Origin of the sequence: Paraburkholderia sp. SUR17 (assembly GCF_029536165.1) — a bacterium.
Taxonomy (GTDB): Bacteria; Pseudomonadota; Gammaproteobacteria; order Burkholderiales; family Burkholderiaceae; genus Paraburkholderia; species Paraburkholderia kururiensis.
In genome coordinates this window covers 1,954,458-2,069,800 of sequence record NZ_CP120509.1, presented here as the reverse complement: position 1 = coordinate 2,069,800, position 115,343 = coordinate 1,954,458, and the positions used below count along the sequence as shown (strand labels likewise).

At 65.6% G+C, this 115,343-nt stretch carries 97 protein-coding genes and 3 pseudogenes (2 of these 100 cut by a window edge); 56 read left to right on the top strand and 44 right to left on the bottom strand.

Going from position 1 to position 115,343, the window contains the following annotated elements:
- Both P2869_RS26540 and P2869_RS26535 read right to left on the bottom strand, forming a co-directional pair.
- Positions 1-1,139: the 5' portion of an MFS transporter gene (locus tag P2869_RS26540; protein ID WP_126878750.1), read on the bottom strand. The gene continues 229 nt to the left of window position 1, outside the view; the window shows 1,139 of its 1,368 coding nt (coding positions 1-1,139); it begins with the start codon at positions 1,137-1,139; its stop codon lies beyond the left edge, outside the window.
- A gap of 391 nt (positions 1,140-1,530) precedes the next feature.
- Positions 1,531-1,758 carry a hypothetical protein gene (locus P2869_RS26535; protein WP_277598448.1) on the bottom strand — a complete coding sequence of 76 codons (228 nt, stop codon included), beginning with the start codon at positions 1,756-1,758 and terminating at the stop codon, positions 1,531-1,533.
- Positions 1,759-2,177: 419 nt separating this feature from the next.
- On the opposite strand from P2869_RS26535, the gene P2869_RS26530 reads away from it, so the two are divergent.
- Positions 2,178-4,631 carry a glycogen/starch/alpha-glucan phosphorylase gene (locus P2869_RS26530; protein ID WP_277598447.1) on the top strand — a complete coding sequence of 818 codons (2,454 nt, stop codon included), beginning with the start codon at positions 2,178-2,180 and terminating at the stop codon, positions 4,629-4,631.
- A gap of 71 nt (positions 4,632-4,702) precedes the next feature.
- Here P2869_RS26530 and P2869_RS26525 read toward each other — a convergent pair whose 3' ends face one another.
- From P2869_RS26525 to phnG, 11 genes are all read right to left on the bottom strand, one after another.
- On the bottom strand, positions 4,703-5,107 hold the full coding sequence (locus P2869_RS26525; protein WP_199542311.1) for a DUF6232 family protein: 405 nt from the start codon (positions 5,105-5,107) through the stop codon (positions 4,703-4,705).
- 219 nt (positions 5,108-5,326) lie between these two features.
- Positions 5,327-6,490 (bottom strand): porin, encoded by a 1,164-nt coding sequence (locus P2869_RS26520; RefSeq protein ID WP_126878662.1) that lies wholly within the window; start codon positions 6,488-6,490, stop codon positions 5,327-5,329.
- A gap of 454 nt (positions 6,491-6,944) precedes the next feature.
- Positions 6,945-8,060 (bottom strand): succinylglutamate desuccinylase/aspartoacylase family protein, encoded by a 1,116-nt coding sequence (locus P2869_RS26515; RefSeq protein WP_277598446.1) that lies wholly within the window; start codon positions 8,058-8,060, stop codon positions 6,945-6,947.
- Positions 8,061-8,349: 289 nt separating this feature from the next.
- Complete coding sequence (locus P2869_RS26510; RefSeq protein WP_017775355.1) at positions 8,350-9,129, bottom strand: ABC transporter substrate-binding protein; 780 nt, start codon at positions 9,127-9,129, stop codon at positions 8,350-8,352.
- A gap of 377 nt (positions 9,130-9,506) precedes the next feature.
- Complete coding sequence (locus P2869_RS26505) at positions 9,507-10,640, bottom strand: alpha-D-ribose 1-methylphosphonate 5-triphosphate diphosphatase (protein WP_017775356.1); 1,134 nt, start codon at positions 10,638-10,640, stop codon at positions 9,507-9,509.
- A gap of 65 nt (positions 10,641-10,705) precedes the next feature.
- The gene (locus tag P2869_RS26500) at positions 10,706-11,527 is read right to left on the bottom strand and encodes an ATP-binding cassette domain-containing protein (protein WP_277599857.1); all 822 of its coding nucleotides are present in this window, start codon (positions 11,525-11,527) and stop codon (positions 10,706-10,708) included.
- An 85-nt stretch (positions 11,528-11,612) separates the two neighbouring features.
- Positions 11,613-12,383: a phosphonate C-P lyase system protein PhnK gene (gene phnK, locus P2869_RS26495; RefSeq protein ID WP_126878660.1), complete on the bottom strand. Its 771-nt coding sequence runs from the start codon at positions 12,381-12,383 to the stop codon at positions 11,613-11,615.
- Entirely contained in the window at positions 12,380-13,288 is a 909-nt protein-coding gene (locus P2869_RS26490; protein ID WP_126878659.1) for an alpha-D-ribose 1-methylphosphonate 5-phosphate C-P-lyase PhnJ, read from the bottom strand. Before P2869_RS26490 ends, phnK begins: the two co-directional genes overlap by 4 nt.
- On the bottom strand, positions 13,275-14,513 hold the full coding sequence (locus tag P2869_RS26485; protein ID WP_277598445.1) for a carbon-phosphorus lyase complex subunit PhnI: 1,239 nt from the start codon (positions 14,511-14,513) through the stop codon (positions 13,275-13,277). Before P2869_RS26485 ends, P2869_RS26490 begins: the two co-directional genes overlap by 14 nt.
- Entirely contained in the window at positions 14,513-15,154 is a 642-nt protein-coding gene (gene phnH, locus P2869_RS26480; protein ID WP_277598444.1) for a phosphonate C-P lyase system protein PhnH, read from the bottom strand. The genes P2869_RS26485 and phnH overlap by 1 nt, the downstream gene beginning before the upstream one ends.
- Positions 15,155-15,177: 23 nt before the next feature.
- Positions 15,178-15,693 carry a phosphonate C-P lyase system protein PhnG gene (gene phnG / locus P2869_RS26475; RefSeq protein WP_277598443.1) on the bottom strand — a complete coding sequence of 172 codons (516 nt, stop codon included), beginning with the start codon at positions 15,691-15,693 and terminating at the stop codon, positions 15,178-15,180.
- A gap of 207 nt (positions 15,694-15,900) precedes the next feature.
- On the opposite strand from phnG, the gene phnF reads away from it, so the two are divergent.
- The 5 genes from phnF (at position 15,901) to P2869_RS26450 (ending at position 19,963) form a co-directional block, all read left to right on the top strand.
- Complete coding sequence (gene phnF, locus P2869_RS26470) at positions 15,901-16,659, top strand: phosphonate metabolism transcriptional regulator PhnF (protein ID WP_277598442.1); 759 nt, start codon at positions 15,901-15,903, stop codon at positions 16,657-16,659.
- Positions 16,656-17,450 carry a DUF1045 domain-containing protein gene (locus tag P2869_RS26465; RefSeq protein ID WP_277598441.1) on the top strand — a complete coding sequence of 265 codons (795 nt, stop codon included), beginning with the start codon at positions 16,656-16,658 and terminating at the stop codon, positions 17,448-17,450. The genes phnF and P2869_RS26465 overlap by 4 nt, the downstream gene beginning before the upstream one ends.
- Entirely contained in the window at positions 17,447-18,007 is a 561-nt protein-coding gene (gene phnN / locus P2869_RS26460; protein WP_277598440.1) for a phosphonate metabolism protein/1,5-bisphosphokinase (PRPP-forming) PhnN, read from the top strand. The genes P2869_RS26465 and phnN overlap by 4 nt, the downstream gene beginning before the upstream one ends.
- A gap of 91 nt (positions 18,008-18,098) precedes the next feature.
- Positions 18,099-18,914 carry an alpha/beta hydrolase gene (locus tag P2869_RS26455; protein ID WP_277598439.1) on the top strand — a complete coding sequence of 272 codons (816 nt, stop codon included), beginning with the start codon at positions 18,099-18,101 and terminating at the stop codon, positions 18,912-18,914.
- 164 nt (positions 18,915-19,078) lie between these two features.
- Positions 19,079-19,963, top strand: a complete 885-nt coding sequence (locus P2869_RS26450) for an AraC family transcriptional regulator (RefSeq protein ID WP_277598438.1) — start codon at positions 19,079-19,081, stop codon at positions 19,961-19,963.
- A gap of 210 nt (positions 19,964-20,173) precedes the next feature.
- Here the strand turns inward: P2869_RS26450 and P2869_RS26445 are convergent, their stop codons facing one another.
- A complete protein-coding gene (locus P2869_RS26445) occupies positions 20,174-20,761 on the bottom strand; it encodes a LysE family translocator (RefSeq protein ID WP_277598437.1) in 588 nt (195 codons plus the stop codon).
- A 130-nt stretch (positions 20,762-20,891) separates the two neighbouring features.
- Positions 20,892-21,632, bottom strand: a pseudogene (locus P2869_RS26440) (GNAT family protein); the annotation flags it as partial.
- 493 nt (positions 21,633-22,125) lie between these two features.
- Between P2869_RS26440 and P2869_RS26435 the strand changes: the two are divergent.
- Both P2869_RS26435 and P2869_RS26430 read left to right on the top strand, forming a co-directional pair.
- On the top strand, positions 22,126-22,461 hold the full coding sequence (locus P2869_RS26435) for a hypothetical protein (RefSeq protein ID WP_277598435.1): 336 nt from the start codon (positions 22,126-22,128) through the stop codon (positions 22,459-22,461).
- A gap of 93 nt (positions 22,462-22,554) precedes the next feature.
- On the top strand, positions 22,555-24,672 hold the full coding sequence (locus P2869_RS26430; RefSeq protein ID WP_277598434.1) for a phospholipase C, phosphocholine-specific: 2,118 nt from the start codon (positions 22,555-22,557) through the stop codon (positions 24,670-24,672).
- Between the two features lie 227 nt (positions 24,673-24,899).
- On the opposite strand, the gene P2869_RS26425 is transcribed toward P2869_RS26430, so the two are convergent.
- From P2869_RS26425 to P2869_RS26415, 3 genes are all read right to left on the bottom strand, one after another.
- Positions 24,900-25,478 carry a DUF4142 domain-containing protein gene (locus P2869_RS26425; protein WP_199542343.1) on the bottom strand — a complete coding sequence of 193 codons (579 nt, stop codon included), beginning with the start codon at positions 25,476-25,478 and terminating at the stop codon, positions 24,900-24,902.
- A 308-nt stretch (positions 25,479-25,786) separates the two neighbouring features.
- A complete protein-coding gene (locus P2869_RS26420; protein WP_026121570.1) occupies positions 25,787-27,268 on the bottom strand; it encodes a diguanylate cyclase in 1,482 nt (493 codons plus the stop codon).
- 142 nt (positions 27,269-27,410) lie between these two features.
- Positions 27,411-28,337 carry a LysR substrate-binding domain-containing protein gene (locus P2869_RS26415; protein WP_277598433.1) on the bottom strand — a complete coding sequence of 309 codons (927 nt, stop codon included), beginning with the start codon at positions 28,335-28,337 and terminating at the stop codon, positions 27,411-27,413.
- A gap of 146 nt (positions 28,338-28,483) precedes the next feature.
- Between P2869_RS26415 and P2869_RS26410 the strand changes: the two genes are divergently transcribed.
- From P2869_RS26410 to P2869_RS26375, 8 genes and pseudogenes are all read left to right on the top strand, one after another.
- Positions 28,484-29,689, top strand: coding sequence for a M20 aminoacylase family protein (locus P2869_RS26410; RefSeq protein WP_126878827.1), 1,206 nt, complete (start codon positions 28,484-28,486; stop codon positions 29,687-29,689).
- A gap of 29 nt (positions 29,690-29,718) precedes the next feature.
- Positions 29,719-29,903 (top strand): annotated as a pseudogene (locus P2869_RS26405) (MFS transporter); the annotation flags it as partial.
- A gap of 397 nt (positions 29,904-30,300) precedes the next feature.
- Positions 30,301-32,010: a type VI secretion system tip protein VgrG gene (vgrG, locus tag P2869_RS26400; RefSeq protein WP_277598432.1), complete on the top strand. Its 1,710-nt coding sequence runs from the start codon at positions 30,301-30,303 to the stop codon at positions 32,008-32,010.
- 205 nt (positions 32,011-32,215) lie between these two features.
- Entirely contained in the window at positions 32,216-32,362 is a 147-nt protein-coding gene (locus tag P2869_RS26395; protein ID WP_277598431.1) for a hypothetical protein, read from the top strand.
- Between the two features lie 2 nt (positions 32,363-32,364).
- Entirely contained in the window at positions 32,365-33,882 is a 1,518-nt protein-coding gene (locus P2869_RS26390; protein WP_277598430.1) for a DUF2235 domain-containing protein, read from the top strand.
- On the top strand, positions 33,882-34,514 hold the full coding sequence (locus tag P2869_RS26385; protein WP_277598429.1) for a hypothetical protein: 633 nt from the start codon (positions 33,882-33,884) through the stop codon (positions 34,512-34,514). The genes P2869_RS26390 and P2869_RS26385 overlap by 1 nt, the downstream gene beginning before the upstream one ends.
- A gap of 35 nt (positions 34,515-34,549) precedes the next feature.
- Positions 34,550-34,840 (top strand): PAAR domain-containing protein, encoded by a 291-nt coding sequence (locus tag P2869_RS26380; RefSeq protein ID WP_277598428.1) that lies wholly within the window; start codon positions 34,550-34,552, stop codon positions 34,838-34,840.
- A 268-nt stretch (positions 34,841-35,108) separates the two neighbouring features.
- Positions 35,109-35,225 (top strand): annotated as a pseudogene (locus P2869_RS26375) (MFS transporter); the annotation flags it as partial.
- A gap of 22 nt (positions 35,226-35,247) precedes the next feature.
- On the opposite strand, the gene P2869_RS26370 reads toward P2869_RS26375, so the two are convergent.
- Entirely contained in the window at positions 35,248-36,072 is an 825-nt protein-coding gene (locus P2869_RS26370) for an IclR family transcriptional regulator (RefSeq protein ID WP_017775384.1), read from the bottom strand.
- A 371-nt stretch (positions 36,073-36,443) separates the two neighbouring features.
- On the opposite strand from P2869_RS26370, the gene pcaF reads away from it, so the two are divergent.
- Positions 36,444-37,646, top strand: a complete 1,203-nt coding sequence (gene pcaF, locus P2869_RS26365) for a 3-oxoadipyl-CoA thiolase (protein WP_277598427.1) — start codon at positions 36,444-36,446, stop codon at positions 37,644-37,646.
- Positions 37,647-37,689: 43 nt separating this feature from the next.
- Here the strand turns inward: pcaF and P2869_RS26360 are convergent, their stop codons facing one another.
- Entirely contained in the window at positions 37,690-39,054 is a 1,365-nt protein-coding gene (locus P2869_RS26360) for an amino acid permease (RefSeq protein ID WP_277598426.1), read from the bottom strand.
- Positions 39,055-39,171: 117 nt separating this feature from the next.
- Between P2869_RS26360 and P2869_RS26355 the strand changes: the two genes are divergently transcribed.
- Positions 39,172-40,143 (top strand): YafY family protein, encoded by a 972-nt coding sequence (locus tag P2869_RS26355; protein WP_277598425.1) that lies wholly within the window; start codon positions 39,172-39,174, stop codon positions 40,141-40,143.
- An 82-nt stretch (positions 40,144-40,225) separates the two neighbouring features.
- Here P2869_RS26355 and gabD read toward each other — a convergent pair whose 3' ends face one another.
- Both gabD and P2869_RS26345 read right to left on the bottom strand, forming a co-directional pair.
- A complete protein-coding gene (gabD, locus tag P2869_RS26350; protein WP_277598424.1) occupies positions 40,226-41,674 on the bottom strand; it encodes an NADP-dependent succinate-semialdehyde dehydrogenase in 1,449 nt (482 codons plus the stop codon).
- Between the two features lie 57 nt (positions 41,675-41,731).
- A complete protein-coding gene (locus P2869_RS26345) occupies positions 41,732-43,033 on the bottom strand; it encodes a 4-aminobutyrate--2-oxoglutarate transaminase (RefSeq protein WP_277599856.1) in 1,302 nt (433 codons plus the stop codon).
- A 152-nt stretch (positions 43,034-43,185) separates the two neighbouring features.
- Between P2869_RS26345 and P2869_RS26340 the strand changes: the two genes are divergently transcribed.
- On the top strand, positions 43,186-44,838 hold the full coding sequence (locus P2869_RS26340; RefSeq protein ID WP_277598423.1) for a PLP-dependent aminotransferase family protein: 1,653 nt from the start codon (positions 43,186-43,188) through the stop codon (positions 44,836-44,838).
- A 203-nt stretch (positions 44,839-45,041) separates the two neighbouring features.
- On the opposite strand, the gene P2869_RS26335 is transcribed toward P2869_RS26340, so the two are convergent.
- The 4 genes from P2869_RS26335 to phnC form a co-directional block, all read right to left on the bottom strand.
- The gene (locus P2869_RS26335) at positions 45,042-45,887 is read right to left on the bottom strand and encodes a DMT family transporter (RefSeq protein WP_277598422.1); all 846 of its coding nucleotides are present in this window, start codon (positions 45,885-45,887) and stop codon (positions 45,042-45,044) included.
- Between the two features lie 186 nt (positions 45,888-46,073).
- Positions 46,074-46,997: a phosphonate ABC transporter, permease protein PhnE gene (gene phnE / locus P2869_RS26330; protein WP_277598421.1), complete on the bottom strand. Its 924-nt coding sequence runs from the start codon at positions 46,995-46,997 to the stop codon at positions 46,074-46,076.
- The gene (gene phnD / locus P2869_RS26325; protein WP_277598420.1) at positions 46,994-47,980 is read right to left on the bottom strand and encodes a phosphonate ABC transporter substrate-binding protein; all 987 of its coding nucleotides are present in this window, start codon (positions 47,978-47,980) and stop codon (positions 46,994-46,996) included. Before phnD ends, phnE begins: the two co-directional genes overlap by 4 nt.
- Before the next feature lie 140 nt (positions 47,981-48,120).
- A complete protein-coding gene (gene phnC, locus P2869_RS26320) occupies positions 48,121-49,023 on the bottom strand; it encodes a phosphonate ABC transporter ATP-binding protein (RefSeq protein ID WP_277598419.1) in 903 nt (300 codons plus the stop codon).
- A 323-nt stretch (positions 49,024-49,346) separates the two neighbouring features.
- Here phnC and P2869_RS26315 point away from each other — a divergent pair, with 323 nt between their 5' ends.
- From P2869_RS26315 to P2869_RS26290, 6 genes are all read left to right on the top strand, one after another.
- On the top strand, positions 49,347-50,381 hold the full coding sequence (locus P2869_RS26315) for a M14 family zinc carboxypeptidase (RefSeq protein ID WP_199542365.1): 1,035 nt from the start codon (positions 49,347-49,349) through the stop codon (positions 50,379-50,381).
- Entirely contained in the window at positions 50,378-51,154 is a 777-nt protein-coding gene (locus tag P2869_RS26310) for an alpha/beta hydrolase (protein ID WP_277598418.1), read from the top strand. The genes P2869_RS26315 and P2869_RS26310 overlap by 4 nt, the downstream gene beginning before the upstream one ends.
- A 689-nt stretch (positions 51,155-51,843) precedes the next feature.
- On the top strand, positions 51,844-53,088 hold the full coding sequence (locus P2869_RS26305) for a hypothetical protein (RefSeq protein ID WP_126878818.1): 1,245 nt from the start codon (positions 51,844-51,846) through the stop codon (positions 53,086-53,088).
- Positions 53,089-53,304: 216 nt separating this feature from the next.
- On the top strand, positions 53,305-53,865 hold the full coding sequence (locus P2869_RS26300; RefSeq protein WP_277598417.1) for a hypothetical protein: 561 nt from the start codon (positions 53,305-53,307) through the stop codon (positions 53,863-53,865).
- 23 nt (positions 53,866-53,888) lie between these two features.
- Positions 53,889-54,593, top strand: coding sequence for a C39 family peptidase (locus P2869_RS26295; RefSeq protein ID WP_277598416.1), 705 nt, complete (start codon positions 53,889-53,891; stop codon positions 54,591-54,593).
- Between the two features lie 8 nt (positions 54,594-54,601).
- Positions 54,602-55,384, top strand: a complete 783-nt coding sequence (locus tag P2869_RS26290; protein ID WP_277598415.1) for a hypothetical protein — start codon at positions 54,602-54,604, stop codon at positions 55,382-55,384.
- Positions 55,385-55,454: 70 nt separating this feature from the next.
- Here the strand turns inward: P2869_RS26290 and P2869_RS26285 are convergent, their stop codons facing one another.
- Positions 55,455-56,912, bottom strand: a complete 1,458-nt coding sequence (locus tag P2869_RS26285; RefSeq protein WP_277598414.1) for an acetate kinase — start codon at positions 56,910-56,912, stop codon at positions 55,455-55,457.
- A 523-nt stretch (positions 56,913-57,435) separates the two neighbouring features.
- Here P2869_RS26285 and P2869_RS26280 point away from each other — a divergent pair.
- The 6 genes from P2869_RS26280 (at position 57,436) to P2869_RS26255 (ending at position 68,643) form a co-directional block, all read left to right on the top strand.
- The gene (locus P2869_RS26280; protein WP_277598413.1) at positions 57,436-62,310 is read left to right on the top strand and encodes an NAD-glutamate dehydrogenase; all 4,875 of its coding nucleotides are present in this window, start codon (positions 57,436-57,438) and stop codon (positions 62,308-62,310) included.
- Positions 62,311-62,456: 146 nt separating this feature from the next.
- The gene (selD, locus tag P2869_RS26275; RefSeq protein WP_277598412.1) at positions 62,457-63,548 is read left to right on the top strand and encodes a selenide, water dikinase SelD; all 1,092 of its coding nucleotides are present in this window, start codon (positions 62,457-62,459) and stop codon (positions 63,546-63,548) included.
- A 540-nt stretch (positions 63,549-64,088) separates the two neighbouring features.
- Positions 64,089-65,828 (top strand): PQQ-binding-like beta-propeller repeat protein, encoded by a 1,740-nt coding sequence (locus P2869_RS26270; RefSeq protein WP_277598411.1) that lies wholly within the window; start codon positions 64,089-64,091, stop codon positions 65,826-65,828.
- Between the two features lie 177 nt (positions 65,829-66,005).
- Entirely contained in the window at positions 66,006-66,566 is a 561-nt protein-coding gene (locus P2869_RS26265; protein WP_277599855.1) for a c-type cytochrome, read from the top strand.
- Between the two features lie 67 nt (positions 66,567-66,633).
- The gene (locus tag P2869_RS26260) at positions 66,634-67,299 is read left to right on the top strand and encodes an ankyrin repeat domain-containing protein (RefSeq protein ID WP_233411697.1); all 666 of its coding nucleotides are present in this window, start codon (positions 66,634-66,636) and stop codon (positions 67,297-67,299) included.
- A 270-nt stretch (positions 67,300-67,569) separates the two neighbouring features.
- Complete coding sequence (locus tag P2869_RS26255) at positions 67,570-68,643, top strand: purine nucleoside permease (RefSeq protein WP_199542379.1); 1,074 nt, start codon at positions 67,570-67,572, stop codon at positions 68,641-68,643.
- A gap of 62 nt (positions 68,644-68,705) precedes the next feature.
- Here the strand turns inward: P2869_RS26255 and P2869_RS26250 are convergent, their stop codons facing one another.
- Positions 68,706-69,710: a LysR family transcriptional regulator gene (locus P2869_RS26250; RefSeq protein WP_017775408.1), complete on the bottom strand. Its 1,005-nt coding sequence runs from the start codon at positions 69,708-69,710 to the stop codon at positions 68,706-68,708.
- A gap of 173 nt (positions 69,711-69,883) precedes the next feature.
- On the opposite strand from P2869_RS26250, the gene P2869_RS26245 reads away from it, so the two are divergent.
- The 4 genes from P2869_RS26245 to P2869_RS26230 all read left to right on the top strand — a co-directional run bounded on the left by P2869_RS26245 (position 69,884) and on the right by P2869_RS26230 (position 77,040).
- Positions 69,884-70,780 (top strand): alpha/beta hydrolase, encoded by an 897-nt coding sequence (locus tag P2869_RS26245; protein WP_017775409.1) that lies wholly within the window; start codon positions 69,884-69,886, stop codon positions 70,778-70,780.
- Positions 70,781-70,879: 99 nt separating this feature from the next.
- Entirely contained in the window at positions 70,880-72,190 is a 1,311-nt protein-coding gene (locus tag P2869_RS26240; RefSeq protein ID WP_199542380.1) for an efflux RND transporter periplasmic adaptor subunit, read from the top strand.
- Between the two features lie 91 nt (positions 72,191-72,281).
- Complete coding sequence (locus P2869_RS26235; RefSeq protein ID WP_277598410.1) at positions 72,282-75,467, top strand: efflux RND transporter permease subunit; 3,186 nt, start codon at positions 72,282-72,284, stop codon at positions 75,465-75,467.
- A 49-nt stretch (positions 75,468-75,516) separates the two neighbouring features.
- Positions 75,517-77,040, top strand: a complete 1,524-nt coding sequence (locus tag P2869_RS26230) for an efflux transporter outer membrane subunit (RefSeq protein ID WP_277599854.1) — start codon at positions 75,517-75,519, stop codon at positions 77,038-77,040.
- A 116-nt stretch (positions 77,041-77,156) separates the two neighbouring features.
- Here P2869_RS26230 and P2869_RS26225 read toward each other — a convergent pair whose 3' ends face one another.
- From P2869_RS26225 to P2869_RS26205, 5 genes are all read right to left on the bottom strand, one after another.
- Positions 77,157-77,837: a response regulator transcription factor gene (locus P2869_RS26225; protein WP_277598409.1), complete on the bottom strand. Its 681-nt coding sequence runs from the start codon at positions 77,835-77,837 to the stop codon at positions 77,157-77,159.
- A gap of 325 nt (positions 77,838-78,162) precedes the next feature.
- Entirely contained in the window at positions 78,163-78,828 is a 666-nt protein-coding gene (gene flhC, locus P2869_RS26220) for a flagellar transcriptional regulator FlhC (RefSeq protein ID WP_017775414.1), read from the bottom strand.
- 11 nt (positions 78,829-78,839) lie between these two features.
- Positions 78,840-79,160 (bottom strand): flagellar transcriptional regulator FlhD, encoded by a 321-nt coding sequence (gene flhD, locus P2869_RS26215; protein ID WP_017775415.1) that lies wholly within the window; start codon positions 79,158-79,160, stop codon positions 78,840-78,842.
- A 539-nt stretch (positions 79,161-79,699) separates the two neighbouring features.
- On the bottom strand, positions 79,700-80,518 hold the full coding sequence (locus tag P2869_RS26210) for a 2OG-Fe(II) oxygenase (protein WP_277598408.1): 819 nt from the start codon (positions 80,516-80,518) through the stop codon (positions 79,700-79,702).
- A gap of 72 nt (positions 80,519-80,590) precedes the next feature.
- Positions 80,591-80,716 carry a hypothetical protein gene (locus P2869_RS26205; protein WP_277599934.1) on the bottom strand — a complete coding sequence of 42 codons (126 nt, stop codon included), beginning with the start codon at positions 80,714-80,716 and terminating at the stop codon, positions 80,591-80,593.
- Between the two features lie 322 nt (positions 80,717-81,038).
- On the opposite strand from P2869_RS26205, the gene P2869_RS26200 reads away from it, so the two are divergent.
- Positions 81,039-81,785: a glucose 1-dehydrogenase gene (locus P2869_RS26200; protein ID WP_017775418.1), complete on the top strand. Its 747-nt coding sequence runs from the start codon at positions 81,039-81,041 to the stop codon at positions 81,783-81,785.
- 183 nt (positions 81,786-81,968) lie between these two features.
- Here the strand turns inward: P2869_RS26200 and P2869_RS26195 are convergent, their stop codons facing one another.
- Complete coding sequence (locus P2869_RS26195) at positions 81,969-83,132, bottom strand: porin (protein WP_176049070.1); 1,164 nt, start codon at positions 83,130-83,132, stop codon at positions 81,969-81,971.
- A 220-nt stretch (positions 83,133-83,352) separates the two neighbouring features.
- On the opposite strand from P2869_RS26195, the gene deoC reads away from it, so the two are divergent.
- The 8 genes from deoC to P2869_RS26155 all read left to right on the top strand — a co-directional run bounded on the left by deoC (position 83,353) and on the right by P2869_RS26155 (position 93,192).
- Positions 83,353-84,363: a deoxyribose-phosphate aldolase gene (deoC, locus tag P2869_RS26190; RefSeq protein ID WP_277598407.1), complete on the top strand. Its 1,011-nt coding sequence runs from the start codon at positions 83,353-83,355 to the stop codon at positions 84,361-84,363.
- A gap of 50 nt (positions 84,364-84,413) precedes the next feature.
- Positions 84,414-86,837, top strand: a complete 2,424-nt coding sequence (locus tag P2869_RS26185) for an aldehyde dehydrogenase family protein (RefSeq protein ID WP_277599853.1) — start codon at positions 84,414-84,416, stop codon at positions 86,835-86,837.
- Between the two features lie 113 nt (positions 86,838-86,950).
- A complete protein-coding gene (locus P2869_RS26180; protein WP_277598406.1) occupies positions 86,951-87,436 on the top strand; it encodes an RbsD/FucU family protein in 486 nt (161 codons plus the stop codon).
- Positions 87,433-88,431 carry a ribokinase gene (gene rbsK, locus P2869_RS26175; RefSeq protein WP_277598405.1) on the top strand — a complete coding sequence of 333 codons (999 nt, stop codon included), beginning with the start codon at positions 87,433-87,435 and terminating at the stop codon, positions 88,429-88,431. Before P2869_RS26180 ends, rbsK begins: the two co-directional genes overlap by 4 nt.
- A gap of 51 nt (positions 88,432-88,482) precedes the next feature.
- Entirely contained in the window at positions 88,483-89,541 is a 1,059-nt protein-coding gene (locus P2869_RS26170) for an ABC transporter permease (protein ID WP_017775424.1), read from the top strand.
- Positions 89,542-89,599: 58 nt separating this feature from the next.
- Positions 89,600-90,601, top strand: a complete 1,002-nt coding sequence (locus tag P2869_RS26165; RefSeq protein WP_017775425.1) for an autoinducer 2 ABC transporter substrate-binding protein — start codon at positions 89,600-89,602, stop codon at positions 90,599-90,601.
- Position 90,602: 1 nt separating this feature from the next.
- Positions 90,603-92,135, top strand: coding sequence for a sugar ABC transporter ATP-binding protein (locus P2869_RS26160; protein WP_277598404.1), 1,533 nt, complete (start codon positions 90,603-90,605; stop codon positions 92,133-92,135).
- A gap of 1 nt (position 92,136) precedes the next feature.
- Positions 92,137-93,192 carry an ABC transporter permease gene (locus P2869_RS26155; RefSeq protein ID WP_277598403.1) on the top strand — a complete coding sequence of 352 codons (1,056 nt, stop codon included), beginning with the start codon at positions 92,137-92,139 and terminating at the stop codon, positions 93,190-93,192.
- Between the two features lie 107 nt (positions 93,193-93,299).
- Here P2869_RS26155 and P2869_RS26150 read toward each other — a convergent pair whose 3' ends face one another.
- Positions 93,300-94,022, bottom strand: coding sequence for a DeoR/GlpR family DNA-binding transcription regulator (locus P2869_RS26150; RefSeq protein ID WP_277598402.1), 723 nt, complete (start codon positions 94,020-94,022; stop codon positions 93,300-93,302).
- 306 nt (positions 94,023-94,328) lie between these two features.
- Here P2869_RS26150 and P2869_RS26145 point away from each other — a divergent pair, with 306 nt between their 5' ends.
- Together P2869_RS26145 and P2869_RS26140 are read left to right on the top strand one after the other, a co-directional pair.
- Complete coding sequence (locus P2869_RS26145) at positions 94,329-94,760, top strand: DoxX family protein (protein ID WP_017775429.1); 432 nt, start codon at positions 94,329-94,331, stop codon at positions 94,758-94,760.
- Positions 94,761-94,788: 28 nt separating this feature from the next.
- Positions 94,789-95,058, top strand: coding sequence for a hypothetical protein (locus P2869_RS26140; RefSeq protein WP_017775430.1), 270 nt, complete (start codon positions 94,789-94,791; stop codon positions 95,056-95,058).
- 30 nt (positions 95,059-95,088) lie between these two features.
- Here the strand turns inward: P2869_RS26140 and P2869_RS26135 are convergent, their stop codons facing one another.
- From P2869_RS26135 to P2869_RS26125, 3 genes are all read right to left on the bottom strand, one after another.
- Positions 95,089-96,594, bottom strand: coding sequence for an MFS transporter (locus P2869_RS26135; protein WP_277598401.1), 1,506 nt, complete (start codon positions 96,592-96,594; stop codon positions 95,089-95,091).
- A gap of 115 nt (positions 96,595-96,709) precedes the next feature.
- Positions 96,710-98,011: an MFS transporter gene (locus tag P2869_RS26130; protein ID WP_277598400.1), complete on the bottom strand. Its 1,302-nt coding sequence runs from the start codon at positions 98,009-98,011 to the stop codon at positions 96,710-96,712.
- A gap of 351 nt (positions 98,012-98,362) precedes the next feature.
- A complete protein-coding gene (locus tag P2869_RS26125) occupies positions 98,363-99,268 on the bottom strand; it encodes a dihydrodipicolinate synthase family protein (protein WP_277598399.1) in 906 nt (301 codons plus the stop codon).
- A gap of 211 nt (positions 99,269-99,479) precedes the next feature.
- On the opposite strand from P2869_RS26125, the gene P2869_RS26120 reads away from it, so the two are divergent.
- From P2869_RS26120 to P2869_RS26095, 6 genes are all read left to right on the top strand, one after another.
- Positions 99,480-100,448 carry a 4-hydroxyproline epimerase gene (locus P2869_RS26120; protein WP_277598398.1) on the top strand — a complete coding sequence of 323 codons (969 nt, stop codon included), beginning with the start codon at positions 99,480-99,482 and terminating at the stop codon, positions 100,446-100,448.
- Positions 100,445-101,584 carry an FAD-binding oxidoreductase gene (locus P2869_RS26115; protein WP_277598397.1) on the top strand — a complete coding sequence of 380 codons (1,140 nt, stop codon included), beginning with the start codon at positions 100,445-100,447 and terminating at the stop codon, positions 101,582-101,584. Before P2869_RS26120 ends, P2869_RS26115 begins: the two co-directional genes overlap by 4 nt.
- Positions 101,577-101,894 carry a 2Fe-2S iron-sulfur cluster-binding protein gene (locus P2869_RS26110; protein WP_277598396.1) on the top strand — a complete coding sequence of 106 codons (318 nt, stop codon included), beginning with the start codon at positions 101,577-101,579 and terminating at the stop codon, positions 101,892-101,894. Before P2869_RS26115 ends, P2869_RS26110 begins: the two co-directional genes overlap by 8 nt.
- Positions 101,891-103,186: an FAD-dependent oxidoreductase gene (locus P2869_RS26105; RefSeq protein WP_277598395.1), complete on the top strand. Its 1,296-nt coding sequence runs from the start codon at positions 101,891-101,893 to the stop codon at positions 103,184-103,186. The genes P2869_RS26110 and P2869_RS26105 overlap by 4 nt, the downstream gene beginning before the upstream one ends.
- A 141-nt stretch (positions 103,187-103,327) precedes the next feature.
- Complete coding sequence (locus tag P2869_RS26100; protein ID WP_240659131.1) at positions 103,328-104,140, top strand: AraC family transcriptional regulator; 813 nt, start codon at positions 103,328-103,330, stop codon at positions 104,138-104,140.
- A gap of 71 nt (positions 104,141-104,211) precedes the next feature.
- Positions 104,212-104,571 carry a hypothetical protein gene (locus P2869_RS26095; protein WP_277598394.1) on the top strand — a complete coding sequence of 120 codons (360 nt, stop codon included), beginning with the start codon at positions 104,212-104,214 and terminating at the stop codon, positions 104,569-104,571.
- A 26-nt stretch (positions 104,572-104,597) separates the two neighbouring features.
- On the opposite strand, the gene P2869_RS26090 is transcribed toward P2869_RS26095, so the two are convergent.
- From P2869_RS26090 to P2869_RS26075, 4 genes are all read right to left on the bottom strand, one after another.
- Positions 104,598-104,876: a hypothetical protein gene (locus P2869_RS26090; protein ID WP_017775440.1), complete on the bottom strand. Its 279-nt coding sequence runs from the start codon at positions 104,874-104,876 to the stop codon at positions 104,598-104,600.
- Positions 104,877-105,020: 144 nt separating this feature from the next.
- Positions 105,021-105,353, bottom strand: coding sequence for a hypothetical protein (locus P2869_RS26085; RefSeq protein ID WP_017775441.1), 333 nt, complete (start codon positions 105,351-105,353; stop codon positions 105,021-105,023).
- A gap of 165 nt (positions 105,354-105,518) precedes the next feature.
- Positions 105,519-106,715, bottom strand: a complete 1,197-nt coding sequence (locus P2869_RS26080) for a porin (protein ID WP_277598393.1) — start codon at positions 106,713-106,715, stop codon at positions 105,519-105,521.
- Positions 106,716-106,911: 196 nt separating this feature from the next.
- Entirely contained in the window at positions 106,912-108,846 is a 1,935-nt protein-coding gene (locus P2869_RS26075) for a sugar phosphate isomerase/epimerase and 4-hydroxyphenylpyruvate domain-containing protein (protein WP_277598392.1), read from the bottom strand.
- 309 nt (positions 108,847-109,155) lie between these two features.
- Between P2869_RS26075 and aroQ the strand changes: the two genes are divergently transcribed.
- The 3 genes from aroQ (at position 109,156) to P2869_RS26060 (ending at position 111,931) form a co-directional block, all read left to right on the top strand.
- Positions 109,156-109,611 (top strand): type II 3-dehydroquinate dehydratase, encoded by a 456-nt coding sequence (aroQ, locus tag P2869_RS26070; RefSeq protein WP_126878792.1) that lies wholly within the window; start codon positions 109,156-109,158, stop codon positions 109,609-109,611.
- Complete coding sequence (locus tag P2869_RS26065; protein WP_277598391.1) at positions 109,608-110,462, top strand: shikimate dehydrogenase; 855 nt, start codon at positions 109,608-109,610, stop codon at positions 110,460-110,462. The genes aroQ and P2869_RS26065 overlap by 4 nt, the downstream gene beginning before the upstream one ends.
- A 92-nt stretch (positions 110,463-110,554) precedes the next feature.
- Entirely contained in the window at positions 110,555-111,931 is a 1,377-nt protein-coding gene (locus P2869_RS26060) for an MFS transporter (protein WP_277598390.1), read from the top strand.
- A gap of 59 nt (positions 111,932-111,990) precedes the next feature.
- On the opposite strand, the gene P2869_RS26055 is transcribed toward P2869_RS26060, so the two are convergent.
- Together P2869_RS26055 and P2869_RS26050 are read right to left on the bottom strand one after the other, a co-directional pair.
- A complete protein-coding gene (locus tag P2869_RS26055) occupies positions 111,991-112,671 on the bottom strand; it encodes a TetR/AcrR family transcriptional regulator (RefSeq protein WP_026121590.1) in 681 nt (226 codons plus the stop codon).
- Positions 112,672-112,878: 207 nt separating this feature from the next.
- Positions 112,879-114,147, bottom strand: a complete 1,269-nt coding sequence (locus tag P2869_RS26050; RefSeq protein WP_277598389.1) for an FAD-binding oxidoreductase — start codon at positions 114,145-114,147, stop codon at positions 112,879-112,881.
- 371 nt (positions 114,148-114,518) lie between these two features.
- Here P2869_RS26050 and P2869_RS26045 point away from each other — a divergent pair, with 371 nt between their 5' ends.
- A protein-coding gene (locus P2869_RS26045) for a transglycosylase domain-containing protein (RefSeq protein WP_277598388.1) crosses the window boundary here: on the top strand, positions 114,519-115,343 show its beginning. Its footprint extends 2,328 nt past the window's final position; 825 of the gene's 3,153 nt are visible here — the first part of the coding sequence; the start codon lies at positions 114,519-114,521; its stop codon lies beyond the right edge, outside the window.

The window sequence follows — 115,343 nt, the reverse complement described above, 5'->3', positions numbered from 1 at the left end:
GGCGGCGCGCTCGACATGATGGCCTTCAGATTGGGCGACTGAAAAAAGCCGAAGCCCGCGCCGCAGATCGCCATGCGAATGCCGATCTCGTGCACCGTCGGATAGGCGGGCAGCAGCGCGAGCGAGGCCATGCCGGCACTCAGCACCGCAAGCCCGATGGCGCCGAGCAGACCGGGCGGGTAACGGTCGGAAAGACGCCCCGCGAACGGCGCGGCAAGCGCGACCACCACGGGCCACGGCGTCATGAGAAAGCCTGTTTCCACCTGACTGCGATGAAGCACGTCCTCGAAATAGAACGGCAGAGAAACGAACGCGAGCCCCTGCGCTGCGAACGAGCAGACCGCCGTGAGCGCCGAGAGCGCGAATACGGGCCGCCGGAACAGATCGACGGGCAGCATCGGCGCGGGGTGCCCTGCTTCACGGCGCATCAACAGCCAGCCGAAGACGATCGCGATGGCGCCCGCAATCAGCACGCGCGGCGCGGGCGCACGCTGCGCCGCTTCGCCCAGCGCGAAGATCAGCGCGGCAAAGGTGATCACGTTGAGCAACGCGGCGAGCGGATCGAAAGCATGGCTGCCGCGCGGCGTGGCGGGCAGCGCGGGAAGCGCGAACGCCAGCGCCACGACGCCGAGCGGCACGTTGACGGCGAAGAGCCAGGGCCACGCGCCGAACGAGAGAATCAGCGACGCCACGGTCGGTCCCACGGCAAACGACACGCCCACCACGAGCGCATTCATGCCCACGCCGCGGCCCAACCGATGCGCGGGGTAGAGCGAGCGGATCAGCGCGATGTTGACGCTCATGATCGCGCTTGCGCCAAGGCCCTGGAGAATGCGGGCGGCGGCGAGCATCGGCAGCGTGGAGACGAGCGAGCAGGCGAGCGACGCGACCGTGAAGGTGGCGAGCCCCGAGATGTACACGCGCCGGTGTCCGACGATGTCGCCCAGCGCCGCGAGCGGCAGCAGCGTCGCGACCATGGCGAGCTGGTAGGCGTTGATGATCCACACGGATGCCGCGGGCGCGGCGTGCAGGTCGGCCGCGATGGCCGGCAGCGCGGTGTTGGCGATGGCCGTGTCCAGCGTGGCGAGCGCGACCGCCAGCATGATGGCGGCCATTGCGCGGCGCTTTTTGCCGGACATCGGTTCGTCGATATCGTCGGTGCGGGCTGGGGTAGCGGAGGTATCGGACAAGATGGGCTCGTCGGTGGCTGGGGCCGGCGGCCCGCCGGCAGCCCGTCACGCGATTGTTACAGAGGTGCCGTGATCGTGCAGTGAACGCTTCAAAGGCTGCCCGCGGAGCCCGGACGCCCCGCCAGACAAGGGGCAAGGCTTACGGCGCCATAACACAACTAACGGTCTGTTCCGGCTAGCGCCTTCGAACTGGCACCGCAGCGGACGTACTACGGGCCATTCGCTCGTTTCAGTCTTCAGGAAAGACGGGAAACGCCGGGCGGATGCCGCGGGTTGACGTCTCGCGGAGCCGCTCTGGCGGCGTCGTGACGTGGGTTCGCGCGGTACCCGCAGCGTTGCCTCAGGAAAGCGATGCCAGCAGGATCGACAGTTTGCGGACGTGGGCCTTGAATGCGTCGTCGGTCTCGCGGTCGCGGGAGGAACTGGGGTGCGGCGTCTCGGCGAGTTCGGCCTGTGCCTGGAACTCGTCCGCGATGCGGCGTCGCGTTTCGGGCGGCAGTGCGCGGATCACCGACACCAGCAACAGTTCCTGTGCGTGAAGCATCCCCACGGTCAAGGCTGCATTCATGGTGGCCTCCATTTTTTCCGGCTTCGTCCATCGGGCGTTCGCAAGCTGCGCGCCAACGCGCTGTGCACTCTGTTGCACTGTACTGCACGCGGGCGCGGTACAGCATGCATCGTGCATGGGCCAGTGCAGTCAGGGCCATTCAGTGTCACTCAGTGCCACTCAGTGCATCGTGCGATGACACTCGTCAGCACCGGCATTGCATGGCAATGCGTTTCATGTTGGCGCACGGCGCCTGCACTTCGCGTTACGTCCCCTGTGCGTTGCGCTGCGGCTTACCGTGGCATGCATCGCCCTCGCTGCACTCCACTGCGCAAAATGTCCTACTCTGCATATTTACCCGTCGGACCGGTTTCCCCCGCCCGCCTTGCTGGCACGGCATTCGCGTGCAGGAAGCCGCATCGTTTTTCCGGGAGGTTTCGATGACGACCGTGGATCTGGAGTTCGACCAGCTCAACAGTACCGTCGAGGCGCTGCGGCGCTCCATTTCAAACCGTCTCATGTACGGTGTCGGCAAGGACGCCGTGGCAGCGCGTCCGCAAGATTGGCTCCACGCGGCGGCGCTCGCCGTGCGCGACCGGCTCGTCGCGCGCTGGATGAAGACCACGCGCATGCAGTACGAACAGGATGCGAAACGGGTCTATTACCTGTCGATGGAATTCCTGATCGGCCGCACGTTCACGAATGCGTTGCTCGCGCTCGGCATCTACGACCCCATGAAAGAAGCGCTCGCCAGTCTCGGCGTGGACATGGAAGCGCTCACCGATCTCGAACCCGACGCCGCGCTCGGCAATGGCGGCCTTGGCCGGCTCGCCGCGTGCTTTCTCGATTCGATGGCGACGCTCGGCATTCCCGGCTTCGGCTACGGCATTCGCTACGAGTACGGCATGTTTCGCCAGGAGATCGTGGACGGCGAACAGGTGGAGGCGCCCGACTACTGGCTGCGCGCGGGCAACCCGTGGGAATTTCCGCGGCCCGAGGTTCAGTATGTGGTGCACTTCGGCGGGCGCACGGTGCAGCGCGAAGGCCGCATCGAGTGGATCGACACGCAGCACGTGAATGCGATGGCCTACGACACCGTGATTCCGGGCTTCGCGACAAGCGCGACGAACACGCTGCGCCTGTGGTCCGCGCGCGCCACGGAGGAGTTCGATCTCTTCGCGTTCAACCAGGGCGACTATCAGCGCGCGGTGGAAGCGCGCAACGCGTCGGAGAACGTCTCGCGGCTGCTGTATCCCGACGATTCCACGCCGGCCGGGCGCGAGTTGCGTCTGCGCCAGGAGTACTTCTTCGTCTCCGCGACGATGCAGGATCTGATTCGCCGCTATCTGCGCACGCACAGCACTTTTGGCCGGTTTTCCGAGAAGGTCGCGGTGCACCTGAACGACACGCACCCCGTGCTCGCCATTCCCGAGCTGCTGCGGTTGCTGGTCGACGTGCATCACGTACCGTGGGACAAGGCGCTTGCCCACGTGCAGGAGATGTTCTCGTACACCAATCACACGCTCATGCCCGAGGCGCTCGAAACGTGGGACGTGGAACTGCTCGCGCGTCTGCTGCCGCGTCACCTCGAAATCATCTTCGACATCAACGCCGAATTCCTCAAGCAGGTGAGCGAGCATTCGGACCACGACGTCGATCTGATCCGGCGCATTTCGCTCGTGGACGAATACGGGCAGCGGCGCGTGCGCATGGCGCATCTCGCGATCGTGGCGAGCCAGAAGGTGAACGGCGTATCGAAGCTGCATTCGCAACTGATGACGCGCGACATCTTCGCGGACTTCGCGCGCATGTACCCCGAGCGCTTCACCAACGTCACCAACGGCATCACGCCGCGGCGCTGGCTTGCGCAGGCAAGCCCCTCGCTTTCGTCGTTGATCGACGCGCAGATCGGCACGCACTGGCGCACCGATCTGTTCGAACTCGCGAAGCTACGCGAGCTGCGCAACGACCCTGGCTTCATTGAGGCGTTCCGCGAAGCGAAGCGGCAAAACAAGATACGCCTCGGGCATCGGCTCATGCACCAGACGGGCGTGTCCTTCGACCCCGACGCGCTCTTCGACCTGCAGGTGAAGCGCATTCACGAATACAAACGCCAGTTGCTGAACGTGCTGCACGTGATCGTGCGCTACAACCGCATTCGCGAGAACCCGCAGCGCGACTGGGTGCCGCGCGTGGTGATGTTTGCCGGCAAGGCGGCGTCCGCGTATCGCATGGCGAAGACCATCATCAAGCTCATCAACGACGTCGCGGCAAAGATCAACAACGACCCCGCGGTGGGCGACCGGCTGAAGGTGGTGTTCGTGCCGAACTACGGCGTGAGCGTGGCCGAGCTGATCATTCCGGCGGCCGATCTTTCGGAGCAGATTTCGATGGCGGGCACCGAGGCCTCGGGCACGGGCAACATGAAGCTAGCGTTGAACGGCGCGCTCACCATCGGCACGCTCGACGGCGCGAACATCGAAATTCGCGACGCGGTGGGCAAGGACAACATCTTCATCTTCGGTCACTCCTCCGACGAAGTGGACGACCTGCGCGCCGGCGGCTACCGGCCGCGGCAGATCTACGAAGAAAACGCGGAACTGCACACGGCGCTCGACCAGATCCGCACCGGCTTCTTCTCGCCTGGCGATCCGCTGCGCTTTTCGGACATCTTCCACACGCTCGTGGATTGGGGCGACCACTACATGGTGCTGGCCGATTTCGCGTCGTTCGCGAAGACCCAGGAAGAGGTGGACCGCCGTTTTCGCGATTCGCGCGCCTGGGACCAAAGTGCTATCGAAAACGTGGCCGGCATGGGCTTCTTCTCGTCGGACCGCACGATTGCCGAGTACGCGCACGACATCTGGCGCGTGAAGCCGCTGGAGAGGGGCTGAGATCTGCTGAGGCGATTGTGGCGCCGCGGGGGCGAGGCGCCACGGCCGGGGCGTCGCCGCTGCGGCTCTCGTTACTGCTGTTGTTGCTGTTGCTGCTGCGTTTTCGCCGCAGCCAGCGCGTCTTTCACCGCGCGCTCCACGCGTGCGACGAAATCGGCATCCGTACTCGACACCGCTTCGCGATCGCCCGCCGCGGTCGCGACAATGAGCCGATGCGTCACGTCTTGGGTCGTCCATGCGAGCCCGCCCACCACCACGAGCATGGCGCCGCACACGAGCGCGGCCGCCGTGCCGAACCAGCCGCCCGCGATGGCAACGGCCACGCCGCACAGGCTGATGACCGTCGGCACGACGCGGTTCTTGCCCACCGTGATGACCCGCACGTCGTGCACGTCACGCAACGTGAAGACCTGCCCGGCCGCGGAGATTGCGTTGCGCGTGACGGAGACGCCGCGTTCGTTGAAAGGAGTATCCATTGCCATTGCTTCGTTACCCAATGCCTGAAAGCGCTGCATGCGAGTGCTGCATGAGCCGGAAGGGCGAAGGGTACCAGAAGCGCGATGGAGACCGTAAGAAGCGCACCGCCGCCCGAAAAGGACGCGAGCCGCGCGCAAAAAGAAGCGCCCCGAAGGGCGCTCTGCTGATGCGTGGGCGACGCACCGCGTAGCGCGTGCGCCACCGGCAAGATGTGCCGCTTAGAACTTGTGGCGAATGCCCACGCGCACGGCGACCTGGTTGTCCGACGTGCCGGACGTATTGAAGTAGCTCGTGCTCGAACCAATCTGCGCCGGCACCTGCGTGCCGTTCGCGAGGTGGCCCGATGCCTGCTCGTAGACGCCGAGCAGGTACACGTCCGTGCGCTTGCTGAGGGCGTAATCCACCACGGCGTTGACCTGGTTCCAGTGCGCCGAGAAGAGACCCGACGAGCGCGAGTACGTGTAGCCCGCCGCTGCAGACAGTGCCGGCGTGAACGCGTACTTGCCGCCGAATTCGTAGGCGTTGTACATCGTCGACGAACCCGTGATGGGCGAGAGCAGCGTGTTGGTCCACAGGGCCCACAGCGTGGCCGGGCCGAACGCGTAGCGTGCGCCGATACCGAACGAACGCAGGTCTTTGATGGTGCCCGTGTTGATGCCAAAGATCGCCGTCGTGAACGCAGGCGACGCCTGGCTCGGGAAGCGGATGTCCGTATAGGCCGCGCCGATGCCGAGCGGACCCGCGGCGTAGTTCGCGCCGAAGCTGTATGCGCGCGACGAACCGGCGACCGGGTTGGCCGTCGTGCCCGTCTGCGGCGCGCCCGCGAATGCGCCGGCCTGGTTCGAGAAGCCGTACAACGCGCCGAACGTGAAGCCTGCGAAGTTCGCGCTGCTGAACTTGACCGCGTTGTTGATGCGGCTCGACGTGAGCTGGTCGATGTCGTTGACGTGGTAGGCGTAGTTGCCCGCTGCCGTCAGACCGCCCGTGGAGTAGCTGCCGCCCAGGTAGTCGGTCGTGAACGAATACTGGCGACCGAAGGTCAGCGAGCCGACGTCGGTTTTCGACAGACCCACGAACGCCTGGCGCCCGAACATCGCGCCGCCCTGGCCCAGCGTGCCGTTACCGCTGTTGAAGCCGTTTTCGAGCACGAAGATCGCCTTCAGGCCACCGCCCAGGTCTTCCGTGCCGCGCAGGCCCCAGCGGCTGCCTTGCGCGACGCCGTCGTCGTACTTGAACAGCTTGTCGCTGCCCGTGGAGGTCTTGCTGTTGTTCACGTAGCTGATACCGGCGTCGATCAGGCCGTACAGCGTCACGCTGCTTTGAGCGTGGGCGGTGCCGCCAAGCGTGGCGAGAATAGCGGCGGTCAAGACTTTCTTGTTCAAGGCGTGTTCTCCAGGAGAAAAGAATGCAATAGCCGCACCTGATCTTCGGCAGGTCATGCGACGGGCTGCAATGTAAGGGCCGGCAACGAAAGGAATGTGACAGCAAGAATTTCGGAGGGAGTTGTGGTGCGGACGCTACATAGCGATGGCGTCGCATAGGCAGCGAGGCGCGGGACAAGAGCGCGACTGAATCGTGCAGAACGAGACTGCGCAGCGGCGCGCAAGCGTTTGCGCGTGCAACCACCGCGAGTCAGCGAAGGGAAAGGGGCGACGAGGGAAGACAGGACGGATGAAGCGCGATGGCCGGCGGGATACCGAAGCCGGCCATCGGGTCATGCGTTGCGAGAAGACGTTGCGAGAAGGGGGTTGCGAGAAGGGGTTGGGTTGAGGCGTGGCGTTGAGCCGCAGAGTCACCCCAATAACGGGCACCGCCTATGAATGGCGCCCGCGACGTTCACTGCGAGAGCAGCGACCCCGTGCGGATGGGCGTTGCGCCGGCCACGCGCGCCACTTCCATGCCCGCCGTCGCAAGGCGTGCACGGTGCCGCGCGTAGAGCACGCCGCTCACGGTGCATTTGAGTGTGGTGATTTCGTCCGTGAGCGGGTCGACGATATCCGCGATAGCCGTGCCCGCTTCCACCCACTCGCCGTACAGGGCGCGAAACACTAGCACGCCGCTCGCCGGCGCGACGATGGGCTCCGTGCCGGCGAGCGGCGTGGCGTCGAACGCGAGCGGCGGCAGCGGCGCGGCCGTACCGTCGATCACGCCGCGCAGCGTGAGGTACTCGATGATTCCTTGCGCGTCTTTGTCCGCGAGTTCGTACGAGACGTCGGCCTGGCCGCGCAGTTCCACCGTGACCGAGATCGAGCCGTTCGGAATCGGGAAGCGGTCGCCGAAGCGTTCGCGCAGATCGGACCAACAGAAGCTGTGAATCTCGTCGAACGGATTGCCGATGGAGTTGAGCGCAAGCAGCGACGTCTTCGCGTCGAGATAGCGCGCGAGCGGCTCCACGTCGTCCCAGAGGTCGGGGTTCGTGTACAGATGCAGCGCCGCTTCCCAGTCGCAATGCAGGTCGAGCACGACGTCGGCGTCGTACGAGAGGCGTTGCAGCGCGAGGCGTTGCGAATCCAGTTCCGTTTTCGGGTGCTGCGCATCGAGCACTTCGCGCATCGTCGCGCGAATGGCGTTGCGGTTTGCCTCCACGTCGCCGGTGAGGCGCTCTTCGATATACGGCAGCACGAGCGCGGCCAGATCGTAGAAGTTGCGATTGAAGTTTTGCGCCGTGTTCGATTCGAAGCGGCCCGCAAGGTGGCCCAGCACGTGCTGGTTCAGGCCGATCGGGTTCGGTACGGGCACCACGACCACTTCGCCGCGCATCTTGCCTGCGGCCTCGAGCGCGGCGAGCTTGCGGCGCAGCGCCCACGAAACCAGCATGCCCGGCAGTTCGTCGGCGTGCAGGGACGACTGGATGTAGATCTTCTGGCCGCCGGCAGGGCCGTAGTGGAAGCTCGTGATCTGGCGGGCGGTGCCGAGCGTCGGCGAAATCAGCGGATGGTTCCTGGTCTGCATGATCGATGGGGTCCGTGCAGCGCGTGCCGCACGAAAGACAGTTGAGGTGGCGTTGAGGGAATCCGCCGATCTTAGCCGATATGGGCACGCTGTGCGGAGCGTGCCGCGATGAGTCGCGCCTGGGGCCTGGTTCAGGCGCGCTTGCGGCGATACGGCGCGCCAAAACAAAACGGGCCGCGCGTATCGCGCAGCCCGTTTGCGTACTCCTGGTTCATGCGGCCGGTCCGTGCAGCCGGTACGGCGTGTGCCGCAACCGGCTGTAGGGGAAACAGCGCGGAGAACCGCGGAATCAGCCGCCGTACACGTCGAAGTCGAAGTACTTCTTCTCGAGCTTCTTGTAGGTGCCGTCCTTGAGGATGTCGGCGATCGCCTTGTCGATCTTCGCCTTCAGGTCGGTATCTTCCTTGCGCAGGCCGATGCCGGCACCGTTGCCGAGAATCTTCGGATCGACGAGGTCCTTGCCCACGAACTCGTAACCGGCGCCGCGCGGCGTCTTCAGGAAGCCGATGTCGGCCTGCACGGCATCTTGCAGCGCTGCGTCGAGGCGGCCCGACAGCAGGTCGGCGTAGACCTGATCCTGGTTCTGGTACGGCACGACCTTGGCGCCCTTCGGCTCCCAGTAGGTCTTCGCGTACGTTTCCTGGATCGTGCCCTGCTCGACGCCCACGGTCTTGCCCGCGAGCGATTCAGGCGTCGGCTTGATGCCCGAGCCCTTCTTGGCGACGAGGCGCGTCGGCGTGTTGAAGAGCTTCGACGAGAACGCGATCTGTTCGGCGCGTTGCGGCGTCATGGACATCGACGACAGCACGCCGTCGAACTTCTTCGCCTTCAGTGCGGGGATCATGCCGTCGAAGTCGTTTTCCACCCAGACGCACTTGGCTTTCAGGCGCGCGCAGATTTCATTGCCGAGGTCGATATCGAAGCCGACCAGCTTGCCGTCGGAGGCCTTCGATTCAAACGGCGGGTAGCTGGCGTCGACGCCGAAACGAATCGTCGTCCAGTCTTTGGCATGGGCGCCCGCCGAAAGGGCAAGCAGGGCAACCGTCACGGCCGCAAGCAGTTTTTTCACTGTTTTTACTCCTCGGAGTGGTTCGAATAGCCATGCGCGCGGTTGTGCCGCCCGCAGGGCGGAGGGTGGCGCCTGTCGCGCCCGGCCCCTGTTATGGCCGCCGGCCGGCGGCCAGCAGAGCGCGCCAAGCTTACCAAGTCAAAATTAAAGCGGAGCTAGTGTAATACCGGATGGCGCGGCCAAGGCAGATCGCGACACGGCGCAGCACGGCTTCTTTTGCGCGGGCGCGACAGCCGTGCGTGGCGGGCTTTACAAGCCTGTTGCGATGCGGCAGGGCGGCACGCGATGAAGGCGTCCCGAAAGGTCGCTCTAGAGGCGCGGCTGCGACTTTATGCCAGACGTATGTCGCGCGCGCCTCTGCTCATGCCCCGCGGTGCTCAAACGATGCGCTGGCCGGCGCGATACGTGGCGCGCGGAACGGGCAGCGCATCGAGCATGGTCACGCGCACCATGTCCGCCCGCAGGCCCGGCTCGATCGCGCCGCGATCCGTCAGACCGGCGTGGCGCGCGGGCTCCGACGAGACCGTGGCCAGTGCGCGCGGCAGGCTCCAGTCGGCCTTGTGGACCAGTTCGAAGGCGGCGGTGAGCAGGCTGGAGGGCACGTAGTCCGAGGAGAGGATGTCGAGCAGGCCCGCCTGCGCGAGTTCGAGCGCCGACACGTTGCCCGAATGCGAGCCGCCGCGCACCACGTTCGGCGCGCCCATCACGGTGGCGATGCCGCGTTCGCGCGCGGCCTGCGCCGCGGCGCGCGTGGTCGGAAATTCGGAGATCGCGACGCCCTCGGCGGCGGCCTGCTCGACGTGTTCCACGAGCGTGTCGTCGTGGCTTGCCACCGGAATGTTGCGCGCCTTGCAGCGCGTAACGATCTGATGGCGATGCGTGTCGGCGAAACGCTGCTGTTCGTCGGCCAGTTCGGCGAGCATGGTGGCCGCCTGCTCGTCGGTCCATTTGCCGTGCCGTTCCTGATAGCGGCGCCATTGCGCGGGGTCGTGCCACTGGCGCTGGCCAGGCGTGTGATCCATCACGGACGCGAGCCGCATCAGCGGATGCGTGCACAGTTCGTCGAACAGCTCGACGACGTCTTCGGTCGCGATCTCGCAGCGCAGGTGCAGGAAGTGCTCGGCACGCAGCAGTTGCCGCGTGGCGAAGCGTTCCAGCGAGGCCGCGCAGCGCATCTGCACGTCGCGCCCGCGTACGCCCACCGAAAGGCGCGTGCCGATGGCGAGCGCGTCGAACACGGTCGTGATGCCTGCGGCGGCCACCTGGGCGTCGTGAATCACGAAGGCGGCGTCGGTGTTCCATTGCACGCCGGGGCGCGGCGCGAGATGTTTTTCGAGATTGTCCGTATGAAGCTCGATCAGGCCGGGCAGCAGGTAGTCACCGGCCCAGTCTTCGGCTTCGGGCGCCGAGGTGGTGCCGCGCTGGACCTCGCGGATCGTGCCGTCCTCGATGCGCACCACGCCTTCGAATACCTCGTCTCGCGTCACGATGCGAGCGTTCTTGATCAACATCGGTTGGCTCCTTGTTCTGCGGGCCGCGTATGCAGGACCGCTTTCGTTCGGCATAGTCGCGTCGCTCAATGCAGCGCGGCCGGTGTGAGTGCGTTCGCGCCGCAAGACAAAGGCGGCTGTAATTCGAGGCGTCGCGTGGCTACTTTCAGGCGCGTGTCTTCGTCATGGAAGATACCGACAATTGCCGCACCGCGCTCGCGCGCTTCCACGATCAAATCCGCCACGACGTCGCGATTTTCCGCATCGAGCGAGGCCGTGGGTTCGTCGAGCAGCAACAGCGGATGGCCCGCGATCAGACCGCGCGCAATGTTCACGCGCTGTTGCTCGCCGCCCGAAAACGTGGCGGGCGCGAGCGGCCACAGTCGCTTCGGAATGTTGAGCCGCTCGAGTAGCGCCGCGGCGCGATGCTCGGCTTCGTCTTCGGGCACGCCGCGCGCCACGAGCGGCGCCGCGACGAGCGCGAGCGTGGGCACGCGCGGGATCACACGCAAGAACTGGCTCACGTAGCCCATCATGTGACGGCGCAGATGCAGCACGTCGCGCGGCTCGGCGTTCGTGATGGCGATGCAGTGTGCGGCGGGGTTCGTGCGCGTTGAGTCTTCAGCCGCGCATTCGGCACCATCGACTGCCGCCCCGCAGCGCACGGCAATCGTCCCCGCACTCGCAAGGTAATTGCCATACAGGCAGCGCAATAGCGTGCTTTTGCCGGCACCCGAAGGGCCGACCAGCACGACACACTCGCCGCGTGCGACGTCGAGCGACACGCCCGCGAGCGCTTCGATTTCGATGCCGCCCTGGCCGTGCAGCGTGAAGGTCTTGTGCACGCCGACGGCGCGCAGCATGAGCGCGGGCTGATCGGCGAACGCACGGGTCATGTCGTGCGTCATGGCATGCGCGTGCGGTTCTGCGAGAGAAGGAGTCATGGGCACATTCCGGTTTCCGGTATTTCCAGTAGACAGTGCAGGGCGTGCGTCATACGGGCAGCACGGACGAAACGAGCGTCTGCGTGTACGGATGCTGCGGATCGTCGAGCACCTGGTCGGTCAGGCCGGACTCCACCACCTCGCCGCCTTGCATGACCATCAACCGATGCGCGAGCAGTCGCGCCACGCCGATGTCGTGCGTGACGATCAGCACCGAAAGATGCAGCGTGCCCGTGAGCGTGCGCAGCAGATCGAGCAGGCGTGCCTGCACGGAGACGTCGAGGCCCGCCGTGGGTTCGTCCATGAACACGAGGCGGGGGCCCGTCACGAGGTTGCGTGCAATCTGCAGCCGTTGCTGCATGCCGCCTGAAAACGCGGTGGGCAACTCGTCGATGCGCGAAGGGTCGAGTTCGACGCGCGTCATCCATTGCGTGGCGTTGTCGCGAATCTGCCCGTAGTGGCGCGCGCCCACCGCCATCAACGGCTCGCCGATGTTCGCGCCGGCCGAGACGCCGATCCGCAGTCCATCGCGCGGATTCTGCTGCACGAAACCCCATTCGGTGCGCATGAGCAGACGGCGGCGCGGTTCGGAAAGCGCGAACAGGTCCAGCGTGTCGCCGTGTGCGGTGGTGTAGTGCAGCGTGCCCGCGTCGGACGGCGTGCGCAGCGCGAGTGCATTGAGCAGCGTCGTTTTTCCCGAACCCGATTCGCCCACGATGCAGAGCACCTCGCCGGGATACAGATCGAAGCTCACGTCGCGGCAGCCGTTGCGGCCGCCATACTGCTTCGTGAGATGACGTGCGCTGAGGAGCGGTTTCATGCGGCGTCTCCTGTCGCGGTGTTCGCGCAATTTTCAGCGGACTCGCGGCGCGTGTGGCAATAGTCGCTGTCCGAGCAGACAAACATGCGCGTGCCTTCGTCGTCCACGATCATTTCATCGAGAAAGCTCTCGCGCGATCCGCACAGCGCGCACGCATGCTCCCAGCGCTGAATCTCGAACGGGTGATCGTCGAAGTCGAGACTGCGCACGTTCGTGTACGGCGGAATCGCGTAGATGCGGCGTTCGCGCCCCGCACCGAAGAGCTGCAACGCAGGGTTGCGATGCATCTTCGGGTTGTCGAACTTGGGGATGGGCGAGGGCGAAGTCAGATAGCGGCCGTTCACGATCACGGGGTAGTCGTAGGTGGTCGCAATGCTGCCGTGGCGCACGATGTCCTCGTAGAGCTTCACGCTGATGAGGCCGTAGTCCGCAAGCGCATGCATCTTTCGCGTTTCGGCCACGCGAGGCTCGAGCCGGAACAGCGGCTCGGGCATGGGTACCTGGTAGACGAGAATCTGCTTCTCGGTGAGCGGTGTTTCGGGAATGCGATGGCGTGTCTGGATGATGGTGGCGTCCGCGGTCTTGCGCGTGGTGGCCACCGCCGCCGTGCGTGCGAAGAAGCGGCGAATATTGACCGCGTTCGTCGTTTCGTCGGAGCCCTGATCGATCACCTTCAGCGTGTCGTGGCGACCGATGATCGACGCCGTCACCTGGATGCCGCCTGTGCCCCAGCCGAAAGGCAGCGGCATTTCGCGCGATGCGAACGGCACCTGGTAGCCCGGCACCGCAACGGCCTTGAGCACGGCGCGGCGAATCATGCGCTTGGTCTGCTCGTCGAGGTAGGCGAAGTTGTAGCCTTCTGCGTCGTGCGACGCTGGGCCCGACAGTGTTTCAGGCGCGTTCATGCGCTTGCTCCTTGTCTTCGTCGTGTTCGCTTTCGCTGCGCGCGACGTGTGCCACGGCGTGTTCCCTTTCTCGTGGCGCAATGTGTGAGGCATCGTGTTGAGCCCGCTGCTCGGCACGCAGCCGCCGCACGAGTTCGAGTTCCGACTGGAAGTCGACGTAGTGCGGCAGCTTCAAATGCTGAACGAAGCCCGACGCTTCCACGTTGTCGCTGTGCGAGAGCAGGAATTCCACGTCCTGGGTGGGCGATTCGACCGGCTCGCCGAGTTCATCGGCGCGCAGCGCGCGGTCCACGAGTGCCATGGCCATCGCCTTGCGCTCCGCGTGTCCGAACGCGAGGCCATAACCTTGCGTGAAGGTGGGCGGTACGTCTTTGCTGCCCGCGAACTGATTCACCATCTGGCACTCGGTCACGTCGATTTCGCCAATCACCACCGCCTCGCCCAGTTCGTCGAGCACCATCTCGACGTCTACCGACCCAAAGCGGATCTCGCCCGCGAACGGATGCGAATTCGCGTAGCCGCGCTGCGTGGCGTAGCCCATCGCGAGCAGGAAGCCTTCGTCGCCGCGCGCGAGGTTTTGCAGACGCGTGGCGCGATCTGCGGGGAATGCGAGCGGCTCGCGCGTGAGGTCGCCGGGCTCGCGGCCTGCAGGCGAGGGCACTTCCTGTTCGATCAGGCCTTCGCGATCCAGCAGCGCGACGACGCGAGGCATGGAACTGGCGGCGGGCGCGTGGCGGGTGTTCATGCTTTCCAGAGGGGGGCGTGCATCTTGCGGCGCGTCCGTTGCATGAACCGTATTGCCTTCTTCATCCGAACCTTCAGCCAGCAACGCGAAATCGAGCAAACGCTGCGTGTAATCGTAGGTCGCGCCCAGCAACTGACCGCCGGGCACGTCCTTGAACGTAGCCGAAATGCGGCGTTCTATCTGCATCGCTTCGGTTTCGATGGGCAACGTGTAGCTGAAACGCGGCACCGTGGTGCGCCACGCGCGCAGCAGAAAGATCGCTTCCACGAGGTCGCCCGCGGCCTGCTTGATGGCGAGCGCAGCCAGTTCTTCGTCGTAGACCGAGCCTTCGGTCATCACACGCGCCACGGCAAGACGCAACTGCTCGCGAATCTGCCGCACGCTGAGTTCGGCGACGCGCGTGTCGCCGCGACGTGCCTCGTCGAGCAGACGCCATGAAGCCTCGATGGCGCGCTCGCCTCCTTTGACGGCGACGTACATCAGTTCACCTCCGCGAGCGTGGTGCGCGGCAAGCCGATGAGCGTTGCGCCGCAGACGAGGTAGCAGTCGATTCCGCACGGAAAGAGCGGGCCCAGCGCAGCGCGTTCGTGCCAGAAGCGCGCGGGCAGGCCAATGGGTGCGATGGTGTGCGTATGCTCGATGCCGGGGCCGCGCAGCACGACCCGCGTGCCGCCCGTGAGCGCGGTGACGCGGATCAGCAGCGTCGCCGCGTGTTCGGGCGATTCCGGTTCCCCCAGCGAAAAGCGCTCGAGCGACGGCAACGTGTCCGCGTCGTGCACGTAGGCGAATGCGGCGTCGTGCGCCTCTTCGGTGAGCGGCGCGCCAGTGTGAAAGCGCAGCGCAGAACCGAGCACCGCGTCGGGCTGCGCGAGCCACACGGGCGTGGAGTAATCGCAAAGCGCGAGCAGCGCGGCGAATGCCGCAAGATCGGCGCGCGAACGCAGGCTGCCCGAGGTATCCGCGGAGGGCAGCGGCGTTTCGATCGTGCCGACTCTGCCGGGGCGCGAGAGAGCGTCGAGCAGCGTGCGGAAGACCACTTGCGTGTCGTGAACGGGATCGGCGAAGCCGGGCGTCAAGGCGGAAAGCGCAATCTGCGCCGCATTCGCTGTGGGGTGGGCCATATTCGTTGCAGTCGGTTCGTTCATCAGTCGCCCCGCACCATGGTGAAGAATTCGACACGCGTGGAGGCCACCGCCTGTTCACACGCCGAGCGCGCTGCGGCAATGCGTGCCGCAAGCGGTTCAATCAACTGCGCGTGAAGTTGCGCGTGCCGATCGGGCAATTGAAGCAGCGCGTCGGCAAGCGCCGCGAGTTCCGCGCGCCGCTTGTCGCGGCCCAGATGGCATGCCACGCCGATCGCAGCGTCGGCTGGCGTGTCGCTCGATGTGTCGCTATTCGCGCTGCGCAGTCGTAGCGTGGCGCGTGTGACCGTGGCTTCGCCCAGGTTGAATGCGTCGCCACTGCCGCCGACGCGACCGCGCACCATCGCGAGCCCGGTCTCGGGCCGGCGCAGCCAGTCGTAGGCGGGACGCGGCTGCCCTTCGAGCGCACGGACAAGGGCCGCTTCGAGTTCGGAGCGAGACGTGCGGGCAAGCACGGCCATCCATTGGCGCCGCGCTGAAGGCGTGGGTTGGGTAGGTTCAGCAGACGTTGCGTTCATCGACGATCCTCTCTGGCGCAATGCCGTGTGTCGAAACGGGCGGGGGGTGATGCAGTGCCGCCATTTGACCATCTATTCATCTAAACGTCTAGACGTTTAGAGGTAGAATTGTGCCTGTTCTGCGAGGCGTGGCTTTTCATACTTCCATCACGCGCTGCGCACTACAATGCGAGGTCGATTATTTGAACCTGGGGGAATGACAGCACCATGACATCCACCGACGAAGCAACGCGGGGCACGCAGCTCGAACGCGGCGCGGGCGTGGCGGTATGGCGGCAGATCGAGCAGATTCTGGCCGCTGAAATCGCGGCGCGCGGCTTCGGTGAAGACGGGCGCCTGCCCAGCGAAGGCGAACTCGCGCGGCGCTTCGACGTCAATCGCCATACCGTGCGGCGCGCCATGCTCGGACTCGCGGCACAAGGGCTCGTCAGCGTGGAGCAGGGGCGCGGCACATTCGTGCAGCCTGGCGCCATCGACTACACGATCGGCCGCCGCACGCGCTTCACCGAGAACCTGCGCCAGCAGCATCATGCGGCGGCGGGCAAGGTGCTGTCGTCGTCGCGCGTGAAGGCCGACCCTGCGGTGGCGAAGGCGCTGGGGCTGCGTGTGGGCGCGCTGGTCTATCGCATGGAAACGCTGCACGAGTCGGACGGTGTGCCGCTCACCTACGCACGCAGCTGGTATCCGGCCGCGCGTTTTCCCGACCTGCCCGCCGTCATGGATCGCGCGGGCGGCAGCACGAAGGCCTTTGCCGAATACGGCCTCACGGACTACCTGCGCAAGTGGAGCCGCATCGGCAGCGTGCTGCCCGACGCCGAAGTCGCACGGCGACTCAACATCAACCGGCAGCAGCCGGTGCTGTGGGTCGAGAACGTGGACGTGGATCCGGATGGCACGCCGATCAAGTACGGTGTTACGCACTTCGCGGCGGATCGCGTGCAACTGCTCGTGGAAAACGAGCTATGAGCGCGGGGGCCGCAGCAGGGTTTGCAGGCAACGCGCACGCGCAGTGGTCCTCTGAAGCGCGCTTCGCACTGTATTACGCGCCGCCGCGCGAGTCGCCGTGGTGGACTGAAGGGTGCGCGTGGCTAGGCCGCGATCCTGAAGTCGATGTGACGTTCGCCGCGCCCCAGCCGCCGGCTTTGCAGCACCCGCTGCGAGCGCTCACCGAGGCACCGCGCCGCTACGGCTGGCACGGCACGCTGGTGCCGCCTTTCCGTCTCGCGCCTGGTGTTGCGTCTCATCAGGCATTCGAGGCCGCGTGCAGATGGGCACAGCATCAGACCGGCTTCGACTTGCAGGCCGAGGCCGCCACGCTCGGCAATTTCGTCGCGCTTCGTCCGGCCACGTCGGAAGGTGACGCGCAGATGCGCGCGCTCGCTGCCGATGCACTGCGAACGCTTGCGCCGCTGCGTGCACCGCTCGCCGCGGCCGATCTCGCCCGCCGTCACGAAGCGCCGCTTACGCCGCGTCAGCGCGAGCTGCTCGATGCGTGGGGCTATCCGTACGTGTTCGAGGAGTTTCGCTTTCACATGACACTGTCCAGTTCGCTCGACGACGCCCACGAACGCGACACGCTGTGCGCCTGGTGGGCGCAGCGCGTGCCGCAACTCGGCGCGTTGCCGGTGCACGGCGCCGCGCTTTTCGTCGAACCCGCGCCGGGCGCACCGTTCGTGTTGTGGCAGCGCCTGCCGTTCGCGGGCGCCGGCATCACGGCACACATCGACGCCACGGCCAACGGAGCGCGAAGCCGATGACGAAGGGCAACTACGGCAACCTGATCTACGTGATGGGCCCTTCCGGTGCGGGCAAAGACGCGCTGCTCGGCTTCGCGCGCGAACATCTGAACGAGCCGCGCGTGCTGTTTGCGCACCGCTACATCACGCGGCCCAGCGGCAACGGCGAGAACCATGTGCCGCTCACGTCCGCGGAATTCGAGGCACGTTCGTCGCTTGGGCTCTTTGCGCTCGAATGGGCCAGTCACGGTTTGCGCTACGGGATTGGTATCGAACTCGACGCGTGGCTCACGCGCGGCTGCACGGTGGTCGTGAACGGTTCCCGTGCATATCTGGACCGCGCGCTGGAGCGGTACGCGCAACTGCACGTGGTTCATGTAGAAGCCGCGCCCGACGTGCTGGCTACGCGGCTCGCCTCGCGAGGCCGCGAGACCGCGGCCGAGGTTGCGGCGCGCCTCGCACGAGAGGCGCCGTTCCGTATGCCGGCAGGCGTCGCGCTGACCCGCATCGACAACTCCGGCTCGCTGCATGAAGCAGGGCGCGCGTTTGTCGAGGTCGTGCGCCGTATCGCCGGCTGAACGCAAAAAAATCTTCCCGTCGCGGTCGAAGCGGAAGGGGCTCGTTCGTCGTCGTAGAGGTACAGCCCATCACGCAAGGAGGAACCTCGACATGGAAACCTTCGACGACGACCTGCTCCGCTTCGAAGCACACGGTGCGCCATCGCTGCCCGCCGCCGCGGACGAGGGCTACGTGGATCACGACGGCGCCCGCATCCGCTACGCGCTGCACGGCAGCGGCGCGCCGGTCGTGCTGCTGCACGGCGGCCTGGGCCATGGCGGTAACTGGGGATACCAAGTGCCGGATCTCGTCGCGGCCGGGCGTTCCGTGCTGCTGATCGACAGCCGCGGTCACGGACGCAGCACGCGCGACGCGCGTCCGTTCACCTACGAACGCATGGCGTCGGACGTGCTCGCGGTCATGAGCGCGTTGCATATCCAACGCGCGCCCGTGGTGGGCTGGAGCGACGGTGCCTGCATCGCCCTGATCCTCGCGATGAAGGCACCTGAGCGCGTTGCAGGCGTGTTCTTCTTCGGCTGCAACATGGACCCGAGCGGTGCAAAGCCTTTCGTGCCGACCGACGTGATCGACCGCTGCTTTCGGCGGCATGCGCTCGACTATGCCGCGCTCTCCGCCACACCTGACGACTTCGACGCGTTCGTTGCCGCCGTGACCCAGATGATGCGCACCGAGCCGAACTACACGGCCGCGGACCTCGCCAAAATCCGCGTACCGGTGGCGATCGTCCACAGCGAGCACGACGAGTTCATCAAGCGCGAGCACGCCGAATATCTCGCACGCAGCATTCCGGAGGCGCAATGGATCGTGCTGCCCGACGTCAGCCATTTCGCGCCATTGCAGCGACCTCGCGCGTTTAATCGCGTACTGCAGAGGTTTCTCGAACGGCTCGCTCAACTGGGCGACTAACCCTGAGCGCATGCGAGCCATTCGCGCGTGCCGCGGGTCGCGGATAAAATGGGTCGGCCCGCTCCCGGCTGCTTCCAGCTGATTCACCTGATTTCCACCTGACTTCCAGGCTTGCCTGCATCCGTGTAGCAGCGTTTTATCTATCCGCACTCGATCCGCCATCCATGACGACGCATACGAACAGCATTCACGCCGTGCCGCAGGACGATGCCACCACGCCCAGGTTCTGGCGTGATGCCGCGTTGTCCTTTGTCGAGGCGCGCTCGGTGCGGGATGGCCGCAAGGTCTGCTACACGCGCCACACGCACGACACGTTTTCCATTGGCGCCGTCACAGGCGGGCACAGCACGTACCTGAACGGCTCGAAGGGCACGTCGCTCCAACCGATTGGCGCGGGCGCGGTGGTGGTCGTGAATCCGGAAGAGCTTCACGCATGCAACCCCGTGGCCGACGAGGCATGGTCCTATTGCATGATCTATGTGGACGTGCAGTGGCTCACGAATCTGCAGCGCGAACTCGGCTTCAGCCAAAACCTCGGTTATCGCGGCTTTGCCACCACGTGGACCACCGCGCCGCATCTGTATGCCGGACTCAACGGCCTGTATGCAACGCTTACCGATCCGCACGGCGATCTGTTGCACAAGCACGGCGTGGTGATCGACTTCTTCACGGACCTGCATCGCGCGCTCAACCCGGCCCCTTCGCGTGCCGACGAGGGAAACCTCAAGCTGGCGCGCGCGGCCGACTACATCCGCGAGCACTGCACGCGTGCACTGCGGCTCGACGAAATTTGCGCGGCGGCCGACCTGTCGCCGTCTTATCTGATCCGCGCGTTCAAGCAGCATTACGGCATGACGCCGCACGCGTGGCTCGTCAACCGGCGCGTGGATTACAGCCGCGCGCAGCTCAAGCGCGGCCGCGCCATTGCGGACGTCGCGATCGACGCCGGCTTCGCGGACCAGGCGCATCTGCAACGCGCGTTCCGGCAGTATGTTGCGGCTACGCCGGGGCAATATCGGGCGGCGATGCGCGTGGGCCAGGAAGCCTGAGCGTCGTGCTATTCGACGCTATCGTGGGCGAATAGCGAATAGCGAATAGCGAATAGCGAATAGCGAATAGCGAATAGCGAATAGCGAATAGCGAATAGCGAATAGCGAATAGCGAATAGCGAATAGCGAAGCGCGATGGCAAGTCGCGTGAACAGCGCTTCCGTCACGCGATGGCTTGAGCGAGCGGACGCTGCATCAGCGGCTGAAGAACTAGGCCATCAACAGATAAACCGCACTCGCGGCGAGCAAAACCGCCATCAAACGATTAAACAGCCTCACACGCCGCACGTCGCGCAGATAGCGGCTCAAAAACGAACCGACATACGCCCAGCTCGCGATCGACCCGTAGCAGATCAGAAAGTAGATCGCCGCGAATTCCCACACCCGGCTGTTTCCACCATAGGCCGCGTAGGCGCCCATGCCCGAGAGGCACGCAAGCCATGCCTTCGGATTGAGCCACTGCATCGTGGCGCCGGAGAGCAGCGAGGGCGCCTGGGTGGCGTCCGCCGTGTCGAGCCGGCCGTCGTCCGTGGCGAGCTTGAAGGCCATGTAGAGCAGGAACGCGACGCCTGCCCACTGGATCGCATGCGTGGCGCCTGGCCATCGCACCAGCAGTTCATGCAGTCCGAGACCCGTGAGTACGAGTAGCGCGGTGAAGCCCACCGTGGCGCCCGTGACGTGTCTGAGGCTCGCGGACAAGCCGTAGCGTGCACCGCTCGTGAGCGCCACGATGTTGACGGGACCGGGCGTGACGGACGTGGCGAGCGCGAAGGCCGCCATGGAAAGATAGATGCTCATGAGGCGCCGATACCTTGCGTGCTGGAAGAACGAGATCGCAAGGTACCGGCGGGCAGGCCGCGCGTATTGAAGAAAATTGCCCTGAGTACTCAGCGGCAGGCGTCGCGCGTGGACGGACAGATCACGCGCCCTGCGAATGCTGCGCGCGCACCTCGGTTAGCGATTGGCGTTGTCGTCCCGCGTCGTCGAAATTCGCGGGCGCGAGCCACGCTTCGAAGGCCTGTTTCAGCAGCGGCCATTCCTTGTCGATGATCGAGTGCCAGGCCGTGTCGCGGTTGCGTCCCTTGTAGACGATGGCCTGCCGGAAGATGCCCTCGAACTGGAAGCCGAGCCGCGCCGCCGTCTTGCGCGAGGGCGCATTGAGGCTGTCGCATTTCCATTCGTAGCGACGGTAGCCGAGCGTATCGAAGACATAGCGCATGAGGAGGAACTGCGCTTCTGTCGAGAGCGGCGTCTGTTTGAGAAGCGGCGAGAACGTGACGTGGCCCACCTCGATGACGCCATGCGCGGGTTCGATCCGCATGAGTGCCAGTGAGCCCACGGCCTTGCCCGTCTTGCGGTCGATCACGGCGTAGTGGCGTGGGTCGGTGCTCTGCGCCGCGGCTTCGGCGTGACGCCGATAGTCTTCCGGGCGCTCGAACGGACCCACCGCCAGGTAAGTCCAGTCGCGCACGTCGGCTGCGGCGTGATAGGCCGCGTAGAGGTCTGCGGCGTGACGGCCGGCGTCGAGCGGCTCAAGGCGGCAGTACGTGCCTTCGAGCGTGACCGCTTCGGGCACGGGGCGGGCCGACCAGCCTGGCACCGGCTCGCCGATGGGTTGTCCGTATTCGTTCATAAGCGCATTCAAAGGCGCGTTGGTAGGTGCAGACATGGCAGCCCCGTTCGGTTCGATGCGGCAAGTAGAAAACGGAAAACTCTAGCGTCGTCGCGGGCCGCGTTGAAGATCCACGGGCCGCGCATTCGATGGTGCCACGAACGCGGCTTTCATCCGTTCGGCGCGTACCCTGGCCATGCACTCGAAGCACTGACCTGGCGGCAGCGAAAGAGTAACAAAAGGTAACGCCTTGCAAGCTGAACCCCGCTGAGACCCTTGCCACACGGTTCGCGCGCCGATTCACCCCTTACCGGATTCACGAAGGTGACACGGTCGCGCCGGTATGCTGCCCGCCATTCGGCAGTGGCTGGAGCAGCAATCACGACGTGACGCTCTGGGCGAGCGTCACGCCCATCCAATCGACCGGACCCGCCGCAAGAAAGCACACCAGGCAGGACCCACTCGGGCCAACCCGGCCGACCCGGACCGACGAACACCCACCAGAAGCCAAGGCAACAAGATGAACGGAAGCTCAAGACCGCTTACGCGAATGCCGAAGGTGTCGAACGAGTCGTATGCATCGCGTGCGTCGCATACGTTGCATGTACCACTCCTGCGGCCCCTGCCGCGCGTGAATTCGCGCCGCGCGATCGCCTTACGCCGTTCCCCGCTTGCATGGTTCGCGGCCACGCTGCTCTCTGTTTCGCTCGCCGCCTGCGGACCAAGCGACGCGAACAACGAAAGCGCGAGCAACGGCACGGCCGCGAACGGCAACACGGGCAGTCCGCCTGCCCAGGCCGTGCAGTCCGCGGCCAACGCCCAGCTTCAGGCCGCGGCGCCTTCCGCCGACGGCCTCGCCTCACCCGTCATGCACTACGCGCAGTAACCGTTGCGCAGAGCCGCTCGGCGCGTGCCGTACTGAAGCGAGCGGACCTCTGTTTTTCCGTTGAAGCTTGCCCCTACCTCTGGACGAAACAAGATGACCTCGAAGAATCGTCGTGACTTTCTGCGTCTTGCCGCCGGCTCGGCCGGTGCTGCCGCGATGCTCGGCGCGCTGCCGCAAACCATTCGCGATGCGCTCGCCATTCCCGCTCACAACGCCACGGGAACGATCGAAGACGTCGGCCACATCGTGATCCTGATGCAGGAGAACCGCTCGTTCGATCATTACTTCGGCACGATGCGCGGCGTGCGCGGCTTCGGCGATCCGCGGCCCGTCACCCTGCAAAACGGCAAGCCGGTCTGGTACCAGCCGAACGGCGTGGGCGGCTATCTGCTGCCGTTTCATCCGGATGCGCCGAACCTCGGCATGCAGTTCGTGCAGGACCTGCCGCACGGCTGGACCGACACGCACGGCGCGTTCAACAACGGCCGCTACGACGGCTGGGTTCCCCACAAGGGCACCACGACAATGGCGTACCTCACGCGCAACGACATTCCGTTCCACTACCAGCTCGCCGACGCCTTCACGATCTGCGACGCGTACCACTGCTCGCTGATGGGCCCGACCGACCCGAACCGCTACTACATGTGGACGGGCTGGGTGGGCAACGACGGCTCGGGCGGCGGCCCCGTGATCTCGAATGCCGAAGCCGGCTACGGCTGGAGCACGTATCCCGAGGTGCTGGAGCAGGCCGGCGTGTCGTGGAAGATCTATCAGGACATCGGCACGGGGCTCACGGCAGCGGGTTCGTGGGGTTGGACGCAGAACCCCTACATCGGCAACTACGGCGACAACTCGCTCCTGTACTTCCACCAGTACCAGAACGCGCAGCCCGGCTCGCCGCTCTACGAGAAGGCGCGCACGGGCACGAACGTGAGCGCGGGCGGCACGCTGTTCGACGTGCTGCAACAGGACGTGTCGAACGGCACGCTGCCTCAGGTCACGTGGATCGTGGCGCCCGAGGCCTACACCGAGCACCCCAACTGGCCCGCGAACTACGGCGCGTGGTACGTGGAACAGGTGCTCAAGGTGCTGACGTCGAACCCGGAAGTGTGGAGCCGCACGGCGCTCTTCATCACCTACGACGAGAACGATGGCTTCTTCGATCACATGGTGCCGCCGTATGCGCCGTCGTCGAACGGGAACGGTGCCTCCACGGTGAGCACGGCCAACGAGATCTATGCCGGCGATTCGAACAACCAGGCCGGCCCCTACGGCCTCGGCGTGCGCGTGCCGATGACGGTGGTCTCGCCGTGGAGCCGCGGCGGCTGGCTCTGCTCGCAGGTGTTCGACCACACGTCGCTGATCCGCTTTATCGAACGCCGCTTCGGCCGCCAGTACAACATTCCCGAATCGAACATCACGCCGTGGCGTCGCGCGGTGTGCGGCGACCTCACCACGGCGTTCAACTTCGCGAATCCGAACGGCTCGTGGCCGCAGTTGCCCGACACCACGGGCTATGCGCCGCCCGACCGTCTGCGCCATCCCGACTACGTGCCGCTGCCGCCGCTCGTGCAGTCGCTGCCGCGTCAGGAGCGCGGGCTGCGTCCGGCGCGCGCGCTGCCTTACGAGCTGTTCGTGCACGGTCACGCGGAAGGCGAGAGCGGACGCTTCCGTCTGGAGTTCTTCAACCGTGGCGAGGTGGGCGCGGCGTTCTACGTGACCTCGCAAAGCCGCACCGACGGACCGTGGACCTACACCGTTGAAGCCGGCAAGAAACTTTCGACCGCATGGACGCCGCTTTCCTCCACGGACGACGTCTACGACTTCGCCGTGCATGGTCCGAACGGTTTCCTGCGCGAGTTCAAGGGCAACTATTCGGTGTCGACTGCAGCGGGCAAGGGCCGTCATGCACGCCTCGAAGTGCAAACGGGCTACGACGTGGCGAACGGCAACGTCTCGCTGCGCCTCGTGAATCGCGGCAGCACCGCGCGCCACATCACGGTGACGAACGCGTACGGCACGGGTTATCCGCGTGTGTTCACGGTGAAGCCCGGCGATCACGTGGAAGACTATTGGGACCTGCGCGGCAGCCACGGATGGTATGACCTCTCCGTGGTGGACAACGGCGACAGCGCGTTCCTGCAGCGCTTTGCCGGTCACGTGGAGACGGGGCGCCCGAGCGTCAGCGATCCGGGGATCGCCACGGTTTGAGGGCGCGGGTTTGATGTGATGGCCGGTTAGTGCCCGCTGGGCCTGGCCCGGCGTTTGAGTGCAGGTTGTGAAGCCGTTACGGTGCACTGCCGGTGCATGTGCCGTAACGGCTTCAGTTCATGGTGGCATCGGTTGCCATGAACTTTGTTGCAGCAGTTGTTCGATTCATGCACACGGGGGTGCAGGTTCATTCAAGCCTGCGTCAGACACGCCGTGTGCCATTCACCTCACTGCGCGCCTTCGGGCAGATGCTTGCGCTTCGCCAGTTCCTGCGCCATCGCGTAGTGCTGCTGGATCGTGGGCAGCGCCTTGCGTGCGGCGTCCTTCAACGGCTCGTTGCGCCCCGAAGCGATTTCCGCCTGGAACGCCGAGAGCGTTTTTTGTCCGCCGCCCAGCGCGACCTGTTCGATGTAGGCCTTGTCGAAGTCGGCGCCGCGCAGGTTCTTCACGCTGTCGAGTGCAGCCACGTCGGGGTCGTTCTTCGGCACGTCCACGCCACGCGGGCTGGCGGCGCGCAATGCGGCGGACACCTTCGCGTCGTCACTCGCCACGCGTTCGGCAAAGGCCTTGACGTCGCGGTCGGTGGAGCGCGCGGTGGCGATGCGCGCGGCGTCGATCTGCGTGGACACGCCCTTGGTGGCATCGGCAACGAACGCTTCGTCTGATGCGTGGAGTTTCGGGGCGTCGGCCGGTGATTGCGGCTGCTGCGCGTGGGCTGTGCCGGCGAAGGCGGCGAGAAGCGTGGTGACACAGACGGCAGAACGAGCGGCAGATCGAGCGGCGAGGGCGAGAGGCAAGCGGGTCATGAATTCTCCGTGTGAGGATGAAGGGCAGGGCACGAGGGCAGTGCTGACGGCCGTTCAAGACTTGCCGATGCAGCACCGCTTCGCGCCACGCGAATTGCCGGAGGGATTCTAGAAGCGCCCGCAGGGCCGAGGTGAAACGCTCATGTGGCTTGTGTAACCACGAGTAACGCTGCGGTAACGCTGCGGGCGATGCGGTCGAACGAATGCATGCGCGGCTACGCATCGATGTTCACGCCTTCGCGTTCAGGCACACGTCGTACCGTAGGCGGCCGCTTGAATCACATAACGCGCCACGCCGTCATGTGCCGTTATCGCCCCAGGTTGTTCACCGCTTCGTAGTGGTTGCGCTTGTTCTCGTACATCGCCTTGTCGGCGGCACGCAGCATGTCTTCGAGTCGCGTGCCCTTCTCGCAGGTCGCGCTGCCCATCGAGAAGCTGAGCCGCGGTCCCGTGTAGAACTGGTTGTTGAGCTCGACGAGCTTGACGATGCTTTCCATTGCCATCTCGGCGTCGCGCGCGTCGGCGCCGGGCATCAGCACCGCGAACTCGTCGCCGCCGATGCGCGCCGTCTGGAACGGCTTTTGCACCGCCTTGCCGAGCACTTCGCCGGCGCGGCGCAGCAGGGCGTCGCCCGCTGCGTGCCCGAGCTGATCGTTCACGGCCTTCAGGTTGTTGAGGTCCACGATGATCGCGCTCACCGGGAACGGCCCCTTGCGTTCCAGCCGGTTCAACTCGTCCACGTAGAACGAGCGGTTCTTGAGCTTGGTCAGCACGTCGTGCTTGCCGAGATATTCGAGGTACATCTCCGCCTTCTTGCGCGCCGTGATGTCCGTGAGCGCGAGCAGCACGAGGTCCCAATGTCCCTCGTGCCCCGGAAACACCGAGAACTGCAGGTGCACGTTGACCTCGTTGCCGTCCAGCGCGTAGTTGACCACTTCGCGCTGCTGGAAGAGCCGCCCCTCCCACAGGTCGATCAACTGCTCGCGAAAGTGCGGACGCATGTCGTCGCGGAACACGTCGGGCAGGCGCGAGAGCAGCGTCGCCTTGTCCGGCGACTTGAACATGCCGAGCGTGTGCTGGTTGACGTCGAGCACCTGGATTTCGGCCATGCAGCGCTCCACGAACTCGGGGTGTACGTCGGTGAACGTGCGAAAGTCCGTGATGCCTTGCATGCGCACTTCTTCGAGCAGCATCTTGATGGTCGAGAAGTTCTCGATCCAGAGCGAAACCGGCGAGTACTCGAACACGCCGCGCGCGTACTGCTCGCTTGCCGTGGCGCGGCGGCGCGCGTCTTCGAGTTCGGTGATGTCGTCGATGGCCACGAGCACGCGGTCCCATTGCGCCTCGTGCCCCGGCAGGATCACGCCCTTGAGCAGAATGTCGAGGCGCCGGCCGTCGAGCGTGTAGTTGACGCTCTTGCTTTCGAATGCCGTTTTGCCCGACCACATCTGCACGAGTTCGTCGACGTGCGCTTCCAGCATGTCGTCGCGCAGCACGTGATCGAGCCGCGACACCAACTCTTCGAAAGACTGCGCGCGGTAGAGCGCGAGCGTATGCCGGTTCACCTTCAGCACGCGGATGCACGCCGAGCACGCGGCCACCCGCTTCGTGTCTTCTTCCAGAAAGCGGCGCAGGTCCGTTACGCCCTCGGCGCGCCAGGCGTCGAAGAGCGCGCGCAGCTGACTGTAATCTTCGAGCCACAGCGAGGTGGGCGTGAGGTCGAAGAAATCGAACAGGGCGACGCCCATCGTTTCGAAGCTGGCCGGAGGGGTGGGGGAGCCTGGTTGCATGGCGGTCGGTAGGGACGGGTAGGTTCGGATGCTGATGCTACCGGTTCGAGGGGCATCGCGCTCGCATCGTTATCGTTTGGTTAACGGCAGCGCGGCGCGCAAGTTGAGTTGCCGCGCGTAGAGGGTTTTACCCAGCGGGGTTTTACCCATCGGCGCCTCGTTCGCCGGGTGTGGCGAAGCATTCGCGCGCGGCGCGCTGCAGGCACGAGACGAATTGCGCGGCGGCGGGCGTGGGCCGCAGATCGCGGCGCGAGATGACGCTCAGATCGTAACTGGGCAGCGTTTCTTCGATGCCGGCCGCGCGGATGCCGAGCGGCGCGACCATCGCGGCGAGCGGCCGGGTGAAGCAGCCGATCACGTCGGTCTGCGAGACGAGCCCGAGCGTCACGGCAAACGACGACGGCGCGCGCAGCAGCCGTTTCGGCACGGGCAGCCCGTGGGCGCTGAACATCGCCATCATCACGCTGTGCGGGAAGTGGTCGGCGCCCACGGTCACGATCCATTCGGTGTCCACGAGGTCGGCGAGGCGCCGCGCCTTCGCGAGCGGATGCCCGGCGCGCATGGCGACGACGAACTGCGTCGAGTAGAGCGGTTCCTGCACGAGGTCGCTATCGAGCGCCTGTACGTGGTGGATCGCCGCGATATCGAGGCTGCCGTTGCGCAGCCGCGCGACGGCGTCCGGCACCGTGACTTCCTCCAGATGCAGTTGCACGAGCGGCATGGCCGCGCGAAAGGCGGAGACGGCGTGCGGCAGCGCTGTAAGCGCGATGGAAGGCATGGTGCCCACGCTCACCTTGCCCGCCAGCTCGCCTTTCACCTGTTCCACGGCTTCGACGGTGCGTTGCATGTCGCCCAGCAGTTGCTCGGCGCGCGGCAGCAGCGCGAGCCCGCACGCCGTGAGTTCGATGCCGCGCACGCTTCTCACCATCAACTCGGCATTGAGCGCGTTTTCGAGCTCGCGGATGGTGTGCGTCACGGCCGGCTGCGTAATGCCCAGTTCGCGCGCGGCGGCGCGCAGGCTCTTGTGGTGGGCGGCCGCGACAAAGGCCTGGAGCTGCTGGAGCTTCATGGGCGACGGGGGTGAGGGTTAACCCTGTGATAAGCAAGCTTAATCGGGGTGAAAAAAACAGCATCTTATTCGAAGGAAATTGCGCCGATATAGTGCTCGCCCATCAACCAGGGTTCCCTGAAGGAGCCGCCGATGAGGAGTAACCGATGACCCAGGCCACACGTCTCACCGAAGTCGCCGACCTGCAGCCCGCGGCGGAAGCGCTGCGCGAAATTCGTCACCAGATTCACCGCCATCCCGAACTGGCCTACGAGGAAGTCGAAACGGCCGATCTCGTCGCGCAACGGCTCGAAGCGTGGGGCTGGCAGGTGACGCGCGGGGTCGGCAAGACCGGCGTGGTGGGCACGCTCAAGGTGGGTGATGGGGTAGGCAACAGCGCGCGCAGCATCGGCATTCGAGCGGACATGGACGCGCTGCCCATCGTCGAAGAGACCGGCTTGCCGTATGCGAGCGCCACGCACGGCAAGATGCACGCGTGCGGTCACGACGGCCACACCACCATGCTGCTGGGCGCCGCGCAGCATCTGGCGGCCACGCGCCGGTTCTCGGGCACGGTGCATCTGTATTTCCAGCCCGCCGAGGAAAGCGGCGTGGATAGCGGCGCGAAAAAAATGATCGAAGACGGTCTCTTCGAGCGTTTTCCGTGCGACGCCGTGTTCGGCGTGCACAACCATCCGGGCGCGGAGCCGGGCGTGTTCCTGTTTCGCAAGGGCCCGTTCATGTCGGCGGGCGACAAGGCCGTGATCGTGATCGAGGGCGTGGGCGGCCACGCCGCACGCCCGCATCTGACGGTGGACCCCGTGGTGGTGGCGTCGAGCATCGTGATGGCGCTGCAAACCATCGTCGCGCGCAACGTGGACCCGGCGCAGCCCGCGGTGGTCACGGTGGGCTCAATGCATGCGGGCACCGCGAACAACGTGATCGCGAGCACGGCGCGGCTCGAATTGAGCGTGCGCTCGTTCAGCCCCGACGTGCGCGCGCTGCTGAAAAAGCGCATCGCCGAACTCGCGCACGCGCAGGCCGAGAGCTACGGCGCGAAGGCGACGGTGGAGTACATCGAAGGCTATCCGGTGGTGATCAATTCGGAGGCCGAGACCGATTTCGCCGTCGAAGTGGCGCGCGAACTCGTGGGCCACGACAAGGTGGTGGCCCAGGCCGACCTGCTGATGGGCAGCGAAGACTTCGCCTTCATGCTTCAGAAGCGGCCCGGCACGTTCCTGCGCATCGGCAACGGCGTGGGCGAAGACGGCTGCATGGTGCACAACCCGCACTACGACTTCAACGACACCAACCTGCCGGTGGGCGCGGCGTTCTGGGCGCGGCTCGTCGAACGTTACCTGGGGCAGCGATGAGCACCGCCACGCAAACCGTTGCTCACGCCACCGTGTACGGCTTTTCGCGGTGATCATCGGCAAGCTGTATTTCCCGTCGGCGGATTCCACCAACTCGCTGCTGCTTTCCGTCGGCACCTTTGCGGCGGGCTTTTTCACGCGGCCGCTCGGCACGGGGCTCATCGCCATTGCGCCCACTTACGCGCAGATCGGCGTCGCGGCGCCGGTCGTCGTCAGTGTTCCGAGGTCAATCGCGCCAAGCGCCCCGCATCGCGCGCGCCGCGCTTCGTCCACCTACCGTTCCGACCAACATACCGACGCGCCCTTATTCAGTAGCTGATTTCCCCGTGTTCGGGCGAGTAACGGTCGCGCACGAACGAGTGGTGAGGGGCGAGGCATAAGACGAAAGAAATACGTTGTGCGGACTCAAAATGACGAGCCCGTTAATCGGGATTCGTGATTTAAGCCAACATTAGCCCGGCTTTAAAACTTGTCAAATCGAGGCTAAATATCTTTTGTGCAACGTCGCGTGATTTTTCTTGACAATTCCCCGGTTGCGATATTGGGAGAAATGGTGAAGCATCCATAGCCTGGCGACGGATATCCCGCTGCCGTCTCGCAGGAGTGCTCACTTGAATTCACGCGATCCGCTGGCACGTCCCGGCATAAACGTGCACCAGTATTACTCGCTCGACATACCGTCGTCGGGCGGTGCCGCGCTCGCCAATGTCTATGCGTTCGACGGCACGCGGGGCATGGGCGAGCCGACGAAGTACACAATCCAGTTCACGCATCCGCAACGCGACCTGCCGCGCACCGATTTCATCTTGAAACCGGCGTCATTCGTCATCCAGCCGCCGCCCGCGACCCGCTGGCATACGCCGGAAGACGCGCGCCGCGTTCAGGGCGTGATTACCGGATTTTCTCTCGTCGCCAGTAATCACGAACAGACGATGTACGAGGTGACGCTCGAATCACGCCTCGCACTGCTTCGCAATTCACCGCGTACCCGTTTTTTCCTGAACGAGAGCGAGCCCGAAGTTATCGAAAGGGTGCTCAGGGAGAACGGCTTTGACAAGGTGCTGGCGGACTACGTATTCAGCCTTTACTGCAGCTATCGCAAGCGGCTCATCATCACGCAGTGGCAGGAAGACGACCTCGCGTTCATTACGCGTCTTTGCAGGCGCATCGGCATCTGGTTCGTCTGCGAGACCGGCAAGCACTGTGAAACGGTCCGCTTCGGGGACGACTTCACGCATTACGTCCACGACCGCGAACGCCTCACCGTGCCGTATCAGGAGCCCAATGGCCTGCATACGGTTGGCCGGGAGTCCGTGCAGTCGCTCACGATGAAAACGAAGACGGTCCCCACGAAATTCACGGTGCGCAGCTACAGTCCCGAGCAGCCGAACAACCTGCGCATGGACGGCACGAAGGCGATCCGCGACGACCGGACGACCTACGGCGAGGCCTACACGTGGGGCCGCGACCTGGACGACGAGCAGGATGCGGCGCGCGAAGCCCTGCTGCGGCAGGAGGCGGCACTCGCTGAACAGGTGGTCTACACCGGAGAGTGTGACCTGCTGGACATGGCGCCCTCGTGCGTGCTCCGGTTATCGAACCGTGCCCTGCCGGAAGTGAAGCACGGCCTGCTGGTGGTGAGCATGAAGTGCAGTGCCTCGCTCAAGCAGGGCTACAAGGTCGCGTTCACCGCCATCCCGAGCGACCGCATTTACCGCATGCCCCTGAAGGAAGAGACGTGGCCGCGCATTCAGGGTGTTGTGACCGGCAAGGTTGCATCGACCCAAGGCTACGTTGGTCCCTATCTCGATGGACAGGGGCGCTACATCGTCAGCATTCACGCGGACGCAGACGGCAGGACGCCCGGACTGGAGAGTTGTCCGATGCGCCTCGCGAAGCCGTTCGCGGGCCAGGGACAGACGGGTTTCCACTTTGCCCTTGAGCCGGACACCATCGTGCTCGTGGGTTTTCTGTGGGGCGATCCCGACAGGCCCTATATATCCCAGGTGCTGCATACGGCACATCACACGGACCCGGTAGTGATGGGGTATCCGTGGGCGACGCGGCACACCATCCATACGCGCTCCAACAACACCTTGCAGATGGAGGACCGCCAGGGCAAGGAACACATCAAGCTCGCCACCGAGCACGGCAAGACGCAACTGAATCTCGGCTACGCGGTGGACCGGAACAACGCGGACCGGGGCGAGGGATACGAGCTTCGCACGGACCTGAAGGGGCACCTGCGCGCAGGCGGGGGGATGCTGGTCTCGACGGATGCCCAACCGGTTGCACGGGGACATCCGCGCGCGCAACTCTAAGGATACTGGAGTGGGTGGAGTCCTGGTGTCGGAGTTCTCGCGAGGTGGAACGAGCGGACATATTTGTTGTTCCTTGATGCCCGGAGTCGGCAAGACGATCAAGGTAGTGTGGCGCGTCGGTGGACGTCAGGACGACAAGTCCGTGTGGAAAACCTATAGCAGGAATGTAGTTGTGACAGGGGTGACATCGACGGATCGAGATGCCATGAACTTTCTGATCGTGCGATTCTTTCCGAACCACAATGTTGAAGCCGAATTTGTATTCGAGTCAGCAAGACCGGATGGCAAGCCAAGTCCGCGCGTCGATAAGCTGTTTTACGGTCAGCGCGTGATGCGCCACATGGGAGAGTAAAAATGCAGGACTGGCTGACGGACGATCCGATGCGCTTCCTGCGGTCAATGAAGACCGCCACGCAGTTGCATGCGGAAGAGTTCATGACCTGCACGACGTGCGAACAGCAGCCGTGGTTCAGTTTCTTTTTCGACGGTACGGGGAATAATCTCGCTATTGACGAGCCCAAACAGAAGCTTTCCAATATCGCTCGTCTGTACAAAGGCCATATCGCTGATGAGTTTCCGCTGATTGTTCCACTCTACTATCCTGGCGTGGGCACACCGCTCGATGCGAGCGATCCAGGCTGGTGGGAAAAAGTCCGCGATAGCGAAGTTTTGGGTGGTGGTGCCGGGTCGGGCAGCGATATTCGGTTAACGAAAGCAGAAGGGGAATTCAATCTCGCCCTCCGTCGTAACCACAAAGTCAGCCGCATCGACATCGCCGTATTCGGCTTCTCACGTGGCGCAACCCTGGCGCGCGCATTCGTGAACCGTCTGCTGAAGAAATGCACGATGAAGGACGGCGTACCTCACTGGCCGTGTCCGACAGCAGTGGACGGCGAATCCGCGCCGCTGCATTTCCGCTTCCTCGGCGTGTTCGATACGGTCGAATCGGTTGGTCTGCCCGCCCACAATCTTTCCGACCTGCGCTTGCAGGTGCCCGAGCAGGTCGAGCGGTGCATGCATTTTGTCTCCGGGCATGAACTGCGTGCCTGCTTTCCGCTGACGCCTGTGCGCGGCAGTAACGCGTTCTACGAGGAAATCGTTCTGCCGGGCGTGCATTCCGACGTTGGTGGCGGCTATCGTCCCGACGAACAGGCGCGCTCCGACCTGTTGGCGCGTATCGCCCTGAACCGCATGCGCCTTGATGCGGCAATCAGCGGCGTGCCGTTCGTCGCGCCGAAACTCGCCAGCAAGGAAATAAACGCACTGTTCGAGTACGACGAAGACGTAAAGGCGCTGTTCGATGAATACATGCGTACCGTGAACGCGACCGGCACGCTGGAACAGCAGATCTTCGCGCACATGCGCCTCTATTACGGCTGGCTGAAGGTCCGCTTCAACCAGCGACCGGCCGATATCTACAAGAATGTGCGTTCAGCTGATCCCGAGATACAGGCGCAGCTTGAACGGATCCGGCAATTCCACGAGCAGATGAAGATCGACGCGGACACCATGAACTGGCGCGCCTGGCTCACGCAGTTGTGGAAAAAAGATCGCAGCGAATACGACCGTGTGGTGGAAGCGGCTGGTGGTGGCGCGTCTCCTTTCAACAAGCCGCTGTCCAATGAGCAGCAGGCCTACTGGGACGCGTGGCTGAACCCGCCGGAGCTTACGCCCAACTTGGTCCGCTTCTTCGACCAGTACGTGCACGACTCGCGCGCGGGGTTCCTCCGTATCGACAGCAGCGGGTATCTGCGTGCGCGCCAGATCATCGACGTGGAGGGCAGCCGCCCCGCAGCAGTCCAGTCCGGTGCAACGCCGACGCGCAATGCCGGCGCAACGGGTTCACCGCAGGTTGCGCTTTCCGGGGCGTGATGGATACGGCAAGCCATCCGTACAGTGAGCAACGGCGCTTCTTTTCGGAACTGCTGGCGTATGTGCCGACGTTTCAGGACAACGCCGGTGACAAGCGCATCGCGACCGAGAGGACCGCAGGCGGGCGCGCGATTCTCTGCTACCGGTCGCCTGTCGATGCGCTGACCGAAGTCCTGCGATTCATCCAGATGGGCCAGCGGTTCGAGATCATGCCCGCGGAACAGGTACGGCAGGACGCTTTCCTGGATGCGGATGGGCATGGGCTGATCACCGACGTGCATCTCGCCTGGCTGGTCATCGACGGCCGGTTGCAGACCCGGCCGGGTGGCGCGCTGGGCGGCTATACCCGTCTGATGCATCACCGGGTGCACGTGCCGCCGAGCTTTGAGTTCGATGAACGGGTGCTGACGGAGGTCGCACGCCTGCATGAATGGGCTGGACTCTACGCCTGGCGCGAAACGCTTGATTACGTGCACACCTGGCACCCGGCCCGGCTCGTCCGTGTGGCTGCTCGTGCGTTGAAGTCAATCAGAACCGAAAAGCGCGACGCGCCGCAATGCCGGCAGGTTGCGCTCTTCGACCCGGAAGCAGAGCAGTGGCATTTTGTGCCATGTGGCACGACGGTGCCCTGACCGACTGGATAACAACAGATAGCAGGAGGAACGCGATGAACATTCGCCACGATATCCGCGACGGCGACGCCACAACTGCAAACGGGCGCGTAATCGCGACGGCGCGCAACGACATCATCGACGGCAGAGCAGCGGCGTATGAAGGCGATCCGGTCTGGTGCCCGAAGTGCAGCACTACGGGAAAGATTGTGTGCGTGGGCGAGCGCCTGCCGGAGCGGGGGCCAGACGGCAGGAAGTCTGCGCTCAACGGCGACTGGTGCCTGTGTGAGTGCCGCCCGAGCCCGCTGCTGATCGCGTCGCAGAACCGTTCCGCAGCCCGAGCATAGCAACCATACCCATTGGCGATTTCGCGGCAGCAGGATTCGCACACGTTCGACCTGGCATCGCCACGCGCTGACATACGCATGTTTTGCCGCCGTGCTTTACTGAAGAGCATCGGAAGCCTGGCGCCAACCGCTTACACTTCTGTTACACGGCGCAAGAGCCAAAGCAGGGCTACGGGCGCAAAGCCTTTAACCCATTGATTTTGCGATAGATATAGTCACCGCCGAGTTCCCCGTAGCGGCATGGCGCGTGCCGTTCGTGCTGGGTCTGCTGATCCGCGTGACGGGCAGCAAGCTCGCGCCGGCGGGTTATGTCGCGCTGTGCGTGCTGGCGTCGCTGGTGGCGGTCTCGCTGCTGCGCGAGACCGCGAAGGAAGCGGCGGACTGACGGCGAGGGCTGGCCGGCGCGCTCAGCCGCGCAGGGCCACCATCTGCGAAACGCGTTGCGCCGCCTGCTGAAGCGGCTCCAGAAAAGTCTTCACCATCTGTTTTGCCGAGGTGCGCTGCGCGTTGCCGCTGATGTTCATGGCCGCGATGACGCGCCCCTGGCGATTGCGGATAGGCGCCGAGAGCGAAATCAGGCCGCCTTCCAGCTCCTGGTCCACAATGGCCCAGCCTTGGCGACGCACCTGCGCGATGATCTTCTTCAACTCGTCCTTGTCCGTGACCGTGCGCGGCGTGTGCGTCTGGAGCGGCGAGGCGTCGAGGGTGGCGTCGAGCGCGGCTTCGTCGAGTGCGGAAAGCAGCACGCGGCCCATCGACGTGCAATACGCGGGCAGGCGGCTGCCGATCGAAAGATTGATCGTCATGATCTTGTGCGTGGGCACGCGCAGCACGTAGACGATTTCGGTCCGGTCGAGCACGGCCGCCGAGCAGCTCTCGTGAACCTCGGCCGACAGTTCCTCCATCACTGGCTCGGCAAGATTCCAGAACGGCATCGAGGTCAGATAGGCGAAGCCGAGGTCGAGAATCTTCGGCGTGAGCCGGAAGAGCCGCCCTTCGGTTTCCACGTACCCGAGCGTTTGCAGCGTGAGCAGGATGCGCCGCGCGCCCGCGCGCGTGAGACCCGTGGCGGCGGCGACTTCGGTCAGCGTCTGCTCGGGCCGCTGGGCATTGAAGGCGCGGATCACGGAAAGACCGCGCGCGAACGACTGCACGTACGAATCGCCGGGTTTGTCGGGCGCCTGGGCGGCGGTGTCGGGAACGGGCGTGAGGTCGTCGGGGGCTTGGCTCATAAACGCAAGGGGGGAAGGCGGGGACGGCGAGGACGGCAAAAGGCGCGCCGTTTCAGGAACCCGTGAAGATAGCGCATGCGTTTTGTTTCGCCAACCGCGCTTCGCGCGGATCTTGCGGCGGATGCGAACCTGCGGTGGGCACAGCGGCGGCCGACTCTGGCATTCCTGAAGCCCGACAGGCGGGCACGCTCGTCATGCGACGCGCAGGCGGCGATTCGGCTGCTGGAGCGCGCGCGCTGGTAGACCGCAGCGGTCCGGCGCGTGGCTTGACATGCCGGTCCGGGCAGGCCTACCATCGGCCTCAATGTTCGTTATACGATCTACAGTTCGTATATAGAACTTTTAGCCATGATCTGCCACCGGAGACACAGATGACCGAAGCCTTCCTGTGCGACGCCATTCGCACCCCCATCGGCCGCTACGCGGGCGCCCTCGCGCAGGTGCGCGCCGACGACCTGGGCGCCGTGCCGCTCAAGGCGCTGATGGAGCGCAACAAGGAAGTGGACTGGAACGCGATCGACGACGTGATCTTCGGCTGCGCGAACCAGGCCGGCGAAGACAACCGCAACGTGGCCCGCATGTCGTTGCTGCTCGCGGGCTTGCCGCAGGGCGTGCCGGGCTCGACGGTGAATCGTCTGTGCGGCTCGGGCATGGACGCCGTGGGCATTGCGGCGCGCGCCATCAAATCGGGCGAGGCCGGGCTGATGATCGCGGGCGGCGTGGAAAGCATGAGCCGCGCGCCGTTCGTGATGGGCAAGGCCGCCGCGGCGTTTTCGCGCGAGGCGGCCATCTACGACACCACGATCGGCTGGCGCTTCGTCAATCCGCTCATGAAGCAGCAATACGGCGTGGATTCGATGCCGGAGACCGGCGAAAACGTGGCGCAAGACTACGAGGTGAGTCGCGCGGACCAGGACGCCTTCGCGCTGCGCAGCCAGCAGAAGGCTGCGCGCGCGCAGGCCGACGGCACGCTCGCGCAGGAAATCGTGCCGGTCACGATCCCGCAGAAGAAGGGCGAGCTGGTGGTGGTTGCGAAAGACGAGCATCCGCGCGAAACGAGCCTCGAAGCGCTCGCGAAGCTCAAGGGCGTGGTGCGGCCCGACGGCACGGTGACGGCGGGCAATGCCTCGGGCGTCAACGACGGCGCGGCGGCGCTGCTGCTCGCGAGCGAGGCAAGCGCGAAGCGCTTCGGCCTTGTGCCGCGTGCACGCGTGCTGGGCGTGGCGACGGCGGGCGTCGCGCCGCGCGTGATGGGCATCGGCCCGGCGCCGGCCACGCAGAAGTTGCTCGCGCGGCTTGGCATGACCATCGGTCAGTTCGACGTGATCGAGCTGAACGAGGCGTTCGCCTCGCAAGGGCTCGCCGTGCTGCGCATGCTCGGCGTGGCCGACGACGATCCACGCGTGAATCCGAACGGCGGCGCCATCGCGCTGGGGCATCCGCTCGGCATGAGCGGCGCGCGCCTCGTGACCACCGCGATGTATCAGCTGCAACGTACCCAGGGCCGCTACGCGCTCTGCACGATGTGCATCGGCGTGGGCCAGGGCATCGCGATTGCGATCGAACGGGTTTGATCGACGCGACCTGCGCCTGAGCTTCAAGGCGCGGGGGCGCGGCCTATGTCAGCGTCCCCGCGCGTCCGCGCCCCCCACGTTCCCGCAACCGCAGATATCCCAGCGCGCACGCCGCAATGGCGAGCGGCCAGAGCAGATACCAGCCGGTCAGCGCAAGCAGTCCCACCACGGCCACGAACGCCACCGCCGCGCAGCGGTGGGCGGCGCTGCCGCGCGGCAGCAGCCGCAGCGCCGCGGCCGTTCCCAGCACGTAAATCGCGACCAGCGAGCCCGTCGTCATCAATACGAGCGACTTCGTCCCGATGCCGCTCGCTGCCACCAGAATCAGCATGCCCGCTGCGAGGGCGAACACCACAGCGAGGCTGCGGCGCGGCACGTCGCCCGCCAGGCTGCCGCGTGCCAGCCATGTCGGCAGCGCGCCGTCGCGGCCCAATGCCGCGCCCAGCTTGGCGGCGCCCGCGAAATACGCGTTCATCGTGCCGAGCGTGAGCAGTAGCGCCGCCACGGCCGTCAACGCCTGAGCCTTGCCGCCCACGCCGGTTGCCAGCAGTTGCGCGAGCGGCGCAGTCGATGCGCCCGCTGCCGGCCCGAGCACGAGCACGCTCGCGGCGGCCACCGCCATGTAAAGCACGCCGACGATCACAACCGCGATGCCCGTGGCGAGCGGCAAGTCGCGTGCGGGATGCCGGAACTCGCCCGCGAGATGCGTGATGGCCTCCCAGCCCGCAAAGCTCCACACGAGCAACGCCGCGGCAGGCCCGACGGCAAGCCAGCCGTGCGGCGCGAACGGATGCAGGTTGGCCGCGCGCGCATGCGGTGCCGACGCCGCCACCGCGACCAGCAGCAATCCCACGAGAAGTGCCGCGAGCACGAGCTGCAAGCGCCCGGACACCGTCAAGCCCCACGCGTTGGCCGCGCTCACGATGAGCACCAGCGCGGCGGCCGTCACGATCGTCGTGTGCTCGCCGCCGCCGAACGCCGCGGCCACATAGGCGCCGGCGAACATGCCGGCGGCTGGCGACCCTGCAGGCACCGTGAAGTAGAAGCACCAGCCCACCACGGCGGCAGCGCGCGGTCCGAACGCATTGCGCACGTAGGTCGAGACGCCGCCTGCATCGGGAAAGCGGATGCCGAGCGCGGCGAACGTCGCGGCCAGCGGCGCCGAGAGCACGACGAGCGCGAGCCACGCGAGCAGCGAGGCCGGTCCCGCCACCTGTGCGGCGAGCGCGGGCAGGGCGATGACGCCCGTGCCGAGCACGGCGCCGATATAGAGCGCCGTGCCTTGCAGCACGGTGAGCCGGCCGCGTCGGACGGGCGCCGACGAGCCGTTCTCGTGCGCGACGCGGGAGGCTGTGGCCTCAGCTTGAGCCCCGGCGCTTGCCGGGACATGTTTCTGAACGGTGGACATGAACGGTTCCGTAGTGAGGAAGCGCGGGTGCGGTGCACCGTTGCCTCGACTGTTCTTATACTGCCCAATAGCTGACAACCGGTGTCAGGATTTCCAGAGCTGCGAGGAACACGCCGTATGCGTACGAGCCGCCTCATTTCAATGCTGCTGTTGCTGCAAGGTCGCGGACGCGTCACGGCGCAGGCGCTGGCCGACGAGTTCGAGATCTCGATTCGCACCGTCTATCGAGACATCGATCAGCTGAGTGCAGCCGGCGTGCCGGTCTACGCCGACCGCGGCCCCGGAGGCGGCTTCGCGTTGCTTGACGGCTATCGCACGCCGCTTGCCGATCTCACCCGTGCCGACGCCGACACGCTTGCACTCGCCGGCCTGGGCGGTGCGGCCGCGGACCTCGGTCTCGCCGACGAATTGCGCGCCGCGCAACTGAAGCTCATCGCTGCCGCCCCAGGCGACAGCGGCGCAGCGATGTCGCGAATCGGCGCACGGCTGCATATCGATCCGGTGGACTGGTACAAGCGGCCCGCGCCGGTGCCGCTGCTGCCGCAGCTGGCGAGCGCGGTGTGGCAGCAGAAGCGCGTCGCGATGCATTACCGCAGCTGGCAGGGCACCGGCATGCGCAAGCGCGAGCCGCTCGGGCTCGTGCTCAAGGCGGGCGACTGGTATCTGGTGGCGCGCGTGCGCGACAGCCAGCGCGTCTACAAGGTGGCGAACATCACGCGGCTCGACGTGCTGGACAACGAGCGCTTCGAGCGGCCAGGCGATTTCGATCTGCGCTCGCAATGGAGCGCATCCGTCGCGGCCTACGAGAAGAACCTGCTCAAGGGCACGGCGCGGTTGCGGGTGACGCGCGAAGGCATGGCGCGGCTCGCGAAGCTGGGCGCGGCGTCGGTGGAGCAGGCCGTGATTGCGCCAGCGGACGCTGACGGCTGGCAGGAAGTGACGTTGCCCGTGGAGACTTTCGACTTCGCCGCTGAACAACTGCTGGCGATGGGGCCGAACGTCGAGGTGCTTGCTCCGCCCGAGCTACGGGAGCGGCTGCGTGAACTGGCGGGGCGGGTGGTGGCGCTGAATGGGGGAGACGCCGGGTAGATGCGGGATAGAAAAGACAAAGGCGCCGCATGCCGCGACGCCTTTGTCCGTCAATGCCGCATGGAAATGGCTAAATCACGCCCTAAACCCCCATACACAAATACTTGATCACAACATAATCATCGATCCCATAGTGCGACCCTTCACGCCCGAGGCCCGACTGCTTCACACCGCCGAACGGTGCCACCTCGTTCGAGATGAGGCCGGTGTTGATGCCCACCATGCCGTACTCGAGCGCTTCCGCCACGCGCCACACGCGGCCGATGTCGCGGCTGTAGAAGTACGCGGCGAGGCCGAACTCGGTGTCGTTGGCGAGGCGGATCACTTCTTCGTCCGACGAGAAGCGGAACAGCGGCGCGAGCGGCCCGAACGTTTCTTCGCGCGCCACCTTCATGGCGGGCGTGACGTCGGCGAGCACGGTGGGTTCGAAGAAGCCGTGTCCGAGCGCGTGACGCTTGCCGCCCGTCAGCACGCGCGCGCCCTTGGCGAGCGCGTCTTCGATGTGCGACTCCACCTTCAGCACCGCAGCTTCGTTGATAAGCGGACCTTGCACCACGCCCGGCTCCGTGCCGCGGCCTACCTTCAGCTGCATCACGGCTTCCTGCAGCTTCGCGGCGAACGCGTCGTAGACGCGCTCGTGCACGTAGAAGCGGTTCGTGCAGACGCAGGTCTGGCCGCTGTTGCGGTACTTCGACGCGATGGCGCCGGCTACCGCTGCGTCGAGATCGGCGTCGTCGAACACGATGAACGGCGCGTTGCCGCCCAGCTCCAGCGAGACCTTCTTCACCGTGGGCGCGCACTGCGCCATCAGCAGACGGCCCACCGCCGTCGACCCCGTGAACGAGAGCTTGCGCACGGTCGCGTTGCCCGTGAGTTCGCCGCCGATCGCTTTCGGGTCGCCCGTCACGACGCTGAACACGCCCTTCGGCACGCCTGCACGCTCGGCGAGCACGGCCAGCGCGAGCGCGGAGAGCGGCGTCGCTTCGGCCGGCTTCACGACGATGGGGCAGCCCGCCGCCATCGCGGGGCCCACCTTGCGCGTGATCATCGCCGCCGGGAAGTTCCAGGGCGTGATGGCCGCGCACACGCCCACCGGTTCCTTCGTGACGACGATGCGCTTGTCGCCGGCCGGCGTCGGAATCGTGTCGCCGTAGACGCGCTTGCCTTCTTCCGCGAACCATTCGATGAACGATGCCGCGTAGAGAATCTCGCCCTTCGCCTCGGCAAGCGGCTTGCCCTGCTCGGTGGTGAGGATCAGCGCGAGGTCGTCGGCGTGCTGCACCATCAGGTCGTACCACTTACGCAGGACTTGCGAGCGCTCCTTCGCGGTCTTCGCGCGCCATGCGGGCCACGCGGCGTTGGCCGCGGCAATGGCGCGACGCGTTTCGGGCGCGCCCATGCGCGGCACGCTGGCGATGCGCTCGCCGGTGGCGGGGTTCACGACGTCGAAGGTCGAACCGTCGTCGGCGCCTTGCCATTCGCCGGCCAGGTACGCCTTCGTTTGCAGCAGTGAGGGGTCGTTGAGCTTCATGTGCGGTTCCGGTCGGTCAGGTGCGGGTGCGTTTCGTTCAGGCGCGTTCGGTCAGATTCACGCGGCCACGGCCACGCTTTCCTTGAGCACTTCTTCGAGAATGCCGAGCGCTTCGTCGAACACGGCTTCCTGGATCGTGAGCGGGAACAGGAAGCGGATCACGTTCGAGTAGACGCCGCACACGAGCAGCAGCAGTCCGCGCTCCAGCGCACGCGCCTGCACGCGCTTCGTGAAGTCGACGTCCGGCTGGTCCGTGCCGGCCTTGCAGAACTCGACGGCGATCATCGCGCCGGGGCCGCGCACGTCGGCGATCTGCGGCACCTCGCCCTTGAGCGCGTTGAGCTTTGCCTTGAGGCGCTCGCCGAGCGCCGTGGCGCGGTCGCAGAGCCGTTCTTCGTCGATCACGTCGAGCACCGCGTGCGCGGCGGCCACGGCGAGCGGGTTGCCCGCGTAGGTGCCGCCCAGGCCGCCGGGCGCGGCGGCGTCCATCACGTCGGCGCGGCCCACCACGCCCGAGATCGGCATGCCGCCACCCAGGCTCTTGGCAATCGTCATCAGGTCGGGCACCACGTCGTGGTGTTCCATCGCGAAGAGCTTGCCGGTGCGCGCGAAGCCCGTCTGCACTTCGTCGGCGATCAGCAGGATGCCGTGCTCGTCGCAGATCTTGCGCAGGGCGCGCACGAAGTCCGCAGGCGCCGGGTAGAAGCCGCCTTCGCCCTGCACGGGTTCGAAGATGATGGCCGCGACGCGCTTCGGATCGATGTCGGCCTTGAACAGGAATTCGATGGCTTGCAGGGCGTCAGCGGTGCTCACGCCGTGCAGCGGGTTCGGGTACGGCGCATGGAACACGTCGCCCGGGAACGGCCCGAAGCCGATCTTGTACGGCGCGACCTTGCCCGTGAGCGCCATGCCCATCATCGTGCGGCCGTGGAAGCCGCCCGTGAAGGCGATCACGCCCGGACGGCCGGTGTGGGCGCGCGCAATCTTGACGGCGTTTTCGACAGCTTCTGCGCCCGTCGTAAAGAACGCGGTCTTCTTCGGGAAGTTGCCGGGCGCGCGGCGATTGATCTTCTCCGCGAGTTCCACGTACGAGGCGTACGGCACGATCTGGTACGCCGTGTGGGTAAAGCGGTCCAGTTGCGCGCGAATGGCCGCGACGATCTTCGGATGCCGGTGGCCCGTGTTGACCACGGCGATGCCCGCCGCGAAGTCGATGAAGCGGCGGCCTTCCACGTCCCAGAGTTCCGCGTTTTCGGCGCGCTCGGCGTAGAAGTTGCACATCACCCCCACGCCGCGAGGCGTTGCGGCGTCTTTGCGGCTATGCAGACCGGCGTTGTCGTTGGCGTTCGTCACAGTGATCTCCTTCCCATATGGTTGGCGGGGGTGGCGTGGGTTGGTGGGGTTGGCAGATTGGCGCGCAGTTCCCACGTCGTGCGCAGTACGTGCAGCGACTATACTCAGGTTTGGCTCTGGATTTCAGAGCCATTCCGGTAAATTCTTAGGAGCCAATCTTGCGCAAGAGCGTGCTCTCCGACTGGCTGGCCCAGCGCATCGACCGCGGCAGCGGCCAGCCCGTCTATCGCCAGCTGCACCGGCTGCTGCAGCAGGCCATTCTGTCGCGCGAACTGCCGGCAGGCACGCGGGTACCGTCCTCGCGGCTGCTCGCGAGCGAACTGGGCATTGCCCGCAATACCGTGACGCAGGTGTACGAGCAGCTAGCGCTGGAGGGCTACGTGACTTCGGCGACGGGGCGCGGCACGTTCGTGGCGGACAGCGCGCCAGATGAGATCGTGGGGGATATGGGCGATGCCGCGAGGAGCGGCGACGGTTCGGCGGCGGCTGACGCGGTCTTCCAGACGGGCAGGCAAGCGCAGCCGGCCGGCAGCGGCTTCGCAGGGCGGCGCGGGACGTCGGCGGGCCTGGCCGGTTCCGCGGCCGGATTGCCCTCCACGGCGGATCGCAGCGCGCGAGGCCTCGCCGCCCCGCGCATCGATCCGGCCGACGTGCTCTCGGCCCGCGGCGCCCGGTTGATCGCGGGCGCCGGCGTCTCGAAGCGTCAGTGGGGCGCGTTCATGCCCGGCGTGCCCGACGTCTCGCGTTTCCCGGCGCGTGTCTGGAGCCGGCTGCACAACAAATACTGGCGACGGCTGCGGCCGGACCTGCTCACCTACGCGCCGGGCGGCGGCCTCGCCTCGCTGCGCCACGCGCTCGCCGACTATCTGCGCACCTCGCGTTCCGTGCGCTGCATGCCCGAGCAGATCGTCATCACCACGGGCATTCATCAGTCCGTGGATCTGGCCGTGCGTCTGCTCTCCGACCCCGGCGACGTGATCTGGACCGAAGACCCGTGCTATTGGGGCGTGCGCAGCGTGCTGCACGTCTCCGGTCTGCAATCGCGGCCTATCGCCGTGGACAGCGAAGGCATCGCCCCTTCGCCCGACGATCTCGCGCAGCCGCCCAAGCTCATGCTCGTCACGCCCTCGCATCAATATCCGCTCGGCATGGTGATGACGCTCGCACGGCGCCGCATGCTGCTGGAGTACGCGCGCCAGCACCGCTGCTGGATCATCGAAGACGACTACGACAGCGAGTTCCGCTACGGCAGCCGGCCGCTCGCCTCACTTCAGGGTCTCGATACGGCGGGCCAGGTGATCTACGTGGGCAGCTTCGGCAAGACGCTGTTTCCGGGGCTGCGCGTGGGTTATCTGGTCGTGCCCGAAGCGCTCGCCGATACCTTCGCCACGGCCAGCGCCGAGCTGTACCGCGAAGGGCAGCTGTTGCAGCAGGCGGTGCTCGCCGAATTCATCGCCGAGGGGCATTTCACGTCGCACATCCGCAAGATGCGGGCGCTCTACGGGCAGCGCCGGCAGACGCTGCTCGACGCCGTGGCCGCCCGCTATGGCGACGCGCTGCCCGCGGTGGGCGGCGACGCCGGGCTGCACCTCGTCATGCAACTGCCGCCGGGCGCCGACGATCGCGCCGTGGCGGCCGCGGCGCTTGAACGCAACATCGTGGTGCGCCCGTTGTCGGGCTACTACGCGCAACCGGCGAGCGCGCCGCGCGGGCTGCTCGCGGGCTACGCCTGCGTGCCGGACGAGGAGATCGCGCCGGCCTTCGGCCTGCTCGCCGAAGCCATCGACGCCACGCTGCCCGAGTACGCCTGAAACGCCGTCACCCCACGGCTCGCCGTTGATGAAGTTGCCGAGCTGGGCGGCAGCGGCCGTGGGGGTCTTCCTCGCCTGAAGCGCCTGGACCTGAACTGCCACAGCCAGCAGGAGAGCGCGCGGCGATGTTGGGCAGCACGCGATGCGTTGAAGGATCGAAGCCCCGAAGGATCGAAGCCCCGAAGTATCAAAGCATCGGAGCATCAAAGCCGGATCAGCACCGCCCCGACGGTAACGAGCGCGCAGGCCACGATGCGTCGGCGGCTCAGTGTCTCGTGCATGAAGAGCCAGCCGATCAGCACCGCAAAGATGGAGCTCAGTTCGCGCAGCGCGGAGACCATCGCGATGGGCAGATAGCGGAACGCCTCGATCACGAGCGCGTAGGCCACGAGTGCGAGCACGCCCGCGAGCATGCCCTTGAAGACCTGAGGCCGCTGCGCGCGCGACCCGAAGAGCCCGGCCGCGCCGCCGCGCCAATGCCAGACCAGCAGAAATTGCGGCACGTTCCAGAGCAGGTAGACCCACATCACGTAGCTGAAGCCGTTGCCGGCAAGACGCGCGCCGATGCCATCCACCACCGAATACGAGGCGATGAACAAGCCCGTGAGCAGCGCGAACGGCACGCTTTCGCCGGAAAAGCGCATGCCGCGGCGAAACGCGAGCGAGACGATGCCCGCCGAGACCAGCGCGACGCCCGCCGCCGCGAGCGGCTTGAGCGCCTCGTGAGCGAACACGAGCGCGCCGAGAAATACGAGCAGCGGCGAAAGCCCGCGCGCAATCGGATAGATCTGCCCGAAGTCCCCGCTGCGATAGGCGCGAATGAGCGAGAGGCAATACGCGAACTCCAGCACGACAGACGCCGCGATATACGGCCAGCTCGCGGGCGCCGGCAGCGGCAGCAGGGCCACGCCGACACCGCTCACGACGAGGTACGGAATCGACATGATGCCGAGCAGCCAGACGCGGTCATCCGAGAGATGCAGGAAGGCGTTCCAGGAGGCGTGAAGCAGGGCGGAGAGCAGAACCAGCAGGACGACGGCGGTTTCCATCGGCGGGGCGGCAGGCGGTGGCGTGAGGTGGCGGGCGGTGGACCCGGGGCGACCGCGCGATTATGGCAGCGGCCTCGCCCCGGCGGCCCATTCACGTTTCGGCCCTGGGGATTTGCCGGGAGCCGATGCCCGGCCGCCCCAACGCCTTCGGGTTACGCGCTCAGGTCAAGCACACAGGTCAAGCACTCAGGTCACCCGCTCCCGCAGCCAGGCCGACACCACGTCGATGAACGTCACCACCACGATCACCATCACGATGACCGCGGAGGTCTGTGCGTAATTGAACGAGCGGATCGCCTCGTAAAGCACCACGCCGATGCCGCCCGCGCCCACCATGCCCACCACCATCGCCGAGCGCACGTTCGACTCGAAGCGGTAGAGCGCATACGAAATCCACAGCGGCAGCACCTGCGGCAGCACGCCGTAGACGATCTCGTCGAGCGGCGACGCGCCCGTGGCCCGCACGCCTTCGGCGGGGCGCGGATCGATGGCTTCCACGGCTTCGGCGAAGAGCTTGGCGAGCACGCCCGTGGTGTGGACCCAGAGCGCGAGCACGCCCGCGAACGGCCCCAGCCCCACCGCGACGATGAACAGCATCGCGAACACCATTTCGTTGATGGCGCGGCAGGCGTCCATGACGCGGCGCACCGGATGCAGCACCCAGCGCGGCGCGAGATTGTGCGCGCAGGCGAGCCCGCACGGCACCGCGCACACGATGGCAAGCGCCGTGCCCCAGATCGCGACCGCGAGCGTCACGAGCATTTCGTGCAGGTACGTGTGCCACTCGGTGAAGTCGGGCGGGAAGAACTCGCGGGCGAACTGGCCCATGTTGCCGGCGTCGGAGAACAGCTCGAGCGGGCGCATGTCCGCGCCGCGCCACGACGCGCCGAGCAGCACGAACGCCACTGCCCAGCCTGCGAGCGATGCCCAGCCGCGTTTGGTGGGCGCTCGCGGGCGCAGGGCGGCGGCGTGGTCGTCGCGGGCGCCTGCTGCTGTGGCTGCCGCATCGCGGTCCGCCGAGGTCCCGACCGAAACCGGCGCCTGCGCCGCCCCGCCCGATGCCGCCACGTCCGCCGCTTGTGCCACGTCCCCCGCTTGCGCCGCGTTCATTGCTTCGGCGCCGTGCCCGAGAGCGCGGAGAGCGCCGTGAGCTTCGCATCGAGCGCGGCGAGCTGCGTGTTGCGGTCGTCGTCGGAAAGCTGGGTGTCGTTCGCGATCTTCTGCTTTTGCTGGAAGAGCGCGATTTCACGCACGGCGCGCAGCTGCTCGTTCGACGACGGCGCAAATCCCGCAAAGCCCGTGATCGCCGCCATGACGGCCTTCTCGCGCGGGTCGCGCTCGCCGTAGTGATAGAAGAAGTTGCGCAGCTTTTCCTTGGTGGCGTCGGGCAGGTCCTTGCGCCAGACGAGCGGGTCCGACGGAATGATCGGCGAGGTCCACAGCACGCGCACCTGGGCGTACTTGTCCGGGTGCTGCTTTTGCAGCGTCGCGAGTTCGATGGTGTTGTTGGTCGCCACGTCGATCTTGTTGTTCACGACGGCGAGCAGGTTCGCCTCGTGGCTTGCGGGCAGCACCATCTTGAAGGCCGACGTGTTGACCGGCACGTTGCGCTTCGCGAACAGGTAGTAGCCCGGAACGAGGCTGCCCGAGGTCGAGTTTGGATCGCCGAAGCCGAGGTTGACGTCCTTCGTGTTGCGGAACACGTCGTCGAGCGTCTTGAAACGGCTTGCCACGTTCGTGATGAGCACCGAGTGATAGCCCGCGTCGCCGTTCGCGTACTTCACCTTGGCGAACACTTCGCCGTTGGCGCGGTCCACGGCTTCCATCGCCGACGCGTTGCCGAAGTAGCCGATCTGCACCTTGTTGAAGCGCATGCCTTCGATGATGCCCGCGTAGTCCGTGGCGAAGAAGGCCTTCACGGAAAGACCGGTCTGCTTGTTGAGGTCGTCGATCAGCGGTTGCCAGCGTTGCTTGAGCACCGCCGACGAATCGGTCGAGATGATGCCGAAGCTGAGGTCGTCGGCGTGGGCAGTCACGGCGGCGAACGTGGCGCAGGCCGCGGCGCCGGCAAGCAGGAAGCGAAGCAGTTTCATGAGGACAGGTCCGTTGGGTGGATCGGTGATGAGCGGGGAGGCGGGTTGAGTGCGCGTTGGGGATACGTTGGGGATACGTCGAGCGTGCGTTAGGGGTGCATTAGGCGTGCATTAGGGGTACGCGTTGACTGCGCGTGCAGTCAGGCCGGGTTGGCGATGGGATGCCTTGCCGGCGCGATCAGGCCGGCGTCGGCGTCCGGTCGCGCATGCTCGGCAACCGGTGCAGCGGGTGCAGCGGGTGCATCGGATGCGTCGCGCCGCGTGGTTGCGCCTTCGTAGAGCGTGCGCGCGTCGTCGCCGTAAAGGCGTTGCAGCAGCGCGGGCGTGAGCGCGGCCGAGGGGCCGTCGTAGACCACGCGGCCGCGGCGCAGCGCGATGGTGCGCGGGCAGTACTGCATCGCGATGTCCACCTGATGCAGCGACACGAGCACCGTGAGCCCGTGGCCCGCGTTGAGCGCGCGCAGCATGTCCATGACGCGGCGCGACGATTCGGGGTCGAGCGAGGCGATGGGTTCGTCGGCGAGGATGATCTGCGCGCGCTGCACGAGCGCTCGCGCAAGCGCCGCGCGCTGCTGCTGGCCGCCCGAGAGCGTCGAGGCGCGTTCGTAGGCGTGTTCCGCAATGCCCACTTCGGCCAGCGCGTCGAGCGACGTCTCGCGCGCTTCGCGCGGAAAGTGTCCGATCAGCCGCCGCCACAGCGGCAGCCGCGCGAGCGCGCCGATCAGCACGTTGGTCTCCACCGTGAGTCGCGCGACGAGGTTGAACTGCTGGAACACGAAGCCGATGTCGCGGCGAATGCGGCGCACCTCGCGCACGATCTTGCCGTTCTGCTGGATCGGGCGGCCCATCACGGAGATCTGCGAGGGCTGCGCGTCACTCGCCGTGAAGCCTGCGATGTGGCGCAGCAGCGTCGACTTGCCCGAGCCCGACGCGCCGATGAGCGCGACCATCTCGCCGGGCTCGATGCGCAGATCGATTTCGTCGAGCGCCTTGCGGCCGTTGCTGAAGGTCTTCGACAGGCGTTCGATGCGAATGGCGTCCATCACAGTTCCGTCGTGGTTTCAGGCGCGGGCGCGCTGATGCGCTGGGTCGATGGCGTGCGCCCGTGAATGTCGAGGCATTCTAGGAAGGGTCTATGACGGTTCGGTGAAGCCATCGAGACGTCTAGATGACTATATGTGTAGGCGGAGCGGAAAAGCCGTCGTGAACCGGCGCGTTGCACCCGCAACCGGCCGCCGTGTGACGTTCGTGTGAAAGGTCACACTGTCATGCTTTATTCGTCATGAAGCGGCTATATTTGAAGCATTAGCGCGCGCCGTGAACAGGCTCGGCAAACCCGACAATAGCGAAAGGAACCGGCGTCGTCATGCAGGCCCTCAGTTTCCTTCCCGACAGCTTTGCCGAATACGAAGACCTCAAGTCGATTCTCGACGACGGCCGTGCCTGGTTCGACATCCGCAGCGCCGGCGAAACAAGCGTTCACGGCCGCAGTTTCCGGCTCTACACCGCGTGCATCGGTTCCGATAATCCCGCGGCGCCCGCTATCGGGTTCTTCGGCGGCATTCATGGTCTGGAGCGCATCGGCACGCACCTTGTGCTCGACTACATGCGCGCGCTGGTGGACCGTCTCGAATGGGACGACCTGCTGCTGCGCCAGCTCGAATCCATCCGGCTCGTTTTCATGCCCATCGTGAACCCGGGTGGCATGTGGCAGGCCACGCGCGCGAATCCGAACGGCGTGGACCTGATGCGCAATGCCCCGCAGGACGCCGACGCGCGCGTGCCGTTTCTGGCGGGCGGTCAGCGCGTGGGCGCGTGGCTGCCCTGGTATCGCGGCAGGCGCGGCGAGCCGATGGAGCCCGAAGCGGCGGCGCTTCTCAAGCTCGTGGAGGAAGAACTGGCAACGCGGCCGCTCAGCATCGCGCTCGATTGCCACTCGGGCTACGGCTGGGCCGACAGCATCTGGTTTCCCTACGCGCGCACGCGCAAGCTCATGCACCACTTGCCGGAGATGTACGCGCTCAAGTCGATGTTCGAGGGCGCGCATCCGCACCACGGCTACAAGTTCGAGCCGCAGAGCCACCAGTACCTGCTGCACGGCGATTTGTGGGACTGCGCCTACGACCGCGCGCCCGTGCAGAACATCTTCCTGCCGCTCACGCTCGAACTGGGCTCGTGGCTGTGGATCAAGAAGAACCCGCGGCAGATATTTTCGCGCCAGGGCATCTTCAACCCGGTGATGGCGCATCGCACGGCGCGCGTGCTGCGCCGTCACGCGAACCTGTTCGACTTTCTCGCGCGCGCCGCGTTTTCGTCGAAGCGCTGGCTGCCGCAAGGCTATGCGCGCCAGCAGATGCTCCAGCGTGCCATTGCGCACTGGTATCGCAAGCCCGGCGCATGAGCACCTGGATCCTGCTGCGCGGGCTCACGCGCGAAGCGCGCCACTGGGGCGGGCTGCCGGACGTGTTGCGCGACACCCTGGCCGCGCGCGATGTCTACGCGCTCGACCTGCCCGGCAACGGCACGTTCGCGAGGCTGCGTTCGCCGCTCGAAGTCGCCGACATGGTGGGCTTCGTGCGGCTGGCGCTGTTGCAGGCGGGCAAGACGGGGCCGTTCAACGTGCTGGCCATGTCGCTGGGCGGCATGGTGGCGGCGGACTGGGCAACCCGTCATCCCGCCGATATCGCGCGGCTCGTGCTCGTCAACACGAGCATGCGGCCGTTCAATCGCGCTGCGGAACGCCTGCAGCCGGGCGCGTGGCCGGACCTCGCGCACATTGCGCTCGCGTGGGGCGATCCGCAGAACGCGAACGCCATCGAGGCGCGTGTGCACCGCCTCACCTGCAACCGCCGCCAGACCTTCGACGAGGACGTGGCGGCCTGGTCGGCCATCAGGCGCAGCGCGCCGGTCACGCGAGCCAACGCGCTGCGGCAACTGTGGGCCGCGGCGCATTTCTCGGCACAGGCGGCCGCGCCTGCCTGTCCGGTGCTCGTGCTCTCGTCGCGTGGAGACGAACTGGTGAACCCCGTGTGCTCGCAGACACTCGCGGCGCGCTGGCAGGCCACGCATCTCCAGCATCCGTGGGCCGGTCACGACCTTCCGCATGACGATCCTCTCTGGACCTGCCAGTCCGTCGACCACTGGATGGCCGAAACCGCGCATGCCGGCTCGTAGCGGCAATGGTGTGCGGCGATTTTAAAATCGTGGATAAAAAGGCTTTTAAATACTTTCCCATGTCTGAGGAAAGTTATTATTAGACGATAATGTGGTGAGGCGAACGGACGTGCGCATTGGTGCAATGCAATCTCGTATGACGGTTATGTTGCCTTGTCCGAAAAATGTGATGCATAATGAATTCGCAATTGGCGAATTAATTCGCGCTTTGTGGTCTGTCTAACTTAAAAGGATACGTTTTTCCAGCACATGTCGCGCATGGGCCGCGCGTCGAATCCAAACTATGAGCAAGCGCCGCGCCCGCTCTGGGTAAGGCGCAGAGAATGAGCGTTGAATCGTTTGCGGGACGCCTCCTCGTGCTTTCCGGGTCTTACACCATCTTTCCGGATAGCAGCAACGAAACACTTTTTATTTTTACGATTAAACTTCAAATTCCTTCTGTAATTCCATGAATGTTATGGAAATGTGCGAACGCACATTTTAATCGCCGCGATATGCTCCGATTTTCCCGTTGCGCTGCTGAAACATAAAACATAGGGGTAAACCCTTATAAAAATATCGCACGCTCCGGAAAATTTAACTTTCCCTTGTGTTTCAAAGGTTTGCGCGAATGGCATCACCTATGCGTTGACGTGCCGCGGATTGGCGTGGTTGGCCAAGCCGCCCCTTATCACGAACAGGAGGATCCCATGCGCAGAACCTTATTGGCGTCCGCCGCGGCCCTGGCCCTGGGCTTTAGCGGATACGCAATGGCAAATCCATGCAGTGACTCGAGCAAGTCATGCGACCAGAGCTCCACCACCGGCGCAAACACGCTCACCAGCTCAGCAAGCTCCAGCCAGACCAGCACGACGGGCAGCAACGCCAACGAACTCGCTGCAGGCGCCACCGCCTACCAGGATTCATTCAACTCCACCAAGGTTGTCGCGCTCAGCAAGCTCGACGGCACCGTGACGAACCTGAGCGTCTCCGGCATTGGGAACTACGCGGGGAACTGGGGTAACGCAAACGGCGCCCGCGGCGGTAAGGGCGGTGCAGGTTATGGCGGCGACGGCTATGGCGGCAAGGGCGGAGCCGGTGGTGCGGGTGGCGCTGGCGGCAGCGGCGGTAGCGCGCAGAACGGCAGCGCGAGTGCCGGCGATGCCAGCAACGGCAGCGCCACGGCCGGCGACGGCTATGGCGGCAACGGCGGCCGCGGCGGCCAGGCATCAGCAGGCGGCACGCAAGGCGGCGCCGCGGGCGCAGCGGGCGGACGCGGCAGTGGCAGCGGCGGCGGAGCCCTCGCAGCTTCGGTTGGGCTGGGTGGCTCGGCAGCCGGGCTCGGCAAGGGCTTCGGCGGCGGCACCGGCAGCGGGAGCACCGGCGACGCGCGCTCGCGCACGAGCGGCGGTGGCGGCGCGGCGTCGGCCTCGACCGGCGCAGGCACCGGCACGGGCACGGGTACCGGCAGCGGAAGCGGCACGGGCACGGGCGGTGCGGGCACGGCGGGCGCATCCACGGCCTCCGGCGGAGCCGGCACGGGCACGGGCGGCGCAGCAGCGGCGAGCGCGGGTAACGGCGGCGCAGCCACGAGCACGGCAGGCGCAGGCGGTGCGGGCGGCACGGGCACCGGCGGCAGCGCGACGAACGGCGGCGCATCCACCACGGCGAGCAACGGCAGCGCAACGGCCGGCAACGGCGCAGTGGGCGCGATGGGCGGTGCAGGCGGCGCGGGCGGCACCGGCAACGGTGGCGTGGGCAATGGCGCAGCGGGCGGCACGGGCGGCAATGGCGGAACCATTGCTGTGAGCGCTGGCACGTTCGACATGTCCAACGCGATGTCGAGCGTCGGCCAGTCGGCAGCGGGCATCATGATCGCGAACCAGAACAGCGGCGCGGCATCGCTCGTGCAACAGGCTGTGACGGTGCAGGCCAACCTGACGGTCGGACGTTGAGCGCTCAGCAACGTAAGCAGTCAGCGTAAGCAGTCAGTCGTGCGATTTGCCGCAAGGCGCGGTCTGCGCCTTGCGGCGGTCGCTCCGCCGCCCTGTGCTTCGCGTCGGGCCTCGTTGGCTCGTCACGCGCGTGGCGCACGGCAGGCATCGCAGACAACCTGTCCTGCGTGCCTTGCATCCGGCCGCATGCAGGACTGCAGGACGAGGGAGACCACCATGCAAGCGCAAAAACGGTTTGCGCAGCTGGTATTGCCTGTTGTGTTGGTGCTGCCCGGCTTCGCCGTTCACGCCGCCGATGCTCCGGCAACGGGAACGGGCGTAGCCATGGAGGCTGCCCAGGCGACGGTAGAGCCTGGAAGAAGTGCAGCGAGCAGTGCAGCGCCGCAGCCGGGCGCAGTCGCTGCAGCGCCTGTTGTCACCGCGGCAACCACAACGCCCACGGCGTCCCCAGCACCGCTCGCAGCAGCAACCACAGCGCCCGCGGCGTCCCCAGCACCGACCGCAGCGCTACCCGCAGCACCGCCTGATGCCCAGTTCGGCGTGGCGCTCGACGCAAGCCAGCTCGACACCCAGCGCGGCGGCGACGTGATGGTCGGCCAGAACAATCTGACCGGCACGGTTGCAGACAACACCGCCTACAAGGTCGTAACGGGTTCGAACTCGATCAGCGACGGCTCGTTCTCGAACTCGAGCGGGCTGCCCACGGTGATCCAGAACACCGGCGCCAACGTGCTGATCCAGAACGCCACTGTCTTGAACGTGCGCTTCGGGAATTGAATGCAATCGAGTGCAGGCGAGCCATGAACCGCAACGCAGCGAGGAAGATCGTTTTTGCATGCGCCGCGCTGGCGGCCGGCATGATCGTGCAGGCCGCCTCGGCCGACCCGATCAACATCTCCGACCCGCGCGGCGGCTATTACGGCATGCACGTGACGAGCCTCAAGGAGGCCCGCTTCAAGCGCACCGTGAAGCAGCAATTCGACTTCAGCTGCGGCTCGGCCGCGGTCGCCACGCTGCTGACTTACCAGTACGACTATCCGGTGACGGAGCAGCAGGCGTTCATCGAAATGTACGAGCACGGCAACCAGGAGAAGATCCGCAGGGAGGGTTTTTCTCTGCTCGACATCCGCAATTTCCTGATGGCGCACGGCTTCCAGGCGGACGGCTACGAAGTGCCGCTCTCGAAGCTCGAAGAGACGAAGACGCCCGCCATCGTGCTGATCGTCGAACACGGTTATCACCACTTCGTCGTGGTGAAGGGCATGCGCAATGGCCGCGTGCTGATCGGCGATCCGGCCACCGGCACGCGCGCCATTTCGCAGGAAACCTTCGAAGAGAGATGGCAGGACCACGTGGTGTTCGTCATCCACAACCGGCCTGAGCCGCCCAGGTTCAACGACGCCAGCGACTGGCACGTTGCGCCGCAAGCGCCGCTCTACGTGGGCATACCGCGCGACAGCCTGTTCCAGGTGGTCGTGCCGAAGCTCGGTCCGGGCGAATTCTGAGAACCGCGATGAAACATAGACCTCTGAAACTCGCTTGCATCGTGGCGCTGGCGTACGGCGGACTCGTGCCGCCGGTGGTCGATGCGGTGGACGGCGATGTGCCCTCCGTCGCGACAGGCAGCATCGACGAAGACGGTGTGGCGATGTATTCGTCCGCTACTGGAGCGGGCGCGGACGGCACGCAGACCGCAGCGCCGGGTCAGGCCGGCGAGGAAGTGGCCGCGCCCATTCCGACAGAAGCGCCCGTGGTGGTGAGCGAACTGACCGGGGGCGCCGTGCAAACGACAGGCGCGCATGAAGCGCAAGGCGCGAGAGATGCGCGCGTAGCAGCCGGCGATCCGCCACCGTCCACCGCGAGCGACCCCAACTGGCCCGCCACCCAGACCACAGCGCTCAGCGAGCAACGCCTCGACACCCTGCGCGGCGGCTTCGACACGTCGCAAGGTCTCAAGGTGTCGTTCGGCATTTCGCGCGCGGTCTATGTGAACGGCAACCTCGTCACGCAGACGAGCTTCAACATTCCCGACGTGGGCGCGATGACGGCGCAGCAGGCCCAGGCCATGCTGGCATCGGGCGGCGCGAGCACGCTTGTGCAGAACGGGCGCGGCAATGCGGTGCAGCCGGGCGCGCTGCCGCCAGGCGCGATGGCCATTCAGAACACGTTGAACAACCAGCAGATCCAGGCGCTCACGTCGATCAACACGTCGGTGAATTCGCTCGCCTCGTACAAGGTCGCCAATCTCATCTCGTCCATCAATGCGGCGCTCGCCGCCACCGTGCGTCCCCGTTAGGAGCGCGCGGCGGCAGCGCATGGGTTGAAGCGCCCGCGCAAGGCACGGGCATTCGGAGCGCTCAGCGCGTTCAGAACGACATGGGCACGCGCAGCGTGAGCGTGAGGTCCGGCGTGTCGCGCGTGAGCCCGGCGCCTATCGAGAAGTTGAGCGTCGTTTTCGGCGAGAGCCGGTACGAGTAGCCGATCAACAGGGTGCCCAGCACCACGCGCACCGAGCCCGGCACGGTCTGGCCGTTCTGCGACGTAGGCAGCACGATGCTCTGGTCGTAGCCGATGCTCACCGACGCCTTCTCGTTCAGCGCAAGCCCCATGCCGATATTGAAGCCCCAGATGTCGCCCGGCTGAACCTTGCCGAGGAACTGCGTGGCGCCGTTGCGCAGCGTGAGCGTTTCGTCCTTGCCGAAGCTGTGCAGGTAGCTGAAGTTGCCGAAGAACACCACGGGGTCGGTCGGGAAGAGCCACGTGAGGCCAGGCTGGATCGCATAGAAGCCGGAGCCCGTGGGTTGCTCGAGCGGCAGGCCCGTGCCGGTCGTGTTCGAAATGCAGGTCGTCACGCAGTCGGTCACCACGTCGAACGGGCTCTTGCCGGTGGCCGACTTGAAGCGCAGCCAGCCGATGTAATAGAACTTGTCCGGGCCGCCCTGGTTGAGCTGGTAGCGCAACGTCATTTCCACGTCGCCGAGGCCATGACCGTTGCTGCTGATCACGCTGTTCGAAGCGGCGCCCGTGAAGATCTGGCGGCCCACCGTATCGTTGGTCTGATACACGTAGGGCACGCGCACTTCCAGCTCCATCCGGTTCGTGAGGCCATAGCGCACGGCCACGCCGCCTGTGAGCGTGGTCGTCTTCACTTCGCTCACGTTGATGAGCCCGATCAGCAGCGCCGGAATGATCGTGTAGCCCACCAGCGAAAGCTGGTTCTGCGACGAATAGGCGAACTGGAAGTACGGCTCCACGACGAACGAGTGACGCGGCGTGAGCACGCCGGGCTGCTCGAAGATGGGCGCGACGGCGGGCGGCCGCGTATCGGCGACGGGGGCCTGGCCGACAGGCTGGTTCGGCGCGGGTGTGGAGGGTGGCGCATTGTTGCCGGCGGGGGCGGCCTGGGCGCTCTGCACGGCTGGCCCCGGGGCAGCCGTGGTGCCGCCTGTGGTGCTGCTCGCGGTGTTACCCGCGTTGCCATCCGAGGTGCCATCCGCGTTGCCAAGCGGCTGACCGTTCACGTCGGTGCCGCCCGTGCCGCGCGCTGTCTCCAGCTTGCCGGTGTCGAGCGCACGGCTCAGGCGCGCGAAGTTCGCCTCTTCGTCGGCGAGCTTGTGCTTGAGGGTTTCAAGTTCCTGGATGCGTTTGTCCAGCTCCTGGCGCAGCGCGCTGATACTCGCGCGCTCGTCCGCCTGGGCCGCTTGAGCGGCTTGCGTTTCCAGCGATTGCGAATGCGCGCTCGCCGCAAACAGCAGCAGTGTGGCGCACGCAATGGCGTTCGCGCGCACACCTTGAGGAAATCGACGAAATGGCCTGCTCCTCATGGCTCTGTCTCCATGACTGGGCGTGTTACCCCCGGGACATTTCGCTAGCAGGCCGGCGTCTTTCGACGAAACCGCGCGTCTGAAAGACGTCGGGCATGAACCGGAGTGCACGGTGCACTGCAATGCATGAGCGCAATGCAGCATCGCCGCGCCCGCTTCCGGTCATGCATGCGCAGGCATCAGCGTTCATGCCGTGCCGGCGCTATGTGTCTGGTTTGGGTGAAACAGGCAGCGTTCCGTCGAAGCCTTCGAACCACGGCTCGCCGGACCTCCAAAGAGTAATGCACGCGTATGGCGTTGCCACTGCGGCGAACCCTGGAAACCACGCCGATATGCGGGCTGCCGCACGTTCGGCGTGTAACAGATCGTGACCGTGGCGCAGCGCGCAAGCGGAGTGCCCGCCCGTGCATCTCCCGTGCATGAGCACCGCCGCGCCGCCTGCACTGTCCTCGCTTTTTCATGGTCGTGGCGCATAATGCGCTCTGACAATGCAGGCGATGCTCACCCGCTGGCGGAGGACATCATGCAGGCGAAGACCGAAGAAGCCGTGGCGCACCGGCTCAACGATGTCGTCGAATTCGCGCGGGGGCGCCTTCCCGAAGCGGCGTTCAACGTGGTGGAACCGTTCCTGCGGCACTACTACGATTTCGGCGATGCGGACGACCTGCAAAGCCGCAGCATCGCAGACCTCTACGGCGCCGCCATGGCGCACTGGCAGACGGCGCAGCGCTTCGTCTCAGGCGGCGAACGGCTGCGCGTCTACAACCCCATTCTCGAGCAGCACGGCTGGCACTCGGACCACACGGTGGTCGAGATCGTCAACGACGACATGCCGTTTCTCGTGGACTCCGTTTCGATGGCCGTGAACCGGCTGGGTCTTGCGCTGCATTCGGTGCTGCATCCGGTGTTTCGCATCTGGCGTGCTGAAGCGGGGGCGAAAGAAGGAGAGGTCGGCGCCATCGTTCGCGTATGCCCCGGCAGCGAGGGCGGCAGCGGGCATTCGCTGCTGGCGTCGTTCATTCATTTCGAGGTGGACCGTTGTGGCGATGCGGCAAAACTCGACGCCTTGCGCCACGACATTACGCGCGTGCTGGGCGACGTGCGGGCCGCGGTGGAAGACTGGCCGCGCATGATCGAAACGGCACGGGCCACCATCAAGGAGATGAAAGCCCACGAGACCACGCCTGAAGGCGTGGAGGCGCGCGCGTTCGTCGAATGGATGGTGGCGGACCACTTCACGTTTCTCGGTCAGCGCGACTACGAACTGGTCGAGCACGACGGCGGCCTTGCGCTGCGCGGTGTGCCGGGCTCAGGGCTCGGCATTCTGCGCGAGGGCCTGCGCCAGCCGGGCGCGTCCGACGTCACGCTGCTGCCGCCCGCGGCTGCGGAGATCGTCAACGGCGCCTGGCCCATCTTTCTCACGAAGGCCAATTCGCGTGCCACGGTGCACCGGCCAGGCTATCTCGATTACGTCGGCGTGAAGCTCGCGGGCGCGGACGGCACGGTGAAGGGCGAGCGCCGCTTCATCGGGCTCTATACGTCCACGGCTTATTTCGGCTCCAGCGCGGACATTCCTATCGTGCGCCGCAAGTGCGCCCATATCGTGCAGCGCGCCGGCTTCCTGCCGAAAGGGCATCTCGCGAAGTCGCTTGTGACCGTGCTCGAAACCTGGCCGCGCGACGAGCTGTTCCAGACCGACGAAGACTCGCTCTACGACATGGCGCTCGGCGTGCTGCGTTTGCAGGAACATCAGCGCACGCGGCTCTTCGTGCGGCGCGACCGTTTCGACCGCTTCGTCTCGTGCCTCGTGTTCGTGCCGCGCGACAAGTACAACACCGACTGGCGGCGCCGCGTGGCGAAGCTGCTCATGGGTGCGTTCAACGGCGAGAGCGTCGAATTCACGCCGCTGCTCTCCGAATCGACGCTCGCGCGCATTCACTTCGTCGTGCATGCCGCGCCCGGCGCCATGCCTGAAGTCGATACGCGAGAGCTGGAAGCGCGCGTCGTGCTGGCCACGCGCCGCTGGCAGGACGACCTCGCCGACGCCTTGCTCGACGCCTTCGGCGAAGAGCAGGGCAACCGCCTGCTACTGCGTTACGGCGATTCGTTTCCGGCGGGCTATCGCGACGACTACGCCGCGCGCACGGCGGTGCGCGACATCGAGTTGATCGAACGCGTGCAGGGCACGGACCGTCTTGCGATGAATCTCTACCGGCCCATTGAATCGGGGCCGCGCGCGTTCCGCTTCAAGGTGTATCGCGCGGGGCCGCCTATCGCGCTGTCGCGCAGTCTGCCGATGCTCGAACATCTGGGCGTGCGCGTGGACGAAGAGCGTCCATATCTGATCGAGGCACAAGGCGTGACGCCCGCGTGGATTCACGACTTCGGGCTTGAGCTGGCCGACGAGATGGAGTTCGACATCGAGCGCGTGAAAGACCTCTTCGAAGAAGCCTTCGAGCAGGTATGGACCGCCGTCATCGAAGACGACAACTTCAACCGGCTTGTCTTGCGCGCCCATCTGGCCGCGCGCGAAGTGACGATTTTGCGGGCCTATGCGAAGTATCTGCGCCAGGTGGGCTCCACCTTCAGCGATGCCTACATCGAACGTGCGCTCACGGGTAATCCGCAGATTGCACGCGCGCTGGTCGAACTGTTCTGCGCGCGCTTCGATCCGGCGCTGGGCGAGGCGCACGGCAGCCTGCGTGGCGAGCGCATCGCGTATCTGCAAAAAGCCATTGAAGGCGCGCTCGACAAGGTGCCCAATCTCGACGAAGACCGCATTCTTCGCCAGTTCCTCGACGTCATCAACGCGACGCAGCGCACCAACTACTATCAACGCGACGCCGAAGGGCGGACCAGGCCCGCGCTCTCGTTCAAGTTCGATCCGCGCGAGGTGCCGGGGCTGCCCGAACCGAAGCCCATGTTCGAGATCTGGGTGTATTCGCCGCGCGTGGAAGGCGTGCATCTGCGCGGCGGACGTGTGGCGCGCGGCGGCTTGCGCTGGTCCGATCGCCGCGAAGATTTCCGCACCGAAGTGCTGGGCCTCATGAAGGCGCAGATGGTGAAGAACGTGGTGATCGTGCCGGTGGGATCGAAGGGCGGCTTTGTCGTGAAGAACCCGCCGCCCGCGAGCGAGCGCGAAGCGTGGCTCAAGGAAGGCGTGGCGTGCTACCAGACCTTCCTGCGCGGCCTGCTCGATCTCACGGACAACCGCGCGGGCGGCGCCATCGTGCCACCGCTCGACGTGGTGCGGCACGATCCCGACGACCCCTACCTCGTGGTAGCCGCCGACAAGGGCACGGCCACGTTTTCCGACTACGCGAACGCCATTTCGCGCGAATACGGCTTCTGGCTCGACGATGCGTTTGCCTCGGGCGGATCGGTGGGCTACGACCACAAGAAGATGGCCATCACGGCGCGCGGTGCCTGGGAGTCGGTGAAGCGCCATTTCCGCGAAATGGGCGTCGATACGCAGACCACGCCGTTCACGGTGGTGGGCATCGGCGACATGTCGGGCGACGTGTTCGGCAACGGCATGCTGCTCTCGCCGTTCATTCGCCTCGTGGCAGCGTTCGATCACCGGCACATCTTTCTCGATCCGAATCCGGACCCTGCCGTGAGCATCGCCGAACGCGGGCGCATCTTCGCACTCGAACGGTCGAGCTGGGCCGACTACGACCCGGCGCTCATCTCCGCGGGCGGCGGCGTGTTCCCGCGCACGGCCAAGACGATCCCGATCTCGCAGCCCGTGCAGGCAGCGCTCGGCATCAGCGCGACGGCACTCGCGCCCAGCGAGCTGATTCGCGCCATCCTGATGGCGCCTGTCGATCTGCTCTATAACGGCGGCATCGGCACCTATGTGAAGGCCACGCGCGAAACGCATGCGCAGGCCGGCGACCGCACCAACGACGCCGTGCGCGTGAACGGTGCCGACCTGCGCTGCAAGGTGGTGGGCGAGGGCGGCAATCTCGGTTTCACGCAGCTGGGCCGCATCGAGTTCGCGCAGCGCGGCGGCCGCATCAATACCGATGCCATCGACAACTCGGCCGGGGTGGATTGTTCGGATCACGAAGTCAACATCAAGATTCTGCTGGGCCTCGTGGTGGCGGACGGCGAGATGACCGACAAGCAGCGCAACGCGCTGCTCGCGGAAATGACCGACGAGGTTGCGCTGCTCGTGCTGCACGACAACTACTATCAGACCCAGGCGCTTTCCATCGCGGGCCGCTATGGCGTGCCGCTCTTCGATGCCGAGGTGCGTTTCATGCGGGCGCTGGAACGCATCGGGCGGCTCAATCGCGCCATCGAATTCCTGCCGAACGACGAGGAGATTGCAGAGCGCGAAGCGGCGAAGCAGGGCCTCACCACGCCGGAACGTGCAGTGCTGCTCGCCTACAGCAAGATGTGGCTCTACGACGAACTGCTCGAGTCCGACGTGCCCGAAGATCCGCTCGTGGCCGACATGCTCGTCGACTACTTCCCGAAGCCATTGCAACGCCGCTACAGCGCGCTGATGCAGCAGCATCCGCTGCGCCGCGAAATACTTGCGACGCACCTCACCAACGCGCTCGTGAATCGCGTGGGCTGCGAATTCGTGTACCGGCTCGTGGAAGAGACCGATGCGAAGCCCGCCGAGATCGTGCGGGCCTGCGTGATGGCGCGCGACGTGTTCGAACTCGACGAGGTATGGCGCGCCATCGACGCGCTCGACAATCGCGTGCCCGACGATCTGCAGGCGCGCATGTTCGTGGAGGTGGTGCGGCTGCTCGAACGCGCGGCGCTGTGGTTCCTGCGCCAACTGCAGGCGGGCGCCGCGGGCGAAGGCGGGATGGCGGAGCTGCTCGCGCGCTGCCGCGAGGCCGCGCAGACGCTCGCGCCGCAATGGCCTCGGCTGCTTCCCGCGGCGGACCTCGAAGCGTTGTCGGAGCGTCAGCGCGTGTTGGTGGATGCGGGCGTGGACAGCGAACTCGCCGTGCGCGTGGTGAGCGGCGAGATCTCGGCCGCGTTGCTCGATATCGCGGAAGTGGCGGCAACGTCGGGACGTCCGCTCGAACGGGTGGCGGGCGTGTACTTCACGCTGGGCACGCTGCTCAACTATGGCTGGATTGGCGAGCGCGCGGCCGCGCTGCCCACGCCGACGCATTGGGACATGCTGGCGCGGGCCGCAGCGCTCGCCGAGTTCGCGCGGCTCAAGCGCGCGCTGACCGCGAGTGCGCTCACCGAAGGCCACGCGCACGACGATACGGCGGCCGACATCGTACAAAGCTGGCAGGGGCGCCGCGAAGCGCCGCTCGACCACTACGGCCGGCTGCTTGCCGATTTGCGCGCGACGGGCGGCGCAAGTCTTTCGATGCTGCTCGTGGTGGTGCGGGCGATGGCGACGCTGGAGCGGGCGTGAGGATGCTGGCGACGACGGAGTGACCTGGGACCGGGACAGGCCCAGGACGCCCCGCGCGGCGATTGGCGATAATAGCGGCTGCGCCGCGTTCAAACGCGCTTTTCCATGCCACCCGCGATCCAACGCCTTCGCCGGCGATGCCCGTCATGACTGAACCGACCCATCCGACCTCTTCCGTTTCGAGCGACACGTCCGCGCCCACCGTGCCGCGCCTCACCAGCCTCTCGCATGGCGGCGGCTGCGGCTGCAAGATCGCGCCGGGCGTGCTGTCGTCGCTGCTCAAGCGCGTCGCGCCGCTGCCGGCGTTTCCCGATCTGCTCGTCGGCACGGAAACGGCCGACGACGCCGCCGTCTACCGTCTCAACGACGAGCAGGCCATCGTCGCGACCACCGACTTCTTCATGCCTATCGTCGACGACCCTTACGACTTCGGGCGTATCGCGGCGACCAATGCGCTCTCGGACGTCTACGCCATGGGCGGCAAGCCTATCCTCGCGCTCGCCATCGTCGGCATGCCGATCAACGTGTTGCCGCACGACGTGATTGCGGCCGTGCTGCGCGGTGGCGAGGACGTCTGCACGCAGGCCGGCATTCCCGTGGCGGGCGGCCATTCGATCGATTCGGTCGAGCCCATCTACGGCCTCGTGGCGCTGGGCGTGGTGCATCCGTCGCGCGTGAAGCGCAATGCAGCAGCCCAGGCGGGGGACGTGCTCATTCTCGGCAAACCGCTGGGCGTGGGCGTGCTCTCGGCTGCACTGAAAAAGAACCAGCTCGACGCGGCGGGCTACGCCGCCATGATCGCGGCCACCACGAAGCTCAACCGCCCCGGCACTCAACTGGCCGCGTTGCCCGGCGTACATGCGCTCACCGACGTCACCGGCTTTGGTCTGCTCGGTCACACGCTGGAACTGGCGCGCGGCGCGGGGCTTACGGCACGCGTGCGCTATGCGGATCTGCCGTGGCTCGCCGGCGTGGAGGCGTTCGTGCGCGAAGGCGTTTTCACTGGCGCATCGGGACGCAACTGGGCGTCTTATGGAGAAGAGGTGCACCTTGCCGATAGCCTGCCCGACGTCGCCCGCACGCTGCTTACCGACCCGCAGACGTCGGGCGGGCTGCTCGTCTCCTGCGCGCCGGAAGCGGTGAACGAAGTGCTGGCCATCTTCAACGCGGACGGGTTCGAGCGCGCGGCCGTGATCGGCGAGATGAAAGAAGGTGCGGCCCGGGTAGAAGTAGTTTGATCGAGCGGTACTGAATTGCGCTGTGCCCGGGCGGCGCAATTCATTCAGTGGTGCATGGCACGTCGATTCTCTTTTTGCGATCTGCCTGATCGTCCCCACGCGGCAGCGCTTTGCTGCAACGCCGAACCTGTCGGCTCGAAACGCTGCAACGGCGTTTCGCGAGGCGCCTCGTCGCCCCCGGTCCATCGAGACCGGAATATTTGAACGGGACATCGCGCAGCGGCATTCCCGCCTTTAGCGCGCCTTAATCTCCCGCCGAAAAACCCGTATTAATACTGCCTGAAAAACCCTGGAAAACCGCAATAGGCTCGCCTACGCTTGAGGGAGCCTTCCCTCTGGCCGGACGTCCGGCCAGCATTCCTGGGATAGCTTAATTCTGCAAGCGCAGTCGCTCTGCCCGCTCGAAAGAACCCATGGTTGGAAACGGATCTTCAGTTTGAGAGGGATGCGCCATTCCGTATCCGGCAATCATTCCATTGCGCGGTGATTGCCGCATTCGCATGACGAATACCTCGATAAGTCATGAGAGAGGAGACCTTCATGCATACGATCCATCACTCGTCATTTGTCTGCGCGTCGCTGGTCGCGCTGACGCTAACGTTCGGGGCCGCGCCCACGTGGGCCGCTCAGGAAGTGGAAAGCGAAGCGACCACCACGGCGTCGCCCATGCCGCCCGTGCTGTCGCCCGTCACGCAGCAGCAGCTCGATGCCGCAGCGGGCAATGCCGCCGACTGGCTTCACGCAAACGGCTCGTATGCGCAGACGCGCTTCTATCCCGGCACGCAGATCAACCGCACCAACGTCGCGAAGCTGAAGCCCGTGTTCATCTTTCAGACCGCAGTGAACGAGTCGATGGAGACGGCACCCATCGTTTCGCACGGCATCATGTTCATCACCACGTCGTTCAATCACGTCTATGCGGTGGATGCCGTGAGCGGCAAGGAGTACTGGCATTACAAGCACAAGATGGGACCGGTTACGACGTTCTGCTGCGGACCGAACAACCGCGGCGTGGCCATTGCCGGCGACCGGCTGTTCATGGGCACGCTGGATTCGAAGCTCGTCGCGCTGGATGCGAAAACGGGCAAGCTGCTCTGGGAAAGCCAGATCGCAGACCCTGAACAGGGCTATTCGGAAACCATGGCGCCCACCGTGGTGGAAGACAAGGTGCTGATCGGCACGAACGGCGGCGAGTACGGTATTCGCGGTTTCGTGAAGGCGTTCGATGCCGCGAGCGGCCAGTTGCTCTGGACGTTCTACACGATTCCGGATTCGGGCCAGGAAGGCGTGTGGGCAACGAAGGACGCCACGGGCCGCGACATGAAGCGCGACATCGATGCCGAGAAGAAGCAGCTCGCTGAAAAAGGCGGCGACTTCTACAAGACGCTGGGCGGCGGTGTCTGGATGACGCCCGCCATCGACCGCGCCTCGCGCACGGTGTTCTTCGTGGTGGGCAACCCATCGCCGGACCTCTACGGTGCGATCCGCCCGGGCGATAACCTCTATACCGATTCGCTCGTGGCGATCGACCTCGATACCGGCAAATACAAGTGGCACTACCAGTACATCGCACATGACGTCTGGGACCTCGACGCCGTGAGCCCACCCATTCTCGTCAACGTGCGCGACGAAAACGGCCGCATGATTCCAGGCGTGATTCACGGCGGCAAGACGGGGCACGTCTATGTGCACGATCGCGCTACGGGCCGATTGATCCGCTTCTCCGACGCGATGATCCCGCAGGAGAACATGTGGACGCTGCCCACGGCCGAAGGCGCGCGCATGTTGCCTGGTGCGAACGGCGGCGTGGAGTGGTCGCCCATGGCGTTCGACCCGAAGACGCGGCTCGCGTATGCGGCGAACCTGCATCAGCCCATGACGTATCAGGTGGAAGACGCCGCCTATCCGGGAGGCAGCAAGCTCTGGCTGGGCGGCGCGTTCAAGACGATTGCGGCCGAACAGCAATGGGGCAAGCTCTCGGCCGTCAACATCGATACGGGCAAGGTGGCGTGGGACTACAAGACCGAGCAGCCGTTGATCGGCGGTGTGCTGGCGACGGCGGGCGGTCTCGTGTTCAACGGCGAGGGGAACGGCCTCTTCCGCGCATTCGATGCATCGACCGGCAAGAAGCTCTGGGAATTCCAGTGCGGCGCGGGTGTGAACGCGCCGGCCGTGTCGTACACGATTCACGGCAAGCAGTACGTGGCCGTGGCAGCGGGCGGCAATACGCAGCTCGATTTCAAGCGCGGCAACACCGTGCTTGTGTTTGCGTTGCCCTGACGCGATGCGGCCATGGTTCAGCCGATCTCGCCGAAGGCCGCTTTGGACCGTTGCAGCGCGCGTCGCCGCCTGGTGCGGGCGCTGCGTGCCGCCTATGCGGCATGTGCCGCATACCGCGTCTATCTGCGATACGCATTGCGACGCCGATTATCTGTCCGTAACGCGGCCATAGCGGGTGTGCTTGCGTGTATCAACGCGGCCGTCTTGCCTTCCCTCGCACACGCCGACGCGGCCGCCGGCGAAGCGAAGGCGCAAGTATGCGTGGCTTGTCACGGCCCGCTCGGCAATTCGACGAATCCCGACTATCCGATCCTCGCGGGGCAGACGGCGCGTTATCTCTATCTGCAATTGAAGGACTTCAAGGAGGGACGCCGCAGCGATCCGCGCATGAGCCCGGTGGCCGCCACGCTATCGAAAGAGGACATGCAGGACCTCGCCGCCTACTTCGCTGCGCAAAAGCCGGTGCCGGTGCCCGTGAAGGCCGACGCCGCGAGCATCGATGCGGGCCGCCAGAAAGCGGCGCAGGTGCTGTGCACGATGTGCCACCTCGGCGGCTTTCTCGGCCAGAACGAGATTCCACGTGTGGCGGGCCAGCACACGCAGTACATCGTCAAGCAGTTGCAGGACTTCCGGTCGCACACGCGCACCAACGATGCGGGCAACATGGCGAGCGTATCGCGTGGCCTTAGCGACGACGATATCCGCAACCTCGCCGCGTATATCGCCAATCTTCAGTGATGCAGATGATGTTTCATGGAACGTTGTTCGAGAGGAACGCACCGGCTGGACGAAAGGGGACTCCACGATGAAGCGAACCGCGATATGGATGACGCGCACGTTGCTCGGCAGCGTACTGGGTGCGGCCGCCTACGCGAGCGCTGCCGACGATGCCCTGAACCAGCAACTACTCGCGGCCGCCCGCAGCAGTGACGAGCCCGCCGTTCGCGCGGCGCTGGACGAAGGCGCCGCCGTGGATTCGCGTAACCGTATCGGCGACACGGCGCTCATCACGGCGAGCAAGAAGGGCCTCGCCGGCATGGCGCGTACGCTCGTCGAGCACGGCGCGAACGTGCGGCAGGCCGATGTGCAGGGCGTCACGCCTCTCATGGCGGCGTCGTATGGCGGCTATGAAGAGATCGTTCGACTGCTGCTCGCGCACGGGGCAGACCCGGCCGCCACCGACCGCGTCGGCAAGACGGCGATGGAATACGCTGCAGGGCAGGGACACACGGCTGTCGTGACACTGCTGCTCGATACCGGGATGGACGTGAATCGCCTCTACAAGAACGACCTTACCGCGTTGATGTGGGCCGCGGGCTACGACCGCGCCGATACCGTGAAGCTGCTGCTTGCCCGCGGCGCCGACCGCATGCTGCGCGACAATCGCGGCCTCACCGCAGGGGACATCGCGAAGCAGACCGGGTCGAGCCATGCCGCGGCACTGCTCTCGGGCGCAGCGGCCACGCCCTAGCGGCCGCGAGGCACCAGGGGTGTGCCACGAACCACGATGCATCACGACGGATCACGACGCATCGCGATGCCGCGTCACGCTCCGCGAACACGCGGCTACGCACGCGAAAAAGCACTTCGAAACAGAATTTCGTGCCCCTATACTGGGTGGCGCCTGACGAGCCGCAGCCGCAGTCATTGCGGCTGTCGCCGTTGCGCTCGTGAATCGCACGAGCCGCCACGACGGCATGCCTCCCTCCCGCCGTACGACACCCACAAGGAAGACACGAACATGATGACTCGTACATTGAGCGCCGTTGCCGCGCTCTCGCTGGTTGCCTGTGCCGCCGTTTCCACCGTGCCGGCCAACGCCGAGGATGCAAGCAGCTTCGCGCAGGGGGCGGGCGAAGGCCAGGGCCGTCACGTGAAGGTGATGATCGTCTCGATGTTCGGGCCCGAAGGCCAGGTGTGGCTCGATCGCCTGGGGCCGTGGCAGGACATCAAGGTGGCCGGGCTCTCGCCCGACTATCCCGCCGTTCACTGCAACAAACAGGACGTCTGCGTGATGACGACGGGCATGGGCCACGCCAATGCGGCGGCGTCCATCATGGCGCTCGCATTCTCGCCGCGCTTCGATTTGCGACACACGTACTTCATGGTGGCGGGCATTGCGGGCATCGATCCGGCGCAGGGCACGCTCGGTTCGGCAGCGTGGGCGAAGTATCTGGTCGACTTCGGCATTCAGTGGGAAATCGACGGACGCGAAATTCCGTCGGGCTGGAACACCGGTTATCTCGGCATCAACACGAAGAGCCCGAGCGACAAGCCGCCGCTCGACTACCGCACGGAAGTCTTCCAGCTCAATACGAAGCTGACCGATGCGGCGTTCGCGCTGTCACGCAACGTCACGCTCTCCGACAACGCCCAGGCGCAGGCCGCGCGCGCCAAATACGGCTACGCCCCCGCGAACCAGCCGCCCACGGTGGTTCAGTGCGATACGTTGGCGGGCGACACGTGGTGGTCGGGCACGCTGCTCGGCGAGCGTGCGCGCGACTGGACGAAGATTCTCACGGACGGCAAGGGCGTCTATTGCACGACGCAGCAGGAAGACAACGCAACGTACGAAGCGCTCACGCGCGCGGCCGCGGTGGGCCGCGTGGACCTCAACCGCGTGGCGGTGCTGCGTGCGGGATCGGACTTCGACCGGCCCTATGCGGGCCAGTCGAGTGCGGACAATCTGTTGAACTACGCGGCGCAGGGCGGTTTTTCGATTGCCATTGAGAACCTCTACCGAGCCGGCAATCCGCTCGTGCAGGACATCGCGACGCACTGGGCGGAATGGCGCGAAGGCGTGCCGGGCCGCTGAGGCGCTCAGCCTTTCAGCACAAGGCCCGGCATGGTGCCGGGCCTGTACCGCTCAGGTCGCGTTCAGGCAACCCATTCCGTCACAACCGGCGTATCGATATCCGGGTTGGACTCGCGCTCTTCGAAGGTGCGCTTCGAGCAGGTCTTGTCGAGCGCCGCGCGGCCCGAGAGCAGCGGGCAACGGTCGAACACTTCGGCAATCCAGTCCACGAACACGCGCACTTTCGGCGAAAGATGCCGCGAGTGCGGGTAGACCACCGAAATAGGCATGGGCAGCGGCTTTTCGTCGGGCAGCACTTCGACGAGTTCGCCTGATTTCAGATACGGCAGCACCTGGTAGCGCGCCGGCTGGATGAGACCGAAGCCTTCGAGTCCGCAGGTCACGTAGGCGTCGGCGTCGTTCACCGAAACCGCGGCCTGCATCTTCACCTCGATTTCCTTGCCCTCCACGAGGAAGGCCCAATCCATCACACGGCCCGTGCGGCTCGAGAAGTAATTGACCGCGCGATGCTGCTCGAGGTCTTCGAGCGACTTCGGCATGCCGTGACGCTGGATGTACGCGGGCGCCGCACACGTCACGCCTTCGAAGAGGCCAATGCGGCGCGCGACGAGCGACGAGTCCTGCAACGCGCCCACGCGAATCACGCAGTCCACGCCTTCCTGAAGCAGATCGACGGGACGATCCGTGAGGCCGAGTTGCAGGTCGATGTCCGGGTAGCGCGAACGAAATTCGCACAGCGACGGAATGACGAGCAGGCGTCCGATGGAACCCGGCATGTCGATGCGCAGCTTGCCGTGCGGTTTCTTGCTGCCGTTCTGGAACGCCGCTTCGGTTTCCTCCACGTCCGCGAGAATGCGCACGCAGCGCTCGTAGTACGCCGCGCCGTCCGGCGTGAGCGAGAGGCGCCGCGTCGTGCGATGCATGAGACGGGTGCCGAGAAACGCTTCGAGGTTCTGGATGATGGTCGTGACCGAGGCGCGGGGCATGTCCAGCGTTTCTGCTGCGCGCGTGAAGCTGTTCGTGTCGACCACCCGAGTGAATACCTGCATGGCCTGAAGCCGGTCCATTGCGATTCTCCAAAAGGGGGCGGGCGTTCCACTGTTTGGGCAGACACGTGTCTGCAAAACGATTGTTCAGTGCCGCCGAATTGTGTTGCCGGATTATAGGCATTTATTTGCAAGTCTGCCGAACCCACAATTCGCCCCGTTCGATACTAATTTCGCGCATTGCGCGCTTCGCCATGGATGCATTCAAACCGTCGTTCCCGTTTGCCCCGTCGGGCTTTGCGCCCTCGGGGGACCGCACGGCGCACGAGACGGACGCGGACCTGGACGGCGCACCGGCCGGGCCCGCGCTGGCGGTCTCGGACATGACGATCGACGGCTACGCGCAGCCCATCGTATTGCGCCTTTATCGGCCGGTGAAAGCGAACGGATTGCCGGTATTGCTGTATTTCCATGGCGGCGGTTTTGTGCGCGGATCATTGGAAGAAGCGGACCACGCCGCGCGTTATTTCGCAGAGCACTTACCGGCACTCGTGGTTTCGGTGGGTTATTCGCTTGCGCCGCAATTCCCTTTTCCGGCCGCACCCGAAGACGCTCACCGTGCCGCGCTCTGGGTGCAGTCGCACGCACGTTCGTTTGGCGGCAACGCCCGGCGGCTTGGCGTGGCGGGGCACGACGCGGGCGGACAGATCGCGAACGTCGTCGCGCTGATCGGCCGCGATCGTGCCGACGTGCGGTTCGACGCCCAGGCGCTCTTTGCACCGATGCTGGACCCGAGTCTCACGCGACTCGGCGACGAGCGGCGCCTGAGTTCGGACATCACGGCGAGCGAATGCGCGGCCTGTTATCGCGCGTATCTGCCGCAGGCTTCGCAGCGCATGCATCCGTATGCGGCGCCGCTGGAATGTACGCGGCTCGCCGGTTTGCCCGCCACGCTCATCGTGACGGCGCAGAACGACGTGCTGCACATCGAGGCCGAGAAGTACGCGAGCCGCCTGATCGACGCGGGCGTGCGCACCCAGGTGGTGCGTTTCCCGAGCGTCTCGCACGCGGCCATTGGCGGTTATCCGGCCGCCTTGCAGGAAGCTGTGCGCTTCTTTCAGTGGCAGTTCGACTCACGCACGCTCGCGTAAGCACCGCACGCGACGACGTAGCAGAACCGCTCGCTGAACGAATGCACGCGAACGACCCACCGAATACGAATTGAAACGACCATCGCATTGGAGCCCACTATGTCTGTCTTTCCGTTGTCTCGCCCCCGAATCATCGTTGCAGTGGTTGCCCTTGTAGTCGTTGCCGGACTCGGCACGGTCGGCGCCATGCGCGTGAATGCCAATGCGCCGGCCCAGTCGCAGGCGGCCATGGCGCCCGAAGTCGACGTAGCCAATGTGCTGGAACGCAGCATCGTCGACTGGCAGTCGTACTCCGGCCGGCTCGAAGCCATCGAGAAGGTGGACATTCGCCCGCAGGTGTCGGGCACCATCGTGTCGGTCAACTTCAAGGACGGCGCGCTCGTGAAGAAGGGCGACACGCTGTTCGTGATCGACCCGCGTCCGTATCAGGCCGAAGTGGATCGCGCCGCCGCGCAACTCGCCGCGGCCCAGGCGGGCGCCGGCTATGCGCAGAGCGACTGGGAACGCGCACAGCGTCTTATCACGGACAACGCCATCGCGAAGCGCGACTACGACCAGAAGCAGAACGCCGCGCGCGAGGCGAGTGCGAACCTGAAGGCCGCGCAGGCCGCGCTGGAAGCGGCGCAGATCAATCTGGGCTACACGCGCATCGTGGCACCCGTGTCCGGTCGCGTGTCGCGCGCGGAAATCACGCTGGGCAACGTGGTGTCGGCCGGCGCCAATGCGGCTGCGCTGACCACGCTCGTTTCGGTGTCGCCCATCTACGCGTCGTTCGATGCAGACGAGCAGACGTATCTCGACTACATCAGCCACGTGAAGGACGGCACGAAGGTGCCGGTGGATCTCGGCCTCGCCAACGAATCGGGCTATTCGCGCACGGGCACGATCGAGTCCGTGGATAACCGGCTCGATACGTCGTCGGGCACGATCCGCGTGCGCGCGCGTTTCGACAACGCAGACGGCACGCTGTTGCCCGGCCTCTACGCGCGCATCAAGGTGAGCGGCAGCGCGCCGCACCCGGCGCTGCTTATCGACGACGCCGCGATCGGCACCGACCAGGACAAGAAGTTCGTCTTCGTCGTGGACAGCGCCAATCACGTCGCGTACCGCGAAGTGCAGCTGGGCGGCCAGCAGGGCAACCTGCGCGTCATTACGGGCGGCCTCAAGAAGGGCGAGCGCATCGTGGTGAACGGCACGCAGCGCGTGCGGCCCGGCGAGGAGGTGCGAGCCCACATGGTACCCATGACGGGCGATGGCGACCCGAACAGCGCACCTCTTGCAGGCACGGCCGGCGCGCAAGGCAAGCCGGTCAAGCAGTCGTCGCAAAGCGAAGCCCAGGCGCAGCCGCGTGCGAACCAGGGCAACGCGGCCAACTCGGCCGACGCGACGAAGCAGGCGAAAAACTCATGACGTTCGCGATGCCAACACATAGCAGGCGCGAGCAGGACGTCGCCCGCGCCGCCCGCATCGCACACACGCTCTCCTTTATTCAGAGCCACCCATGAACATATCGAAATTCTTCATCGACCGGCCCATCTTCGCGGGTGTGCTGTCGGTCGTGATTCTGCTGGCCGGCGTGATCGCGCTGTTCCAGCTGCCCATTTCCGAGTATCCCGAGGTCGTGCCGCCGTCGGTCGTCGTGCACGCGCAGTATCCGGGCGCGAACCCGAAGGTGATCGCGGAAACGGTGGCCTCGCCGCTCGAAGAGCAGATCAACGGCGTCGAGAACATGCTGTACATGCAGTCGCAGGCCAACAGCGACGGCAACATGACGCTCACGGTCACGTTCCGTCTGGGCACTGATCCGGACAAGGCCACGCAGCTCGTGCAGAACCGCGTGAACCAGGCATTGCCGCGGCTGCCCGAAGACGTGCAGCGGCTCGGCATCACGACCATCAAGAGCTCGCCTACGCTCACGATGGTGGTGCACCTGATCTCGCCGAACGATCAGTACGACATGACGTATCTGCGCAATTACGCGCTGCTCAACGTCAAAGACCGGCTCGCGCGCATTCAGGGTGTGGGCGAAGTGCAGCTGTGGGGCGCGGGCGACTACGCGATGCGCGTGTGGCTCGATCCGCAGAAGGTGGCGCAGCGCGGGCTCACGGCGAACGACGTGGTGAACGCCATTCGCGAGCAGAACGTGCAGGTGGCGGCCGGTGTGATCGGTGCGTCTCCCACGCTGCCCGGCACGCCGTTGCAGCTTTCGGTCAACGCGCGAGGTCGCCTGACGACCGTGAAGGAATTCGGCGACATCGTCGTGAAGACCGCGCCGGATGGCGGCGTCACGTATCTGCGCGACATCGCGCGCGTCGAACTGGGTGCGTCCGAATACGGCCTGCGTTCGCTGCTCGACAACAAGTCGGCGGTGGCGCTCGCCATCAACCAGGCACCGGGTGCGAACTCGCTCGCCATCTCGGACCAGGTGCGCGCCGCGATGAAGGAGCTCAAGCAGGACTTCCCGGCCGGCGTGGACTACAAGATCGTCTATGACCCCACGCAGTTCGTGCGCTCCAGTATCGAGGCGGTGGTGCATACGCTGCTTGAAGCCATCGCGCTCGTGGTGATCGTGGTGATCGTGTTCCTGCAGACGTGGCGTGCGTCGATCATTCCGCTCATTGCCGTGCCGGTCTCGATCGTGGGCACGTTCTCGCTGCTGCTGGCGTTCGGCTTTTCGATCAATGCGCTTTCGCTGTTCGGGATGGTGCTCGCCATCGGTATCGTGGTGGACGACGCCATCGTGGTGGTGGAAAACGTGGAGCGCAACATCGAGCGCGGGCTCAGTGCGCGCGACGCGACGTATCGCGCCATGCAGGAGGTGAGCGGGCCGATCATCGCAATTGCGCTCACGCTGGTGGCCGTGTTCGTGCCGCTCGCGTTCATGACGGGTCTCACGGGCCAGTTCTACAAGCAGTTCGCGATGACCATCGCCATTTCCACGGTGATCTCGGCGTTCAACTCGCTCACGCTTTCGCCGGCGCTTTCGGCACTGCTGCTGCGCAGCCACGGCGCGAAGGAAGACTGGCTCACGCGCGTCATGAACCGCGTGCTGGGCGGCTTCTTCCGCGGCTTCAACAAGGTGTTCCATCGCGGCGCGGAGAACTACAGTCGCGGCGTGAACGGCGTGCTCAAACGCAAGGGCGCGATGCTCGCGGTCTATGCGGTGCTGCTTGGCGCGACGGTGTTTGTCACGCACATCGTGCCGGGCGGCTTCGTGCCCGCGCAGGACAAGGAATACCTCGTGGCGTTTGCGCAGTTGCCTAACGGTGCGTCGCTGGATCGCACGGAGAATGTGATTCGCGAGATGAGCGACATTTCGCTGAAGCAGCCTGGCGTGGAAAGTGCCGTGGCGTTCCCCGGTCTTTCGGTGAACGGCTTCACGAACAGTTCGAGCGCGGGCATCGTGTTCGTCACGCTCAAGCCGTTTAGCGAACGCAAGGGCAAGGCGCTCTCGGCGGGTGCCATTGCGGGCGCGCTCAACCAGAAGTTCGCGAGCATCAAGGGTTCGTTCGTGGCCGTGTTCCCGCCGCCGCCGGTGCTGGGTCTCGGTACGCTGGGCGGCTTCAAGATGCAGCTGGAAGATCACGGCGCGGTGGGCTACGAAGAACTCGCGAAGGCGACGCAGGACTTCATCAAGAAGGCGTCGGCTACGCCTGAGCTGGGTCCCACTTTCTCCAGCTATCAGATCAACGTGCCGCAGTTGAACGTGGACCTGGATCGCGTGAAGGCGAAGCAGCTCGGCGTGCCGGTGACGGATGTGTTCGACACCATGCAGATCTATCTGGGCTCGCTTTACGTGAACGACTTCAACGAGTTCGGCCGCGTGTACCAGGTGCGTGTGCAGGCAGATGCGCCGTTCCGTCAGCGTGCGGACGACATCCTGCAACTGAAGACGCGTAACAACGCGGGCGAGATGGTGCCGCTGTCGTCGCTCGTTACCGTGTCGCCCACGTATGGTCCGGAAATGGTGGTGCGCTACAACGGCTACACCGCCGCCGACATCAACGGCGGCCCGGCGCCCGGCTTCTCGTCGGGTCAGGCCCAGGAAGCGGCGGAACGCATTGCTGCCGAAACGCTGCCGCGCGGCGTGAAGTTCGAATGGACCGACCTCACGTACCAGCAGATTCTCGCGGGCAACTCGGGCATCTGGGTGTTCCCGATCAGCGTGCTGCTGGTGTTCCTCGTGCTGGCCGCGCTCTATGAAAGCCTCACGCTGCCGCTCGCGGTGATCCTGATCGTGCCGATGAGCGTGCTGTCCGCACTCACGGGCGTGTGGCTCACGCAGGGCGACAACAACATCTTCACGCAGATCGGCTTGATGGTGCTGGTGGGACTCGCATCGAAGAACGCCATTCTGATCGTGGAGTTCGCACGCGAGTTGGAGCACGACGGACACTCGCCGCTTTCCGCGGCTATCGAAGCGAGCCGCATGCGGCTGCGCCCGATCCTGATGACGTCCATCGCGTTCATCATGGGTGTGGTGCCGCTCGTGCTTTCTTCGGGCGCGGGTTCGGAAATGCGTCATGCCATGGGTATCGCGGTGTTTTTCGGGATGCTCGGTGTGACGCTGTTCGGCCTGATGCTGACGCCGGTGTTCTACGTGGTGCTGCGCATGCTGGCAGGCGGCACGATCCACGTGGCGCAGAAGGACTCGCCGCGCAGCTCTGCGCTGCCCGCGATGGATTGAGGAGAACCTGATAATGAAAAATCGTGGATTCATAGGCGGCGCTGCCGGCATGCAGGGGTGTGGCAGGCTCGGCTGGGTTGCGGTCAGCGGCCTGCTCGTCGCGCTGCTCGCCGCATGTTCGGTAGAGCCGACCTATCACCGCCCGGACGCGGCAGCGCCCGCGGCGTTCAAGGAAGCGCCGATCGCTGCTCAGGATGCCGGCACGTGGAAGGCCGCCCAGCCTTCCGACGCGGCCCACCGCGGCGAGTGGTGGAGCGTGTTTGACGACGCGACGCTGAACCAGCTGGAAGAGCAGGCTGCGGCGGCCAACCAGGATCTGAAAGCGGCGGCTGCGCGCGTGCAGCAGGCGCGTGCCGTGACGCGGTCCGCGCGCTCGGCGTGGTTCCCGTCGCTCGATGCGGGCTTCGGTCCCACGCGTGAACGGCTCTCGCCCGCTTCGCAGTTCCTGCCCGACGACCGGAATGTGCCCACGCAGACGCTGTGGCGCGCGCAGGGCACGGTTTCGTATGAGGCGGATCTGTTCGGTCGCGTGAGCTCCAACGTGAACGCGGCGCGCGCGGATGCGCAGCAGAGCGAGGCGTTGTTCCGCTCCGTGCAGCTCGCGTTGCAGGCCGACGTCGCGCAGAACTACTTCCAGCTGCGCCAGTTCGATTCGCAGGTCGATCTGTTCCGGCGCACGGTGGCGCTGCGTCAGGATGCGCTCAGGCTTGCAGAGCGCCGCTTCAAGGAAGGCGACATCAGCGAACTCGACGTTTCGCAGGCACGCAACGAACTGGCAACGGCCCAGGCCGATGCGGTGGGCGTGGCGCGTCAGCGCGCGGCGTCGGAACATGGCCTCGCGATCTTGCTCGGCAAGGCACCGGCGGACTTTTCGTTCCCCGAAACACCGCTTGCGCCCGTGGCCGTGCGCGTTCCGCCGGGCTTGCCGTCCGCGCTGCTCGAACGTCGGCCCGACATTGCCGCCGCCGAACGCGCAATGGCCGCTGCGAACGCGCGCGTGGGGCTCGCGAAGTCCGCGTTCTTCCCGCAGCTCGACATCACGGGTTCGTTCGGCTACGAGTCCGCGACGCTGGGCGACCTGTTCAAATGGTCCACGCGGACCTTCCTGCTGGGGCCGTTCGCGGGCACGGCGCTCACGCTGCCGATCTTCGACGGCGGGCGCCGTCAGGCCGGTCTCGACCAGGCCCGCGCGAGGTACGACGAACAGGTTGCGCAATACCGCGAGCAGGTGCTCGTAGCGTTCCGCGAGGTGGAGGACAACCTGTCCGACCTGCGCTTGCTGGACGACCAGATGAAGGCGCAAAACGATGCGGTGAATGCGTCGCAGCGGGCCGCGCATCTGTCGCGCACGCAGTACGAGGAAGGGCAGGTCAGCTACCTCAACGTGATCGACAGCGAGCGCTCGGTGCTGGTCTCGCAGTTGCAGGCAAGCCAGCTTCAGGGCGTGCAGGCCGTGGCGACCGTCAACCTGATCCGTGCGCTGGGCGGCGGTTGGGGCGACGACACGAAGACGGGCAGCGCTTCGCCGCAGCAAGGCTCGACACAAGACGCACAGCAGGTGGCAAAGCGCTGAGCCTGCTGAGTCGTGACGAGCGTCGGAAAGGAAGTCAGCAGGGGGCCGTGCACGTCGATAGCCGACGTGCACGGCTTTTGTTTTAAGCGCGCATTGAGGGGGCGACATGCGCTCGCCTATCCAGGCTGCGCCTTCTTCTCCTGTAACAGATAGCCGATCCCGCGCAACGTGACGATAGTCGCTTCGCAATGCTCGATCCGCTTGCGGATGCGATGCACGTAGATCTCGATGGCATCCTCGCTCGATTCCTCTTCGAGCGCGTAGACACCCGACATCAGCGCCGACTTCGAGAGTGTCTTGCCGCACTTGAGCATCATCATTTCGAGAATCGAATGCTCTTTGGGGCGCAGCGAGAGCGGCTCGCCGCGGATGCGGAACTGGCGGCTGTCGGTGTTATAGGTGAGGTCGCCACAGGCGAAATCCGTATGCTTTTCGCCGTTCTGCCGGCGCGCGAGCGCTTTGATGCGAGCGACCAGTTCGCGCGTCTCGAACGGTTTCACGATGTAGTCGTCGGCACCGGCGCCGAGACACTCCACTTTTTCGTCGATCGACCCGCTCGCCGTGACGACCAGCACCGGCACGTTGTTGCGTCGGCCACGCAGACGGCGCAGCACGTCTTTGCCGGTCATCTTCGGCAGTTGCAGGTCGAGCAGCACCACGTCGTACTGTTCGGTGCGCAAAAGCTGGTCGGCGGCGTCGCCGTCGGCCGCGCGGTCCACGGCCATGCGCTCTTCCTTCAGCAGCTTGAGCAGCCAGTGGCTCAGCGATTCGTTGTCTTCTGCGAGCAGCACTTTCATCTTGCGTCCCTGCACCGGTTATTTCGTTATCCTTTCGTTCCGCGCGGACGAAGGAATACGAAATATTGTTGAAGTAAAAAAGTAAGGAATCCGGTGTCTTTATTGTTTTGATGTCTTGAGCGGCTTTACGTTTGCGGATCGTAGCGAAACCAAACCTTCTGCCGGCTATCGACGCGTTGCAAGAAAGGCCAGGGGAAGTACCGATCGGCGGGAGGGAGAGACTGGGCGGGCGAAGCCGCAAATGAAACGGCCCGCCGTGAGAGGCGGGCCGCGCAATGAACCGATGAAACGCAGAGAAATGGGAGGCTGGGGGCTTCCGGCTTCGCTAGGCCGCTTCGGCGACGGGCGCTCGCGTGACCGGCACATGGGTCTGCGCGGCGACTTCAGCCAGCAGGGCGGCGTCGGCCGCGACCGTGTCTTCGCAGACGGCCTGGCGTGCCACGGCCGCCTTTCTCGTCTTACCCGCGCGCGAGGGCGGCTGGCAGGCGCCGCACACTACGTTGTGCTGCAGGTCATGCTTGTGCGCGACGAATTTGCCGCTGCAGCGGCAGCACGGCGTGAGCTGGAGCATGCCGGCGTCGAAGAAGCGCACGAGCGTCCAGGCGCGCGTGAGATCCAGCACGGCTTCCGTGTCGCTGTGACGGCAGTGTTCCAGATACAGCCGGTAGCCCTTCGTCAAAGCGTCGAGGTGCGAGCAGCGCGCCTCGTTCTTGAGGAACAGGTAGGTGTTGTAGAACAGCGACGCATGAATGTTCGCAAGCCACGTCATGTACCAGTCCGCGGAGAAGGGCAGCATGCCCTTGGGCGGCGACACGCCTTTCACTTCACGGTACAGGCGGATCATGCGGTCGCGCGAAAGCGTGAGTTCGCTTTCCAGCACCTGCATGCGCGCGCCCAGCTCGATCAAGGCGATCGCGCGGAACACTTCCTGTGCGTCTTCAGTGAGGCTGCGCTTCGGCGCAGACTTGAGCATCGTGACTTCAGCTTGCATGGCGGTCCCTGTCAGGCGAACTGCTCTGCGGACTGACCCGCGAGCAGGATGGCGGCATGCGTCGAAGCAACGTCAGCGTGACGCGTCGTCTGCGTGAGGGCAGACAGCATCGTGTGATCGTTGAAGCGGAAGAAACACAAAAGCTGGTCGGAGGAGGCCAGCTTGACGATCTGTGCAAGCGACAGTCCGGCAAGCAGTTCGGCCAGCTCCGACGACAAGCCCAGCCGGAACATGCCGACTGCCTTGTCCTCACGCAACATACGTTGCGCAAGCATGATGTACGACAAATTGATTTCGCGGATTGACTCCAGCGTCTCGCTGCTACGGTCCATTTCTCAGTTTTCCGAAGCCCCGATTGAACTGCCGGCGTTGTTCGCCGTTATGTCTTTTCTGCCCCCGCCTGGTCTTGTAACGACCTTCGGCGATATCTATCTATTTGATACAGCTTGTTACAACTCGTAACAGCTTGGAGCGAATTGTATGAGGGGGAATGTCAAAAAGCAATGGCTCGTCAAAAAAATTGTGGAAAAAAACCGACTGCGGATCAGTAATTTTTTCATAAATCTGCAACGCGCCTTATTGGCGTGCGCCGGGCGGCCCGGCCAGCGCTATTGTGGGCCTCAAACCCTTGTTACGACAGGGTATCTCCTGATTGAAGCAACTTCTCTGCGACGCTCCCGCGCACCCCGGAAATTCTATTCCCCTTTTGATATGAATAAAGGCAAGGGTTTACTTGCGCGGTAAAAAATGCGGCATGTGGACGCGTTACATTTGACCGCTGTTTGTAACAGCTTGGCGACGGCATTTGTAACGGCTCTCGCCCGCGTTTGTAACAACCTAGGGGACATTCCGGATGATTCTTTCGAATGCCTTACGTTGCGTCGTGGAAGATCACCCCCAAGGTGTGTCGTTGGCCCGAGCGCAGGGGGCTCACACCGTGCCGAAGGTTGACGCGATACGCGCCACGCGTGCCCTGCACGGGCCGATGGTGGACGGCGAAGATCGCCGCGTCGCCCTTGCGCAGCGGCACGACCTGGACGCGCGACTGCATGCGCGGCCGCTGCTCGGTCATCACGAACTCGCCGCCTGTGAAGTCGCGGCCCGGCTCGGCCAGCAGAACCGCCACCTGTAACGGAAACACGTGTTCGCCGTAGAGGTCCTGGTGCAGGCAGTTGTAGTCGTCTTTTCCGTACTGGAGCAGCAGCGGGGTGGGGCGCAACTGGCCGGCGGCGTGACAACGTTTGATGTATTCCGCGTGCGAGGCTGGATAGCGCACGTCGATGCCGAGCGTCTGGTTCCAGAGGTTGGCCACTGGAACGAGATGCGGATAGAGGCTCGTGCGCAGTTGCTGCACGAGGCGCGGCAACGGATAGCTGAAATATTGGTACTCGCCGCGGCCGAAGCCGTGCCGGGTCATCACGATGCGACTGCGAAAACGCTCGTGGTGTCCGTAGAGGGCGGCCAGCGCGTCGCATTCGTCCTCTGCCAGTAATTGGGGAGCGACTGCGTAGCCGTATTCGTCGAGCATTTGCGCGATGGCGCCCCAATCCAGTGTTTCGATGCGGCGAGAGAGGGACGGGTCGGAGCCGGCTGGAGGGCGGTGCCGCTCGCGATCCTCATGGGGCGCAAGCGATGGTGCGGGATCGTTCTGCGTATCGAGCAATGGAAGTTGCGAGTCGAGGCGGTTCATGTACGTACTCCTGTGAGGCCATGAACCACTCTACGCATGCCGCGTGCGCGAGACGCTCCGCAGCTTGCGGTTTCATTCGGCGGCGACCGGCGTGCCGAACACCGTGGTCGTGCTGACGAACGAGAGCACGCCGAGCTCCGTCTGCTCCGTCCGCCGTCTACTCCGTCTACGCAGCGGCACGGCGATCTTATCGAGCATGGCGGTTGCTCGTCGTTGCGGTCGGCGACCACGGAATGCGATGCCGACATGCGAAGCGAGGCAGAGGCCAGTGTGCTCATGGTCGCCATGATGACCCAAGCCCGCGGCGCGACCATCACCTCGAAGGTCATGGTTTGTCTGCGGCATGTGTGAGTCGTGCCGCAGGTCCGCCGCCGATTGTTCGGGTCATCCGGCCAATGTATTCGTGATGGACACATTTATCGCCGCGCCGCGTCGGGATAGATTCACACCGTCTTACTGCATATGCACGGAACCCCTCGCGTTCCCTGTACCCACTTACGCATTTTCGAAGGAAACGATCATGAGCAAGCTGACTGGCAAAGTCGCCGTGGTGACCGGCGCATCGAAGGGCATTGGCGCGGGCATCGCGAAGGCGCTGGCTGCCGAAGGCGCTTCGGTAGTGGTCAATTACGCATCCAGCAAGGCCGGCGCAGACGCCGTCGTGGACGCCATCATCACCGCAGGCGGTAAAGCAGTCGCCGTAGCGGGCGACGTGTCGAAGGCCGCGGACGCCGAGCGTATCGTCAACACCGCAGTCGAAACCTATGGTCGCCTCGATGTCCTCGTGAACAACTCGGGCGTGTATTCCTTTGCGCCCCTCGAAGAGATCGACGAAGCGCATTTTCACCGGCAGTTCGATATCAACGTGCTAGGCCTGCTGCTGACCACCAAGGCCGCCTCGAAGCATCTGGGCGAAGGGGCTAGCATCGTGAACGTGAGTTCGGTGGTGACGCGCATTACGCCGGCGTACACCACCGTCTACTCGGCCACGAAGGGCGCGGTGGATGCCGCGACCAGTTCGCTTGCGAAGGAACTTGGGCCGCGCAAGATTCGCGTGAATGCCGTGAATCCGGGGCTCATCGAGACCGAAGGCACGCATGCGGCCTCCGTGATCGGCTCCGACATGGAGAGCAGCGTGCTCGCGCAGACGCCGCTTGGCCGCATCGGCCAGCCCGACGACATCGCGCGCGTGGTGGTGTTCCTCGCCTCCGACGATTCGCGCTGGATCACGGGCGAGCATCTGAACGCGAGCGGCGGCGTGCGCTGATCTTTCACGGCGGGCGTGTGTGCGCGGTCCAACACGGTCTGCCCGTTCACACGCTCTGCCGGGCGTTGCACCCACAGTCGTAAAGAAAGAAAAAAGACCCGCAGGGCAGGTGCCCATGCGGGTCGCAAATCCACTACGCGTGGAGGATGAGCTGTTCTTCTGCGCGTGCCAGCAAGCGCGTATTTAGAAGCGCGTACGAATGCCGCCCGTCACCTCGACCTGGTTGTTCGAGCCGAACGTGCTGCCCACCGTATAGCCGCCATGCAGGCGCATGTAGTCGCCGGCCAGGTACACTTCCGTGCGCTTCGAGAAGTGATAGAACACCGAACCGTACAGCGTCTCCTTGAAGCCGTTGTGCAGCCCCGAGGCGGGATCAAACGTGCCGAGGTTCGCGTTCGGAATGTCGCCGTCCGAGTTGTATGCCGCGTTGTGCACGCGCATCTGCTGGTAGCCGAGTTCGTAGTCGAGCGGGCCCTTCGGTGAAAGCTTGAACGACACGGTCCATGCGTTGTCCTGACGCTGGCCGAGCGAGCCTTGATCGCCCCAGTAACGGAAGTAGCCGGCGTTGGCCCGCAGAATGCCGAACGTGTAGTTGCCGCCCACCGAGAAGCTCTGGTTCGCGAAGCCCTGCTTGTTCACGTGGCTGTAGAACGTGGACACGGCAAAGGCGTCGCCGTTGTAGCCCAGTGCGCCCTGATACACCGAATTGAGACCGAAGCTCGTCTGGTTGCCGAACGCGTAGCCCGCCGACGCGAAGATGCCGTTGTTGAAGAGCTTCTTCCACGCGAGGCCGTTCGAATAACGCGTGCCTGTGGGCCCGGCCGCGTAGAAGATCATCTGCTTGAAGTTGTTCGAGTTGGTCCAGCCGCCTTCTTCCAGTGAAAGTTTCGACGAACCGTACGCGTCGCCATAGATGGCCGATGCGTCGCGCGCAATCGTGTTCTGGAAGCCCGCCGTGATCTTGCCGAACGTATCGTTCTGCAGACCTACCCATGCGTCGCGGTCGAACAGCTGACCCGGATCTTCCATCTGCCCGTCCGCCACGCGGTATTCCGCTTCAAGCCGGAAGATCACCTGCGTGCCGCCGCCAATGTCTTCCGCGCCGCGCATCCCGAAGCGGCTGCCGCTGAACCACGGCTCGCCGCCAATGCCCATGCCGATGACGTGATTGCCGTTCGCGTCGGCATGCGACTGGTAGGTCGGCACGCTCAAGTCCATGAGCCCATAGAGCTGGACGCTCGATTGCGCGTATGCGCTGCCTGCCGCGAACGCGACCGTCGCCGGTACCGCCAATGCGAGATGCTTCTTCCTCACGATCGTCTCCTCATTCACTGCGTTGAAATGGATGAATGGGGCCGATTCTCGCGGGGGGAAACCTTCACGCCACTTTCACGACGTGCGCGTCCACGCCTGGTGAAAACACCGAGGGCATGCGGGGCGGAAAGTGAGGGAAAGCGGAAAGAAATAATCGTAACGACGGCTTGTTACGATCCTATCAGTCGATGTAGGATGCATGCGAGCAAACCGTCAATTTCTGTTTTGCATTGCACAAGATCAGGTCGTGACGATGTCCGAAAGTCCCTCTTTGCCGCTGTCCGTCATCGCGTTGCATCGCGGTTCTGCCGCACATGGCGAACGCAATCCCGGCGTGCCGTTCGACGCCGGCTGGTTCGACAGCCTGCGGGTGAATGCGTCGGCGGTGGAACGCCGTACCGCGACGCTCGCCACGCGCCGCACCGTCAAGAAAGACGCCCAGGCCGCGTGGCTGCTCAAGGCCATCACGTGCATCGACCTCACCACGCTCAACGGCGACGACACCGAAGGCCGCGTGCGCAGGCTCTGCGCGAAGGCGCGCCATCCCGTGCGCGACGACATTCTGGAAGCGCTTGGCATGGCTTCCGCCGGCATCACGACAGGCGCCGTGTGTGTCTATCACCGCTTCGTCGCAGCGGCTGTCGACGCGCTCGAGGGCAGCGGCATTCCGGTCGCGGCCGTGTCCACGGGCTTTCCCGCAGGGCTCACGCCGCATGAATTGAAGCTCAAAGAAATCGAAGCGTCTGTGGCGGATGGCGCTGCGGAAATCGACATCGTCGTCACGCGCGAACACGTGCTCACGGGCAACTGGCGCGCGCTCTACGACGAAGTGCGCGACTTTCGCGCCGCCTGCGGCCGCGCGCATCTGAAGGCCATTCTCGCCACCGGCGACATCCGCACGCTGTCCAACGTGGCGCGTGCGTCGATGGTCTGCATGATGGCCGGCGCCGATTTCATCAAGACCTCCACCGGCAAGGAAGGCGTGAATGCCACGCTCGACGTGTCGCTCGTGATGGTGCGCATGATCCGCGAGTATCTCGCGCGCACGGGCTTCGCAATCGGCTTCAAGCCGGCGGGCGGGGTGTCGAGCGCGAAGTCCGTGCTCTCGTATCAGATCCTGATGAAAGAGGAACTGGGCCGCGAATGGCTCGAACCGGCGCTCTTTCGCATTGGCGCATCGAGCCTGCTCGCCGACATCGAACGGCAGCTCGAACACCACGTGAGCGGCCGTTATTCGGCCTTCCATCGTCATCCGCTCGCATGAGCGCCTAACCAACACGACGACCACGCCTGCCCGAATCACCCACCATGACCATGAGCGTAGCGGAGTATTTTTCATCGATGGCCTACGGCCCCGCCCCTGAGGACGACGGTCCTGTGCGCGCCTGGCTCGCGCAGCACGAGGCCGGGTTCGGCCATTTCATCGGCGGCGCGTGGCGCGCGCCGGTCGAAGGCGAGCGCTTTGCCACTCACGCACCCGCCACCGGCGAATTGCTTGCGCACGTCGCGCAGGGCAGCGCGGCCGACATCGACGCCGCCGTGGCAAGCGCACGTGCCGCGCAGCCAGCATGGCAGGCGCTGGGCGGCCCTGGCCGCGCGCGACATCTCTACGCACTCGCACGCATGGTGCAGCGGCACAGCCGGCTCTTCGCCGTGCTCGAATCGCTCGACAACGGCAAGCCCATTCGCGAGACGCGCGACATCGACGTGCCGCTCGTCGCGCGTCACTTCCTGCATCACGCGGGTTGGGCGCAGCTTCAGGAAACGGAGTTCGCCGAGTGGGCGCCGCTCGGTGTGATCGGTCAGATCGTGCCGTGGAATTTTCCGCTGCTGATGCTGGCCTGGAAGATTGCGCCGGCGCTTGCCATGGGCAACTGCGTCGTGCTCAAGCCCGCCGAATACACGCCGCTCACGGCGCTGCTGTTCGCGGAACTGGCGCAGCGTGCCGGCTTGCCCGCGGGTGTGCTCAACGTCGTGACAGGCGACGGACGCACGGGCGCGGCGCTCGTCGAACATCGCGGCGTGGACAAGATCGCGTTCACGGGGTCCACCGAAGTGGGCCGGCAGATCCGCGTGGCCACGGCGGGCTCGGGCAAGGCGCTCACGCTGGAGTTGGGCGGCAAGTCGCCGTTCATCGTGTTCGACGACGCGGACCTCGACGGCGCCGTGGAAGGCGTGGTGGACGCCATCTGGTTCAACCAGGGCCAGGTGTGCTGCGCGGGCTCGCGCCTGCTCGTGCAGGAAGGCATCGAAGCGCGTTTCGTCGAGAAGCTCAAGCGCCGCATGGCGACGCTTCGTGTGGGGCCGTCGCTGGAGAAGAGCATCGACATTGGCGCGATCGTGGACGACGTGCAACTGCAACGCATTCGCGCGCTCGTGGAACGCGGGCGCGCCGAGGGTTGCGATATCTGGCAGCCGCCGCACGTGGAGATGCCGCGAGAAGGCTGCTATTACCCGCCTACGCTCGTCACGGGCGTGGGCAGTGCATCGGTGCTCGCACAGGAGGAAATCTTCGGCCCGGTGCTGGTGACCATGAGCTTTCGCACGCCCGACGAAGCGGTGGCGCTCGCGAACAACACGCGCTATGGCCTCGCCGCAAGCGTATGGAGCGAGACCATTGGCCGCGCGCTCGACGTCGCGCCGAAGCTTGCTTGCGGTGTGGTCTGGGTGAACGCGACGAACCTCTTCGACGCGGCCGTCGGCTTCGGCGGCTATCGCGAGTCGGGCTTCGGCCGCGAGGGTGGACGCGAGGGCATTTACGAATACCTCCAGCCGCGCGCATGGCTCACGCTTGCGAAACGGCCGGCACAGCAGCAGGCCGTTCTCGCGCATGCCGTGGCGGTAGAAGACGACGCAGACGAAGACAGCGAGCACCCGGCTTCCACGACGACCGCCGTGATCGACCGCACGCCGAAGCTCTTCATCGGCGGCAAGCAGGTGCGGCCCGACAGCGGCTATTCGTTGCCAGTGCATGCGCCGGACGGCCGCGTGGTAGGCGAGGTGGGCGCGGGCAACCGCAAGGACATCCGCAACGCCGTGGCCGCGGCGCGCGCGGCGCAAGGATGGTCGAACGCGACGGCGCACAACCGCGCCCAGGTGCTCTACTACCTCGCGGAAAACCTGGCCGTACGCGGGGAGGAGTTCGCGCATCAGCTCGTGCAGCGCAACGGTGCGTCTGCCGACGCGGCACAGGCCGAAGTGGACGCGGCGGTCACGCGGCTTTTCACCTATGCTGCGTGGGCCGACAAGTTCGACGGCGCCGTGCACACGCCGCCAATGCGCGGCGTGGCGCTGGCGATGCACGAGCCGCTCGGTGTAATCGGCGTAGCGTGCCCGGACGAAACGCCGCTGCTCGCGCTCGTGTCGCTCGCTGGGCCTGCGCTTGCGATGGGTAATCGCGTCGTGCTGCTGCCGGGCGAAACGGCGCCGCTTGTCGCGACGGACTTCTATCAGGTGGTGGAAACGTCGGACGTGCCGGCTGGTGTGCTGAATATCGTGACGGGCGAGCGCAGCGCGTTGCTGCCCGCGCTCGTGCGTCACGACGACGTGGACGCGGTATGGTGCTTCGGCAGTGCGGCGGGTGCGGCGCTCGTGGAGCGCGAGTCGGCGGGCAATCTGAAGCGCACGTTCGTGGACCACGGGCGCGTCTTCGACTGGTTCGACCGCGCGAGCGAAGGCCTGCCGTTCCTGCACGAGGCGGTGCAGGTGAAGAACGTCTGGATTCCTTATGGAGACTGAGTGCGGCGCAGGTTTCACGGTTGGGCCTCGCGTGCCCGATGCGCCGTCTGATTGCCAGGCAGACTGAATAAACCGAACAAACCGAAAAACCGAACAGAGAGTAGGAGACAAACGTGCTGAAGAATCTCGACCCGCTTCTGAGTGCCGACGTGCTGCATGCGCTTGCGTCGATGGGCCACGGTGACGAAGTGGTGATCTGCGATGCGAACTTTCCCGCCGATTCGGTCGCGCGCGCCACGGTGCTCGGCAAGCTGCTGCGGCTCGACGGCGTGGACTCTGCGCGCGCCATTCGCGCCGTGCTCTCGGTGCTGCCGCTCGACACGTTCGTCGACGATCCTGCGCTGCGCATGGAAGTGGTCGGCGAACCGAACACCATTCCGGCCGTTCAGCGCGAGGCACAGGCCGAAGTGAACGCAGCCGAAGGGCGCGACGTGCCGTTCGCTTCCATCGAACGCTTTGCCTTCTACGAGCGCGCCCGCAAGGCCTACTGCGTGATTGCCACGGGCGAGCAGCGCGGCTACGGCTGCTTCGTATTCAAGAAGGGCGTGCTGCTCGCGCCGGATGTCCCGTCGCAGGCCAGCGCGGGGAACCGGTCATGAATGCGCCGGCAACGCAGCCGCGCGGCCCGGGTGGACCAGCCGGACCAGGGATCGCCCGCGTGGTGATTCTCGGCATCTACGTGACGGACCTCACGTTCCGTGCGAGCCGCATGCCGCTGCTCGGCGAAACCATTGCGGGCACGGCGTTCAAGATGGGGCCGGGCGGCAAGGGTTCGAACCAGGCGGTGGCCGCGGCGCGCGCGGGCGCGGACGTGGTGTTCTGCACGCGCATCGGCAACGACGCCTTCGGTGCCATTGCACGTTCGACGTGGACCGCCGAAGGCATCACGGCGCGCGTGCCCGCAGTGGCGGACGGCGTATCGACGGGTGCAGCTCACATTTTCGTGGACGACGCGACGGGGCAGAACGCGATCATCGTCGCGGCCGGCGCGGCCGATCAGCTCTGCGCCGCGGACGTGGACGCCATCGAAGCCGATATCGCCGCCGCGCGCGTGTTCGTCACGCAACTCGAACAACCGGTGGCGGCTGCGCGTCGCGGGCTCGAACTGGCGCGCCGGCATGGCGTGACGACCGTGTTCAATCCCGCGCCCGCCATGCCGTTCGACGACGACCTCTACGCGCTGTGCGACTACATCACGCCCAACGAGACCGAGGCGGCCACGCTCACGGGCATGGCCGTCGAGAGCGTCGACGATGCGCGGCGTGCCGCCGACGCGCTGCTCGCCAAAGGCGTCGGCACCGCGATCATCACGCTGGGCGAGAAGGGCGCGCTCTTGCATTCGGCCACGCGGTCGGTGCTGCTCCCGGCGTTTCAGTGCGGACGCGTGGTGGAAACGGCTGGTGCCGGCGACGGCTTCACGGGCGGCTTCGCGGCAGCGCTCGCGCGCGGCGAAGATGCGCTGTCGGCGGTGCGCTTTGGCTGCGCGCTCGCGGGCATTTCGGTGACGCGTCCGGGCACGGCGCCTTCCATGCCGACGCTCGATGAAGTGAATCGCGTGCTTGCGCAAACGGGCGAGGCTTCGCACGTGCATTGAACCGCGCTGCGCCTCACGCGCGGTGTCATCGTCAAAGGAGTGGTGGTTGCGATGAAGCGTTCGTTTTCGCCGGGAGCGTTGCTCAAAGACCGGCAGTTGAATTTCCTGCTCACCGTGAACGTGCTCGTCGTGCTGGTGGCGACGTTCCTCTCGCACGGGCAGTTCGTGAGCCTCGACAATCTGCAGTCCATGGGCGGCCAGTTGCCCGAACTCGGCCTGCTCGCGCTCGGCATCATGCTTTCCATGATCTCGGGCAACGGCGGCATCGACCTTTCGGGCGTGGGGCTCGCCAACCTCTCGGGCATGATCGCGGCGCTCGTGGTGCCCAGGTTCGTGAGCGGCGACGACCAGCCGGGTCTCTACACGGCGCTCTTCTGCGTCATCGTGATTGCAATGGGGTTCGTGGGCGGCTTGCTGAACGGCATCGTGATCGCGCGGCTGCGGCTCACACCGATTCTCTGCACGCTCGGCACGCAACTCCTGTTCACGGGTATCGCGGTGGTGCTGAGCAACGGCGCCTCGGTGCACGTGGACTATGTCGAACCGCTCTCCGACATCGGCAACGGCACGGTCTGGCAGGTGCCCATTTCGTTCTGCATCTTCATCGCGGCCGTGCTCTTGCTGGGCTGGATCGCGAAGCGCTCGCCGTTCGGACTCAGGCTCTACCTGATGGGCACGAATCCGAAGGCTGCCTTCTATGCGGGCATTCCACGCGACCGCATGCTGATTGCCACCTACACGATGTGCGGTGTGCTCGCATCGCTGGCGGGGCTCATCAGCGTGACGCACACCCTGAGCGCGAAGTGGGATTACGGCAACTCGTATCTGCTCATCGCCATCCTGATTGCGGTGATGGGCGGCGTGAACCCGGCGGGCGGCTATGGGCGCATTGTCTGCGTGTTCTTCGCCGCGACGGTGCTGCAATTTCTCGCGAGCCTCTTCAATCTGCTCGGCGTGTCGCAGTTCTTCGGCGACTGCGCCTGGGGCTTCCTGCTGCTGCTTTCGCTGGCGTTCGCCGGCGAGGCGCGCGTGCGCTCCATGTTCGGTTTCGTCGCGCCTCGCCGACGCAGCGCCGATAGCGGCAGCAGCGGCAGCGTGCGGACCGACTGACACGCGACTGACACCATCGATCTTCGCAGTCCACAACCAACCATAAAGGAGACATTGCATGAAACCCACTCGACTCGCCGCCGCGCTGACGGCAGCCGCGCTCGCCACGGGCATGATCGCCGCGGCCCACGCCGCGAACGAGACCATCGTCACGGTCGTGAAGGTGACGGGCATCAACTGGTTCAATCGCATGGACGACGGTGTGAAGCAGTTCGCGAAAGAGAACCCCGGCGTCACCGCTTATCAGACTGGCCCCGGCCGCGCCGATGCGGCGCAGCAGCTCAAGATCATCGAAGACCTGATCGCGAAGAAGGTCACGGCCATCGCCGTGGTGCCGTACGACCCGCCTACGCTGGAGCCGGCGCTCAAGAAGGCGATGGACCGCGGCATCAAGGTGGTCACGCATGAGGCCGACAACGAGAAGAACACGATGGTGGACATCGAAGCGTTCGACAACACCGCTTATGGCGCGGCGCTCAACGAGCGGCTCGCGGCGTGCATGCACAACGAAGGCAAGTGGGCCGTGCTGGTGGGGTCGCTCGGCAGCCGCTCGCAGGTGCAGTGGGCCGATGGCGGCATCGGCAATGCGAAGGCGAAGTATCCGAAGATGGATCTTGTGGAGCCGAAGCTCGAAACCAACAACGACGGCGAGCACGCCTATGAGGTCGCGAAGGAAGTGCTGCGCAAGCACCCGGACCTGAAGGGCTTCCAGGGTTCGTCGTCGCTCGACGTGATCGGTATTGGCCGCGCTGTCGAAGAAGCGGGCCTGCAGGGCAAGATCTGCGTCTACGGCACGGGCCTGCCCACGGAGGCCGGCAAATTCCTCGAAAGCGGCGCCATCAACGGCATCGCGTTCTGGGACCCGAAGCTCGCCGGGCTCGCCATGAACAAGGTCGCGAAGATGCTGATCGACGGCAAGACGGTGGAAAACGGTGCGGACCTCGGCATTCCGGGCTACACGAAGGTGACGGTCTCGAAGGGACCGGGCAAGGGCATCATCGTGCGCGGCCAGGGCTGGGTGAGCGTGGACAAGACGAACTACAAGCAGTATCCGTTCTGACATGAATGCGCCCACGTCTGCTCCGCACTTTCTCGAGGTGACCGGCATCCACAAGCGGTTCACCGGCGTGCATGCGCTGCGCGGTGTGAGCCTCGCCTTCCGGCGCGGCGAGATCTATCACCTGCTCGGCGAGAACGGCTGCGGCAAGAGCACCCTGATCAAGATCATTTCCGGCGCGCAGCCGCCCGACGAGGGCGAACTGATCGTCGAGGGCGTCCGTCACGCGCGGCTTACGGCGTTGCAGGCGCTCGCGGCGGGCATCGAAACGGTCTATCAGGATCTCTCGCTCCTGCCCAACATGAGCGTGGCGGAGAACGTGGCGCTCACGTCCGAGCTGGCCGATCACGACGGCCGGCTCGCCCGCACCTTCGACCGCCGCGCGCTCGCGCGCACGGCGGCGCGTGCGCTCGAAGCGGTGGGGCTGCCCGGCGACGCCGCGTTTCAGGCGACGCTCGTCGAGCAACTGCCGCTCGCCACACGGCAACTCGTGGCGATTGCGCGCGCGATTGCGAGCGAGGCGAAGTTCGTCATCATGGACGAGCCCACCACGTCGCTCACGCAGAAGGAAGTGGACAACCTGATCGGCGTGCTCGGCCAGTTGCGCGCGCACGGCGTGACGGTGCTGTTCGTGAGCCACAAGCTCGACGAATGCTATGCGATTGGCGGCGAAGTGATCGTGCTGCGCGACGGCCAGAAGATGGCGCAAGGGCCCATCACGCAGTACACGAAAGCGCAGTTGAGCGAGCTGATGACGGGCCGCCACCTCACGAGCGAACGCTATCGTGAGGGCGAGGTGGGCAGCGATCAAGTGCTCGACGTGAAAGCGCTCACACGCGCGGGCCAGTTCGCCGACGTCTCGTTCTCGCTGCGCGCGGGCGAGATTCTCGGTGTGACGGGTCTGCTCGACTCGGGCCGTAACGAACTCGCGCGGGCGCTTGCCGGTGTGGCACCGGCGCAGTCGGGGCAGATCGTGCTGGACGGCAAGCGCATTACGGTGCGCACGCCGTCGGACGCGAAGCAGCACCGCATCGGCTACGTGCCCGAAGATCGCCTGAACGAAGGGCTCTTTCTCGACAAGCCGATTCGCGACAACGTGATCACCGCAATGATTTCGAGCCTGCGCGACCGCTTCGGTCAGATTGACCGTGCGCGCGCCGACGCGCTCGCGCGGCAGACCGTGGACGACCTGCAGATCGCGACGCCTGGTATCGACAAGCCCGTGCAGTCGCTTTCGGGCGGCAACCAGCAGCGCGTGCTGATTGGCCGGTGGCTCGCCATCGACCCGCGCGTGCTGATCCTGCACGGCCCCACGGTGGGCGTGGACGTGGGCTCGAAGGACATCATCTACCGCATCATGCAGCGGCTCGCGCAAAGCGGCATCGGCATCATCCTGATCAGCGACGACCTGCCCGAGCTGTTGCAGAACTGCGACCGCATCCTGCTTATGAAGAAGGGGCGTGTCGCGAACGAATACCGTGCCGACCAGCTGACGGAAGCGGATCTGTATCACGCGCTGTTGTCGGAGGCCGCCTGACATGCCACCCAGTGTTCCCTCGCAGATGAACCACACCTTGACTCCACCCGCCGCCGACGACGCTCAGCCTGCCGTGAAGCACGGCTGGCGTGTGGTGCTCGCGCGTCAGCCTGAATGGTTCACGGCGGCGCTGATCGTCGTGACGTGCGGCGTGGTGGGCGCGATCAACCCGCGCTTCTTCCAGTTCGCCACGCTCTTCGACCTGCTGCACTCGGCCACCACGGTCTCGCTCTTCGCGCTCGGCACGCTCGTGGTGCTGGCCTCGGGCGGCATCGACGTGTCGTTCACGGCGATTGCGGCGCTCACCATGTACTCGATCACGAAGGCCGTGTTCGCCTGGTGGCCCGACGCGCCGTTCGTGCTGATTCTCGTGTGCGGCGCGGTGGGCGGCGTGCTGCTCGGGCTCGTGAACGGGCTGCTCGTGCATCGGTTGAAGGCGCCGTCGCTGATCGTCACGATCGGCACGCAGTATTTGTACCGCGGGCTGCTGCTCACCTTCGTGGGCACCACGTTCTTCATGAACATTCCGCACAGCATGGATCACTTCGGACGCATTCCGCTCGTGTTCTATCGCACGGCGGATGGCCTGCGCGCGGTGCTGCCGGTCTCGGTACTCGCGCTCGTGATGGCGGCCGTGCTCACGTGGTGGCTGCTCAACCGCACGATGATGGGCCGCGCCGTCTATGCGATGGGCGGCAGCCTCGCGATTGCCGAGCGCCTCGGCTACAACCTGCGCGCGGTGCATCTGTTCGTGTTCGGCTACACGGGCATGCTGGCCGGCATTGCGGGCATCCTGCACGTGTCGAACAACCGGCTCGCCAATCCGTTCGATCTGGTGGGTTCGGAACTCGACGTGATCGCGGCCGTGATTCTGGGCGGCGCAAGGATTACGGGCGGCACGGGCAGCGTGATGGGCACGCTGCTGGGCGTGGTGCTGGTGACGCTGATCAACAGCGTGCTGATTCTGGTGGGCGTGCCGAGCACCTGGCAGAAGGTGATTATCGGCGCGTTCATTCTGCTGGCCGGCGTGCTGTTCGCGTGGCGGCGGGGGAGTTGAAGCGAGGTTAATGGATGGGCAATTGAAGCAGGGCAACTGAAGCAGAGGACGGCTGGCGGCGCGGCGCTTCGAGTCCAGCCGTACCCCGGCTGCGCCGCAACCGCGCATTACCGCTTGATGGCCTGTTGCCCCTTCTCGGTGATCACGGAGTCGAACTCGCCGAGCTGCGAGAAACGCACCGCTTTCACGGCGCCGAACTTGCTCGAATCCACCACGAGGTGGCGTTCCACGGCGCTCGCCATGGCGGCCTGCTTGATGGCGACTTCATGGAAGTTCCAGCAGGTCACGCCGCGCGCCTCGTCTACGCCGCCCGCTGAAATGAAGGCCTTGTTGATGCCCATGCGGCGCAGCATCTCGAGGCTTTCGTCGCCCGCGAACGAATCCGACGACGGCACGTACACGCCGCCCAGCAGGATCATGCGCACGTTCGGCTTGCGCCGCAAAATCTCCGCGATGTTGAGCGAGTAGCAGACCACCGTCACCTGGAGGTCCGCGGGAATCAGCCGGGCGAGCGTGGTGAGCGTGGTGCCGCAATCCACGAACAGAGTTTCGTTGCTGGCCATGAGCTTCGCCGCGTGCGCCGAGGCCTCGGCTTTGGCCTGCGAGAAGTGATCTTTCTCGGCGTCGAGCGAGTAGCCGGGCGTGTTCGGCACGTCGGTGGCGCTCACGATGTAGCCGCCCAGATACGTGAAGCGCTCGGGGTTGGCGGCCACGTCGCGCCGCACCGTCATCTCTGAAACCTCGAGCAGCGCAGCCGCGTCGCGCAGCCGCATCACGTTCTGTTTCGCCAGCGCCTGGCTGAGTACGCGCAGGCGTTCGTCCTTGAGCATGGGGATCCTTGCGCACCATGCGCGCCGGCCCGGGAACACGGCCACACGATGCGTTATGTTTCGTTCGAATTCGTGAAAGGATTATAACAAGCGGACGTGCGTGCGATGCCCGTGGGTTTTCCCTGCGTCGTTTCTTGAAGCGCTGTTCTTGCCGGCTACCGGCCAGGGATTGCCCGCCTCGCGCCGCATCTGCCTGGAAATCCTGGAAATGGCTTCCGATCGGACATATGCTGACCCCACACGCTGCTGGAACTGACATGACCCGCAAGAGGTCACCTGCTATTTCCCCTTTTTCAGGAGCCTTCAATGACGCGACCCATCGACTCCCTGGTGATTTTCATCGCCCGCGTGGCGCTCTCCATTCTGTTTTTGTGGAGCGGCGCGATGAAGCTGCTGGGGTACGCGGGTTTCGTCAGCTATCTGCACGCGAAGGGCGTGCCGTTCGTGCAGGTAGGCGCGCCGATTGCTGTGGCAGTAGAGGTGCTCGGTGGACTCGCGCTCGTGCTGGGCGTGAAGATTCGCGCACTGGGCCTCGTGATGGCGGTCTACACGATCGTCACCGCGATATTCGGACATGACTTCTGGAACGTCACCGACGCCGCGCTGCAACGCGACATGGTGATCCACTTCTGGAAGAACGTGGCGATTGCGGGAGGCTTTCTGCTGCTGTTCGTGACAGGCGCGGGGCGCATCAGCGTGGATGGAGCGCGTGCGCCGCGTTCGGGCCTGTCGGGATAAACGAACCGTTTCCCGAAGGAGGGCGCATTTGATACAGAACTTCGACCACACCATGGGCGGCCAGCTCGTGCAGCTCTGCGCGAGCATTGGCCAGGAGCCTGCGAACCGCGTGATCATCAGCCTCGCCGATTCGGCGAAGACGCTGGTCGTGTTCGACGCGTCGGGCGTGATCGGCACGCTGAAGGCGGAACTGGAAGATCCGGAACAGCTCATCGCCGACGCCATCCGCAAGGCGAAGGACGATGGGCTGATCGAGCGCGCCATCGCGACCGGCGCGATTCAGGAGGCGCGGCTTTGAGAAGCCGGCGCAGGTAAGGCGGGGCGCAGGTCAGGAGTTGCGCAACGCGCTGCGGCTTGCGGCGCCGCTCGTGGCAGACGGCGCGGTATGGCTCGCTTCGGGCCGCGGATGCACGACGCAGGCGAGCGCGGCGCCAATCATCAGCAGCACAACCGAAACGGCTGTCTCCACGTGCAGTCCGCTCACGATGTGCGCCGCTTCCGCACCGCCCGCGAGCGCGCCGAAGGCTGCCACACCGGCCGCGCCACCGGCCTGGCGCGCGGTGTTGAGGACCGCTGAGGCTGTTCCGGCGCGCGCGGGCTCCACGGAGGCGAGCACCGCGGTGGTCATGGCCGGCACGGCGAGGCCCATCCCCGACGGAATCAGCAGGAACGGCACGAGCACCGCCGCGAGCGGCGTGGCGCCGTCCACGAAATGCAGCAGACCGTAGCCGAGCGCGGCGATCAGCGCGCCTGCGATCATCGGCACACGCGAGCCGTAGTGCGCCACTACCCAGCCGCTCGCAACGTTCGACATCAGAAAGCCCCCCGTGAGCGGCAGGAACGCGAGGCCCGCCTGCAAGGCCGTGTCGCCGCGCACGCGCTGCAGATACAGACCCAGCACGAACACCGTGCCGTAATAGGTGAGGTTGACGCACACGCCGAACAGCACGGCCGCACTGAAGGTGCGGTTGCGGAAGAACCCGAGCGGCAGCATGGGCGTGGCGGCGCGCGCTTCCACGCGGACGAACGCGAGCGCCGCAACCACGGCGAGCACGAAACCGCCCACCACGGCGGGATGCGCGAAGCCCAGCGGCCGCCACTCGATCACGGCGCCCGTGAAGGCGGTCAGTGTGACGACGGCGAGCAGCTGGCCGCGCAGATCCAGCCCGCGCGGAACGATGCCCGCAGGGTTGGCCGCCGATGTCGGCGTTTGCCGGACCATCGGGCGCTCGGGCAGCCACGCGAACGTAGCGACAAGCCCCGCCGCGCAGAGCGGCAGGTTGACGAGGAAGATGCTGCGCCAGTCGAAGGCGGCAATCAGCATGCCGCCCACCACCGGGCCCGCCGCAATCGAGATGGAGCCCGCCGCCGTCCACAGACCCACGGCGCGTGCGCGCAGCGTGCGCTCGTGGCCGCACGCGTGATTGAGGAGCGCCAGCGAATTCGGCAGCATGGCCGCCGCGCCGGCGCCTTGCAGCGCACGCGCGGCAACGAGCGTCGCGGCGTTGGTGGCGAGCCCGCAGGCGAGCGAGGCAAGCGCGAAGATCCCAATGCCAACGGCATACATGCGCCGCGCGCCGAAGCGGTCGCCGAGCACGCCGGCCGAGAGCATGAGCACCGCGAACACAAGCGTGTAGGCGTCGACCACCCATTGCAGGCCCGCTACGTCGGCGTGCAGGTCGGTGCCGAGTCGCGCAAGCGCGATGTTCACGATGGTCACGTCGAGCTGCGTGACGACGAAGCCGACGCTCACGGTCGCGACAATGCGCGCGAGCGTGGGCGTAAATGAGGGCCTGGGGTCAGGGAGGTGGGGGAGGTGGGGTGTCGTGTTCATGACCCCATCGTAGGCGGTACGGCGCGCGCGATGTTTCGCGCTGACCTGAAGTGTGGATGAAGGTCGGGCGCCCGCCATGCGAGCGCCTCGGCCCTGCTGCTTCAGCGCTCGAGGATCAACGCGCCACGCGCGCGTCCTTGATGAAGAGCGCGGTGACGGCGCCCACCACGCAGAGCGTCGCCACATAGAAGGCCGGCGCCATCGGCTCCGACTTCATCAGCAGCGACACCACGATCGGCGTGAGGCCGCCGAACACCGCATAGGCGACGTTGTACGAAAACGAGATGCCCGAGAAGCGCACCACGGGCGGGAATGCCTTGACCATCACGAACGGCACCGCGCCGATCGTACCGACGAAAAAGCCCGTTACCGCGTAGAGCGGCACGAGCATCGACAGGTCGGTGCCGATCTGACGGAACATTGCGTAGTAGAGCGCCGCGAGCGCGAGGCAGCCCACGATCAGCGTTGGGCGCGCGCCGATGCGGCCCGCCATCGTGCCGCTCACAATGCAGCCCGCCGTCAGGCACAGCGTGGCGACGCTGTTGGCGAACAGCGAGGTGGCGGCGTCCACGTGAAACTGCTTCTGGAGCAGCGTGGGCGTCATCAGGATCACGACGACGATGGCGGCCGAGAGCATCCACGTGAGCAGCATCGAGACGATCACAGCCCGCCCGTGGTCGCGCAGCACGGCTTTGAGCGGAATTTCGGCGGCGAGCGTTTTGCGGGCTTTCATCTCCGCGAACACCGGTGTTTCATGCAGCCAACGGCGCAGCCACACCGAAAAGAGGCCAAACACGCCGCCCAGCAGGAACGGCAGACGCCACGCGTAGCCCGAGATTTCGGCCGGCGCGAAATGGCGATTCACCGCGGCCGCGACGAGCGAGCCCAGCAGGATGCCGGCCGTGAGGCCCGAGGTGAGCGTGCCGCACGCATAGCCGATATGCCGCGACGGCACGTGCTCGGAGACGAACACCCACGCGCCGGGCACCTCGCCGCCCACGGCCGCGCCTTGCAGCACGCGAAAGAGAAGCAGCAGCACCGGTGCCATCACGCCGATCGTCGCGTAGGTGGGCAGCAGACCCATCATCAGCGTGGGCAGGGACATCAACAGCACGGAGAGCGTGAACATGCGCTTGCGGCCCAGCAGGTCGCCGAAGTGCGCCATGACGATGCCGCCCAGCGGCCGCGCGAGATAACCGGCCGCGAAGATGCCGAAGGTCTGCAACTGGCGCAGCCAGTCGGGAATGGACGGCGGAAAGAACAGTTGCCCGATGGCAGGCGCGAAGAACACGAAGATGATGAAGTCGTAGAACTCGAGCGCGCCGCCCAGTGCGGCGAGGCCGAGCGTCTTGTAGTCGGCGCCCGTGAGTGCGCGGGCAGGAGCGGGCGTGGCGACGCCCAGGTCGGTTGCTTGCATGGCCGAATAATCGTTGGAATGAAAGGTCACGCATTGCGCGTGGCGTGTAGCGGTGCTCGGGCGGGTTGAAGCCCGAAAAAGGCGCGGGTCGGCACGAGGCGGCACGCGCTGTACGCCCGGGTAGGGCGGCAGAGCGGAGGCCAACCCGCGATTTTACAGGATGTAAGTGGGAGCTTCGGAGTGTGGGTGTGGGTGCAAGGCGGCGGGGCCAAGAACGACGGCCCCAGAACGACGGCCCCGCCGCGGGCCTCGATGACAAGCGTTGTTGCGGGGGGCCGCAGCCTGCCTGAAGGGGGCCGAGGGGACGAAGCGGCACCTGTGCCGCCGACGCGATGCCCCCGGCCGCTTCCTTCAGATCTGCGGCAACGCCGGACGCGTTTCGATGGCGTGGCGGATCAGCGTCTCCACGGCTTCGCGTTCCGCGCCGGCGAGCGGCAGGCGCGGCGGACGCACGGGCTCGGTGCCCAGACCCACGATGGCTTCCGCGAGCTTGATGTTCTGCACGAGCTTGGCCGACACGTCGAGCGCAAGCAGCGGCGCGAACCAGCGGTACAGCGTGCGCGCTTCTTCGAGGCGCCCCGCGCGGATCAACCGGTAGATCGCCACGGTCTCGTGCGGAAACGCGCACACCAGACCTGCCACCCAGCCGTGGGCGCCCATCAGCATCGCTTCCATGGCCAGGTTGTCGACGCCGCACAGAATCGCGTAGCGGTCGCCCACCACGTTGATCAGGTCCGTGACGCGCCGCACGTCGCCGCACGATTCCTTGATGGCGACGATCTTCGCTTCGTCCGCGATCTCGGCGAACATTTCCGGCGTCATGTCCACGCCGTAGGCGAGCGGGTTGTTGTAGATCATGAGCGGCAGCGGGCTCGCGTCCGCCACCATGCGGAAGTGGTTGAGCGTTTCGCGCCGGTCCGAGAGGTAGCGCAGGCCCGGCAGCACCATGTAGCCCGCGGCGCCGTGTTTTGCGCCCGCTTCGGCCTGGCGGCAGCCGTCCAGCGTGCTGTTTTCCGCGATGGTGAGCAGCACCGGCACGCGGCCACGCGAGGCGTCCACGGCGATGTCGAGCACCTCCAACTTCTCGTCGAGCGAGAGCGTGGACGCTTCGCCCAGCGACCCGCACACGATGATGCCGTCCACGCCCGCGTCGATTTGCGCCTCGATGTTCTTCTTCGTCCACGCACGGTCTATGCTGAAATCCGCGTTGAACTTGGTAGTGACTGCGGGCATGACGCCTTGCCAGATATGTGCCACGACGGCTCTCCTCATGTGATCGATGGGTTGCAGTTTAAGCAGCAGCGCGATGGGCGTCTTGCGTCATTCGCGCATCGCGCATGACGATTTCCGCACAGCCCGCGGGAGTCGGCCCGGCGCCCTTGCCGTATCGGTGCATTGTGCAGAAATCGTCATGCCGGGCGCGCAACGCCACCAAGACGCGCGGCAAGCGGGTTCCTACCATCAGGGCATGAAAACGCTCGACATCATCGACTCCCACACCGGCGGCGAGCCCACGCGGCTCGTCGTGTCCGGCGGTCCCGAGCTGGTTCACTCGGGACAAGGCCCGCTCGCCGAGCGGCTCGACACTTTTCGCACGCAGTTCGACCACTGGCGCGCGGGCATCGTCAACGAGCCGCGCGGCTCGGACGTCGTGGTGGGCGCGCTGCTGTGCGAGCCCCACGACCCGCAATGCTCGGCCGGCGTGATCTTCTTCAACAACGTGGGCTATCTCGGCATGTGTGGACACGGCACGATCGGGCTCGTCGTGTCGCTCGCCCACATGGGCCGCATCGGGCCGGGACAGCATCGCATCGAAACGCCGGTCGGCGTGGTGGATGCAACGTTGAACGAGAACGGCAGCGTGTCGGTGCGCAACGTGCCGGCGTATCGCTACCGGCGCGACGTTGCCGTGGACGTGCCCGGCTACGGCCGGTTCACGGGCGACATCGGCTGGGGCGGCAACTGGTTCTTTCTCGTCGCGGACCACGGGCGCGCGCTCGAAGCACGGCATATCGCCGAACTCACGGCGTTTTCGTCGGCCATGCGCGACGCGCTCGACGCCCAGCAGATCACCGGCGCGGGCGGCGCCTTTATCGACCACATCGAACTGTTCGGGCCGGGCTCGCGCGCGGGCATCGATAGCCGCAGCTTCGTGCTGTGCCCCGGCAACGCGTACGACCGCTCGCCGTGCGGCACGGGCACGAGCGCGAAGGTGGCGTGCCTTGCCGCGGACGGCAAGCTCGCCTCAGGCGCCGTGTGGCGGCAGGAAAGCATTATCGGCAGCGTGTTCGAAGCGAGCTGGGCGCCGGGCGAGCCGAACGCCGACGGACTGCCCACGGTCGTGCCGACCATTACGGGCGAGGCGTGGGTGACGGCGGAATCGCGCCTGCGCTTCGACGAGCGCGATCCGTTCGTGTGGGGCATTCGCACGGCATGACGACGGACCGCGTAGCCGATGTGATCGTGATCGGCGCGGGCATTGTCGGCGCTGCGTGCGCCGCGGCGCTTGCGGCGCGCGGCCTGCGCGTCGACGTGCTCGAAGCGAATGGCGTAGGCGGCGGCGCGACTGCTGCGGGCATGGGCCATATCGTGGTGATGAACGATTCGCCCGCGGAGCTGGCGCTGTCCCGTTATTCGCGCGCGTTGTGGCTCGAACTCGCGCCGCGGTTGCGTGAGCGCGATGCATTCTGCCGCTGCGGCACGCTCTGGGTTGCAAGCGACGACGAGGAACTCGAGGCCGCCCGCGCCATGCAGGCGGCGTTCGCGGCACAGAACGTGGCGGCGCAATTGCTGGACGCGAGCGCGCTGTATGCCTGCGAGCCGGCGCTCGCGCCGGGCATGGCGGGCGGGCTGCGTATCGAGCACGACAGCATCGTCTATGCGCCCGCGGCGGCCGAATGGCTGCTGCGGCATTCGCCGGGGGCGGCGAACATCCGCCTGCATACCGGCGCCGAGGTGACCGCGCTGGAGCCGTCGCGCGTGGTGTTGCGCACCGGAGAGGCGTTTGGCGCGGCGCACGTGGTCGTCGCGAATGGCCTTGCCGCGCAACGCCTCGTGCCGTGGCTGCCACTGCAGCCGAAGAAGGGCCATCTGCTCATCACCGACCGTTACCCCGGCGTGGTCCGGCATCAGTTGCTCGAACTCGGTTACATCAAGAGCGCGCATCACGCGCAGGGCACCTCCGTGGCGTTCAACGTGCAGCCGCGGCCGACGGGGCAACTGCTGATCGGCTCGTCGCGCCAGTTCGACACGACCGATCCCGCCGTCGAGATGCCCGTGCTCGCGCAGATGCTCAAGCGCGCGGCGCGTTATCTGCCGTCGCTGCCGGGCTTGAACGCGATTCGCGCGTGGACCGGCTTTCGCGCCGCCTCGCCCGACGGCTTGCCGCTGATCGGCCCGGCGGGCGACGACCTGCGCGGCGTGTGGCTCGCCGTGGGACACGAGGGACTCGGCGTGACCACGTCGCTCGCCACGGCGAACCTGCTTGCCGCGCAGATACTCAACGAACTGCCGCCCATTGCCGCCGACCCGTACCTGCCCGCGCGTTTTGCGCAAGGAGCCGGGCATGCGTGACGTTCAACGCACAAGCACACGAGCGCAAGAAATTCACGTGACGGTGGACGGGCATGCCGTCGTGGTGCCGCAGGGTGCCACGGTGGCGGCTGCATTAGCGGTTGCATCAGCGGCTGCATCAGCGGATGCGACCCATGTGGGCGCAACACGAGGCGCACGCGTCTCCGTTCGCGGCGAGCCGCGCACGATGTTTTGCGGCATGGGCGTGTGCCAGGAGTGCCGCGTGACCATCGACGGTCGCGCGCATCGGCTTGCCTGCCAGACGCTGTGCCGCGAGGGTCAGCGGATCGAGACGATGAGGACGGAATGAGCGAACGCTACGACGTGGTGATCGTCGGCGCGGGACCGGCGGGCTTGAGCGCGGCGCGCGCGGCGGCGGGGCAAGGCGCGCGCGTGGCGATCATCGACGACAATCCGCGCGCGGGTGGCCAGGTCTGGCGCCAGGGGCCGCAGCATCCGGCGCAGCAGCCTTTGCGCACGCTGCTGGACGCTCTCGCGCCGGATGGGCACGTTGCGTGGTGGCAGTCGTCGCGCGTTGTCGCGCCGCTTGCGGGCGGCGAACTGCTGATCGAATCGGAACAGCACGGCGGCGTGCGCGTCTCGTACGGCCGCCTGATTCTCGCGACCGGCGCGCGGGAACGTCTGCTGCCGTTTCCAGGCTGGACGCTGCCGGGCGTCACCGGCGCGGGCGGCTTGCAGGCGCTGATCAAGGGCGGCGTGCCGGTGCGCGGCGAGCGCATCGTGATCGCCGGAAGCGGGCCATTGCTGCTCGCCGCACTTGCCACGGCACGTCATGCAGGGGCCGACGTGCTGGCGGTGATCGAGCAGGCGAGCGCGTCGGCGCTCGCGCGTTTTGCGCTTTCGTTGACGCGCACGCCGTCGAAGCTCGTGCAGGCGGCCATGCTCACACGCGGTTTCGCCGGGCTGCAGTATTGGACCGGCAGCGTGGTGCGCGAGGCGAGCGGAGCGGGGCATGTCGAACAGGTCACGATTCGACGCGGCGAGCGCGAGCTCACACTTGCTTGCGATCGTGTCGCGTGTGGCTATGGGCTGGAGCCGAATGGGCTGCTGGGTGAATCGCTGGGGTGCGCGGTGGCGGCCCGCGGCGACGGTCGCGCGCTCGCCGTGGACGATCTGCAGCGAACTTCCGTCGAGCACGTGTTTGCCGCCGGCGAATGCACGGGCGTGGGCGGCATGGAACTCGCCCGCGTGGAAGGCGAGATCGCGGGGCTGGCAGCCGTCGACGCCGCGCTCGCCGCGCGCGTCCGCTTCGCCGAACGCGCGCGCTGGCGGCGCTTCGCGGCCAACGTGGATGCGGCCTTCGCGCTGGGCGATGCGGCGCGCGCCGTGCCGCCCGACGACACCTTGCTTTGCCGCTGCGAGGACGTGACGATCGGCGCCGTGCGCGCACACGCGAACTGGCGCGACGCCAAGCTCCAGACGCGCTGCGGCATGGGCGCCTGCCAGGGGCGCATCTGCGCGACGGCGGCCCGCACTTATTTCGGCTGGGGCACGGGAGCAGGCGTGGCCCAGGCTGTACCGCGTCCGCCGCTGCAACCCGCGCAGATCGCCACCTTGATCGAGGCTGCCGCCGACTCCTGAGCCCGGGCCCCTCCCGATTTTTTTGCGCCAGTGCCGGGCCCTATAATCGAGCGCACGTTCTTACCCGCTCCGGGCGCGCGGAATTCCGACATGACCATGCTGGCCGACATCATCCATCCGGCGCTGCAAGCGGCAGCCGGCATGACGCCGAACGCGGTTCCCGGGGCAGCGGGGGCCGCGGATGCGTCGGCCTCTGCCGACGCCACGCTCGAGGCCATGCTCACGCATTTCACGTTGCTCGAGCCGGTGTTCGACGCCATGCCGGAAGTCGTGTTCTTCGTGAAAGACGTGCAAGCGCGCTACGTGCTGGTGAACCGCACGCTCGCCTCGCGCTGCGGCTACAAGGACAAGGAAGCGCTGCTCGGCAAGACCGCCGAGGACGTGTTTCCGCGCCGCTTCGGCCGCGTCTATACCGCGCAGGACAGGACCATCGTGAGCATCGGCAATACGCTCGTCGACCAGTTGGAGCTGCATCTGTATCCGGGCCGGCAGCCAGGCTGGTGCCTCACCTGCAAGACGCCGCTGCGCGATCCGTCGACGGGCACCGTGGTGGGACTGGCCGGCATCTCGCGCGACCTGAGAGCCGACGAGAGCAGCCATCCCGCATACAGCAAGCTCGCCACGGTCGTGCAGTACATCCAGGAAAACTACGTGCAGCCGCTGAACCTGAAGCAACTGGCGGAAATGGCGGATATGTCGGTCGCGCAACTGGAGCGCTACTTCCACAAGGTGTTTCACCTGACGCCACGCCAGGTCTTGCTGAAGACACGTCTGGATGCGGCCACGGCGCTGCTCGTCTCTCACGACAAGGTCACCGACGTCGCCGCGCTGTGCGGCTACACCGACCACAGCGCGTTCACGCGGCAATTCAAGGCCACGGTGGGCGTGACCCCCACCGAGTACCGTGCGCTCCTGCATGCCACCGCCTCCGCCCCGGCCTCGCCGAAGGTGTGACCGGACGCCGTTGGTGACGAACGTGCGTGGTTTCGGCCGGCCCCGGTTGCCGATCTGCTGATCGTCCCGCCATGTCCGCAAGCGAAAAGGCGCGCGCCAGGCCCAGCCTGAAAGCCCATCGTTACTACGTCTACGTGGTCGAACTCGACGACACCGTCTGGAACGAGGCACGCTTTCGCCGCGCGAATCCCGAGTATCGGTTCGCGAAGCCCTGCGTTTATGTGGGAATGACCGGGCTCGATCCCGATCTGCGTTTTGACCGCCACAAGGCCGGCATTCAGTCGAACCGCTTCGTGCGTGATTACGGCTTGCGGTCGATGCCGGAACTGTATGAAGTGTTCAATCCATTGCCGTACGACGGCGCGCGCGACATGGAAGTGGAGCTGGGAATCGGCCTGCGCGAAGCCGGGTACGCGGTGTGGCAGGCGTGATCGCCCGGTGGGTGGATCGAGGCCGATTACCGTTGCGGACGGTCAAGGCCCAGGCCGCGCAGAATGGCGTTGCCTTCGGGCGTGAGCCGGATGTGCGGCGTGCCCGCCTCGGACTGCACCTGCTCGACGAGACCGGCTTCCTGCAGTTGGGGAATCTCGGGCTTCGCGGACGCGTCGATGGGCGCGTGCAGCAACAGCAGCAACGTCGCGATTTCGTGGTGACTGAGCAGGCGGCGCAAAATCGTGCGCTTCGCCGGGGCCGCAGGCTGCGGCGCGCTCGTCAAAGTCGTGTCTTGCCTGTCCATCGGTCCACCTTCCTAGGTTGTTCGGTCGAGTTTCAGCGGATCATGCGCAGGAAGTCTTAAACGATTCTTAAAAATCGGACCGCGGGTGCAACAGCCGCTGCCATAGTGGTAACAACACGTTACACCCGTGCGGCGGCGGCTTTTTCAGGGCGCGCAGGTCTTGCTCGCGCTCTCGATCCAGAGGTTCTTGATGTGCCGCTTGCCGGCGTAGAACCGGTAAGTCGTGGCGCCGTTGTCGCTGCGTACCTTGACGACGTTCGAGTCGCCGAAGTCGAGCATGGCGCCTTGCGGCAACGCGGTGGTTTTCACGCTGCTGTCATGCTTCGAGGCTTCCACGGTCATGCATTGCACGACGCTGTCGACGGAACGTTGCGTGGTGCTGTCGATCACCGGCTCGCCCGCATCGGGGTTGCCCTGAAGGGAGGCGCACGCGGCGAGCAGCAGCGGAGCGCAGAGGGTGGCGGCGAATTTCTTCATGTGTATCCTGATGTTGACGGGCGTGGGTTGTAACCATCCGGCCGATTATATCGGTCGCGATCAAGGTAGCTTTTGCAAGCCGTATGCCCGGCGCTTACAAAACAAAAAGCGCGCAGCCCGAAGGCCGCGCGCTTCTCTGCGCATGTAGAGGCGAAGCCGTAGCGCCTAGAACGCCACTGCGATACCGGCCATGCCGACGAACTGCGAGCGCGTGGACGACGGCGTCGAGTTCTGCGAGTCGCCCACTGCCGGCGCGGCATCCACGATGTTGCCTGCGCCCTTCAGGCCGAGCGTCTGGCCCGTGGCGTGCTGGTACGCCTGCACCGCGTAGAGCGTGGTGCGCTTGGAGAGGTGGTAGGCCTCCTTCAACGAGTACTGCTGGTAGCGCGCGGCGCTCGAAATGCCGTTCGCCTTCGACGCCATCGTGTACGAGAACGCGGCAGCCATGTCGAACGCCGGCGTGAAGCGGTACGAGGCGATTGCGCCGTAGGAGTTGAACACGGCGGTATCCGTGAAGAGCGAGCGGCTGCCCGGCAGGTAGCGCACGTTCGAGTAGTTCACGCCGACCATCAGGTTGCCGATCGTGTAGTCGCCTGCGGCGGCGATGTGCTGCACCGAGTGCGCCGTCACGTAACCCTGGTTCACGGCGGAGACCGCGAAGCTCGCCGTGGACGACGAGTCGAACGCCGGGCTCGTGGTGGAGACCGGGTTCACGTAGGCGTTGTCCATGCGCAGGTAGCCGGCCGCAAGGGCGATGGGGCCGTTGGCATAACGCAGCGCGCCGCTGATCGTTTGGCCCTTGCCCGTGCTGCCCGCGACGCCGCCGAGCGCGTACATGGCGCTCGCCTGCACGCCGTACCACACCGGCGACGTATAGACGAACGAGTTGTTGACGCGGATGGTGGTGTCGAGCCCGTCGTAGTCGCCGGGGTGCGCGCCCGTTGCGCCCGTGAGCCAGTTGCTCGATGCGAGGGGGCCGACGAACTGGTAGTACGGCGTGTACTGGCGGCCCATCGTGAAGGTGCCGTAGTTGTTGTTCTGCAGACCCACGAATGCCTGGCGGTTGAACAGCAGGCCCGACGACGATGCCGCGCCCGTGTTCAGGTCGAAGCCGGCCTGGAGGTCGAAGATCGCGCTGGTGCCGCCGCCCAGGTCTTCTACGCCCTTGAAGCCGAACTTCGATGCGTAGAGGTTGCCCTGGCGCAGGTACCAGTTCGAATGACCTTTCTGGTTGCTGACGTAGGTGATCGCGTCGTCGGCCACGCCATAGAGCGTGACGCTGCTTTGCGCGAGCGCGGGGCCTGCGGCGAGCGCGAAGCCGGCGCCTAGCAATGCATTACGGAAGGTATCGCGAGAAGTCATCTTTTATCTCCAGCCTTGGCTTTGTTATGCACGCCGGGCAGGCGTGCTGTCTCATCGTTTATAGAAGGAAAACGATTACCTGTTGCGACGCAAAAAGCGCCTGAAATACCGTGGCAGCTACGGTATAACGATTTACTTTATCTGTATAGCCGCGTGAGCCCTGATTCCCTGACCGCCACCACGTTGCCGCCACGGCTCAGCGCGCCCCATGACGACGCTGCTGGGCCTGAGCGGCGAGGCGTACCGCGGCGTTCGCCGCACCGTAGCCGTCGTACCCCCCGCGGCGTTCCACGAGCTCGAGGGAGAAGCGCTGGTCCAGCAGTTCGGTATAGGCGTGGAAGAACTCGCCGCCCTGCGCGTCGCGGTCGTACAGGATGTTGTTTTCGTACAACGCGTCGATGGTCTGATCGGGCAGTGCGTAGCGCGCGGCGAGGTCGTCGTAGTAGTTGCGCGGAATCTTGAGCAGCGGCAGGCCGCGTGCGACGAAGTGCGGGATCGCGCGAAAGATGTCCGCCGTATGGAAGGCCACGTGGTTCAGGCCCGAGCCGCGATAGGTATGCAGCGCCTGGGCCACGGCCGTGTGGCGATCCACGGATGCGTTGAGCGCCACGCGCACCGAGCCGTCGCGGCTGCGCAGCGCCCGGCTGCGCACGAGGCCGTAAGGGTCGGGCACGAGCAGGCCTGGCTCCGGCTCGAAGCCGAACGCCGTGCGCAGAAACAGCACCCATGTGTCGAGCGAAGCTGCGGGCAGCGAAAGGCAGACATGGTCGATGCCCGCGATGGGGCCGCGCGCCGCCTCACCGCCCGTACGCTCGGTGAGCACGAAGTCGGCTTCGAACAGCGTGGGTTCGTCGGGCGTTTCGTCCACGAAGTAGTTGAGGCTGCCGTCGGGCGCCTGCACCGCGGGCAGCACGCGCTCGTTCGGGCCCACTCGCCCCGAGAATGGCGCGTAGCCGAAGCCGGCGGCGCGCTCGAAGGCGAGCTTCGCGTCGTCCACGCGGAACGCCGATGCGCAGAGCGACAGACCATGCTGCTGGAAGAACGCACTTGCGAACGAGTCGGCTTCGGCGTTGAGCACGATCGACGCATCGCCGTGCTGGAACAGCGCCACGTCTTTCGAGCGATGCCGGCCGGTTTGGCGAAAGCCGAGCTTGCCGAGCCAGTCGGCCAGATGCGCGCGGGCCGTGTCGTCCACGGCGAATTCGAGGAACTGGAAACCGACGTGCGCCGGTGCGGCGGGTGGCTCGAAGAGTGCGACGGCCGCATCGCTGCTGCTGCCGGCGTGATGCGCTTCATGGTCGGCGTTGGCGGCTTTCATCGCGCCGCGCGTCTGCTCTTCGAGCAACAGCAGCGACCGATAACCGTCCGCCGCGGTGGTCGCGGTGGGCGCCGCGCGAAAACCGTCGTTGAAGATTTCGAGCGACAGCGGCCCCGTATAGCCGGCCTCCACCACGCGTGCCGTGAAGCCCGCGAGGTCGAAGTCGCCCTGGCCCGGGAAGCAGCGGTAATGGCGGCTCCATTCGAGCACGTCCATGGCGAGCTTCGGCGCGTCCGCAATCTGCACGAACGCGATGCGCTCGCCAGGGATCGCGGCGATCTCGTCCACGCTGTCGCCGATGGCGAGCGTGTGAAAGCTGTCGAGCACGAGCCCGAGGTTCGGATGGTTCACCGCGTTCACGAGCCGCCACGCGTGGCGATACGAATTCACGTGCCGACCCCACGCGAGCGCCTCGTAGCCCGCATACACGCCGGCCTGCTGCGCGGCGAGCGCGAGCGCGCCGAGCTGGTCGGCAATGAGCGCGTCGTCGCGAATCGTGTCCGGCGAAACGTTGCTGCACACGAGGATGCGGTTCGTGCCCAGTTCGTGCATCAGGTCGAACTTGCGCTTCGCGCGTTCGAGGTTGCGTGCGAGCCGCTCGCCGCTCACGCCCTCGAAGTCGCGAAACGGCTGGAACAGGGTGATCTCGAGCCCGAGGTCGGCGGCGATGCGGCGCACGTCGGCGGGCGAGCCGTCGAAGTAGAGCAGATCGTTCTCAAAAATCTCGATGCCGTCGAAGCCGGCCGCCTGGATGGCGGTCAGTTTTTCGATGAGCGTGCCGCTCATGGACACGGTGGCAATCGAACGCTGCATGCAAGGCTCCTGCGGGGAGTCGGAGAGGGATCAGGAATCGCGATGAAAAGGCGCCGTGCGATGAGCGCACGAACCGTTGCGCCGCACCATCGAACGTTCCATTTGTATCTGTCTGGTACACCGTTGCAGAACGAAAAGCACTGCTGCAATGAATTCGAGGCGGAGTTTATACAAACTAACTAGATCGTACAAATTATCGAAAACCCCCAAAGACACGTGCGGCATTCGGGCGCACACTGCGCGTCAGGCTGGAGAGGCGCGTGCGCAGCCGCCGCGTTTTCCGGGCACTCCTGACATTGAGAGGTCTTGATGAGTTTTGCGTCGGTACTGGTCCTCAACGGGCCGAACTTGAATCTGCTCGGCACGCGCGAGCCGCATATCTATGGAGCGGAAACGCTTGAGGACGTCGCGCGCCGCTGCCGCGAAGCGGGCGAACGTCTGGGTCTTGGTGTGGACTTTCGTCAGTCGAACGCCGAACATCAATTGATCGACTGGCTGCACGAAACGCGCGCCGCGGTGCAGGGTGTGGTGATCAATCCGGCCGCATACACGCACACGTCGGTGGCCATTGCGGATGCGCTCTCGGCGGTCGCGAAGCCCGTGATCGAAGTGCACATCTCGAACGTGCATCGCCGTGAGGCTTTCCGGCATCACTCGTTCGTCTCGGCCGTTGCCGAAGCCGTAATCTGCGGATGCGGCACCGACGGCTACGTTTTCGCGCTGGAGCGCATGGCAACCATTTTGAAGAGCAAGGGCAAGCAATGAGTACGTCGTCGTTTCTGATCGGCCTGATTGGCGCGGGCATCGGTGGGTCGCTGAGTCCGGCCATGCACGAGGAGGAAGGGCGCCAGCTCGGTCTCAACTACGTGTATCGACGCATCGACCTCGACGTGCTCAAGCTCGACGCGTCGGCGCTGCCCGAACTGCTCGCGAGCGCGGAGCGTCTCGGCTACAACGGCCTGAACGTCACGTTCCCCTGCAAGCAGGCCATCATTCCGCTGCTGCACGAACTCTCCGAAGACGCGCGCGCGCTCGGCGCCGTGAACACCGTGCTGTTGAAGGACGGCAAGCGCATTGGTCACAACACCGACTGGTCCGGCTTCGCGCGCGCGTTCCGGCGCGGTTTGCCGGATGTGTCGCTCGAACGCGTCGTGCAGCTTGGTGCGGGCGGGGCCGGCGCGGCGGTGGCGCACGCCGCGCTGATGATGGGCGCGCGCTCGCTCACCGTATTCGACGTCGACAACGAACGCGCAAGCGCGCTCGCCGCCGACTTGCAGGCGCGCTTTCCGCAGGCCACGGTCGCGTCGGGCGGCGTGCTGGGCGATGCGCTCGCCCAGGCAAACGGCCTGATCCACGCCACGCCCACCGGCATGGCGAAGCTGCCCGGCCTGCCGCTGCCCGCGCATCTGCTGCACAGCGGCCTGTGGGTGGCCGACATCGTCTACTTCCCGATTCGCACGGCGCTCATCGAGGCGGCCGAGGCGGCCGGCTGCCGCACGCTCTCGGGCGGCGGCATGGCGGTGTATCAGGCGGTCGACGCGTTCGGCCTCTTTACAGGCCGCGAGCCCGACGCCGAACGTATGTACCGGCACTTCCAGTCGCTGCTGAACCGCTGAGGGCTACCGCCACTTTTCACGCTCATCGGCGCTCGTCGGTACGCACCCGCGCTCACTACAACAACATCGTTCGAATACACCTGGAGACAACCATGTCCGGATCAACCCAAACTGGCGACGAGCCTCTGATGCCCGCCGCCCGCACATCCGCCGCCACCGCGCGGCGTTCGAAGGCGCGCTATCGCATTCTGGCGCTGCTCGCCGTCGGCACGATGATCAATTACCTCGACCGCACAGTGCTCGGCATCGCCGCGCCGCAGCTCACGAAGGAACTGGGCATTGGCGCCGCGCTGATGGGGCTGATCTTCTCGGCGTTCTCGTGGAGCTACGTCGCGGCGCAGATTCCGGGCGGCCTGTTTCTGGACCGCTTCGGCAGCCGCGTCACGTATTACCTTTCGATGACGCTGTGGTCGGTATTCACGCTGTTGCAGGGTTTCGTGAGCGGCGTGGGTGCGCTGTTCGCATGCCGTCTTGGGCTGGGCGTGACGGAAGCGCCGTGCTTTCCGACCAACAGCCGCGTCGTGGCGACCTGGTTTCCGCAGCGCGAGCGCGCCATGGCGACAGGCACGTACACGGTGGGCGAGTACATCGGCCTCGCGTTCTTCAGCCCGTTCCTGTTCGCGCTGATGGGCGCCTTCGGCTGGCGCTCGCTGTTCTACGTGGTGGGCGGCGTGGGCATCGTGTTCGGCGGCATCTGGTGGCTGTTCTATCGCGAGCCGCGCGAGCATCCGGCGGCCAATCAGGCGGAACTCGATTACATCGAAGCGGGCGGCGGTCTCACGCATCGCAAGCCGGCCGATACCGCGGCACAAAATGCGAGGGCTGCGAGCGAAGGCAAGAAAGGCGGCTTCGAGTGGCGCACCATCGGGCGCCTGCTCAAGCACCGGCAACTCACGGGCATCTGCCTCGGCCAGTTCGCAGGCAACTCGACGCTCGTGTTCTTCCTCACATGGTTCCCGACTTACCTCGCCACCGAACGCCACATGGGCTGGCTCAAGATCGGCTTCTTCGCGATCATGCCGTTCATTGCGGCGTCGGTGGGCGTGATGTTCGGCGGCACGTTGTCCGACTGGCTGCTGCGCCGGGGCAAGTCGGCGAACGTGGCGCGCAAGCTGCCGATCATCGCCGGCCTGCTGCTCGCCTCGACGATCGTGCTGGCGAACTACGTCGAAAGCAACGTGACGGTGATCGTGATTCTCTCGGTGGCGTTCTTCGCGCAGGGGATGGCGGCGCTCGGCTGGACGCTCGTCTCCGACATCGCGCCGGACGGCCTGCTCGGCGTGACGGGCGGCATCTTCAACTTCGCCGCGAATCTCGCCGGCATCGTCACGCCGCTCGCGGTGGGCTTCATCGTGTCGGCCACGGGCTCGTTCGTCGGCGCGCTCGCGTTCATCGGCGTGATCGCGTTGATCGGCGCGCTGTCTTACATCTTCGTGGTGGGGGACATCAAGCGCATCGTGCTCGACTGAGTTCGAGCGGACGAGCGGTAAAAGAGCAGGGGCCCGAGCGGGCCCCTGTTTGTTTGTGGTCAGGCTTCCTTGCGCACGAACCGCAGTACGGCGTCGGCGATCATCTCGCGATGCCGTGCCCGCAGCCGCGGATGCGACGGATCGCGCCCGAACGCGCTGCCGAACGTATAGCGGTTCGACACGCGGTGAAAGCAGAACGAGCTGATGAGCAGGTGCAGGTCGATGGCGTCGATGTCGGGGCGGAACTGGCCCGCCGCCACGCCGCGCGCGAGCAGGTCTTCGATCGTGCGGATCACGCTCGCGTTGCGGCTCTTGAACGACTTCAGCTGCTCGATGTATTTCGCGCCGTGAATGTTTTCGATGGAAACGAGCCGCACGAAGTCGCGGTGCCGGTCGTGATAGTCGAAGGTGAATTCCACGAGCTTGCGCAGCCCTTCGGTGGGGTCCAGCTCGCTGATGGGCAGGTCCTGTTCGAGCGTGCGGATGTCGCCGTACACCTTTTCCAGCACGGCCTCGTACAACCCTTCCTTGCTGCCGAAGTAGTAGTAGAGCATGCGCTTGGTGGTGTTCGTGCGCTCCGCGATGGCATCGACGCGCGCGCCGGAGAGGCCCATGGACGAGAACTCCTGGGTGGCCACTTCGAGGATGTTGCGCTTCGTCTGTTCAGGATCGTACTTGCGGCGGGCTTCGGACGGCATGCCGTCGGTTTCGGGGGCGGCGACCCTGCTTGCCTTTTTCATTGTGCGTTTCACGGGCATTGACGGGGCATTCTAGCATGGTGAAAAAGGCCGTCCGGCAAGGATTTGCGCGGTGATGGAGCGGTGTTTCGCGCCTTGCTGACGGCTTGCGGATGCCTTGCCGATGGGGTGAGCCGATGGTTTTGGCGATAAACCCCAAGGCGGCGCGCACGGCACCGCAGGCGACCCAAAGAACGTCTAACCGATCCCTCAACGCCCGCGGTCCGCGAACGCGTCGCGTGCCTGCATCGCCGTGTAGGTGAGCTGCGCGGCGGCGAGCCCGACGAGCCCGTACGCCCGCGTGAGCCCGAACGCGGCGAACGCTTCAGGTACGGCACGTTCGCCCGTGATGGCCGCGGCCAGCAGTTCGCCGGATACCGTCGTGGGTGCCATGCCGTGTCCGCCGAAGCCGACCGCGTACCAGACGCCGTCGTCGCTCTGCCCGATTTGCGGCATCTTGTGACGCGCGTAGCTCATAAGCCCGCCCCAGGCGTAATCGATACGCACGTCGTGCAGTTGCGGATAGACCTTGAGCAGGTCGTGCCTGAGCAGCCGCGCGATCGCCTCGGGCTCGCGCTCCCGCACCGAAATGCGGCCGCCCCACAGGATGCGCGTGTCGCGCAGCGGCCGGTAGTAGTCGAACGCGAAGCGCGTGTCGTAGACGGCGCTCTCGCAGGCGATGGCGTCGGCAAGCCGCGCGCCGAGCGGTTCGGTCGCCATCACGTAGGTCGCGATAGGCAGCACCGCGCGCTCCACGCGCCGGTAGACGCGGCGCGCGTAGCCGCCGCCCGCCATCACCACGTGCCGTGCCTCGATTTCGCCTTCCGTGGTCTGCACCACATAGCCGCTGCCTTCGCGGCGCAAGGCGCGCACCGGTGACTGCTCGTAGAGCTGCGCACCGCCCGCGGCAGCGGCTTGCGCCACGCCGAGCACGTATTTCAGCGGATGAAAGTGGAACGCATTGCGTTCGAAGAGACCGCCGTGATAACGCGTGGTCTTGAGGCGCGCGGCGAGTTCGGCTGCGCTGAGCGGCTCCCAGTCCACGCCGAACGACGTCTTCATCAACTGACGCTGCACATCGAGCCGCGCCGGGTCGTCGAACCAGTTCGCGAGGATCACGCCGGCGTCGGTTGCGTCGCAGTCGATCGCATAGCGGCGGATGCGCTCGCGCATCAGGTCCACGGCCGACGTCGTGAGCGCGTAAAGCTCGCGCGCGCGGGGCGCGCCGAGAATGCGCAGCAACTCCGCGCAATCCAGGCTGTAGCCGCCGAACACGAACCCGCCGTTGCGTCCGGAGGCGCCGAAGCCTACCTGTTTTGCCTCCAGCACGACGATGTCGCGCACGCCGCGCTCAACGAGCCCAAGCGCGGTGGAGAGTCCCGCCAGCCCGCCGCCGACGATGCAGACCGCCGCGCTGTGCCGTCCGGCGAGCGCAGGCCGCACGGGGCGGGTGGCAGTGTTTTCGTAATAGCTTTGCATGGCGAAGACAGGAAGGCGTAGGGGCGGGGTGGAGAGGGTGCCGGCGGGTACCAGCGGATCTCAGCGGACACCCGCCGGCGCAGGTATTGCGATTGCTCGATCATGCATGAATGCACCAGGCTCGCACTTCATGAGTGCCAGTCGGCAATCAACCGGCAGTATCGTGCAGCGCCGCACATTGCGCATAGGAACGGACATGAAATCCGGTGCCGCGCACGAGTGTGTTGTGGTCGCGCGACTGCTGTGAAGCGGTGTTTGTCCGTATTTCCCGAAGTCTGAAAGGGCGAGCTAGACTGTTAAAAAGTTGGGTTTGAAATGTGCAGTCTGGAAGTGCAGTGCAGCGATCTGGCCAACGCCAGGGAGAAGCCGCCATGAATCGGCCGCTGGTTCGATTTCCCGTTCGCGTCGCGAGCGCGGTATCCATCTGGAGATGGATCAAGTGGGGGCTTGTCGCCGCGATTCTCGTCGCCGCGGTCATTGCCGGTCGCATCATCCAGATCGAGATCGAAACCTCGCGGCTGCAGGCGCACTATCTTTCCGAGCTGACCCGCGACGTGGGCTTCACGGTGGGCTCCGGTCCGAGCGACAGCATTCGTTTTCCTTCACACGGTCCCTACGACGAACGCCTCGGCTACGCGCGCATTCCTGCGTTCGAAGCGCGGCTCAAGGCGCACGGTTTTGCCATCGTGGCGCAGGCGCGCGATTCCGAACGCATGGCCGACCTCGCGGACCGCGGGCTCTTCCTGCCCTATCAGGAGAAAGACGACGCCGGCCTCGTGCTGCGCGATTCGAGCGGCGAGTCGCTGTTTTCGGCGCGCTACCCGATGCGCGTCTACGAGCGCTTCGACGACGTGCCGCCGCTCGTCGCCAACTCGCTGCTGTTCATCGAAGACCGCTACCTGCTCGCGGCGGACCAGCCGAACCGCAATCCCGCCATCGACTGGGGGCGCTTCAGCCGTGCCCTCTTCGACCAGGGTGCGCGCTTTTTCAACCGGCGCCAGCCGACGCCCGGCGGCAGCACGCTCGCCACGCAGATCGAGAAGTTCCGGCACTCGCCCGAGGGCCGCACCGCGACGCCGCCCGAAAAGCTACGGCAGATCGCGTCGGCTTCGGTGCGTGCTTATCTGGACGGTCCGCAGACTATGCCGGCGCGCCGGCAGATCGTGGTCCATTACCTCAACTCGGTGCCGCTGGCG

Coding starts and splice junctions, on each gene's coding strand:
- gabD (WP_277598424.1), bottom strand. CDS start 41,674: ATGAAGCTCAACGACCCCTCACTGCTGCAAACGAAGGCGTACCTGGCC.
- P2869_RS26235 (WP_277598410.1), top strand. CDS start 72,282: ATGAACATATCGAAATTCTTCATCGACCGGCCCATCTTCGCGGGTGTG.
- P2869_RS26270 (WP_277598411.1), top strand. CDS start 64,089: ATGCATACGATCCATCACTCGTCATTTGTCTGCGCGTCGCTGGTCGCG.
- P2869_RS26050 (WP_277598389.1), bottom strand. CDS start 114,147: ATGCAAAGCTATTACGAAAACACTGCCACCCGCCCCGTGCGGCCTGCG.
- P2869_RS26415 (WP_277598433.1), bottom strand. CDS start 28,337: ATGAAGCTCCAGCAGCTCCAGGCCTTTGTCGCGGCCGCCCACCACAAG.
- P2869_RS26300 (WP_277598417.1), top strand. CDS start 53,305: ATGCAAGCGCAAAAACGGTTTGCGCAGCTGGTATTGCCTGTTGTGTTG.
- P2869_RS26285 (WP_277598414.1), bottom strand. CDS start 56,912: ATGAGGAGCAGGCCATTTCGTCGATTTCCTCAAGGTGTGCGCGCGAAC.
- P2869_RS26095 (WP_277598394.1), top strand. CDS start 104,212: ATGTCCGCAAGCGAAAAGGCGCGCGCCAGGCCCAGCCTGAAAGCCCAT.
- P2869_RS26200 (WP_017775418.1), top strand. CDS start 81,039: ATGAGCAAGCTGACTGGCAAAGTCGCCGTGGTGACCGGCGCATCGAAG.
- aroQ (WP_126878792.1), top strand. CDS start 109,156: ATGAGTTTTGCGTCGGTACTGGTCCTCAACGGGCCGAACTTGAATCTG.
- phnE (WP_277598421.1), bottom strand. CDS start 46,997: ATGAACGCGGCGCAAGCGGGGGACGTGGCACAAGCGGCGGACGTGGCG.
- P2869_RS26310 (WP_277598418.1), top strand. CDS start 50,378: ATGAGCACCTGGATCCTGCTGCGCGGGCTCACGCGCGAAGCGCGCCAC.
- P2869_RS26150 (WP_277598402.1), bottom strand. CDS start 94,022: ATGCTCAAGGACGAACGCCTGCGCGTACTCAGCCAGGCGCTGGCGAAA.
- P2869_RS26315 (WP_199542365.1), top strand. CDS start 49,347: ATGCAGGCCCTCAGTTTCCTTCCCGACAGCTTTGCCGAATACGAAGAC.
- P2869_RS26450 (WP_277598438.1), top strand. CDS start 19,079: ATGACGACGCATACGAACAGCATTCACGCCGTGCCGCAGGACGATGCC.
- P2869_RS26360 (WP_277598426.1), bottom strand. CDS start 39,054: ATGTCCACCGTTCAGAAACATGTCCCGGCAAGCGCCGGGGCTCAAGCT.
- P2869_RS26355 (WP_277598425.1), top strand. CDS start 39,172: ATGCGTACGAGCCGCCTCATTTCAATGCTGCTGTTGCTGCAAGGTCGC.
- P2869_RS26060 (WP_277598390.1), top strand. CDS start 110,555: ATGTCCGGATCAACCCAAACTGGCGACGAGCCTCTGATGCCCGCCGCC.
- P2869_RS26500 (WP_277599857.1), bottom strand. CDS start 11,527: ATGACGCACGACATGACCCGTGCGTTCGCCGATCAGCCCGCGCTCATG.
- P2869_RS26305 (WP_126878818.1), top strand. CDS start 51,844: ATGCGCAGAACCTTATTGGCGTCCGCCGCGGCCCTGGCCCTGGGCTTT.
- P2869_RS26430 (WP_277598434.1), top strand. CDS start 22,555: ATGACCTCGAAGAATCGTCGTGACTTTCTGCGTCTTGCCGCCGGCTCG.
- P2869_RS26515 (WP_277598446.1), bottom strand. CDS start 8,060: ATGCAGACCAGGAACCATCCGCTGATTTCGCCGACGCTCGGCACCGCC.
- P2869_RS26490 (WP_126878659.1), bottom strand. CDS start 13,288: ATGAACGCGCCTGAAACACTGTCGGGCCCAGCGTCGCACGACGCAGAA.
- P2869_RS26410 (WP_126878827.1), top strand. CDS start 28,484: ATGACCCAGGCCACACGTCTCACCGAAGTCGCCGACCTGCAGCCCGCG.
- rbsK (WP_277598405.1), top strand. CDS start 87,433: ATGAATGCGCCGGCAACGCAGCCGCGCGGCCCGGGTGGACCAGCCGGA.
- P2869_RS26155 (WP_277598403.1), top strand. CDS start 92,137: ATGCCACCCAGTGTTCCCTCGCAGATGAACCACACCTTGACTCCACCC.
- P2869_RS26240 (WP_199542380.1), top strand. CDS start 70,880: ATGTCTGTCTTTCCGTTGTCTCGCCCCCGAATCATCGTTGCAGTGGTT.
- P2869_RS26115 (WP_277598397.1), top strand. CDS start 100,445: ATGACGACGGACCGCGTAGCCGATGTGATCGTGATCGGCGCGGGCATT.
- P2869_RS26250 (WP_017775408.1), bottom strand. CDS start 69,710: ATGGACCGGCTTCAGGCCATGCAGGTATTCACTCGGGTGGTCGACACG.
- P2869_RS26230 (WP_277599854.1), top strand. CDS start 75,517: ATGCAGGGGTGTGGCAGGCTCGGCTGGGTTGCGGTCAGCGGCCTGCTC.
- P2869_RS26065 (WP_277598391.1), top strand. CDS start 109,608: ATGAGTACGTCGTCGTTTCTGATCGGCCTGATTGGCGCGGGCATCGGT.
- P2869_RS26395 (WP_277598431.1), top strand. CDS start 32,216: ATGAACTTTCTGATCGTGCGATTCTTTCCGAACCACAATGTTGAAGCC.
- phnF (WP_277598442.1), top strand. CDS start 15,901: ATGACATCCACCGACGAAGCAACGCGGGGCACGCAGCTCGAACGCGGC.
- P2869_RS26295 (WP_277598416.1), top strand. CDS start 53,889: ATGAACCGCAACGCAGCGAGGAAGATCGTTTTTGCATGCGCCGCGCTG.
- P2869_RS26160 (WP_277598404.1), top strand. CDS start 90,603: ATGAATGCGCCCACGTCTGCTCCGCACTTTCTCGAGGTGACCGGCATC.
- P2869_RS26085 (WP_017775441.1), bottom strand. CDS start 105,353: ATGAAGAAATTCGCCGCCACCCTCTGCGCTCCGCTGCTGCTCGCCGCG.
- P2869_RS26055 (WP_026121590.1), bottom strand. CDS start 112,671: ATGAAAAAGGCAAGCAGGGTCGCCGCCCCCGAAACCGACGGCATGCCG.
- phnC (WP_277598419.1), bottom strand. CDS start 49,023: ATGGACGCCATTCGCATCGAACGCCTGTCGAAGACCTTCAGCAACGGC.
- P2869_RS26145 (WP_017775429.1), top strand. CDS start 94,329: ATGACGCGACCCATCGACTCCCTGGTGATTTTCATCGCCCGCGTGGCG.
- P2869_RS26505 (WP_017775356.1), bottom strand. CDS start 10,640: ATGTTGATCAAGAACGCTCGCATCGTGACGCGAGACGAGGTATTCGAA.
- P2869_RS26210 (WP_277598408.1), bottom strand. CDS start 80,518: ATGAACCGCCTCGACTCGCAACTTCCATTGCTCGATACGCAGAACGAT.
- P2869_RS26380 (WP_277598428.1), top strand. CDS start 34,550: ATGAACATTCGCCACGATATCCGCGACGGCGACGCCACAACTGCAAAC.
- P2869_RS26170 (WP_017775424.1), top strand. CDS start 88,483: ATGAAGCGTTCGTTTTCGCCGGGAGCGTTGCTCAAAGACCGGCAGTTG.
- P2869_RS26260 (WP_233411697.1), top strand. CDS start 66,634: ATGAAGCGAACCGCGATATGGATGACGCGCACGTTGCTCGGCAGCGTA.
- flhD (WP_017775415.1), bottom strand. CDS start 79,160: ATGGACCGTAGCAGCGAGACGCTGGAGTCAATCCGCGAAATCAATTTG.
- P2869_RS26110 (WP_277598396.1), top strand. CDS start 101,577: ATGCGTGACGTTCAACGCACAAGCACACGAGCGCAAGAAATTCACGTG.
- P2869_RS26425 (WP_199542343.1), bottom strand. CDS start 25,478: ATGACCCGCTTGCCTCTCGCCCTCGCCGCTCGATCTGCCGCTCGTTCT.
- P2869_RS26455 (WP_277598439.1), top strand. CDS start 18,099: ATGGAAACCTTCGACGACGACCTGCTCCGCTTCGAAGCACACGGTGCG.
- P2869_RS26165 (WP_017775425.1), top strand. CDS start 89,600: ATGAAACCCACTCGACTCGCCGCCGCGCTGACGGCAGCCGCGCTCGCC.
- phnK (WP_126878660.1), bottom strand. CDS start 12,383: ATGAAACCGCTCCTCAGCGCACGTCATCTCACGAAGCAGTATGGCGGC.
- pcaF (WP_277598427.1), top strand. CDS start 36,444: ATGACCGAAGCCTTCCTGTGCGACGCCATTCGCACCCCCATCGGCCGC.
- selD (WP_277598412.1), top strand. CDS start 62,457: ATGACTGAACCGACCCATCCGACCTCTTCCGTTTCGAGCGACACGTCC.
- P2869_RS26385 (WP_277598429.1), top strand. CDS start 33,882: ATGGATACGGCAAGCCATCCGTACAGTGAGCAACGGCGCTTCTTTTCG.
- phnG (WP_277598443.1), bottom strand. CDS start 15,693: ATGAACGCAACGTCTGCTGAACCTACCCAACCCACGCCTTCAGCGCGG.
- P2869_RS26390 (WP_277598430.1), top strand. CDS start 32,365: ATGCAGGACTGGCTGACGGACGATCCGATGCGCTTCCTGCGGTCAATG.
- P2869_RS26120 (WP_277598398.1), top strand. CDS start 99,480: ATGAAAACGCTCGACATCATCGACTCCCACACCGGCGGCGAGCCCACG.
- P2869_RS26280 (WP_277598413.1), top strand. CDS start 57,436: ATGCAGGCGAAGACCGAAGAAGCCGTGGCGCACCGGCTCAACGATGTC.
- P2869_RS26185 (WP_277599853.1), top strand. CDS start 84,414: ATGAGCGTAGCGGAGTATTTTTCATCGATGGCCTACGGCCCCGCCCCT.
- P2869_RS26525 (WP_199542311.1), bottom strand. CDS start 5,107: ATGGATACTCCTTTCAACGAACGCGGCGTCTCCGTCACGCGCAACGCA.
- P2869_RS26530 (WP_277598447.1), top strand. CDS start 2,178: ATGACGACCGTGGATCTGGAGTTCGACCAGCTCAACAGTACCGTCGAG.
- P2869_RS26420 (WP_026121570.1), bottom strand. CDS start 27,268: ATGCAACCAGGCTCCCCCACCCCTCCGGCCAGCTTCGAAACGATGGGC.
- P2869_RS26335 (WP_277598422.1), bottom strand. CDS start 45,887: ATGGAAACCGCCGTCGTCCTGCTGGTTCTGCTCTCCGCCCTGCTTCAC.
- deoC (WP_277598407.1), top strand. CDS start 83,353: ATGTCCGAAAGTCCCTCTTTGCCGCTGTCCGTCATCGCGTTGCATCGC.
- P2869_RS26090 (WP_017775440.1), bottom strand. CDS start 104,876: ATGGACAGGCAAGACACGACTTTGACGAGCGCGCCGCAGCCTGCGGCC.
- phnH (WP_277598444.1), bottom strand. CDS start 15,154: ATGGCCCACCCCACAGCGAATGCGGCGCAGATTGCGCTTTCCGCCTTG.
- phnN (WP_277598440.1), top strand. CDS start 17,447: ATGACGAAGGGCAACTACGGCAACCTGATCTACGTGATGGGCCCTTCC.
- P2869_RS26130 (WP_277598400.1), bottom strand. CDS start 98,011: ATGCAAGCAACCGACCTGGGCGTCGCCACGCCCGCTCCTGCCCGCGCA.
- P2869_RS26370 (WP_017775384.1), bottom strand. CDS start 36,072: ATGAGCCAAGCCCCCGACGACCTCACGCCCGTTCCCGACACCGCCGCC.
- P2869_RS26245 (WP_017775409.1), top strand. CDS start 69,884: ATGGATGCATTCAAACCGTCGTTCCCGTTTGCCCCGTCGGGCTTTGCG.
- P2869_RS26100 (WP_240659131.1), top strand. CDS start 103,328: ATGACGCCGAACGCGGTTCCCGGGGCAGCGGGGGCCGCGGATGCGTCG.
- P2869_RS26205 (WP_277599934.1), bottom strand. CDS start 80,716: ATGCTCGATAAGATCGCCGTGCCGCTGCGTAGACGGAGTAGACGGCGG.
- P2869_RS26435 (WP_277598435.1), top strand. CDS start 22,126: ATGCCGAAGGTGTCGAACGAGTCGTATGCATCGCGTGCGTCGCATACG.
- phnD (WP_277598420.1), bottom strand. CDS start 47,980: ATGAAACTGCTTCGCTTCCTGCTTGCCGGCGCCGCGGCCTGCGCCACG.
- P2869_RS26465 (WP_277598441.1), top strand. CDS start 16,656: ATGAGCGCGGGGGCCGCAGCAGGGTTTGCAGGCAACGCGCACGCGCAG.
- P2869_RS26135 (WP_277598401.1), bottom strand. CDS start 96,594: ATGAACACGACACCCCACCTCCCCCACCTCCCTGACCCCAGGCCCTCA.
- P2869_RS26255 (WP_199542379.1), top strand. CDS start 67,570: ATGATGACTCGTACATTGAGCGCCGTTGCCGCGCTCTCGCTGGTTGCC.
- P2869_RS26225 (WP_277598409.1), bottom strand. CDS start 77,837: ATGAAAGTGCTGCTCGCAGAAGACAACGAATCGCTGAGCCACTGGCTG.
- P2869_RS26535 (WP_277598448.1), bottom strand. CDS start 1,758: ATGAATGCAGCCTTGACCGTGGGGATGCTTCACGCACAGGAACTGTTG.
- P2869_RS26105 (WP_277598395.1), top strand. CDS start 101,891: ATGAGCGAACGCTACGACGTGGTGATCGTCGGCGCGGGACCGGCGGGC.
- P2869_RS26290 (WP_277598415.1), top strand. CDS start 54,602: ATGAAACATAGACCTCTGAAACTCGCTTGCATCGTGGCGCTGGCGTAC.
- P2869_RS26445 (WP_277598437.1), bottom strand. CDS start 20,761: ATGAGCATCTATCTTTCCATGGCGGCCTTCGCGCTCGCCACGTCCGTC.
- P2869_RS26075 (WP_277598392.1), bottom strand. CDS start 108,846: ATGCAGCGTTCGATTGCCACCGTGTCCATGAGCGGCACGCTCATCGAA.
- P2869_RS26485 (WP_277598445.1), bottom strand. CDS start 14,513: ATGTACGTCGCCGTCAAAGGAGGCGAGCGCGCCATCGAGGCTTCATGG.
- flhC (WP_017775414.1), bottom strand. CDS start 78,828: ATGCAAGCTGAAGTCACGATGCTCAAGTCTGCGCCGAAGCGCAGCCTC.
- P2869_RS26080 (WP_277598393.1), bottom strand. CDS start 106,715: ATGACTTCTCGCGATACCTTCCGTAATGCATTGCTAGGCGCCGGCTTC.